Below are 114,767 nucleotides of genomic sequence, written 5' to 3'. Positions count from 1 at the left end.
CAGCTGCGACCATAGGAGCGCTGCGGGTTTTCTCCGGCTGTTGGGCGATATAGGCGTCCACATCGTTCTGGGTGTCAGCAATTTCCTGCAGAGCAATGCGGATGGTGAGATCCTGGCCGCTTGCATAGACATCACCCTCGTAGATCGCGCCTGCGCTGCTCCAGCCAATCACGTGCCGATCTTTCCTGGCCAGCTTCTCGATGGCTTCTTTCGACCAGGTCACAAAAGTCGTCTTCAATCGCTCCAGACCTTCGTTACCGAGTGCCGGAGCCATCGCAGTGATTAGTCCATCAAACTGACCATAGGCGTTGTCCTGAAGCGCTTTGAACACCTTCTCAGCCAGAACAGCGGCATCGATTTTGGCGGCCTTTGCAATGATGCCCGCGTCGGCGACTGCCTGATGGAAGCTCTGGATCAGAGAGCCGCTTCCATCGTCTGACCGCTCGAAGAGAGGATCTGCGATCGCCAGGAACTGCCAAATCAGTTCGAAAGCCTCTGCCGGATCATCGGGTGCGATGGTGTCGGCTATGGTCTTCCGCTGCGTTTCCAGATCCGTCTTTGTCGCCTTGACCTTGCGCCAATTGATGAAGGTTTTAGTGCGTGCAATGCTGGACAACCGTTTGCGAACCTGCCTGGCGACTTCCGCACTGCTTTGATGTCCGGCCAGCTCCATACGTAGCCGACGTTTGTGCGCAGCGCTGCCGGTGCTGATTTCTATCAGAAGTTCGGCAAGTCGCTGTGTGCCAAGGGCCTCAAGGTTTTTCGCGTTGAGGGTAGTTTTGGTTGCCATCTGCCGTCGACTGTCTCTTTCGGGTTATGACGCACACGTGGTAATGGAGACCCCGCGTAATGAAGGCGTTCATACACATCGGAAATGAGCAGGATAATTTATTCGCGTGCAATGGACCACCACACGTTCGCTTTCGGCCTCGAACCATTTAGCCGGACATTTATTGCTCGCAAGCTACAAGCCTGATGCTCAAAGGCGATGCTCCGGCAACGATTTCCAGCAGGCGGTCAATATTGGGATGGGCACCGGGGCGGTTTCTGGCATCGGCGGTATGTTCGGCAAAAATGTCGAGGGCGTAGGCAGCAGACTGGCTGTCCAGCGTTCCAAAAGATTGCTGTATGTGTTGATAGACAGCCAGCGAACCCTGCTTGCCTGGCTGATTTTCGATGGTTGCGACAACAGCGCCAGTCTGATCGACAAGATCTATACGCGCCAGGCCTTCAATCGATGGCAGCAGTTGCAGATTATCCTTGAACGACGCCGTGGGCTGGATCATCGCTGGTCCCTCTTTTCATGAACGAATGGCGCTCGTTTAGCAGCTACGGTCGCCCATCGCCATATCGGTTAGAACCTCTTTGGGTCCTACCCGGACCGTTCAGGCTTGCCGCGCCTTGCGATTGGCATAGCGCCGATCGCGCTCGAGCTTGCGGGCTGCTTCGTCCTCGAGAACGCGAGCGACACGGTTCTTTTCAACCAATTCCCGCGCTTCAACCTCAGCCTTGGCTGCCGCTACGATCACGGCTTCGCGTGCGGCCGCTTCTTCCGCAATCCGGGCAAGTTCATCGCGCTTGACCTGCTCACGCTCTGTGCGCCGCATTTCCCGTGCCTCGGCAAGAGCCAGGCGTTCTGCCTGTTTTGCTGTACGGGTTGGTTCGGCGGCGTCTTTTGCGGCAAGATAACCTTGCAGAAGTGCGGCCTTGGCGTTGCTGGCAGCACTACGACGATCGGAAACATCATTGGCTTTGTTGTATTTCAAACTTTTAGTCCTGTTGTTGGGAATGCCGGGAGACACACGGTGTTTGCGTCAATCTCTCAAGCGGGCGAGCGACATGAAAAAGGCCAGGCAATGCCCGGCCTTCATCAAGGGTTTTGCTTTCAACAGTGCCAGTACATCCGTGGTCAAAGGAAAGCAGATACCGATTTACGCAGCCTGGAGATTGCAGGCCGACATTTTGCCCGACTTGTTGTCGCGCTCAAGCTCGTAGCTGATCTTCTGGCCTTCGACGATTTCGCGCATTCCGGCGCGCTCGACAGCAGAGATGTGCACGAAGGCGTCAGCGCCGCCATTGTCAGGCTGAATGAAGCCGAAGCCCTTGGTGGAATTAAACCATTTAACTGTGCCAGTGGTCATGATGAACCCTCTCATAGCAAATACGGAACGACCGCAGCGCAAAGACGCTGCAGATGGCGATAACGATTGTTTTAAAGGGAGGGTTCGTTGCGAGCGCGGTGCTAATCGCGCGGTAACCAAAGCTCAGCAAGAAAATATCGATGAACACTACATAGGGATCTTTATCCCATTCGTCAACTTTTAGTTTTCCGATTCAACCATAAATTTAGACGGCAATGATTTCACCTTTTCCAACAAAGGATAAATACCACCGGTATCCGCATTGCCTCTGCCAGCATAAGCGCTACACTCTTTCAGTGAACGGAAAGCTTTGGGAGGAGCAATACGTGAAACGGATGTGGCCAGACGAATATGCCTTTCTGCTGGAAAATGCAGAAGAGGTAGACCTTCATATCCCGCCTGCAACACGCGAGGATGGAACGCCCGGCAAGGCAATCACGCGCAAGGCTTTGAAAGTCCGTATCAGCCAGCAGGATTTCGAGGAAATCTGGCCGCTTGCCGAAGCCCGCTATCGGCCCGGCGGACGCTTCTCAGGCAAGGCGATCACGCTGATCACCACAAACCCGCATTACAAGAGCTGGCATCCATCCGATGGCGGCAGTGAGGAAAGCGTCTCGGCCAGCGGTCAGCGCTACACAACCCGCTATGTGATTGTGCATTTTCTTCTGGATGATGTTCGCGAAACGGTCGAAGCCTGAAATCCGCGTTTTGCCGCTTCCAGGCCAAATCTGACATGGGAGGCGATTGATCCGAAGCGCGGATCAATCGCTCAAGCCGCCAAACTGCTTCAACGGTGTGTTGGTGGTTCCCTTTTCCATACCATGGGCGGCAATACTGCCTCCTTACGCCATCGTGCGTGCTTCCTTACCATGCAGTTCCAGTGTCATCTGCCATAAGGAATGAACGCATGTATGCACTCGCACGCCCCCATGCACTCGCTGTTCTCATCTGCGCTCTTGCCGTGAATGCCCCTTTAGGTTTGTCGGGTATTGCCCGAGCCCAGGAAGCGGTGGTTGCCGCGCCGGATGCAGAGGCGCTGTTTACCAGCACGGATCCCAAACTCCACGCCAACAAGCAGGTCGTCTACCGCATTATCCGCGAATTGCTGGAGGCCAACCATTGGGACAAGGCTGATGAACTTCTGAGCGAGCGATATCTGCAGCACAATCCGAATGTCGCATCCGGCAGAGCGCCTGTCATCGCCTTCTTTACGCACGTGCTGAAGAAGCCAAAGACCCCCCTGCCGTCCAAAATTGCCGCTCCCGTCGTCTTCGTGACGGCAGAGGGCGATCTGGTGACGGTTGGCTTTGTCCGCACAGAGAAGGATCCGAAGGATCCCACCAAGACCTATACGACCACCTGGTACGATACCTGGCGCATCGTAGACGGAAAGGCCGACGAACACTGGGATTCGGCGACAAAGATGTAAATCCTGCACCCTGCCCTTTACCGAGATCTTGGAAAGGATAAGTCTCCACAATGATCGGAGCAGGGTTTGATCTGCTCCGATCCTCCCATCGTATCGAGACCAGGATGGGTATGCAGCATTGCGGGGTTCTTTGCATGAAAGATCGCTATCGACCGGTTCCGCAGAGCCGTCTGGGTCGGCTCGCGGCTTTCGGTCAACTGGCGGGCGGCATTGCCACGGGCGCGCTGTCGGAAGGCCTGAGCCGGCTGACCCAGGGAGAGCGGCCGCATCTGCGCGATCTGCTGCTCACGCCCTCCAATGCCCGGCGGGTAACCGACCAGCTATCGCGGCTGCGCGGTGCGGCGATGAAACTCGGCCAGATGCTTTCGCTCGATCCGGGCGATGTGCTGCCGCCGGAACTCACCGCCATTCTGGGACAATTGCGGGAATCCGCGCATTTCATGCCGGGGAGCCAGTTGCGGTCGGCCTTGGCAGCGGCCTGGGGGCCCGACTGGCAACGTCATTTCTCCCGTTTCGACATGATCCCCATTGCCGCAGCCTCCATAGGTCAGGTTCATAAGGCTGTGCTGGTTTCAGGGCGAGAGGTTGCGGTCAAGGTTCAATATCCGGGCGTCGCAGCCAGCATCGATGCTGATATCGATAATGTCGCGACGTTTTTGAAGATCTCCGGCATCCTGCCTGCAGGCCTCGATATCAAGGCGCATCTGGCAGAAGCAAAGCGTCAATTGCACGAGGAGGCGGATTACCTGCGCGAGGCGGAGCAGATGCGTCAGTATCGCAGGTTACTGGCCGACGACCCGCGCTTCGTGCTGCCAGAACCGGTGGATGAACTTCTCCATCCAACGATCCTGCCCATGGATTACATCAAGGGTTCACCCATAGAAACGATCAAGACGGCGCCGCCTGCCACCCGCAATGAGGCTATGGGCGCCGTTGTGGAACTGGCCTTGCGTGAACTCTTCGAATTCGGCCTGATGCAAACCGATCCGAATTTCGCGAATTTTCGCTGGCAGCCGGAGACAGTCCGCATCGTGCTTCTGGATTTTGGCGCAACCCGCCCCGTTCCTCCCGAAAGTGCCAGCCATTACAGGCGGCTTCTGAAGGCCGGGCTTGATAACACCACGTCGGAGGTCAGGGATGCGTTGCTGGCGATGGATTACCTCTCGCCGGTCCAGATGCAGCGCCATGGCAGGGAACTGGAGGCGATGATTCGTCTCGTGCTGGATCACGTGCACAGGAATGCGGACGGCACGGTGGATTTCTCCGATCGCGGCCCGTTGGCGGATGTGCGGGATCGTGCAGCACCGATCATTGCAGATCGCCAGGGCTGGAGCCTGCCCTCGCCTGACAAGATGTTCATTCAACGCAAGATTTCTGGAACCGCGCTAATGTGCATGAACATGGATGTCCGGCTGCCGCTTGTTCCACTGTTGAAGCGCTTTCGTTGATAAGCAATTGCGCCCATCCGATTTCGATACGCACTCAGCCAGCTTCGCTCAAGGGTCGTATTCTACCTGTAGCGCAGGATGCCAGAAACGCGGGAACATGAACGTTTCCTAAAATGCACCTGTCCGGCTCCCTCCTCGGGAGGCTGGCCTGTCTGCATGGGCATCCGGATGAGTGGTCCCTCGGCTTTTTTCAAATCCTGAATTTTCAGCCGCATCAACCTGATTGACCGGAAAGCGCCCTTATGACGTCCATTGGTTCACTGACGCCCAGCCAGATCCGTCTCCTTTCAGCCTCCACAATCGCATCCTGGACATCCAGCGATGTGGCTGAACTGAAGTCGACGCAGATCCGCGAGCTTTCGGCGACGCAGGTTGCAGCGCTCCAGGAAGATGCCCTGGCCAATCTTTCCTCCGGTCAGCTCACAGCCATTTCGGCCCGGGCCGTCGTCGGTCTGACCGTTGACCAGCTGGCCGCCATCTCGACGGACAACTTCTCGAAACTGACCGCCTCCCAGGTCGCAGCACTGACATCGGCGCAGCTTGCCGGACTTGGCGATGACCACGCAGAAGCTTTGACGCCTGACCAGATCGCTGGCCTGAATGCACGTCAGGTGGCCGCACTGACATCGGACGGACTGGCAACATTTCCGCCATCGGATATCGCAGCCATCAGCTCCGGCGCAATTTCCGGCATGACGACGGCGGCTTTCGCGTCGCTGAGCACCGCGCAGCTAGCAGCACTCACCACATCGCAGATCGCAGCCTTGAAGCCGGTCCAGCTGGCGGCGCTGGAGCCGGAGCAGGTCGCAGCCTTCTCAACGGGACAGATCCGCATGCTGACCCCGTCCCAACTGGTCAGCCTGTCCACCGACACGCTGGTGGAGATGACCACGGACCAGATCAGTGCCATCAGCACGCGCGCCCTGGCCTCCCTGACGACAACGCAAATGAGCGCCATATCCGCCGATCAGGTCGGAGCGCTATCCACATCACAGCTGTCGGTTCTGGGTCCACGCCAGATCGCGGCCCTGAATCCAGCCAAGATCAACGCGATCACGACGGCAGGCATCGCCGCCTTGAGCGTAGCGTCGATCGGTGGTCTGCCAAGCACGGCAATTGCCGCCTTGAGCGATGATCAGGTGCAGGCATTGACGGTCAAGCAGGTCCAGCGCATGACAGCGCGCCAGATTGCGGCCCTCTCCACCTCTCAGGCTGCGGCCCTGACCTCGAGCCAGTTTGCCGCACTCAGTGCCATCCAGATCGGAACGATACCGGCGAGCTTCATCTCGAATTTCACCTCCGACCAGATCGGCGCGATCAGCAAGACGGCAATCACCGGCTTGAGTGTCGACCAGATCAAGGCGATGTCGGTCGATCAGATTGAAGCACTGAGCGCCTCGCAGGTTTCGAGCCTGCGCGCAACACAGCTTGGAGCGATCACTCCGGCGGGTCTTGCCACGTTCACCTCTCAAGAAATTGGCGCCATCAATCGCTCGGCCATGGGTCTTTTGACAACCGCCCATCTGGAGGAACTCACCGGCGACCAAATCGCCGGCCTGCTGCCAAGCCAGATTGCGGCCCTCTCGCCTTCGCAGTTTTCCGTATTCAATTCACAACAGATCAAGGGACTGGATACGAGCCAGATTGCGGCAATCACCGCAGGCCAGGTCAGCGCAATGAAGACGGAAGTGCTGGCCGCGCTTTCCGGTGACGGCATTGCAGCCCTGACCCAGAAGGCCGTGACCAGCCTGACCACAGATCAGATCAGCGCCCTTTCGGCAGATCAGGCCGATGCGCTGACATCGTTCCAGATCAATGGCCTGAGCAGCAGGCAGATCGCTGCCTTCAGCTCGGCCGGCATCGCACGCTTCACCTCCAGCGATATCGCCGCCATCAAGCCCACGGCCATTGGCGGTATTTCGACCGCTGCGCTGGCAGCCCTTCAGGAAGACCAGATTGCCGCCCTTACAGGCAGTCAGGTGCTAGCCCTGCGCACGGAGCACATGGCCGCGCTGAAGAGCAGCCAGATACAGGCTATGTCCTCGCAACAGCTCAAGGCCTTCACCTCGGCCCAGATTGCGGTTCTGCCGGCCAGCTTCGTCAGCGGAATGACGATCGAGCAACTGGGGGCGCTCAGCGCCAATGCCATCGCCGGTCTGACTTCGACACAGATCGCGGGCCTTTCCACCGATCAGTTGAGCAATCTTTCGACATCGCAGGTCAGCGGCCTGACATCAGCACAGCTCTCGCAGCTGGGGTCCGGCAAGATAGCCAGTTTGCAGCCGGCCCAGATTGCAGCGCTGAGACCGGCAGCTCTGGCCGGTCTGGACGCCTCCGTCATCGGCGGATTGCAGCTTGACCAGGTCGAAGCACTGCCCACCGCAGCGCTCGCAGCCCTGAAGACAACACAGACGGCCGTGCTGACCTCTGCCCAGATCGGCGTTCTGTCAACGGCGCAGGTTGCAGCCCTGAATGCCGCACAGATGACAAGCCTGAGCACGGGAAGCTTCTCGGCCCTGTCCGGCCAGCAGATCGCAGCACTGTCGGCTGCCGCTGTAACAGGTCTTTCGTCTGCGCAAATTTCGCTCATGACGGAAGAGCAGGCCGAGGCTCTCTCCAGCACCCAGATTGCCCGACTGCAATCGGCCCAGCTCGGCGCCATGACCAGCACCCAGCTTGCCACGTTCACCAGTACGGAAATCGCGGCCATATCACCTGCCGCACTGGCAAGCCTCTCCACAACCCTAACGGCGGCATTGCCGCTTGAAAACATCCGGGCTCTCTCTTCGGCGCAGATCGCCGCCCTGACGACAAGCCAGGTTTCCGTTCTGACGCCTGCCCAGATCGAAGTGCTTTCCGTAGCGCAGGTCCAGGGATTGACGACTGCGCAGGTCGCATCCTTGTCGTCCAGCGGCATCGCCGCCCTGACGATCGACCAGATCAATGCGCTGCCTGCCACATCGGTTGCCGCATTGACAACGGATCAGGTCACGGCTCTCTCCATTGACCAGATCAAGAGTCTGACCAGAACGCAGTTTGCAGCGCTGACTGCCGCACAGGTCACGGCCCTGCCGGATGCGATCTGGAGTGACATCTCGACCAACATGGTCTCCGCACTGACACCCGCAGCGCTTGGCGGGTTGGAAAGCAGCGTCGTCTCGTCTCTCACAGACCCCTATCTGAAGGCCCTGACGACGGCACAGGTGGCCGGACTGAATACGAGCCAGATCAACGCCCTGACGGCGACGCAGATCGATTCGCTTTCCACCGCCCAGCTGGCCGCGCTCGACAACACTCAGATCGGCGCCCTCAGCGGGGACGCAACGGCCTCGCTGTCCGAAGAGCAGATGCAGGCGCTGACGGCCAAGGCCATCAGCGGCCTGACGACAACGCAGATAGATGCACTGTCCGGAACACAGATCAGTGCGCTAACGTCATCCCAGCTTGGCGCCTTGACATCCGCGCAACTTTCCACCCTGGATGACGCAAATCTGCAGCTTTTCTCTACGGATGCATTGGCGCAGCTGACTCCGGATGCCCTGGCAGGCCTTTCTCCGTCCAGTCTTGCCTCCCTTGGCCAGACCAAGCTGGCCTCCCTGACGACGGCCCAGATCGCGAAGCTGACCACGGCCCAGCTGACTGCTCTGCCCGCTGCACAGATCGGCGCCCTGACGACGAACCAGATTGCGGCACTCAGCAGTGCGCAGGTCGGGGCCATGTCGCCCGCAGCGATTGCGGGACTTCTGGGCAGCCAGATCGAGGCCATTCCCGCCGCAGCGATTGCCGGACTGACCAGCGATCAGATCGGTGCCATGGGCATTGCCCAGTTCGACAGCCTGTCCACGGCCCAGATCGGCGCTCTCACATCCACACAGCTTGCGGCTTTCGGCGCTGATGCAATCGGAACGCTTTCGACAGCGGATATCGCTGCCCTGAACGTGTCTGCGCTGGCGGGGCTTTCCGCAACCGGGCTTGCATCGATGACGGGAGAGCAGATCGTAACGCTCTCGACCGCGCAACTGGCAGCCCTGCGGCCAAGCCAGATCACGGCCCTGACAACGACGCAGGTTGCCTCTCTTTCGACCACGCAGATCGGCGCTCTTTCCGCCTTGCAAATCGGCATGCTCGGCTCGGCCAACATCGCTGCACTGACGACGCAGCAGGTCATGTCGCTGGCATCCGGCGCGATTACCGGCCTGACGACAGGCCAGATCGCCGCACTTTCGACCATCCAGCTGGATGCGTTCTCGACAGCGCAGATCGGTGCTTTGACATCAGCCCAGATCGGGGTGCTGAGCCTTGGCGCCATCGGCACCTTCTCGACCAATGACATCGCGGCGATCCGTCCGGAAACCATCGCCGGCATGACGACGGCACAGGTTGCCGCGCTGGATCATGAACAGTTTGCAGCCCTTGTCCCGACACAGGTCGGCAAGATGAGCTTTGCGCAGATCCGTGCAGCCTCGAGCGGGCAGATTGCAGCCTTGGGAACAGGTCAGGTGGCCGCCCTGAATGCAATTCAGATCGCAGCGCTTGGTTCTGACAAATTGGCAACGATGACGACCGCCAAGATTGCGGCACTGGATCCGACGGCCATTGCAGGTCTGAGCACGGAGGTTCTTTCCAGCCTGACATCGGCACAGGTGGAAGCGCTGACACCGGCTCAGGTCACCATCCTGTCCTCGGCTCAGATTGCCTCTCTGGGCGCTTCCCTTGCAACCTTCTCGACACAGGACATTGCGAGCCTGAGCAGCCGGGGCGTGGCCGGTCTGAGCTCGAACGGCATCTCTCAACTCAGCCAGGCTCAGTTGAGCGCCTTTACTGCAGACCAGATCAAGATGATGAGCCCGGAACAGGTGGCTATGATCGCCGCAGCTTACGCAGCCAACAGTTGATAATCCCGATGCCACCGCGAAACCTCACAGGTTTCGGGTGGCATCGGAATGGCTCTTCGTCCAGTGTCTCCCACGCCCCAGCCTTGGGTATGTGACTTGAGTGGTGTGACTGGGGGGCGTGACAGATCTCGAAATGGATACGTCTGATGAAGAAGCCCGCCAGTGTGGCCAGCCTCACCGAATTCGGACGTGTCCGGCTTTCGAAAACCTTTTTCATGCGGGATTTCCTGTTCTCGGATATCGCCTCGATACACGGCTTCAACAACGTACCGGACAATCCGGATCTGGCAATTGCCGCCGGTACGCGACTTTGCGAAGACCTGCTCGAACCCTTGCAGGACAGGTTTGGCCGTATCGCCGTTCGTTCGGCCTATCGCTCGGCAGAGGTCAACGGCTTTGGCAATGACATGCAGCGGGCCGGAAAGAGCGGTTACAATTGTGCTGTCAACGAAGCCAATTATGCAGGTCATATCTGGGACAGACTCGATGCAGAAGGCTGCATGGGCGCCACGGCCTGCATTGTGGTGCCATCCTTCTGGGACCGCTTCAACGGGGAAGGCGACTGGCAGAAGCTGGCCTGGTGGATTCACGACCACCTGCCCTATTCCTCACTTTATTTCTTCCCGAAATACTGGGCTTTCAACATTACCTGGCATGAACGACCAGAGCGCAGGATCGACAGCTATGTGAAACCGTCAGGCTGCCTGACCAAACCCGGAATGGCAAATCATGCGGGCAGTCACGAGGAAGAATGGGAGCCCATTTTTCAAAGCCGATAACGTGCGCAACTCACGCGCATAACGTGATTTTTCCAGAAAATATCGCTCCGTCACATACTTATGGTATCAACGAGCCAGGAAATTAATCAAAAATTAAACCTGCTTTCGTTACCTTTAACCGGATGACTAAAGTGCCTCACTGGCATTTTAGAAATTTCCAATACCTACGGCGCAAGAAGCGGATCGTTTCCGCTGCATGATGTACATCTCTTGCGCGAGGCTCATACGAGCCATGATCTCACGCCTTAAATATGCTGTCTGCCGTCTTGCCGCAGGCCTTGCAAAAGCTTCGCGGTCTAGAAATTGCTCCGTCCCCGATACAGCTTTGCGGCTTTTGGCTTTGGCAGACATTATTTAATCTGTAGGGAAAGTGCTGATGAGCGACCCAGTTTCCAGTTTGACGCCCGCCGAGATCCGGAGGCTGGATACGGCTGCGATCAGTGCCTGGACGACGACCGACGTCGCCTCCCTTCGGACAGACCAGATCAAGGTTTTAAGGTCAAATCAGCTCCAGGCGTTGGGGGCGAGCAATGTCGCCGTGCTCAGCGCCACGCAGATCGCTGCGGTCACGGCCAGCTCTCTGGTCGGTCTCAACGCCAGTCAGCTGGCGGTTCTCTCTTCCCAGCAGATCGAAGGGTTTTCTGCTTCGCAGGTCACGGCTTTCTATACGAGCCAGCTCAGCAGCTTCTCGGATGCGCAGGTGTCGGCCTTTACCGTCGACCAGATCAAGGCGATGGCTTCGAGCGATATTGCGGCCTTTTCGCCCAGCGCCCTTGCCACGTTCACGACGGATGAAATCGCAGCAATTTCCGGAAGCGGCATCAAGGGCCTGAATACCGGCCACCTCGCGGCCCTCTCAAATGCGCAGATTACTGCGCTTACAACCAGCCAGATTGGCAGCCTCGCCAGCGGCACGCTGTCTGCCCTGATCGATTCCAATGCATCGAGCCTGACCACGACGCAGATTTCCGCACTGACCTCGCGTCAGGTGGCCTGGGTCGACTTGTCGGCCCTCTCGACCGAACAGATCGCGGCACTTTCCACGAGCTTCGTCAGCGTTCTCAGCAGCAGCCAGATTGCAGGCCTTTCAGACGATCAGGCCCAGGCGCTGACAAGTACGCAGATTGCAGCCATGCGCACGAGCGGCCTTTCGGGTCTGCAGACTGCAGATATAGCCTCCCTGACCAATGACGAAGTGGCGGCCATCAAGGCCAATGATATTCGCGGCCTTTCGACCGCGGCAATCGCGACCTTGAACAGCAGCCAGATCCAGACCCTGTCCAGCGGCCAGATTGCCGGGATGACATCCCAGCAGCTCCGCGCCTTTTCCGACAGCCAGATCGGTCTCTTCAGTAATGACCAGATTGCTGCAATGACTGCCCGTCAGCTGATGGAACTGAATGCCGATGCGCTGACGACGGGCCAGATCAGCGTTCTGTCCACGAACACGCTGAGTGGTTTGAGCAGCACCTTCGTTGCGGATTTCTCGACCGATCAGATCGCGGCCCTGACCACTGGCCAGATTGCCGCCTTCAAGAGCCGTCAGGCAGCCGGACTGAACATAACAGCGCTATCGCCGGATCAGATCGGCGTCCTGTCCGATAGTCTCATCAGTCTCCTGACGAGTGCACAGATTGCCAACCTCTCTTCTGTGCAGGCTGAAGCCTTTACAAGCGACCAGATCGCCATCATGCGCTCGACTGCGCTGTCCGGTTTCGAAAGCGAAGACATAGCCACTTTCACGACCGATGAAATGGCAGCGATTGTCTCCTCCTCCGTGCGCGGGCTTTCGACCAGCGTGATATCGGCATTGTCCGATGACCAGGTCCAGGGTCTTTCGACACGGCAGTTTGCCAACCTGACATCCCAGCAGATCGGCAGCCTTTCCTCAACCCAGCTGGCGGCGATTACCACTGATCAGATCGCTGTCATGAACTCGCGTCAGATCGGCACGCTCGATCTTTCACTCTTGTCGACGGACCAGATCGCGGCCATCTCGACACCTCTGTTCAAGACCTTGCAAAGTGGCGCGATCGCATCGCTTTCTTCCGAGCAGGTTGCCAATCTGACGACAAACCAGATTGCCTCACTATCGTTGCGGCAGGCACCCGGTCTCAATCTGGCGGCCCTTTCGACCACGCAGATCGCCGTCCTCTCCTCGCAGTTCATCAATCTCCTGTCCAGCGCGCAGGTTGCCGGCCTGACGAGCCAGCAATTGGGCGCCATGACGACAGGCCAGATCGCGGCGCTGAAGCCTGACTCGCTGTCCGGTCTTGCCGGTGATGCGCTGAGCTCCTTCACGTCATCGCAGATCGCCGCCATTTCAAGCCGGACGATCCGCAGTCTGTCGACCGCTGCCATCGAACAGCTGACCACCACCCAGATCCAGGCGCTCACAACCGCACAGGTCTTCGGTCTCACGACCGCTCAGATCGTTGCACTGTCCTCTGACCAGATTGAAACGCTCGATTCTGCCCAGGTCAGCGTCCTGACCGGCGCCCAGATTGCCGCCATGCTTCTGGAAGATCTCCAGTCTTTCAGCACCGGCGACATCGCGGCCATCTCGACGCGCTCGATCACCAGCCTGAAGACCGACCAGATCATGGGATTGAGCGATGATCAGCTGGATGTGCTGACATCGGCACAAGTCCGCGCGCTCAGCAGCAGCCAGCTGGATGCTGTCCTCGCCGCCTACGCACAGGTGTAAGGGAATACGGTCAGGAACCGATCGTGCCTGCTGAAGACATGGGTCGACCATGCTGGCTCGACTGATCTTTAGATATGAAAAAGCTTGCCGACGGGCTGCACCGCCTCAATCGCAGGCGCCAGCACCTGCTTACCGGCGGCAATGACGCCGTTCACCATAGGGCAGATGAACAACAGATTGCGATAGCTCAGCTCGTCTCTCTGCTGCAGGCTATGAACGGCAGCCGTCAGGTAAAGCTGCGGACTGGCAAACATGTAGACCCCGGCCGAAGCATGGTCAGAAATGACCTGCTTCTCGCGCGCGCGCAGAACTCTGCCATCCTCTATTTCGAGATAACTGTAGCAGGGCTCCGTGGACTGAAAGACCGGAACAATTGCTCCCCAGTCCTGGGCTTTGAACAGATGTTCCGGGTCTTCCGGGCCTTCGGTGAAAAGGATATCGGCCAGATCGACAATGACCGGCTCGTCCGGCGCCACCAGCGACATTGCAGCGAGCGCGGAGTAAAGCGCGCCGCCGGTCAAGTGGGAGAGCCGAACGATCCGGCACTCCGGCCACAGGGCTCTCAAGGCCCGCTCCAGTTGCTCGAGCCCTTCGACCTCCCTCACAACGAAGATGTAGTCGCGGCTCTCCAGCCTGCCTCTCCAGGCGCGCTGGTCGAGCGCCACCTGCAAGAGCGGCCTGCCCTCCACCGGCACAAGCGGGCGGAAACCGAAAGTCTCCGTCCACAAATCAGGACCAGCTAGAGGCACGACACATTTCATGGCGGTCAGATCAGCTTCAGATAGGTGTTGAGATCGGCGGGCGTGCCAATTCCATGCATGGCCTCAGGCGCGATCATGTAGATCCCGATCCTGGCACCTTCGCGGATCAGGTCATTATAGACCGGGCAGACATAGAACTCATTGTTGGTGCGTTCATTGCGGGCAATCATATCAGTTGCCGCGTTGATGAAGTCGCTGGCGCGCTTGAAATAGTAGATCCCGACAGTCGCATTGTCGGAGATCGCCACCTTCTCCTTCACTTCGTCTACAAGTCCCTGCTGGTTGATGCGGGCAAAGGACCATTTCGGGTCACGATCCTTGTCCTTGAAGCACAGGATGGAGCCGTCCAGATCGCGGGTGATGGCGTCGCGAATGAAGTCTTCCACGGCGAAATCGACGATCTGGTCGCAATTGGCGATCAAAAGCGGCGCATCGGGATTGAGATGGCGCCTCGATGTCAGGACCGTGCAGGCGGCCCCTTCCGTCACGAAATCGATCGGCGAGAAGACGAGATCGCCGCGTCCCTCGAGTTCCTGCACCACATCGGGTTCCGCATCCAGATGCTCCTGCCGCGCGATGAGGACAAAGCGGCCATTGGCGATACGCAGATTGTCCATGACCCGTTCGATCATGGTCTGGCCCTTCACATCGATGAAGGGCTTTGGCTTGGCATAGCCTTCCTTGGCGAAACGGCTTCCCAAACCCGCCATGGGGATGACCACCTGAATGGCGGGAGCCGCCGTCTGGATGACGCCGCGCTTACCCTTGATCTCGTTGCGGTAGAACTCGATACGTTGCGGCGAATAGAAGGAGATATAGGCCTCGCTCTCGATCTCGTACTGGCTGACCTTGCCGCCTTCGAGCACGACTTCATTGAGGACCGGAGAGAGATAGTAGCGCCCTCCCAGAGAATCCGCCTTCAGCAGGTACCTCTTGGTCGCCTCGACAAACAGGGAGCCGGTCTTGAAATAGTAATAGCCCGCAATGGCCTTGCGGCTGAGAACACGCTTCTCGGCCGTCTCGATGACCATGCCAGCTTCGTCCTCGCGGATATAGGACCAGCGCGGATGCACTGACTTGAACGTCACGACACCGGCTTCCACGCCCGACGACGTGAATTCCCAGGCAATGGCACCAAGATCGGCATCAATGATCTGGTCACCGTTGCAGATGATCAGGGGCTCGCCTTCAACGATATGATCGACGGCCATCAAGGCGGAGCAGACAGCCCCCATGGTCGGATGCGCCAGCTGTATGACGCTCGTATCCGGCCCTGCGAGCAGCATCAGGATCGAATCCAGGCTGTATTCGACCGCATCCTGCTTGAGGATGACGAAGATGAAGGAGGCGGAAGGATCGCGGCGACGGATATTGTTGACCACCAGCGCGATCATCGGCATGCCGTCGATCTCGATCAGGGGCTTGGGAAAATGGAACTCATCCTTCGGGAAAAGGTCGTCCTTCGAGGCGATCGGAATAAGGTACCTCATGCTGCAGACGCCTCTATCTTGCGGATTTCGTTCTGGATCCTGTCATAGGTCACATCATTGGTGGAGCCGACCACGAGCACATGGGCACCGGATGCCCGCGCGGCCTGAATGCCGTGTTCGTTGTCCTCGATGATCAGGCACTCCCCCGGCCGAAAGCCGAAGCGCTCAATGGCGGTCAGATAGATTTCCGGGTCGGGCTTTGCCTTGGCAACGTCCTGATTGGACAGGAAGAAATCCAGATATTGCAGCAGATCGGACTGGCGCATCATGGCTTCGACGGTGGAGCGTACCGAGTTCGAGCAGACGGCGATGCTGCGCCCTTCCCGCTTCAGCCGGGCCAGTGCATATTGGTGATGAAAGACAGGGCGGCATTTACTGATCACGGCCTGATAGGTCATGCTCTGCTTCAGGGCGTTGACGAATTCGTGCAGCCTTGTCGGCAGCCCTTGCGACTTGCTGAGCATTTCCAGCTTCTTGCGCGTAGGCAGCCCGTCATAGACCGCAAGATGTTCTGCGCGGCTGATATTGAGGCCGAAAAGCGCGAGCGCATCGTTCAGCGTCTCGTAATGCCACTCCTTGGCATCGATGAGAACGCCATCCATATCGAACAGCACCGCCTTGATCATCGTGCCTTCCCCATGACCTTACTCCACCCTCGCCTTGTCTTAAAGCGCGTCGCGATCGTTCGGATTCGCTCCTGTCGCTTTAACTCTTTGTTTTCCTGCATGTCGTTATCGCAAAACCGCGGTGCACTTTTGCGCGACATGCTCTAGCCTATGCCCAGAATTCCGCTGCCGCATCCGGCAGATCGGTGCACAGGAATACGTTTTCGCTTCGAATATCCGCCCAGGCCTTCCAGGCAGCCTTGTGATCGCGCTTGTGCAGCTCCGGCGAGACGAGCGCGACGGCCTTGCCTGCCTCCAGATGGCGATGCACATCTTCCGGCTGGATCCAGTCAGAGTAGAAGCAGTCGATCCAGACGCCATGCGCCTTGTCGTAGAAAGGAGGAACGGGCTCGATTTCGGAATGACGGGTGTAGGTCACGAAGCCTTCGCGGAAATAGCCGAGCGCATCCGGCACGGCCATGTCGAAACAGAAGAGATCCTGAATGCCCGCCTCATCAAGCAACGTCCTGACAGGACGTTGAAGGCCATCCGCCTTGATGTTCAGAGCAATGGTTCCGGCTTGCGGATAGGCCTTGTGCAGCGTCAGGAACGTATCGAACGCCATAAGCCCGTCACCGACAGGAATATCGTGGGCGATCCGCAGAACACCATTCTGGTCGCGCACATCGGTTTCGACGCCAAAACCCGCTTCGAATGCCCTGCGGAACGCGATCTCGCTGTTCTTTTCCGAATCCTCTTTCCACCATCCCCGGTGCGCCAGAATTTTCATCGACTTCCCTTGCTCATCCTTGATCTGCCGTTCCCAGGTCGGCGCTGTTGGCTATTCGCCCCGGATCTCGGTCACGACCCGGCCTGTATAGGGCGCGTAACCATCCAGCTTCGGCCGGTTGAAAATCCGATAGAGGGGATTGTCGCATTCAGGGTTGAGATAGACCGTATTGGAATCCCAATAGCCATCTTCGATGAAGCGCAAATTGCCGTTCAGGGTGCGTGTCATGTAGTAGAGAAGGTGCAGGTCCTTGCGGCCCGCAACCTGGCACAGCGTCAGCCCGGAATAGAAATCGGGCAGCGCCTTGCGGCCAATGATATGAACCGCATCGCCGACGCGGCGATGATCGCGCCAGGCCGCCAGATATTCCTTCCACGGGAAGTAGATGGCATCATCGCTGAGTTGAAGACCCCAGGAATAGAAGCTTTTCTTGAATTCAAGATCGAAGCGGACGCTCAACACCGCATCGCAATCATCCTGCTCGAAGATGTGCTTGATACCGTGCTTGAAGGTCTCAATCTGGCTGCTTCCCTTCGGATCCAGCAGAACGAGCTCGCAAGGCTCGAGAGCGGCCCTGATCTCGTCGAGCGCTGCGCTCGGATATGTGACGAGGAAGATGCGGGCGCCAGGGTTGAGGCTGCGAACCGGCTGGACGATCTTCTCCAGAAGCGATTTTACATTGTCCCGGCCATCCATCGGAAAACCAAAACGATCGGCTTCGAGGAAGTTATTTCCACGAATCATGACTGATAGCTTCATCCCGTCCCCACGTGATCAGCCTGACGAGAAGGAGCTGGAGCATACGCCCACAAACAACAGGAACCAGAGCGGATATCCCGAAGCTGTGACCGGACCCTGTCTCCACTGTCCGTTGATAATACCGTCTTGTTAAAGCTTAAAACTTGTCTGTAGCTGGCAGGGCTCGTGACAACCCTGCCAGTCGCAATTCCGATCAGGCGGTCCCTTCCGGCCAAAGGCGCGGATCGGCCAACAGGGGCTCGATCGCGTCGCGTGCAGCCAGCTTGTCGCGGTAGTGCTGGCGATAGGCGGCCTCATCCTGCATCTCCTGCCCTTCGTGGATCAGTTCAGCACCGATCTCATAGTAGACATCGAGGTTGCGAAGGTTGGGAACCGGCAGCTTGCCCTGCTCGGCAGCTTCCTGCATTTCCCGGAACAGTTCCTCAAGGCGACGCGCAAGACCTGGCATGTCGCGCAAGGTGCAGGTTTCCCGCTTGGCGGCGAGCGTTGCCTTGACGGCGTCGATCGCTTTGCGATTGCGACCGAAAGAAATCGCCTTGGCAACATATTCCTCTGCTGAACCGCAAATCATTTCCGGAATACCGGCGGCAGAAACAATGCTGGCGCAGAAGCGCGACGGGAAGCCCATTCCCGGAACCGTCAGGACCGGAAGCCCCATGGTAATGGCATCTGCCGCCGTTGAATGGGCGCCATAGGGGAAGGTATCCAGGAACAGGTCGGCAAGCGCAATGCGGGCCAGATGCTTGGGGTTTGGAACCTTGGTCGCGAAGTAGATGCGATCCGGATCAACACCATTTTCGGAAGCAATCTTGCGCAGTCTCTGATGGATGGGGTCCTTGTCGCCCAACAGCCAGAGTATGCTGCCCGGCGTGGCCGCCAAGATCTTCATCCAGCGCAGGAAGCAGGCTTCGGTGATCTTTTGCATGCCGTTGAAGCAGGCATAGATGAAGGCATCGTCCGGCAATCCATATTCCGCGCGGGTGGGCTTTGGCGCAATCTCGCGCTTGCGGTCAACCGGCTGCTCGCAAGGAATGCGCAGAACCTTTTCGCTGTAGTAAAGCTCGCGCTCCGGCGGAACGATGTAGTTGTCGGTGATGAGGTACTGATGGAACGGGCTGGCAAGCGTTCCCGGATAGCCGCAGAAGTTCACGATGACAGGCGCGGGCCGGTAGGCAAAGACGCCGGCGCGGGCTTGCTTGGTATAACCGTTCACATCGATCAGGATATCAATTTCATCATCGATGATCTTCTTCGCGACATCGATATCGCTCATGCCGTTGATATCGCACCAGCCATCCATGACGGCGCGGATACGGTCATGCGTCTTGTCGTTGCTGCGCGGAATGCCGCAATAATAGCCGTAAACCTCGACCTTTTCCTTGTCGTGAAGCTCCAGGACTTCGCAGAGCGCAAAGCCGACCGCATGTTCGCGCAGGTCCGAAGACAGATAGCCGACACGAATGCGCTGGCCGGACGCCAACTTGTTGCGCACCGGCTTGCGCAGCAACCCGCTCGTATCCGGCCTGCCGACGAGTTTCTTGTTGTAGCGATAGGCCTTGCCAAGCTGGAACAAGGGATCATCGGCAAAGCAGGCGATGGTCATCGGCGACATCGCATCGGTCAACTGCTGACGCGTGACATGTTCGGAGCTTGTGAAAATCGGCCATTTGCATTGATGCTGGCGCGTGGCAAGCCAGTGCTGCGATGCATCCTGCTTGCTGGGATCAAGCTCGATGGCGAGCCATAGAACCGCTTCGGCTTCTTCCAGAAGACCTGCGGTTTCGAGCACACGCCCCATATGCTTCAGCACCATCAGGCGGAAGCTCAGGCGTTCAGCCGTGATCTCGTTGGAGGTGTTGGCGAAATTGCGCCATTGCTCTACCGCGCGGCCAACCATTTGGCAGTCTTCATAGACGCGTCCGAGATTGATATGCGCAGGAGCAAAGTCCGATTTGTAGGCGATCGTCGCCTTCAGGGCCTGAATGGCACCTGCAGCATCGCCGGTCTGGTTGAGCATGACGGCATAGTTGAAGGATGCGACATGAACCATAGGGTTCTTGTCGTTGAAGGCGATCCACGTCTTGTACAGGTCGAGCGCTGGCGCTGAAGCCCCAAGACTGGACAACCTTTCCACCGTCTGGATCAGTTCTGCGAGAGGCAATTGCTGCTGGCGCGCACGCTGAAAAACGGCCTGTATCACTGCTACCGGATCGACGCTCGTCGCTGGCACGGTCATGTTCATTAGCTTCCTCACATCACCCTGGACGCTCCGGCAGTACCTGGCCGGACGTCGCTTTGCTCGCATGCTCTCTGTTCTTCTGCGACAATGAGCTTGTCTGAGGCTGATGCGGTGCAATTGGTGCGGGAGATAACGCAAAAAGGGCGATGCAATGCACCGCCCTTTTCGTGGTGGGAAATCCGGCACGGTTTGGACCGTGCCGGGTATCTATTAGGATACGGTGCTGTCGTTGTAGGCGGCGATGACCCAGTTGACGTTGTCCTTGAGGGCAGCAACCTGATCCGAGGAGATTGCATCCAGCTGGTCGTTCGTCAGGGTCATGTAGTCGTCGGAGCTGATCGCGCCGATCGCAGCTGTCGAGATGACCGCGACTTCTGCCGTCGAGAAGAGCGCGATATCGCCGCTTTCGAGTGCCGAAACCTGAGCAGACGAGAGGGCCGCGATCTGATCCGTGCCGAGCGCTGTAACCTGATCGGTCGTCAGAGCAACGATCTGAGCTGTCGTCAGAGCCTTGATCTGTGCAGAGCCGAGGCCTGCAATCGCGTCGGTGGTGAGAGCGGCAAGGTTCGCCGTCGACATTGCCGTCAGAGCCTTGATGTTCAGGGCGTTGACGTCAGCAGAGCCAAGCGTTGCTGCCTGGTCCGTGGTCAGACCGGCGATAGCCGTGCTGGAGATAGCAGCGAGGTTGTCGGTGCTCCATGCGCCGAAGGCATCAGAGGTGACTGCGCCGATCTGGGTGGAGTTCAGGCCGGAAACCTGGGTCGAGGTCAGAAGGTTCTGCTGCGCCGAGGTCAGTTCGCCAACAGCCAGAGACGTGATCTGCTTGGAGCCGATTGCGTTGATCTGCGTTCCAGTCCAGCCAGCCATTTCGTCGCTCGTCAGAGCACCGAGCTGTGCCGTCGTCAGGCCGCCGATCTGCGTTGCAGACAGTGCACCACCGCCGACGCTGTCCAGTTCGGTGATGTCGGAGCCGAGAGCTGCAATCTGCTTGGCATCGAGAGCAGCAAGCTTGGCAGAGCCAGCACCGTTGAAGAGGGCAGCAACGTCAGCCGTTTCCAGAGCTGCGATAGCAGCCGTGGTCAGAACGTCGAGTTGGTCGCTGGTCAGAGCAGCCGCCGCGTCGGACGTCAAGGCCGTGACCTGCGTTGCCGTCAGCTTGGAAGCCTGAGCGGAGGTCAGGTCGATGATGGCATCGGTCGAGAACTTGTCGCCGGTCAGAACGGCGATCTGTGTCGTCGTCAATGCATCAAGCTTGTCGGCGGTTGCAAGAGCCGTCAGGTCGGCTTCAACGAGACCTGCGATGATGTCGGTCTTCAGAGCCTTCAGCTGGGACTCTTCGAAGTTCGTTATGCCGTTGGTGATGGCGCCGAGCTGGGCTGCCGTCAAACCGGCGAGCGCGCTGCTGGAGAATGCCGAAATCTTGGCGGTATCCAGACCTGCGATAGCATCGGTGGTTACGACAGCGAGCTGCCCGGAAGACAGGGCCGCAATCCGGTCGCTAGCCAGGGCGTTGATGGCCGTGCTGCTCAGGCCCGCTACCGACGCCGTCGACAGCAGCTTGACCTGGCTTACGGATAGTTTGGACATAAAGGAATCAATTGCCACGGATTTCTCTCCAGATTCGATGGTTTAAATGCTGCTGGATGCCCGGATTTACGCTGGATACTACAAAAAGCAGTTCAACCGCCCGTCGGCACTACACAACACTGCAAGGAACATGGCTCGAGCGAGCCGTCGCATCGGAATGGCATCATGCATCCAGAAACCCCGCGGCTTCTGACCCCTAGCCTGAACAACGAAATCCAAACCGGTCAATCATCTACCGGCTACCACCTGAAGCCCTTTAGGAGCGGGCGGTTAACATGGCTCGTCTTTCCACTTAAACGTAGGGCCAAGCTTTTAACATTGGATTAATGGACTGCAAAGAAGAGCGGTTATTACACGCTGCTGTTGATAATCGGAAAAATCGTTTCAATTCAAATTTATAGCTATATGAGCAAATGTTGAAATACCTTGCGCTTCGCCGGGAGATTTGCTAAGTTTGCGTAAAGATGGACATACATATTTTCTATTCGATTTTCATAAACATCAGCTTTTGTTTGAACAATAGATGAAGCATCAGTGATACGGGATTTTCCCTCTCCCTGAACGTCATTGTTGCTTCAGGGATGCTCGCCCGCTGGTCAGGTTCCGGATCGCTGCAACGATTGCGTCGGCATTCTCTTCTGGAATCTGCATATACAATGAGGCGCCGTCGCCAGTGAAGGTTTCCTGGATGATGGCAACCGTTCCCAAACTGGGAAGCCTTGCCTTGATGGAAGCGTGATCGGAGAAATTCAGGTCGACGACGACCGTGATCGATGGAATCACTCGCTCTTTCGTTGCACCGTTCAGGCACAGGGCAGCAGTTCCTCCGTAAGCGCGCACCAGCCCTCCACTTCCCAGAAGAATACCGCCAAACCATCGGGTGACCAGAACTACGATGTTCGTCAATTGCTGACCATCTATGGTCTGAAGAATAGGCTTTCCGGCTGTTCCACTCGGTTCGCCGTCATCATTGAACCGATAGTTCTGTCCGATCCGCCAGGCCCAGCAATTATGATTGGCGTTGCGATCAGAATTCTCTGCAATAAAAGCCTTCGCTTCCGCCTCATCTGATACCGGAGCGGCCAGTGCCAGAAATCGGCTTTTCTTGATATCCTGCTCGAAACGTGACGGCGAAGTGAGAATAAACATCAGGACGATGTAGAAGCTGCGCGTCCATTGCTCAAGCTCGACCTTTCATCATCGGCTATCCCACCTATCTGTCGCATAATCGTCTGAAGGATTGTTTCAGGATATGAAATATGCTCAGCAGTGACGGCACGGGCAAAAAAGAGGACTTAAGACGATCTTGACCTGCGGCGGCAACCGACGGGAGAAACCCGAAAGACTGGTGGCATATCTCTGCCAACTGGCGCTTCTGCTTGTCGGGTTCGCACTGACCGGGACACCGGGCATCTCCCATGGAAGGCAGGCGGAAGAACCCGAAGCCTTCAGGCAGCGGCCCGTTTCCCTTCTGCTGGTTGATCGACATGACGATCAACGTTTTGCCCAGCCGATTGACAAGCGTGGGCAGAAGAACTGGCGCGGCACGCAATCTGATCCCTTCCTGCCAACGGCCATCTCGGTTCTGCATCCGATCGATGTTTCCATTCTGACCGTCAATGCCCCTCCTTCTCTGCCTCCAAGCAAAGTTGAAACCGGCTTTCTTGCCCGCGCGCCGCCTTTCCTGACCCTCTGATCTTTGCAACGGGCCCAGCCCGTCAAGACAGATGACTGACCGACGCCGCATGGCATGCAGTGCGCGGTCCGGTGTTTCAGGATAAAATAATGAAGAACTCCCTCTGGAAGGTGGCGATCTATGTGGTCGTCATCATCACGGGCATGCTGGTTGCATTGCCCAACGTGCTGAGCGACAGGATGCTCGCACAGCTACCATCCGCGCTTCCTCACCAGCGTGTATCGCTGGGGCTCGATCTGCGCGGCGGCTCCCATCTGGTCCTTGAAGTGGATCGGGATTCACTGGTCACGGAATGGCTGCAAAACCTTCAGCAGGATGTGCGGTCCACCCTCGAAAAGAGCCAGATTACGATTGCCTCTCTTCGGCGGACACAAAGCGCCATCGAGGTTCGTCTCACGGATCCTGCCAAGGTGCAGCAGGCGATCAGCGAGCTGAATGGCATCGCCAATCAGGTTCAGGCCGCAGCATTGACCGCAAGCGATCTGACGATCGAGGCGACAGGCGCGGACACCTTGCGCGTGCTGCCGTCCGAGGCGGGTCTTACACATCGCATGACGCAGGCCGTCACCCAGAGCCTTGAAATCATTCGCCAGCGCGTGGATCAGGTGGGTGTTGCCGAACCAACCATCCAACGGGTTGGCGGCGACCGTGTTCTCGTCCAGCTGCCGGGCGAGCAGGACCCTTCCAATGTACGGGCGCTGCTTGGCTCCACGGCCAAGATGAGCTTCCATCTTTTGGGCCGCGAGGGTGAACCTGGCATAACGATGATGAAGGATGCGGAAGACCGTCCTTACCCCGTTCAAAATCGTGTTCTGATTTCCGGTGATCGCCTGACCGATGCCCGCGTCGGGTTCGACCCGAATACCAGCGAACCCGTGGTCTCCTTCCGGTTCGACCAGGCAGGTGCTACACGCTTTGCGGAAGTCACCCGCCAGAATGTCGGCATGCCTTTTGCCATCGTGCTCGACGGCAAGGTACTGTCCGCACCGGTCATTCGTGAACCGATCACCGGCGGTTCCGGGCAGATCTCCGGCTCCTTCAATGTCCAGGACGCCAATACGCTGGCGGCGCTTTTGCGCGCCGGCGCCTTGCCTGCGAAGCTGGACGTCATCGAAGAACGCACCGTTGGGGCAGATCTTGGAAGCGATGCCATCGAGATGGGCATTGTTGCCGGTCTCGGCGGCTTTGCGCTCGTTATGCTGTTCATTCTGGCGCTCTATGGCAGCTGGGGACTGCTGGCAGTTTTGGCGCTGGCGCTCAACGTCATGCTCACCTTTGCCGGTTTGACGATGCTGGGGGCGACCCTCACTTTGCCCGGCATTGCCGGCATCGTGCTGGGCATCGGCCTTGCCGTCGATGCCAATGTTCTGATCAACGAACGTATTCGCGAAGAGAGCCGAAAAGGGCGAAGCGCTTTTGCAGCTATCGATCTCGGCTTCAACAAAGCCTATGCCACGATCATCGACAGTAACGTCACGGCGCTCATCGCCACGGCCCTGCTCTTCTGGTTCGGTTCCGGCCCGGTGCGCGGCTTTGCGGTCACCATGGGGCTCGGGATCGCCATCTCGATGTTTACCGCCGTCTCGGTAGTGCGCGTTGCCATGGTGGCGATTGCCACGCGCCGTCGCCTGAAGACGATCGATATCAAGCCGCTTCTGCCGATCCGCCTGATCAAGGATGGCACGACGATCGACTTCATGAAGGCGCGGCTTGCCGGTCTCGGCATTTCGGCCTTCCTGTCGATCGGCTCCATCGTTCTGCTTTTCACGCATGGGCTGAACTTCGGTGTCGACTTCAAGGGCGGTATCCAGGTCGAGGTCAAGACCTCTGGCCCGGCCGACCTTTCTGCCTTCCGCAGCGGACTCGGCAATCTCGGCCTCGGCGAAGTGGCACTGCAGGAGTTCGGCAGCAATGACCGGCTTCTGATCCGCCTCGAACGGCAGGCAGGGCCTGAGACAAAGCAAACCGAAGCCGTGGAAAAGGTACGCAGTGAGATCCGCGTCATCGACCCGAGCGCTTCGATCGAACGCACGGAAGTCGTCGGCCCCAAGGTCAGCGATGAGCTGGCAACCGCCGGCATCCTCTCGGTCATCCTCGCCAGCCTTGCCATGCTGGTCTACATCTGGGTGCGGTTCGAATGGCCCTTTGCCGTTGGCGCCATCGCGACCCTAGTCCTGGATGTGACGAAGACGGTCGGCTTCTTCTCGCTGACAGGGCTGGATTTCAACCTGACAGCGATTGCAGCCCTGCTGACGCTGGTTGGCTACTCGGTCAATGACAAGGTGGTGGTTTATGACCGCATGCGCGAGAACATGCGGCTCTACAAATCAATGCCGTTCCGCAATCTGATCAACCTCTCGATCAACGAGACCCTGGCCCGAAGCCTCTACACATCGGCGACGGCGTTTCTGGCCATGATCCCCATGGCGATCTGGGGCGGTAGTGCTGTCGAAAGCTTCGCCATCCCGATGGTCTTCGGCATCTTCGTGGCGGCCTCCTCCTCGGTCTTCATTGCCGCACCCATTCTGCTCTTCCTCGGCGACTGGCGCACAAAGCGCAAAGCCCGGAAGGCGGAAGTGAGCGGAGAAGTGAAGGCGGTGTAACCAAGCAGTCAGGTTCCGTCATTTCCGGGACCTGACTTACCACCCGCTTAGCCATTACGGCGCAGAAGAACCTGCTCAAGTCGGGCGAGGCGGCACTCCAATTCCTCGGCATTCACTTCGTCGCTACCGTCGCTTGCAATGTCATCGATCTGGAGCAGGCGGTAGATTGTGGGTTCGTTATAGGAGAGCATCTTGAGCGTAAATTCACGCGTCCGGATCTGCAGCGCGGTCGCGTAAGCCTCGTAGCGCTCGATAGACAGCCGACCATTTCCGGCTTCGATCAGCTTTGAATGTCGAAGATTGCACTTGCATCTATTAGAAGCGAAAGCGTCCAAGTCCGAAGCGAAAAGGCGACTTTTGTACAACTCGAATTTTTCAGAGAAAATAATGACATATACTCATGTATTAACTGTTCGATTCATGAATCAAATCTGATTGTCTCTCAATACCTGTTGATGTTTTCCTCATTGACGAAGCAATGACCTCGAAATACCCCTTTAGTTTAGGAGCTTTTCCTGGGGGATTCCATGGCTACCATTCAAGGGATTTATGTTGCGCTGTTCGGCCGTCCGGCTGATCCAACGGGTCTTACTTACTTCAACGGTGTGACAAAGAACGGTGCTGATCTTACAGCCATTGGCGATCTCGCTGCGACAGCAGAATACAAGGAACGTTTTGCAGGTCAGACGAACAGCCAGATCGTAAATTCAATATACAAGTCTCTGTTCAACCGCGATGCGGAAGCAAACGGCCTAAAATTTTTCGTCGATGGACTGACCAACGGAACGTTCAACATCAAGAATATTGCGATTGCAATTCTGGATGGCGCTCAGGGTTCCGATTTGACCACAGTCAACAACAAGATCTCTGCCGCCAATCTATTCACGACTGCACTGGATACCACGCCGGAAATCGAGGCTTATAAGGGGACCGCGGCTGCGGTGGTCGGTCGTAACTTCCTGGCCAACATCACAGATCAGGCCAGCACCGTACCCACTAAGGTCGGCGCAGATACGGCAGTGGCTTCTCTCCCAGCACCGGCAGCGCCTGTCCCAACATTGCTTGGCCAGTCCTTCACACAGGAAGCCCTGACGGGCGTCAACGTCAACAGTATTTCCGATCCGCTGTTCGCCTCGCAATGGTATCTGAAGAACAATGGCGATCGCGGCGCTTCCGCGGGCCTCGACGTCAATATCGCGGGTGCCTGGGCAAGCGGGTATACCGGCAAGGGCGTTCGTGTTGCAATCAACGATGACGGTATCGACATCAACCATTCTGAATTCCAAGGCATTCTGCTGAAGGACCTCACCTTCAACTCCGCCACAAAGGCAACCGGCGCCAACGCCTACACCGCAGGAAATGGTGGCTATGCTCCCGATGCCGACGCCAACGAACACGGAACGGTGGTAGGCTCCATCGTGGCCATGGCGCTTGATGGCAAGGGCATGGTGGGCATGGCCCCCAATGCAAATCTCGTCTCCAGCCTTGCGGTCAGCAAGGGCAGCAGTGTCGATGTACCCGCCCTGTACAACTATATGACGGATGTTGCGAAGGTCGATGTCTCCGTCAACTCCTACGGTCTGGATCCGGCCTTTTCCGAAAATTTCTGGTCGCAATCGCCAAATCAGGCAGACAGAAGTTACCTGGCTGCCGTCGAAAAGGCAGGCCAGCAGGGTCGCGGCGGCCTTGGAACTGTGGTCGAGGTTTCGGCAGGTAACGAAGGACCCGCCAAGGCTGATACGGCCATGACCGGCTCCACCAACAACAAGTACATCATCACCGCCGGTGCCATGAATGAGTTCGGCAACAAGGCCAGCTATTCCACGCCCGGCGCTTCCGTTCTCGTTTCCTCCTTCGGTGGTGAAAACCCCGATAGCAAGGACCAGTCCATCAATACCGGCTTTGGCATTACCTCTGCCGACATCACCGGTTCGACATTGGGCTACAACAAGACCGATGCTGCCAATGGCGATTATTCCTTCCAGAATATCGGTACCTCCTATTCCGGCCCCATGGTCGGAGCCGCCGCCGCCCTCATGCTGCAGGCAAACCCGCTTCTCGGCTTCCGCGATGTTGCCAACATCCTGGCGCTGACGGCCCGCGCTGTTGGAACGACCAACAACTATATCACGACGAAGGGCGATGGGCTGAACTTCGGCGGCATGCAGTTCTCTCGTGATGTCGGCTTTGGCTTGATCGACGTCAGCGCAGCCGTTCGCCTGGCGGCCTCCTGGACGGACGCCGCGAAGACTGCAGCGAACTGGGTGAGCTCCGAGGCAAAGAGCGGTTCTGCAGCCGCGACGATCAGCGGTACAGGCACGACGGTGACGGCAAACCTCACCAAGAACGTCATCATCGAGCGCATGGAGTTCGACCTCAACCTGACCACGGCAACATCCAATGATCTGAAAGCCGTCATCACTTCGCCAAACGGCACAACGATCACGCTGTTCGATGAACCGATGGTCGGCAAGGATGCCGCCTCTGCCGTCTGGCCCGGCACATTCCAGATCGGCGCGACCGCCTTCTTCGGCGAACAGAGCGCAGGCACCTGGACGCTGCAGCTGATCGACAAGAACACCGGCACGGTTGCGGAGTTCAAGGAATTGACCGTTCGCGCCTGGGGTTCGGACGTGACCTCCGACAACCATTATGTGCTTGTGGACTCCTTCACTGGATCCAAGACGGTCAACGATGCATCCGGAACCGATTTGATTGATGCAGCGGCTGTCAGCTCGGCAGTCACGATCAACCTCAATGCGGGCCAGACCTCGACCATTGCGGGCGGAAGCTTCGTCATCGCGGCGGGCGTCCAGATCGAAAACGCCTTCGGTGGTGCTGGCAACGACACCCTGATCGGGAATGATGTCGGCAACGTTCTGCGTGGCAATGGCGGGGCCGACACATTGACGGGCAATGGCGGCGCCGACGTCTTCATGTACGGAAATGTCAATGAATCGACCGCCCAGGCGACCGACACAATCACCGATTTCGTGGTTGGAACCGACAAGATCGATCTGCGCCTCATCGACGCCAACCTGAAAGTGGCTGGCAACCAGGAGTTCCGATTCCTTGGCCAGACATCTACGGCCCAGGCCAATGGCCTGGCCTTTGACTTCGTCAGCGGCAACACCCGCATCTTCGGCGATGCCGATGGCGATGCAAACACCGTAGAATTCCAGGTGGTGCTGACGGGCCAGAAGAACCTGACAGCATCCGACTTCTTCGGCCTCGAACTCGCAGCCTGATAGATAAGCTATACCTCATGAAAAAGGCCATCCCGGAAACCGGGATGGCCTTTTTCGTTGTTCATCGGTGATCTTGGATCCACTTCCCGACGTGGGTCAGCGACTGGTTGATGACCTGGTGCATGTCCAGATACTGGTAGGTGCCACATCGGCCGATGAAGACCAGCCGGTCGTTGGCAGCCGCTTTTTCCTGATAGAGTTTGTAGATCTTCTCGAAACGGCCATCGCTCGTCTTGACCGGATAATAGCGCTCCAGGTGATTGTCCTTGTAATCGCAAGGCTCTTCCACAGTTCGCAACACCGTGCCCGTATCCGAGACGAGGTGCGCAGGGATCCGATGCCACCAGGTCTCGCGGGTATAGGGAGACGTGTCGGTATAATTGATGACGACATGCTCAGGCGCATCCGCTTTCGGGACTTCCGTCAGATGAAAGCGGATCGAGCGGTAGGGAAGTTCTCCAAATTCGTAGCCGAAGAATTCATCGATCGGCATGCTGTTGAAGCAGGCATCATAGTCCGCCAGCATGCTCGCGCTGAATTCGGTATTCAGGCGCATGGAAATCTTCGAATGGTCGAAAATCCGCTCGAAGATCTTCGTGTATCCGTCCTTTGGCATGGCCTGGAACGTGTCTGACGGAAAGTAACGATTTTCGCGATCGGTTCGAATTTGCAAGCGCTGCACAACCGATGCATCCACTTCGCTGAGATCGAGCTCCCACATCTTCTGCGTATAGGGGCGGAAGAAGAGATCTGTCAGATCCGGTCCGATCTTCGAATAGAGATGATCCTCGGCACTGGTGATGGGGTCGCGCGCAATGACGCGGGTCGACAGGAAATCCGCAACCTCCTGCGGCGTTTCCAACTGCGTACCGAAGACAGCATTGACGGTATCGAGATTGACAGGCGCAGGCACCAGCCGCCCATCCGGCAGACGAGCGACGACGCAATGGTCATAAGGTACCCAGTCGGTAAACGTGTTCAGCCATTCCACGACGCGCATGTTGGAAGTGTGAAACAGATGGGGGCCATAGTGATGGATCCGCACACCGCTGGAATGGACATAGTCATAGCAATTGCCCGCGATATGCGATCGCTTGTCGATAACCTCCACCTCATATCCGGCTTCGGCCAGTTCCCTGGCATAGACGGCTCCGGCAAAACCGGCCCCAACAACAAGCACCCTGCTCAAATCCGACCCCTATAGCCATTCGCGAATCACCCGAATGACTATGTGCAGGATCGAATTGCACCGGGCTTACCTGTCTTTCGCGGCGATTAGCCTCCGGTTCGTTTGAGATGAAACTCGCTCGGCAGATAAATCCGCCCGTCGAAGGTCTGCTTGCTGGTATTGGCAACATCGAAGATGATGGCGAGATCGCGCCATTCATAATTATCCTCGATGTGGTTCTCGCCACCCACCAGCGCTAGAGCCACAGAATAGGTGCCGACCCCCAGATCCGCCCTGAAGCGCGCGGAGAACTCGATCTCTTCGCCAGCCTTTACATCGGTCAGCGCCTGTTCGCTGTAATAGGTGTTCGTGCCATACATGGTCTGACCGAAGCGGTCCTTGATCGCGTAGCCGAAGACGAGAGATTCCACATCCTCATTCGCTTTGGCCTTCACGCGAATGGCGACCTCTGCTCCCACATCCAGCGTATCGATGGGGCCGCCCTGCGCATCTTCCAGCCGCGCTTCGACAATCGAAACCCTGCGCGAACCGGAACTCGTCTGGACGCGGCCATCCTCCCGCTCTTCGGTGAGGATCGGTTGCGCTTCCTTCTGCCCGAGAAGGGCGTTGTAATAGTCGAGAACAGTTTCTGGCTCTCCATCGAGCGCCACGGCACCTTCGTGCAGCAGAATGGCGCGGTCGCAAAGGCTGAGCAGCGCCATCCGGTCGTGCGAAACGAGGATCAGGGTCGTACCCTGCTGGCGAAATTCCTTGATGCGGTCGAAGCTCTTGTGCTGGAAATAGGCGTCGCCTACTGAGAGCGCCTCATCGACGATGAGAATGTCGGGACGAAATGCTGTCGCGACCGAGAAAGCAAGCCGCATGTGCATGCCGCTGGAATAGACACGCAGCGGCTGATCGAAATAGCTTCCCAGTTCGGAAAACGCCTCGATGCCCTCCATGGCCGCGGCAATATCCGCATGCTGGTAGCCCATGAGGCCGAGCGCATGGAACACGTTCTGGCGGCCGGTATAATCCGGATTGAAGCCCATCCCCAGTTCAAGGATGGCGGAGATCTTGCCTGAAAGACCGATATTGCCTTCGGCCGCGCGCATGGTGCCGGTAATCAGCTTGAGCAACGTGCTCTTGCCCGCGCCATTGCGACCAACAATCGCCAGCGCCTGCCCTGCCTCTACGGTGAAACTGATATCCCGCAGAACCCAGCGCTCTTCCGGCTGCCCGACGGGAAGAGAAAACCAGCCAAGAACGCGATGCAGTTCGTGCCGATAGCGACGAAAAACCTTGCCGACCTTGTCGACGGTCATGACCACATTCGTCATAGCACATCCACCATTTCAGGGCTTGCCTTGCGGAAGAGCGTAAAGCCGAGAGCCAAGAAAACCAGTGCCAGAAAACCAAGCACGCCAAGCACCTTCAGGTCCGGCATGGTGTTGTAGACCATGACGCGGTGATAATTCTCGACCATCCAGAACAGTGGATTGGCCTTGATGATCGACTGGAAGGCGGGCGGCAGAATGTCTTTCACATAGACGATCGGCGTCATCCAGAACAGGAACTGAATGATGATCGGTACGATCTGCCCGACGTCGCGAATAAAGACGTTCAAAACGCCAAGCGTGACGCCAAGTCCGGCGGCAAAGGCCGCATTGACGGCAATGAGAACCGGCAACCACAGGACATTCCAACCCATCTGGAAGCCGGCCAGCGTGAAGACAGCCAGCAGCACAACGAAGAAGATCAGGTTGTTTATGACCGAGGTGATGACGACGACCAATGGCAAGGCAATGCGGGGAAAGGCGATCTTCTTCAGAACATTGCCGCTTTCGATGAAGACATTCATGCTTCTGCTGATGATCTCGACAAACAGCAACCAGCCCTGAAAGCCGGCCATCAGGTAGATGGCATAGGCAAAGGTATTATCGATGCCGGGCAGTCGCTGCGACATCACGGACGAAAGAACAAAGGCATAGGTGACGATCTGGGCGAGCGGCGCAATGACGAGCCACAACAGGCCGAGGCGGCTGCGTGCCACGCGGTTCCTGAAATCGGCCTGCACCGACGTCACGATGAAATATCGATAGTTCCAGATGGCATTCAGCATGGATAAGGGGTCGCCTTGCCTGACTGTTTGGTTTCACCAGGCGCTTTGACGAGCACCTTTATGCATTTCCGGAGAAATGCCTTGGCAGTCGACTAAAGCATTTCTCCTGATAAGCCTATCCTGAAGGACTATTTTCGGTTCTTCAGCGCGAGCGCATAGGCATGCGCGGTATCTTCGGCGCAACGCTGCCAGCTGAAGGTTGCAGCACGGGCAAGACCATCGGCGCGCGCCTTGCTACGCCAGGCCTCATCGAATAACGCCCGTTCGCAGCCTTGCGTCATCTCGTCGATCCGGTCCGGCTGAGCATAGAGCACCGCACTGCCCCCCACTTCCGGCAGGCAGGACAAGGGTGACGTCATGACCGGCACGCCGGACGCCATGGCTTCAAGAACCGGCAGACCAAAACCTTCATACCAGGACGGAAACGTAAAAAGGGCAGCACCAGAAAGAAGGTGCGGCAGGTGGTCATTCGGTACATAACCCAGATACTTGATCCAGCCTTCCCGCTTGCCCTGCTCTATCCGGTTCAGGATATCGGCATTGTTCCAGCCCTTGAAGCCTGCAAGCACCAGAGGGCGCTTCTCACGAACGGAAGACGGCATCCGTCCATAGGCTTCGATGAGATTGGACAGGTTCTTCCGGGGTTCGATCGTTCCGGCATAGAAAGCGTACTCACCGTAGGCCAGACCATAATGAGCCAGAACCTCGGCAACCTCCTCAGCAGCCCGCGGCCTGAATTCTTCGCCGCATGCCAGTTTTGCAACGCTGATCCGTTCTTCCGGAAAGCCAAAATACGAAATGATCTCTGCTTTGATGTAATCTGAATCGGTGATGATGCGATCGACCCGCTTCAACGAGGCCTCCACTTCGCGACCGAGATAGGTCACCCGCTCACGTGGATGGAAATGCTGCATCGTGAAAACGGACAGATCGTGGATCGTCACGACCGAGGCACCGGGAAAGCGCGGAACATAGAAATTTGTGCCATGATAGACATGGTTTTCCAGACCGGCGAAGGGCGATTTTTCCGTGCGCGCCTTCAGGAAGCGATAGGCATCAACGACCAGACGGCTGCGGGCTAGAAACCGCTTCAATCGATGAACGGGGCCACCATGAAAAGCACGAACCGCATCATCCGCGCTCAGCGAACTGGCATCCGGCAAACGATCGACGAAGTTTTCGCCATCGAAGAAACGCAGGCTCTGCACGTCCGGAAGATGTGGCAGATGACGAGCAAGCTCGTAGGTGTATCGACCAATACCCGTCAGCGGATACTTGATCGATTGCACCGATAGAACGACATCCATGCGGACCCCTAGCCCTGATTGATCACAGAGGCGATGCGCGTGATCAATGCTCTTTCATGCTCTTGTGGAAGGAGTCGATCAACGGCTTCGTCAGATACTGTGCAAAGGTCCGCTCGCCTGTCGAGATGATGACGTCAACCGGCATACCGGCAACGATACGACCCTTGATTTCCGGCGGAACGTTCTGGTCGTCGACGCGCACGAGCGCTTGATAGTAGGGCTCGCGGTTCGTGCCGGCTTCCGGCTGGATAACATCCTTGCCGAGAACAGAGACTTCGCCATAGATCGCAGGCGTGGTCTTGGCCGAGAAGGCGGAGAAGCGCACTTCCACCTTGGCATCAGAGCTTACGCTATCGATGTCGATCGGGCGGATCTGGGCATTGACCAGCAGATCGTCGTCCAGCGGCACGATGTCGAGAAGCTGCTCGGCCGGACGAATGACGCCGTTCGTGGTGTGAATGCGGATATTCTGCACCATGCCGCGCACAGGGGCGCGAACCGTGGTCCGCTCCAGCACATCCTTGGCAACGCGGGCGCGCTCACGCACTTCCTCGATCTGGTCGCGCACTTCCTTGTGCTCGCTGACGGCTTTGTCGGCATATTCCTGCTTGGTCTGGACGATCTGCAGCTCGGTTTCGCTGATCGTCTCGTGAATCTTGGCAAGATCGGTTTCCGCTTCGCCGCGAATACGCTGCATCTCCAGCAGCTGACGCGTCATTTGCGAAATCATGTTGATCGGAACGGCGCCTGTCTTCAGGCCATTGTTCATGCGATCCATTTCTTCGTTCATCGACGCGACCTGCTTGTCGCTCGCATTCAACTGGTTCGTCAGGCCTTCCGTTGCCTTTGCCAATTGCTGGATGCGGGAGTTCAGGATTGCGACCTGACCATCGCGGGTCTTGAGACGGGTTTCCAGAATGTTTTTCTGGAGCGCCATGGCAGCCTTTGCTTCCGGCATACTGCTGGTCAGCAGGCTTTCAGGAAAATCAATGTCTGCGCTTCCCTTGGCTTCTGCCACAAGACGGGCTTCCGCAGCCTGCAGATAGAGAAGCTTGGTGCTCCAGACCGTATAGTTGCCGGTCGCCTGGGTCGGATCGATCTTGACGAGAATATCGCCCGGATTGACGATATCGCCTTCCTTGACGACGATCTCCGAAACGATGCCGCCTTCCAGATGCTGGATGGTCTTGCGATTGCCTTCAACCGAAACGACACCGTGGGCAACAACACCGCTGGCCAGAGGCGCAGTCGCAGCCCAGGTTCCAAAGACGCCGAGTCCCAGGAACACGGAGGCATAGCCCGCTGCGATATAGGGCTTGGGAGAAAAGGAACGCTTGGTTTCAGGTTTTGCTTTCGTCATCTCAGGCATTCACTTCTTTCGCTAGCGCCATCATGCGCCGATTGTCGTCCACCAGATCCCGGCAGGGACCTGCCTTCATCGCGTGGCGCCCCTTAGGACGCCGCACTGCGCTCCTGCGACTGACCGCCTTCGCCCTGCCCGGCCGGTTGCTGGGCAACGGCGGCAACGGCAGGCTTCGGCTGAAGCAGATCGCGGGTTGCACCAAAGCCCTGCATGCGGCCCTGCGCCAGAACCAGCGTCTTGTCCGACATGGCCACAAGGCTCATCTTGTGGCTGACGAAGAGGATGGCTTTGCCCATCTGCTTCAGCTTCAGGATAACCTGGTTGAGAGCCTCTTCGCCTTCGCTGTCGAGGTTCGCATTCGGCTCGTCCAGAATGATGACGGACGGATTGCCATAGAGTGCACGAGCCAGACCAACGCGCTGGCGTTGACCGCCTGAAAGCGATCGTCCACCGACGCCGATCTGCGTATCATAGCCATCCGGCAGGTTCTGGATCAGGTGATGCACGTTGGCAAGCTTGGCCGCCTCGATGATATCATCCGGATTTGCATCTTCCCGGAAGCGCGAAATATTCTCGGCAATCGTACCGGCAAACAGTTCCACACTCTGCGGCAGATAGCCAAGGTGGCGACCCAGCGCATCGGCATCCCAATGCTGGAGTTCGGAACCATCGATACGGATCGTACCGGCAGCCGGAGGCCAGACGCCGACGAGAGCACGCACGAGACTGGACTTGCCAGCCCCGCTCGGACCGACGATCGCGACCGCCTCACCGGGGTTCACCAGCATTGAAACACTGTGAACGAGCGGCGTCTTGCCACCAGGAGCAGCTACGGCCAGCTGCTCGATATGAAGTGTGCCGCTTGGGGCCGGAAGCGGCAGCTTTTCGTCTTCTTCCGGCATTTCAACGAAGATCTTGTTCAGGCGATCATAGGCCTGGCGGGCGCCGAGGAACTGCTTCCACTGACCGACGACCTGGTCAACAGGCTGCAAGGCACGGCCCATCATGATCGAGGCGGCGATGATGGAACCGGGCGAAATCGCACCTTCAAGCGCCAGATAGGCACCGGCACCCAGAATGATGGTCTGCAGGGCCATACGCACGAATTTGGAGATCGAGAGCAGAGCGCCGGAGCGGTCGCTGGCGATCGCCTGGCTCTCCAACATGCCACGATGCATGAAGCTCCAGCGCGAACGAAGGCTGTCTTCCATGCCGAGCGCACGGATGACTTCGACATTCTGCAGCGTCGAGTTGGAGAAGTGCATGGCACCCTGGCTGGCCATGGTGGCCTGCGACAGGTGCTTCTTGGTCATGAATTCGTTGGCAATAGCAATCGCGAAAATGATTGCTGCACCAATGAGTGCGATCCAGCCGATCAGCGGGTGGAAGAGAAAACAGACCGCGAGGAAGATCGGCATCCATGGCAGATCACAAAGAGCGATCAGGCCGGAACCGGTCAGGAACTCACGGAGACGGTCGATGTCCATGAGGGCAAATTCGGAACGCGACTGCGGGCTCTTCAATGTCGACGTGATCACGCGGCTGAAAACGCTTTTCGCAATCATCTCGTCGAAGCGAAGACCGGCGCGAACCAGAACGCGAGAGCGGATCCACTCCAGCAAGCCGTAGAGAGCCAGCATGGCCAGCGCGATGACCGTCAGCATGATCAGCGTCATTTCACTGCGGCTATGAAGGACGCGATCGTAAACCTGCAACATGTAGAGCGGGCTTACGAACATCAGCACGTTGATCGCGATACTGAAGATCATCGTCGCGACTATGATCGTGCGATAGGTCGTCAACGCCTGCTGAAACGGATTTACTTTCATGAAGCTATCTTCCAATCGCTGCTGTCAGGACATGCCCTGCGAATACAGTACCGTCATTTACTGACCAACGTATCAACATTATGGCTGAATTGCGATGTCTTTCAGCCCGTTGACACTGAATCCCCCCGGTTCATAGCGAAGTTTGTCACAAAGGCAATGGGAAGTGGAAACTCAACTATAATGTGCACTCGACTCTGTTCGTTGGTGCGAGGAATTTGCCACGGATCCGCTTGAACGATAAAGGGGCATCCGCTAGAGGGCTCAGAATCAATAATATGAATATCAGCTAACAGCGACCCTTATCTAAGCAGATGACGCTGCTTGACCAACCAGGAGCATGAAGTGACCCGCAAAGCTTTGATCACTGGCATCACCGGCCAGGATGGCGCCTATCTCGCCCAGCTTCTTCTGTCCAAGGGCTACGAAGTTCACGGCATGGCCCGTCGTTCCAGCACAGCCGACGTCAACCTCACGCGCCTGAAATGGCTGGGGATCGAAAAAGACGTGCAGATCGTCGATGGCGACCTGCAGGACCTATCTGGCCTGGTCCGCACGATCACGACGATCAAGCCGGACGAAGTCTATAATCTCGCGGCACAGTCCTTCGTGGCATCCTCCTGGCAGCAGCCGATCCTGACCGGTCAGGTGACCGCGCTCGGCGTTACCAATGTTCTGGAAGCCATTCGTCTGGCAAAGCCGGATGCCCGCTTCTATCAGGCATCGTCCTCGGAAATGTACGGTCTGGTTCAGCATCCGATCCAGTCCGAGCAGACGCCCTTCTACCCCCGTTCGCCTTACGCCGTCGCAAAGCTCTATGGTCACTGGATCACCGTGAACTATCGCGAAAGCTTTGGTATTCACGCCTCCAGCGGCATCCTGTTCAACCATGAATCTCCGCTGCGCGGTATCGAGTTCGTGACCCGCAAGGTCACCGACAGCGTTGCCCGCATCAAGCTGGGTCTTTCCAAGGAACTGCGCCTCGGCAATACCAGCGCCAAGCGCGACTGGGGCCACGCCAAGGACTACGTTCAGGCCATGTGGCTGATGCTGCAGCAGGACAAGGCTGACGATTACGTGGTGGCCACCGGCCGCACCTCGACCGTCCGCACCATGTGCGAAATCGCCTTCGAACATGTCGGCCTCAACATCGACGACCATCTCGTCATTGACGAGAAGCTGTTCCGTCCGGCCGAAGTCGATATCCTGCTCGGAGATCCGGCCAAGGCGAAGGCCAAGCTCGGCTGGGAACCGACCACGAGCATGGAAGACATGATCCGTGAAATGGTCGAAGCTGACCTGAAGCGCCTTTCCTGATCGGCGCTTAAGATTTTATCCTGTCCCGCTTGATCGTGGGGCAGGATCATTCGTGAAGACAGGAGCACGTCACCATGCCGAAGCGCCGCCTTCTGATCACCGGATCGCAAGGTTTCGTGGGACGTGCCGTCACGGCCCGCATCCTCAGCCATCATGCTGACCGGATCGAACCGGTCGAGTTCATCGACCCAGATACGGCATCTCGCCCCGACATTACACACGCGCAGGCGGTCGAGCGCGCCATTGGCGCTGCCGAGGCCGATGCAGTCCTGCATCTGGCAGCGATTGCTGCACCACGGGAAGCCCAGAAGGATCCGACGCACGCCTGGAGCGTCAATGTGATGGGCACGCTCCATATCGCAAACGCCATGCGCCGCCTGACACCAAAGGCACGCCTGATCTGGTCGGGCAGCTCGGAAGCCTATGGCAATGCCTTCAACAGGAGCACCAGCCCCGTTTCGGAAGGGGCTGCCCTTGAGCCCATGAGCCCTTACGGCGCCACCAAGGCGGCAGCCGACATCATGCTGCGGCAAATGGCCGAGGATGGTTTCGAGGCCATCGCCTTCCGGCCGTTCAATCATACCGGGCCCGGGCAGACACCGGATTACGTGGTTCCGGCCTTCGCAGAACAGATCGCCCGCATCGAAGCAGGCCTGCAGGAACCGATCCTCAATGTCGGCAATCTGGAAGCCCGCCGCGATTTCCTCGATGTGCAGGATGTTGCGGAAGCCTATCTGCTGGCAGCTACTGGCCCCCTCCCCGCTCGTCGATGCTACAATGTATCGACCGGACAGCCCGTGATGATCGAAGCCCTGCTGCAGGGCCTGCTGGCAAAATCGTCAAGATCGATCACCGTTCAGGTCGATCCTGCCCGCTATTTCCCCAACAAGGTGGAAACAGCCTCCGGCGATCCATCGTCATTGACGAGCGATCTGGGCTGGTCTCCATCGATCGATTTGCAAGAGACGCTGCAATCGGTTCTGGACGCGCAGCGCGCCCGACTGCGCAACTGACCGGATCATCACCAGAGGGTGATGATCCGGAAAATCCTATTCCTCTGCAAACGGCAGATGCCTCGCATGGCCACGCATGGCGACGGCACTGAAGCGGGGCGGCTCGTAATGCTGTTCTGCGGTGAACGGGCCGATGAATAGCGCCTCGCTGCAGAGATCCTCGCGCACGAAGAAGGCATTCACTCCGAAGATGTCGCAACCCACAAGCCGGTAGCCATGCTCGGCGCCAATGCGCTCCATTGCCTTGAGGCTTGCCCCGAACTTGGTCGTTCCGGCCCAGAACTTGTCCTCGCGGTAAGGGACTTCATAATCCGTGCTCGGCGGATAGTGGCCGTTATATTCGATGCAGAAGAGACGCGGACGAAAGCGCATCAGCTTCCGCCAGACATGCGACGTGTTGTAGTCGATATCGACGGAAATATAGTCCGGCGTTACGAAGCCACTCTGTTCGACCATGGCTTCCACATTGTCGAGGGTGACCTTGTCATTGACGAAGGCAAGCTGCCCATCGGCAATGGGTGTGCGCATCAGATTGCGGATACAATCGGCTTCCGCATCGCCTGCCTCAACCCACAGGCCGCGCCATCCTGTCTCAAGCAGGAGCCGGGTTGTATTCTCGATACCGTCACCTGCAGCAATCTCGATGAAGGTCTTGCTGTCGGTTCCGATACGGCGGAAGATTTCGGCTATGATGCCATCTTCATTGTTCTGGCTATAAACCTGTCCGTAGGCAGCAGAGATTGATCTCTGATCCGAATAGCGCGGGGATTTTTCCTTGAGAAGGTCGATATAGATCCCGCTGTTGAGTTGGGAAATGCGGTCGAGCCGCACAGATAACTTATCGATTTCAGCCGAAAAATGCTTGCGATCATCGGGCTGGATGACCTTGATACTCTGCATCACCTCCTTGAGGTGCTGTTTCAATTTTGCTAGCATTTTCGGCATTTCCTGTCATTGGATAGGGGCTCGCCCTCGGTGATGCCAGAGCGACGACGTTCGGGACGGTTCATATACCAAATGTCGATGATAGAAACCCATTGCTTGGGATCGAAAGCCTGCAGGACGGAATGAAACGCTCGAAATTCAACCTGATGCCGCGCGAGGAATTCGCCAGCCTCTCCCTGCACGAGAAGAATGCCTATCTGCAGGACCTCTCCAAGCGTTTTGCCGACCTTCACGGCCGCGACCAGTGTGAGCTGGACAAGGATGCGCTGAGCCGCCTGCGGCGCTATTACAGCCGCCGCGTCTGGGCCGACCTCAAGCTCGACCAGATCGAGGATGACGATAGCCCGATCACACGCGCAATCCGCAATCTCGGCGAAGCCATCCGCAATGAAAGCCTGCAGGCCGATATTGCAGCCGTGCTGATGCAGGAGAGCAAGCCCAAGCGCATCCTGCGCTCGGCCCCTCCGGAAGATGCACAGCTGACCTTCTTCGTGCCGACCGTCTATGACGCGCCGATCAAGGACGACGTCAACCTGATGGATGTTGCCCCCTTCTCGCTCAGCAAGCGCTCGAATGCCGGTATCATCCGCTACGAGCTGAAAGACAGCCTGATCACCATCGAGGGCGGCGCCGAAACCGGCCTCGCAACCGTGTTCGACTACGACATCTTCCTCAACATGGTCTCGCATCTGGCCGACGAGGTCACGCGTTACCGGCGTGAGGAGGCCAAGGGCTTGCGCCCCAGCCTACCGCCGAAAACCTATCGTCCGAGTGCCTCGCATGTCCTGAAATTCTGCCGTCGCTCCGATGGCGGAAAGTCCTATGAGGATCTCGAAGCCGCTCTCGATCGTCTGGCCAATACCACGATCAAGGTGGTGAACCTGTCGAACGGTCGCCGCCGCCAGGTGGACAGCCGCCCGCTCATCGGCGGCTACAGCGTGGTGAGCCGCACCAATGCCAACCGCATCGACATGATCGAAATCACCATTCCCGACTGGGTCTATACGAGCGTGGTGCGCAACGAGAAGACCATTCCGCTGCTGACGCTGCATGAGGACTACTTCCTCATCAGTTCGGGCCTTGGTCGCTTCATCTATCGCCTGGCGCGCAAGGCCGCTGGCAAGGGTGAGGCAACCTACAGCGTGCGCGAAATCTACAAGCGCAGTGGCTCCACCCAGGAATATCGCAAGTTCGCCTATGACCTGAAAGAGTTCATCACCCGCACGCAGGCCTTCCCCATGCCGGACTATGATCTGGCGCTTCAGGAGGGTAAGGACGGGACCGTTCTCGTCATGAAACGGCGCGAGGAAACGGCTGCCCATAACGTGCCGACGCTCATCGACAGCGAGTGAAAAGCCACTCGTTTTTGTCGGTCATTTTTGTCGTGAACTTCCGTACATGACCGACGACAAAAATCATTCGCCATTTCCGTACATTGCCGACGACAAAATAGAATTGCCCCCTCTTTGTCGTGCCTGTGGACAGACCGTACTTGACCGACTTGTTTCCGTACTTGGCCGACGACACTCCGTACTTGGCCGACATTTTTCCGTACATCGCCGACGACAAAAATCGATAAGCCTCTGATTTGAAGACAGAAAAAGCCCTTTTTTTTTCGTAAAACTATATAAAACAATCAAAACTAGACAAAAACTGCGCGAGGGCGACAAAAAGCCGACAAAACGCACAGCGGGAAAGAGGCTTTTGAAGGGGTGAAGGAAAAATCCGGAACGACAAAAACGGGTTTTGAGTGCACCAAAACCAGCCGATGCCAGCTAAAAACTGACGGTTTTTCCGCCCCTGATCCAAGTCGGTTTCCAGCCAGAATCTGGCAGGCAAAAACAGATTTTGTCGCGGACGCGAATTTTGACATTTTTGTCGTGTCGGTCAGGTACGGATGGCACAACGAAGTGATCCCCCTCTTCTTATCTCCTCTAGATCGACCCCGCATTCGCTGGATATTCGGCTCTCTTTGTGCTAATTTGAATGTTAACTGGAGGCTCTGCAAATGCATCTTGATGCCCCTCGACCCGATCGCTCTCCGGAAGCTGTTGCAGCACGGAAGAAGGCTTCAGATCAGGCACGCGCTGCAAATATGCGGCAGGGTTACACCGGTGACCCGATATTGGAAGAAGCGAAGGCCCGCTACGTCGCTGGGGACATCACTTCCGAGGAAATACGCCAAGAGATGCTGGCCAGATTCAAGCGCCCTTGATCATCACCTATCCATTTATAGCGGCCGCCAATGATCTCAAGCGGCTAATACCTTGAGGGTCGGAACATCGGATATGATTTTCCGACCCAGTTTGTATTGATGTTGGGTTCGCCAGTGATAAGAGCCACCGGCTGATGTCATTTGCGGTACTATGGGTTCCGCAGGGTGGAAGGTCGAGGAAGGGCCGATCAAAACGGATCTTTATACCCTCCTGAGTACAAAGCCGATTGGCGTAGTTGGGCCGGTTCATCCTAGGGCTATGCTGCGGACTGAAGTTGCAAACCTTCATTACGGGTTGTTCGCCGACGATCTTGCCGTACTATTTGCTGAGCATGACTCCGAAGCCGCGAGGGTCAAGGTAGAAGAGAGCGGCCACAAGTGACAATGTCGCCGTGTGCTGCAGATCAAGCCATCCGGTCAGGCCATCGCCAATAACTGCCATACTGATCGCAATCGGCAGTTCAGACATAATCTCCGATGCCGAGAAACCTCTTCTCATCACTCAAAACGGAAAGGACAGCTCGCAAGGTCTATAAGACCAAGGAAGATGCAAAGGCGGACGGGTTCGATTACACCGAGCGCTCCTACAATCCAAAGTGTCGCCATTCAACACTAGGCTACTTCAGCCCCATGGAATTTGAAAACAAGATGGGATTAGCTTAGCTAGGTGTCGGAAAAACCGGCAGCAGGCCATAGTGCCGAAGGACCGGGTCGCGGCCTCTATCGAATAGACCTCAAGCACGAAGAAAACGCGTTCTCGACTTGCCATCACTTGACGACCGTTTTCCGTCCTTCAATCGTCTGTCGGTGTCAACCTTTCATTATTTACTACCAGGTGGCCGGCCAGGGTACGGCCTTTTCTGCTGACCCTCGCCGCTATCTAGCCAGTCGTTGGCGTTCGGCTTCAGCTTGAATAGCCCCTACATGGGTTAAATCGGCACATCAGTATCGTCGTTAAGATCATAACATCGATGCCAAACTACCATGTGGATGCACGCAGGTTAAGATCAAAACCACCGTGTGAACACACGGTAATTTGCCGTCATTAAACCACACGAGTTAGTCGTGTGGTTTGGTACGAGTGTACCGGCCGAGTGGTGAACCCCGGAGCCGCGTGAGGCCTCAATTGGCGCTCGCACGCAGGGTGCCAAGGGCGAAGAGCGAAGCGTCCCTTGTCACCTCGAGTACGAGGGACAGACAAAGGCCTTCGAGATCGGTTTTGGCGGTGAACCCTGGTGAGCGTTCCAACGGAAATAACGCGAAGCGAAGCGGAGCCAGTCAAGGGGTGGAATTAGATTGAAATTTGGAAATAGTGCTTTAAGTGAGAGTGGCAGGATACGCAAAAATGTTTTACATTTTGCATTGCCATCGTGGAACGTGCCCACGATGAGTGTCGCGAGGCTCCGAACAGGCTTGATTGATTGATGAGCGAAGACACGATCGAAGTAGCGTCAGCCAAGCAACGCAAGGGGCGTCTCATCAACGCCCGTGTCAGCGATGCTGAGCATTCGGCTATCGAAGAAGCGGCCAAGTCGGCCGGTATGAGTGTGTCTGCTTTTTTCCGTTCGCTGCTCCTCGAGGGTGCTGGTGTTCGCCCAATTCTGACTGTGGAAGACAGGTTGATCATGGGCGCACTGCTCGAAGACATGCGGATGATCGGCATCAATTTGAACCAGGTCGCGCGCTCCCTGAATGCGGACAAGGCTGTCCACCCTTCCGAGCTGGACATCAATCTTGGCAATGTCCAGCGGATACAGGCGGCTGTAATGAGTGAGCTGCGGACACTTTCGCGCCGCGCCGGCCATGAGCGCCGAGGGGAGGTGTAGGCCGTGGAGTTCTTCTTTGGCACTTTCACAAGCGAGTGGGAGCAGAGACGCGCGGCGCTCTTGCATGACATGACGCTTGGCGGCCGTGGGAGTGCCGTAGAAGAAGAGCTTGAGAAGAGACTGAAAAATCTCCAGCACCAGGTTGGAATGTCAAAAGGCGGATCCGGAGCCAGGGGAGGCGGGAGGACTTCGGCCTCGATGTTGAATACCACATCCAGGTCTCGGTCGCTGGCTGACGGTTCGGGTGCTGCGCGATCGATGGACGTTCGTCTTGCGAGCGTTGCCAAAGGGAGCCAGCCAGCCGTGGTTAAGCTGGCGTCCTACGGTGGTGGCGCCCGTGTCGGTTCGATGCTCAACTATGTTTCCAGAGGGGGGGAGCTGAAGGTTGAGAATGAGAACGGCGAGACGTTGCGTGGCCGTGAGGAGCTGGCGCGTCTCCGTGGCGATTGGGATCACCTTTTCCAGAACAGGACCGAGAGCCGCGATATCGGCGCGTTCAGCGTCGAGGTGAGCTTGTCCGGCGGCTCGGACCGACATGAGCAGGTGCGGGACATTCTTGAGCGTGGCTTTGGTAATCGGCGCTATGCTTTCTGTGTCGAAACCCAGAATGACGGATCGCTGAAGATTGAGGGCTATGTTGTGTTGCGCAGCGGGCAGGGCGAGCGACTGACGGCGGACGCGAAGGCGGCCGACATCGTTCAGGTGCGTTTCAACGCCAGCGTTGTTGCAAAAGAGGCCTCTGCGGCTTTCTCGTTCAAAGGCTATGGCAACGGCGTGGAATACGGCGCTGCCAAGTTGCGAGACCTGATCGCGCAGCGCAACGACGTTCGGGACGATCAGGGTCGCTCGATTGCCGATGACAAGGCTGCAGGCGATCTCGTGCAGAAGGAATGGCGGCATGAGCTGCACAGCCGCAAGAGCCGTGACGTGATGCACGTGATCCTATCGGCGCGTGCCGGCACGGATGCAGTCGCGTTTGAAGGAGCTGTTCGCGACTTCCTGGCTGAGCAGTTTGCGGGCCATCGCTATGTCTTCTCCCTGCACGATCCAGAGAACGATCCGAAGGAAGTCTCTGAGGGCGGCAAGCGGCCGCATGTTCATGCCCATGCCATCGTCACCATGCGATCGGAAGCGGGAGACCGGATCGAGACGACTCCGGCCACCTTCCGGCAATGGCGGGAGGTCATGGCCGAGAAGGCGCGTGACCACGGCATCAATATGGAAATGACCGATCGGCGCGAGTTTGCTACGCCGCCAGCCTTCACGCGTAATCAGGTTCGCGCCGTCAAACATAACGGTCGAACCGAGCATGTAGGCACCAGCGAGCCGGCACAGGCGCGATATGACGCAAAGCGAGCTGGTCGGCGCGTGGTGGCGACGAGCCAGAGAAGCCGCCAGTACATTCTAGAAGCTCAGGAGACCTGGCAGAAGATTGCAGTCAACGCTGGCGACACAGTGGTTGCGGCCTACGCCGCACAGCATCGCTCCTATCTCGAAAGCGGCGTTACCCAAGGGGATCAATCGCCTGCTGGTTCAGTCATTCATGCGGATTTTGGCCGTGATTACCGCTCCAATATGGTCGCAATCAGAGACATGTTGTCGGAGGCAAAGGACATGCGCGAGCAGACACGCCCAGAGTTCGAAGCGTACGAAAAGACGGTTGAAACGGCTTTGTTCAACCTTCAGCGCAGCGCTCTCCCAGAGGACCGGTCAGGCTTCGAAGAGGTTTCCTCCCTCGCTCGCGAGATCGTCGATCTGCGCAGGCAGATGCTCGAAATGAAGGAGCGTGGGCTTGATGAGCAGGATGGGGTCTATACCTCGCAAGATCGCCTCGATGCAGGTGTACATGTCCCTACCCCTACCCCTCCACGACAATACTCAAGGGCTCTAACAGGAGAGTCCCAATCAACGCGCCTTCAGTATCTTGAACGGGAGCGTGCTGAACGAACGCAGCGCGACCGTGAAGATCGTGATCGTTAGTGTTTAAATCCCCGCCTTGCGCATCAATTCGTCCAGCGCTTCGCCATAGGACATGCCTGTCTGGTTGCAGTACTGCTTAAAGCGGTTGATGACGTCGATCGGGGCGCGCACAAAAGCCTGATCAAGCGGTTCACTGACACGCCGGATCCTCTTCACGCGCTGGACAGGTTCCCGGCTTTGAAAGCCCACGCGTTCGGCGGCGCGATCGGCTGCCTCCTCTTCATCCCGCACTGGTGCAGCTTTGGTTTCTAGTGGCTCAGGCGCGCGTGGCTGGAAGGCGGAGAGATCGAGTTTCTTCGGCTTGCCAAATCCAAGATCGTTGCTCATCAGGCGGCGCGCTCCGTTGCATTGGATTTGAGAACGTTGAGAACCTCTTCGGTCAGCTGGATCGCGTTGTCGATGGCAGCGTCCAGACCGTTGACCTTGGCAGGGTTGAGTTCAAAGAGGCTGGTCCGCTCCATGAACATCGCATTATAGGCCTCTCGTCGATAGAGATGGGTTTTAAGTACCGGCAGCTCGTTCTCCAGCATCTGGGTGGTGATCTCCCGCTCGATGCGGCGAATGAAGGGTGGCGGGCTCGTACGGTTGAATGCGAGCGTAAAATTGATCTTGCGGCCGATATCTTCTTCGCTCTCCCGCACGAGGCCAACGGCGCGCGCTGCCTGCTTTGCGTCAAGCGCACTGCCGCCGAGCGGGATCAGCGTCAGGTCGGCTCTGATGATGGCTCGCGATGCCAAGCGGCTGGCTGTGCCCTCTAGGTCGACGAAGACGAACTGGGCTTCGGCGGCGGCCGTATTGATCAAATCGCGAATATTCGCTTCCGTTGCATCGCTGATGACTTTGAGAGGTAGCTTGCTCGGGCCCTTGCGCCAATCGGTGATGGGTTTGTTCGGATCGGCGTCGATGATCGTCACCGTTCCCCCCTGCTGCGCGAGCGCCGTGGCGATTGCAAGGATGGTCGTCGATTTTCCGGCTCCGCCCTTCGGATTGGCGGCACAGATGACAGGCATGGCGAATCTCCGCAAGAATGCTTTCGCGAAAGCTATCGAAATAGCATTCCTATCGCAATCAGATTGATAGCATACAGCTAGATGATTGATTGATATCTATCTAAATAGCAATCAAATATCTTTTTGATGTCAATCAACATGCAATCAGAATGATATCAGCTTGCAATCATGATAGCATGCTGACCGATATCGTGTTTTATCTGCAATACTTCTGATCAATGGGCAGCGAAGGACAAAGCTCGACGTCTTCCCAAGACAAGCCCGGCCGGATAAGCCTCCTATGCAATTTAAGCCCGCAAGAGACGAGATCACTTGGCCCCCTTGAAACAAATGCTGACGAACAGAGAGAAACAGGCTTGAACCAACAATCCGCAGCCCGCGCAGATCACGAGACACCATTCCGATCGCAGGACCCGTTGCAACTGCTCGACAGCCTCAATCGCTCGGCATCAGAACTGAAGGTCTGGCTTCACGACCATGCGCTTCCTTTGTGGCTAGCAGAGGGTTTTCATGGCCCGGATGGAGGCTACTCGGAAACACTCACCCTGACCGGGCAAGCGACGACCAACCACCGTCGGTCCCGTGTGCATCCACGCCAAGTTTTTTGTTTTGCGGAGGCGGGCACCCGCGGATGGGGCGGTGAGTGGCAAGACGCGGTTGAGAGCGGTTTCGATTACTATGACCGAACCTACCAACTACCGAACGGCTTCTACGCCAGTCTCGCCGATCATGAGGGTAGGGTGCTCGACGAGAGCTTCGATCTTTACAATCAGGCATTCGCAATTCTGGCCTATGCCCATATCGTAAAGGCGCAGCCCCATCGCCGTTCCGAGCTCGGCCCACGCGCAACTCAGATGCTCAACATCTTGAAGGCCGCTTACGCCCATCCCAAGGCAGGCTTTGAAGAGGCAAGCCCCAGCAAGCTGCCTCTTTGTTCCAATCCGCATATGCATCTGTTCGAGGCGGCGATGGCCTGTGAGACGCAGGCCGGATTCGACCATGAGATCTGGCGCGCCCAGGCCGACGACATTGCCGAACTCTGTCTGACACATTTCATCGATCCGGAAAGTGGCGGCTTACGCGAATTCTTCGACGGTGAGTGGCAGCCGCACCCGGATGAGCGCGGTCGCATCATGGAACCTGGACATCAGTTCGAATGGGCATGGCTCTTGACGCGTTGGGCGATATCCAGAAATCGCCCGGATGCACTTCAAAAGGCCAAGCGGCTTTTTGAAATCGGCGAGGGGTATGGCCTCTGTCCGGTACGCAAAGTTGCAGTCATGGCTCTGCTGGACGATTTTTCCGTTCACGATCCTCTCGCCCGCCTGTGGCCACAAACCGAATGGCTGAAAAGTGCCATGCTGCTGGCTGTCGTTACGGAAGGTGAGGAGCGGCAGGCCTATCTCGCATCGGCCATGCGTGCCGTAAATGCGCTCCAGTTCTTTCTGGATGTGCCACTCAAGGGCCTGTGGCGAGACAAGCTGAAAGCCGATGGCAGCTTTGTGGATGAGGATGCACCGGCAAGTTCCTTCTACCATATTGTGTGCGCCATCTATGAATTAGAGGACTGCCTCGCACGCCTTGCTTGACACAGGGCAAGAACAGCTTAACCCAGCACACGAATAAATGTGCGGGTGGGCCTGTTGCAGGAGAGAATGGGCCGCTACGCAAGGACATGAGGACCTTGTCATGAAATTCGGCACCAGCGGCCTTCGCGGACTTGTTACGGAACTTGAGGGCCATGCCTCTGCGCTCTATGCAACGGCTTTCGCGTGCCATCTGCTTGAAACCGGCATGGCAAAGGCAGGCGACGAAATTTACGTGGCAGGAGATTTCCGCCCGTCGAGCCCCTCTATTGCCGATACATGCATCGCAGCATTGGCTGCTTCTGGCCTGAAGCCCGTCCATTGCGGGTTCATTCCAACCCCGGCGCTGGCGCTTTATGCAATGTCGCGCAAGCGGGCCTCGCTGATGGTGACGGGTTCGCATATCCCGGCAGATCGCAATGGCATTAAGTTCTACCGTCCGGACGGCGAGATCGACAAGAATGACGAGCAACAGATCACTAGGATTGCCCGGGAGCTGGGTGATGCCGAATTCGATCTTGCCGCGTTCGACGCTCCCGACCAGGAAGCGCAGGCACTCGGCCAGTTCCTGGATCGCAATGCCAAGCTTCTGAAGAGCGGGGCACTGGCGGGGCTGAAGATCGGGGTCTACCAGCACAGCACCGTCGCACGCGATGGCCTCGTTCAGGTGCTGAAGCACTATGGTGCTTCGGTCCTGGCGCTTGGTCGTTCCGAGACCTTTATTCCCGTTGATACCGAGGCAGTTTCCGAAGAGACCATAGGCCTGCTCAGAGGTTGGGCTGCCGAGCACCGACTTGACGCGATCGTTTCCGCTGATGGCGATGGCGACCGGCCGCTCGTGGCAGATGAGACCGGTACTCCCGTGCGGGGCGATCTTCTCGGCCTCATCGTTGCCCGCCTGCTTGATGCCCGGATCGTCGTAACGCCTGTGACATCGAATTCAGGCATCGAAGCCGCCGGAACCTACAGCGTCACCCGCACGCGCGTTGGCTCCCCCTATGTCATCGAAGGCATGAACGCGGCGCTGGCGGGTGGCAAACAGGCCGTCATGGGCTTTGAAGCCAATGGCGGCGTCCTGACGGCCTCGACCTTCTCCCTGTCCGGGGCGGATCTTGAGCCCCTTCCGACACGCGACAGTTTCCTGCCGGTTCTGGCAGCGCTTGCCTTGGCGAAAGGGGAGGGCAAGCCGCTTTCTGCAGTTGCTTCCTCGTTCAAACTGCCCTTTGCCGCGGCGGACCGATTGGAGAATTTTCCGGTCGAGACGAGCGCTGCGCTGATGGCGCATCTTCGTCAGTCGGACGCGAACCTTTCCACTTTCCTGCAGCCGATCGCCACTGTTGCAAGCAAGAGCGACATCGATGGATTGCGGGTCACGCTCAATGACGGTCGTATCATCCACTTCCGTCCATCCGGAAATGCGCCGGAAATGCGTTGCTATGTCGAGGCAGGCGACGAACAGGCGGCTGGCGACTTGCTGGAGCAGGGCCTCGGCCTTATTCGTCAATGGGCTGCGGGCAACCGCTGAAGAAAACCTGCGCGGGGCCGCTTGGCCCCGCATTCACTGGAAGTCTGGGAGATATTCGTGAGCGTCAAGATCATCCCCGTCATCATGGCTGGCGGCAAGGGAACGCGTTTGTGGCCGCTGTCGCGTGCAAGTGCACCGAAGCAGTTCATTCAGGTCGTTGGTGACCGCACCCTGTTTCAGGAAACTCTGGAGCGGGTTGCTGATCCGGATCTCTATGAGGCACCGATCGTCATCACCAACCAGGACTTCCGCTTCCAGGTTGCTGAGCAGGCACGTGAAGTGGGTGTAGACCTTTCCGGCATCCTGTTGGAGCCCGTTGCCCGCAACACGGCAGCTGCGATTGCGGCAGCTGCCTTCTTCCTGACCACCCGTTTTGGCGAAGATGCCGTGCTGCAACTCCTGGCGTCCGATCATGAAATCGATGCGGGCGCGCATTATCGTAAGGCGATCGAGATTGCTCGTGATACGGCACTCAGCGGAAAGATCGTGACCTTCGGGATTACCCCGACCGAACCTGCGACCGGCTATGGTTACATCGAGCAGGGCGAGGCTTTGGAAACGGGTGCCTACCGTGTGAAGCGCTTCGTGGAAAAGCCGCCTGTCACCAAAGCTGAGGAAATGCTGGCCGCCGGTGGCTTCTACTGGAACTCCGGCATCTTCATGTGCAAGGCAAGCCTGCTCTTGAGCGAACTCCTGGCCTTTGCGCCGGAGGTTTATCAGGCGGTCCAGGACGCGGTTTCAAACGCCGCGACCGATCTCGATTTTGCGCGCCTCGATGAAGCAAGCTTCTCGAAGAGCCCGGACATCTCCATCGATTATGCGGTGATGGAGAAAACCTCGAACGCTGCTGTCGTCCCTTCCACCTTCCCCTGGTCGGATCTCGGCAGTTGGGATGCAGTCTGGAAGCTCGGCGAAAAGGACGAAGGCGGCAATGTCGTGCTCGGCAATGCGACTGTGGTCAACAGCGAGAATTCGCTGGTTCTCTCCCGCTCGACGCATCTTGCCGTTCAGGGCCTGAAGGATATGGCGGTCATCGCCAGCGAAGACGCCGTTTATGTCGGCCGTCTGGATGAAGCGCAGGAAGTCGGCAAGCTGGTCAAGAAGCTCGCCGCTTCAAAGGCAACCTCAGACCTTACCCAGACCCACCCAACATCCTATCGTCCCTGGGGCGGCTATACGTCGCTGCTGCATGGCGACCGCTTCCAGGTGAAGCGCCTCTTCGTGCTTCCGGGCAAGAAGCTCTCGCTGCAGAAGCATTTCCACCGTTCCGAACATTGGGTCTGCGTCAAGGGCACGGCGGAGGTGACCGTCGGCGACAAGGTGATGTTCGTTCGCGAAAACGAATCCGTTTACATTCCACAGGGCGAACTGCACCGGTTGCACAATCCCGGCAAGATCATGCTGGAAATGATCGAGGTCCAGACGGGTTCCTATCTCGGGGAAGACGATATCGTGCGCGTTTCCGATGAATTCGGGCGCGAAAAGAACTGATCGAGAGAGAGAAGGCGTGGCGGGATAATCCGTCGCGCCTGACTGCCTGAAGGGTCGAAGACCGACGATCCCTGTTCCCGATAGTGGACAAGGCATTAGCCGTCGAGGCGGACGCACTACAAGGACGTCTCGACGGCATGGGGCAGAACAAGGCCCGTGCATCCTGTATAGCGGCAAATGGTTACCAATGTTTTGAGCCAGCCTCTGTCGCTGAAATTTCCTCGATCAGCGCCTTCTGTTCAGCAAAGCTACAGGCAAGCCAACGGAAAATAGTGATAATTTTAAAGGCTGCTCTTGCTTCGGGGGCGTTGCGCCTCAATTTCCCCCGGATTGATGGCAAGCTAGACACCATGATTGAATATAAAGATGTGCTAATTGACACCCCAGTGGCACATGCTTTGATGGAGGACTAAAAGTGGCGACATCCCAGGCCTATACGACAACGAACCTGATCGACCCGACATTCTGGGCGGGGGATATCGTACGCGGCACGTCAACCGAACTCGTCATCAGCGATGGTACGAGAACGGCCTATTATGACGGCTATGGCTTCGGCTATTCCGGCCGAAATCTTGTCACCGGCACGATGACCGGTTTCAGCCAGTACACTGGAAACTCCATCGTTGGCGAAATCTACGGTTTCTCCATTTCCGCTGCGCAGGCGAATTTCTACCTCAGCCGTGGCGACCTGAAGGGCTTCATCGGCCTCATGCTGCAGCGTGATGACACGATCTACGGCTCGACCGGCAATGACAAGCTTGCCGGTTACGATGGTAACGACACCATCTACACAAGAGGTGGCAGCGATATCGTCGATGGTGGCCGCGGTATCGATACGGTTGTCCTTTCCGGTCGTAGTTCCGATTTCACGATCAGCTCGGACGGAAGCTACATCTTCCTCGACAAGAAGAACGGCACCTCCGACAATGATTTCCTGAATGTCGAACGCATTCGCTTCGACAACGGAACATTGGCTGTCGATATCAACGGCAATGCAGGACAGGCCTATCGCATCTATCAGGCGGCTTTTGATCGTACGCCGGATACAGGTGGTCTGAACTACTGGGTAAACCAGCTCGACAAGGGAGCAAGCCTGACGGAAGTGGGTTGGGGCTTCGTGCAGTCTGCCGAATTCCGCTCGGTCTATGGTTCCAACCCGTCGAACTTCGACTATGTGAACCGTCTTTACCTGAACGTTCTCGATCGTCAGGGTGAAACGGGCGGCGTCAACTATTGGGTTGGCGAACTCAATGCAGGCGTCAGCCGTGCCTATGTTCTGGCCTCCTTTGCAGAAAGTGCCGAAAACGTGGCTGCTGTTGCGCCGCAGATCAATTCTGGCATCTGGCTGGGCTGATCCGCTCCGCGTCCTGAATGCGAAATAACAAAAAGGCTCTCCCGGTCAGATCCGGGAGAGCTTTTTCATTGGGGCATGATCGATTTCAGATGTCGCCGCGAATTTCCTCGAGGAAGCGATGGGCAATGACAGCCCAGGAATATTCGTCTTCGACACGGGCCCGCGCCGCAAGGATCAGCCGTTCAAGATCTGCCTCGCTGGTTTCCCTGATAGCCGCAAGTGCTGTATGCAGATCGCTGGTGGAAGAGCGGAAGTAATGTTCCCTGTCGGTAATGTTCAATCCGCGCGCACCGAATTCCGTGGAAATTACCGGCACGCCGGCGGCCATGTAATCCAGCATCTTCAGGTTCGTGCCTGTGCCGGACCGCATCGGGTTCAGCGCGACATCCGCAATCGACAGCATGAGATCGCGCGTTTCCATGTCGACCGCGCCCATCATCTCCATATTGACGGGCAGCTTTCGATCCTTGAAAGGCATGCAGACGCTTCCGAGAATGATGAAACGCGTATCCGGACAACGGGGCGCTTCAACGATCAGGTCTTCCACGGCTTCTAGATTGGGGCCGTGCCAGCTTCCCATGAAGATGGCGAGCTGCTGCCCCCCAATGCCGCCAACCGCTTGCAGGCGGCGACGCTCCTCAAGCGAGGTGTAGGGCACGTTTTCCAGCGAAACGCCGTTGGGAACTTCTGACAGGCGTGCACGGGTCGGACCATAGATCTGTTCCAGTGCTTCCAGATCGCGATTGGCGCAGGCAAAGACGCGTTCTGCCGTGATCCAGCATTCGCGTTCTGCCAGTTCCACTTCGCGCAGCAGGGAGCCTGCTTCCGGCAGATCACCGAACACGGCGGCCTTCAGCGTGCGTTCGACGTCTTGCGCTTCGTACCAGAAGGGTTTGCCCGGCGCGGCCCGCTTCAGCCAGTCCACCATGAAGGGGTGGCAGGCAATAACGATGCGGCTGGTCATGGCGGAAAGCTTCAGCGCTTCCGTATAGTCCGGCGTCAGCCCCAGCAGCGCATTGGCGGTGATATCGCTGACGGGCTTGTGGTCAACCCGCTTCGATACTTCATATTCCGCTTCCGCATGGGCATCGGTGCGTGGAATGGTGATTTCCATCAGGCCCGGTGCGATCTCGGCCTCGTGGCGCACATCAGTGGTGGCGCCAAGCGTCACCAGATCGACGTCAAAGGTCTTCGCCAGATTGCGATAGAGATGGAAGACCCGGGACTGGCCGCCATTCATCGGCGGATAGACCTTGAAGGTCGTGGCCACGGTAATCTTTGGACGAATGACACGCGTGCGGGCTTGAGGGGCCGCAATTTCCAGCAGTCCCTTGGCTACGGTCGCCCAGTTGATGGTGGAAACTTTCGCTTCAGCCGCCTTGCCCATGGCAATGGCTTCGTCTTCGTTTGTCGCCAGGCGGTTCAGCCATTCGGCCAGTGCAGCCGGTTGCGGCTGGCAGATGAAGCCGGTTTTTCCGTGCTGAACAAATTCACAGGGGCCGCCGCTATCGACGACTGTCAGAACCGGTTTACCGCTTTTCATCGCCTCGATGGTGATGAGGCCATAATCCTCATCGACCGGAATGAAGGGCACGGCACGCGCATCGGCATAAAGTCCCGGCATATCGTCATCTGGAACATAGCCAAGGAAGCGAATGCGCGGATCATCGCCGGCGATCGCCTTCAGGCGTGCTTCATCCGGACCTGTGCCGGCGATCAACAGCGGAATGTCGCCTTTGACCGATTTCATCGCCTCGATCAGAAGATCAATGCGCTTGGGCCGGTCCAGACGGCTGCTGGTGAAGAAATAGCTGCTCTTGCCGCAGCTATAGTTATCCCGGTGCGGTGGCGGATAGAGCACGTCTACCGGCATGTCAGGTGGAAAATAGCTCTTGCGGCGCGCGACCGTCCCGGAAATCGCCGTATAGCGTTGCATGCGCATAGGCGAAAGCGCGGCATTGTCGAGAAAATGGATGACGGCGCGACTGAATGCACCCGGAAATGCCAGGACGTCCGGTGGCAGATCCGCATCCCGCAAGGCGCGAAGGCGATCGAACAGTTCCGGTATCTGGTCCGGATCCGGATTCGCTATGCCTTCTTCCAGCCAGTCCGCCAGATTGCCAAGCTTCGGATGCTTCAGCACAGCCGGGTGATGCTGGCTCATCGGATAGGTGTCGTACAGTCCGCGCAGCCGGTGCAGCATGTAGCAGATATGGTTCGGATGCTTCACCATCCAGCCGGGATATTTGCCGGAGATCACACAGTCGTAAGCTGAGAGATCGAGCTTGGAGAAGGTTTCATAGGAGGAAACCAGATCCCAGAAGCTGCTCTCAGGCGACATGACCGAAACAATATCGCAGCGGTGCTCCGTATGCTCTTCGAAATGCTGCTGCAGACCCCACCAGAGGTTTTCCGCGCCACCCAGCGCCAGCGGAACCGGATGCGGCGTAATGAGAGCGATCTTCATAGAAGGATATCCTTCTTATGCGGGGGCGGCAGAGGCGGCAGATCCTGCAGCAGCGTTTCCACCACATGCGACCAGGTAATGTTGAGAGCCTCATAGCGGGCGCGGCCGTTCTGGCCCAGACACTTGGCAAGGGCAGTATCCGCCATCAGCTTTTCGAGAGCTGCGGCAATGTCTGTCGGGTCCGGCTCTGTCACATAGCCGGTCTCGCCATCGACCACGAATTCCAGCGGTCCGCCGGAATCCCGGCAGGTAACCACTGGCTTACCAGAGAGCATGGCTTCCAGCGTCACATAGCCATAATCCTCATCCAGTGGGCCGAAGAAGACGGCGGAGGCATGGGCATAGAGGTTGAGCATATCCTCACGGCTGATGGCGCCGACGAAACGCACGCGATCGCTCAGACCCAGTTGCGCCGTCATGGATTCCAATTGGCTGCGCATGCCGCCGGAACCGGCAAAAACCGCATTGATCGGCGTCTTGCAGGCAGCGAGCGCCTTCAGCATCAGATCCTGCCGCTTCAAGCCTTCCAGGCGACTAGGCACGAAGATGTAGGGCAGCGCTTCCTCGCAGCGGAATTCTTCCCAGTTGGCAGGCGGGTGATAAAGCGCCTTGGACTCGATCTTGTTGAAATCGCGCAGACGCTGGCAGACGCGCTCGGCAATCGTGAAGACAGCGCGTGCCGATCCCGGCTCGATACCGCCCAGGCTTTCATTGTCGCCCGCAATGATGTCTTCGCGCAGCGCGTCGGTTTCCGGCTTGCCCGGCAGCCAACCATAGGACGTACCGTAGAGATCATAAGCCGCACGGTGTTGATGGAGCAGCCAGACCCGCTTGTCGGGATGGCGCAACATATAGGCCGGGAATTTCAGGCAGATCATGCGGTCGATGCGCCCGCCGTTGAAGGGCAGGTAGTTGGCGCCCAGCGCCTGATCCATGGTGTGGGCGGCGGCATCAACGGGTTCGAAGTAGAAAGGCATCGAGATCTTGTGAACGCTATGGCCCGCGGCGCGTACCGCTTCCACCAGACCGTCCACCAGAAACTCGGCCCCGCCGTAAATGCCGGGTGTATGAACTGTGGCAATTCCCACGCGCATCAGTTTTGACCGTTCTCGATCGTTTCAGCCGCGGGCTTTTCAGCATAGAGCGCATAGTCGGCCGGCTGGCGGAACCAGTCATTAACCTCTTGCGGTTCGAACCCGCTTTCCGGCTGCGAGAGATCGCAATCCTCATCCTTGCGAACGATACGGGCATTGGTGAAACCGCGTGCTTCGGCAATGAAGCGCAGGTAATCCGGCGGAAGCGGCTTGTTGTGCGTTGGGTCGTAGTTGAAGGTGCAGGCGCCAACGACGAGGTTTTCCGGGTTTGGCGTCTCAAACAGCACCAAACCGCCCGGCATCAGCACGCGATTTGCCGTGTCGAACAGGCTGACCAGTTCCTTGAAGCTGATATGCTCCACGATATGGAAGCCGGTGATGGCAGCCAGGCTGTTGTCGGGCAGGGACCGCAGATAGGCAATTGCATCGCCTTCCAGCACATCGAGATCGAGCGCCTTGGCTTCCTGAACCATGGCGCCGTTAAGGTCTATGCCGCGCGTTGCGATATTGTTGCGCTTCAGGAGAGACAGGAATTCGCCGCGGCCGCAGCCGATATCGAGCACCACGCCACCAGCTGCGATCGGCTTGTTGGTCCTGAAGATCGGCAGATAGCGTTCCGAACGACGCAGGATCTCACTGGTCGAGCCACGGAAGCGGTTCTCGAAGGCCACGTAGAGCGAATCCAGCGATGCGTCTTCCAGCTGGGTGACGACGTCCTGGTGCTCTGCCGGGAGTTTTGCACGTGCATCCGCGATCAGGGCGTTCACGGCTGCGCGCTGTGCCACGATTTCCTGACGGATGGAGCGGATTTCAGACAGCGAGGCAATGGCCTTGTCCTTGGAAGCTTCCGCATCGGCGCGCGCGTCTGCGGCGCGATATTCCGTCATCGTCATGCGCTTTTCGACGGCGGACTGTGCCGATTCCAGGAAGGACTGGTTGGCATCGTGGATCGTCTGGTTCTTGCGGATGGCCGACAGCGTGCTGTTGATCTCGTGGATCAGCGCCGTGTGCCGTTCGGACAGAAGAGAAAGACGGCGATTGGTGGTCGAGCGCACCAGAAACCGCATGAAGGGTTCAAATATCTTGCCGATGACCGGCAGCCCGGCCAGACGGTCCAGCACCGCTGCGGGCAGCAGCCAGCGGATCTTCACGCTGCGCACCTTGCCTTCTGCCGAGCGCGAAAGTGCGCTCAGCACCCGCACGACCGTGATGTGACCCTGGCGAAGGGCTGGCAAATAATAACTGCGGCCGACACCATCGATGTCACGGCCCAGAACGACGCGATAGGCATTGCGCAGGAAATCTTCGTCATCGAGAGCTGCGAATTCCTCGATCGTATAGAAGGGCCGACCGAGCGGTATCTTCTCGCCGTCATCCGGTTCCTGCACGAGGGGAATGGTGCCAAGCCCCTGACGACGGCCGGTTGGTGGTGCTTCTTCTACCGCGACAGCCGCGGTCTCGGCACGCACACGGGCCAGAATCTCGTCAATCGTCGGCGTATGGTCGGACATTGCCCGTCAGCTCCTGCAGTCAATCATGGTTCGCTAACGGGCTCTACCCTATCGCAGGCGGCTATGGAACGGTTTTCGCAGGCCGATGAGCGTCTTTACGCCCGCAGAATGCCCACGCTGTGGCGTTGAAACCATTTTCGCAAGGTGTGTGGCAGCAGTTATCCCAACTGAGGATGTGTCAGCGAAACGAGCTGATTGAAATTTCACCTTACTCTAGCGTGGTTAACCATTTGATAAATTTACCTTTGGTTAACAATGCCATTGCGTGGCATGAGAGATCCTGACAGTTCAGATACAACTGCGGACAAGGAATTTCGCTTGGCAACGGTACAAGGCGTTTATGTTGCGCTCTTCGGCAGACCGGCGGACCCTGCGGGGCTTGCCTATCTGTCCATGGTGACAAAGGGAGGCAGCGATTGGAGTGGTCTTTCGGCATTATCCGCACAGAGCGAATTTCAGGCTCGTTATTCCGGTCTTTCTGACAAGGGTGCCGTTGCCTTGCTGTATCAGACCGTTTTCGGGCGCGCACCTGAGACGGCAGGACTGAACTACTGGCTCTCGCAACTGCAATCTGGCCATTACGATCGAACCACGCTCGCTGTCGCCATGCTGGATGGTGCCCAGGGCAGTGACCTGTCCATGGCAAATTCCAAGCTTGCTGCTGCGGATCTATTCACCGGAAGCCTTGATCTGCCACTGGAGCAGCAATCCTATGCAGGCAGCTCGGCCGCGCTCGTCGGTCGTAATCTCCTCTCAGGCGTCACAGCAGCCAAGCAACCCAACGCCGTTACGATTGACGAGATCATTCTCAAGCTTTCGCAGAATGAAGGACAAAAGCCTTTCGACGGAGAAAAGGTCGTTCTCGTTTTCACCTCTTCTGATCTTGTAAAACTGTCTGCGGAACCGACGACGGGATCCATGATCCTCAAGGCTGCGACAATCAACAATATTGAGTTCAATACCTGGGGGATTTCCGGTCAGGATGCTGCGGCCTTTTCGATAGACCGGAACACGGGTGCCATCAGCTTGCAAAAGTCCGGCTATCTCAGTGACAAGGAAGTTGCGAGCTTTACAATCACTGCGACGGATGCTGCCGGAAACACAGGTTCACAGGTCGTGACAATTGCACTGGCCGGACAGTCATCAAAATCGCCGCTGATGGATTTCCTCTCGCATGAACCTTCAGCTTCGGATCTTACCTGGCCTTCGGCATTCTATTCAGAAATTGCGGTCGAAACCGTCGGCCTGACGACGATGCAGCCGGATCTGCTTTTGCCTTAAGTGAGAGCGGACTGAACAGGACGGGATGCTACATGCGTCTCGCGTTCAATCAGGCCCACATTCCCTGCCAATGGTCTTGCGTGACGGCCACCAAGTCGACGCTCGGTGTCGTTGCATCTGCCTGACCGTTGCTGTGCGATGCTACGGCCGTCTTGTTTTCGGCGCTGAGGGAGAAGCCGACCAGAACATCTGCACGGCTGTTCGTACCGCTGGCGAGCGTATTGACCCAGTATCCGATGCCGCCTGCTTCACCAGCACGATCCAGAACGTTCTTGTAGAGAACTTCGACAAAAGCTGTATCGCTCATGCTCTTGGGATTGCCGAACAGCTTGGCAAACTCATCGGCACTGATGATCCCGTTTGCAAGATCACGCAGCGAACCACCGCTGCTCAGCATATTGGACCAGTAGGCGAGGCCCGACGTATCGATGGCGCGGTCGAGGCCTGCATTGTAGACGAGCGTGATGTCCTGGCGCAAAGCGGCTGCCTTGGCTGAGTCCACGCCTGCATCCGAACCGGCAACGGCAAAGATACCATCCTTCGTTGCCAGGAAATCGATATCGCTAGTGGTGATCTTGAACTCACCATAGGTGACGACGAAGTTCGTCACAGAACCGGCAATCTTCAGGGCTGCCAGCGTCGTGTCCAGCACAAGTGTGTTGATGCCGCCATTGCCCTGCACGGTGTCATTGCCTGTCTGAACGACGAATATATCGTTGCCGGAGCCGCCGACGAGCGTGTCATTGCCGTCATTGCCGTTGATGGAGGGAGCAAAGGAGATATAGGCTCCGCGATCGAGACCGAGATAGGAAAGCTCCTTGCCGATGGTGCCGCCTGCCAGAATGTTGTGGCCGCTAATCCCTTCGATCCAGTCATCGCCTGCGCCACCAATCAGAACGTTATCGGCCACATTGCCCTTGATCAGATCGTTGCCCGAACCGCCAATTGCGTTTTCGATCAGGGAGCGCTGATCACCTTCGAAGAGCAGCGACATGGCGACGTTGCCAGGAGCAGTCTGCCCTGCACCCAGGTTGGCGACCTGGGAGTTGCCGAAATTGATCCAGCCGCCGGGAGCGAGATCAATCGTCAGCTTGCTTGCATAGTTAGAAAGATCAATCGTATCGCGGCCGCCGCCATCCCAGATGGTTTCGAATACCTTGTTGCCGCCTGGTGCGCCCTGTCCAACCCCGTTGATGAACTTCTCGCCCGTTGTGGCACTCCAGGAATAGACGGTGTTGCCAGCCCGTGTTTCGTAATTGGCACCGTAAAGATGCTGGATCGTTGCAATGTCGCGGATCATGGGAGACTGGGCATAATCCCAGGTGCCATTGGTATAGCCTCCACGACCATCACCGGCATAGGAAGAGTAGCTCATGACCGTGTAGGCCATGGCATCGATCGCGCTGTAAGTGCCATTGGTGCCGAAATCGAGAGTGCTTCCAGCACCGGCTTGTGGTGCCGCACCCGCCGAAGCTTCGAAGCCGACGCCTTCACCATGGATCATGCCGCCGCAGCATGGGCAGACTGCATTGCCGGTACCATCATCGGCCACGTAACCACTGCCGCCTGCACCGAATACCGGCTGGTGCGGGTGGTTCAGGCCAAGCGCATGGCCCAGTTCATGGATGAAGGTGAGCTTGGCATAATTACCGTCTGCCGGGTTGTTATAGTAGTTCTTCGAAGTACCTATCCAGACATCGCCAGCTTCTGCCGTGCTGCTGGGTGTGTAGGCCCAGGCGGTTGCAGGAAGCGAGGAAGCGGCGATCTTGATATCGGCGGTCGAACCGGATGTTTCCGTGATCTTCAGATTGATCAGTTCGGCCCAGCTAGAAAGAGCGTCGCGCGCTGCCGAAGCCTGCGTGCTCGTCAGGGCCTGAAAGCCCTTGGTCGGTTCACCTGATCCATAAGAGGCGCTGTACTGGCTGGCCGAGGTGGTGAAGCCAAAGGTGATGCTGCCACCCGCCCAGCGGGCCGAGGTCATGAGACTGTCGATGACTGCAGAACCTGTAGCACTATTTGCAACAACACTTGCCATGACCCAATACCGCCCGTTTTTTGCTGTTGAACGGAAGGTACTGAATAAAATTTGATATATATTTCAGTGATTTAGTACAATTTTATCAAATCATGAATTAAATTGTTAACCATCGCGCTCCGGCGTTCAAACATGTGTCGCTGTGGGGGAGCTATTGGAGCGCAAGAAGTATGTTTCGGCGCATTGTGAGGGTAATGCGCTTCTCTTTTTGCGGTCGAACGTCTGAAAATTAAATCATTACTAAAAAGATCTCTTAATTTAAGGAAAATATTGCCTGCTCGCGCGTTAATATGTTGTTTTCCATAAAGCAAACATGGGGATTTTATCTCTAGGGCGCATTGGTAGCAGGGCGCAAAATATAACTGATTCGCGGAAATTAACCTCTTACTAACATTAATGATTGATTAATTATATTTTCTACCCTTAACTGCAATCCGCAACCGGTTTCGCTTTTAGCGCAAGCGTGACGTTAGGGCGGTTGTATTTGGAAAATGGTTAGGGAGAACGACAATGGCATCCATACAGGGAATCTATCTAGCCCTGTTCGGCCGTCCTGCTGATCCGGCAGGTCTCGCATATTGGACCGAGCAGAGCAAAAACGGTGCTGATCTTTCCAAGATCATCGATACCATGACGAAATTGCCGGAGGCGATAGCGCGCTTCAACGGCCTGACTGATGCCGCATTGGTTACGGTTGTCTATCAGGCGCTTTTTGATCGCTTGCCTGATGCTGCCGGATTGGCTTTCTTCACGGAGCAACTGAAGAGTGGCAAGCAGAGCATCGGCAGCATCGCCATCAATATTCTTGACGGTGCCAGTGGCAACGACCTGACCTTGATCCAGAACCGGGAGAAGGCTGCCAATGTCTTCACCGCTAGCATTGATACACCGGCGGAAATCGCTGCCTATAATGGCACGAATGCCGCCAACTTTGCGCGAGATTTCATCAAGACCGTTTCGACAGATCCGAACTCGGTTCCCTCTGCAACCCAGGTTCAGAGTTCTATCAATACTGGGCTGCCCAACGCAACGGGTGGTCAGACACCAGCAGAGGGACAAACGCCAACGACTGGCGGCGGCGGTGGAGGTGGCGGAACGACGCCTGCTCCAGCAGTCGCATCGTTGGATTCAACAAAAACTCTGGTGCTTGCGGCTAACGCGGATGCGACTGTCACTCTCTCTGGAAGCACGCTTATCATTTCCGCCAATGGTTTCAGCAGCTCGGTTATCAACGCTGCAGATGTGGAAAAGATCACGCTCTCCAGCGGAGCCAAGCTGCACACATTGGGTACTGGTCCACTGAATGGCGCCTCCAATCTTAAGGAAATTTCCGGTACTGGAACTCTCGATGTGCAGGGCGTTCTTTTCAAGAATGCGGATGGTTCTTTAGCCGATGCAAAAGCTCGCTTCGAGCCTTCTCCTTCGCTGGATGATCTCTATGGTAAGGTTGCTGCTGGTACAGGCTTCACCGTCAATGGTAACGAGGCAGATACAATCAAAGGTATCTGGGATGTGCTCGATGACCGCTATGGTGTCGCCGGTTACAGCAATGATAAGATCAATACGGACTTTATCAATCTCGGCCTCCGTTATGTAGATTTCCTTGCCAAGGGTGGAACGCCGTTCACAGATCTGGTTGCCAAGGCAAATACGGCCGTCGGAGCAGAGCGCAGCCAGAGCATGCACGATAACCTGCTTGGAAACCTTAATAAGGTAAGTGTGGAAAGCCGTTTCACCGGCACTGATAAGGATGCTTTTCTCGCGCGCATCCCGGACGAATACGAGAACCGACTTGTTTATGATGGCAACAAAACCAACGTCGGCAAATCGGATCATGATGCTGTTCGCGCCTTCGATTATGCCAAAGGCTGGGCACGGCCTGATTATCTGGATAAGGCGATGAGCGGCAAGATCGATGCATCGGCTGTCAAAGGAACCAATGAGCTATTTGTAGGCTCTGGCAATACGGCGGATGGTTTCAACATCGTTCGTCATGAAGGCGCTGGTATCGAATTGGCGTTGAAAGCCAAGGTTCGGCAGGGTGCTGATTATACTCCGAGCGATACCAACAATGACGGCATTATTGAATACAAGGTTGGAGCCGGTGCACAAGATGGCAACGCCAATCGAGCAAAGTGGAGCTTCGACTTTGCCGTTGCAACCGGCTTGAATAAGCAAAATGCAGACAAAACGGTGAATGACTATAAGTTCAAGGCATTTGTGGATATCGATCCGACCGAAAAGACCAGCTATCTGGTCTTCGAAATGCAGAAGGGAACAGCCCCAAACCTTGCTACAACTCCTTGGGTTTTGGTCAAGTCAGACGGAACGTTGGATGCAACAGCCGGATTTTCTGATGATGACGGTGCGGCAAATGCCAAGATCTCACAAAACAGTGTAAACTTCGGTTTTGGTTTTATCCGCGACAAAATTGACGGCGATCCTAATACAGCTGGAATACAGACCTATAACTTCACCAAGGGAACGTTCGACATCGAGTTTAAGGCGTACGACGCAGCTGGTGTCAAAGAACTTGCCTCGAACCATATTCAGGTTTGGGTAGATGGGGGTTGGTCCGCGTGACGCAAAAATAAGGCAGTAAAGTCTGAATTCTCTATCTGCGCCCGGCATTCATATGCCGGGCGATTTAGGTTCTCTCCAACAAAAAACCCCCGGATTGCTCCGGGGGCCTTCGTTTCCCAACCGAGCGGGAATTAGGCGAGGATGAAGTCACCCTTGTCGAGGTTGGCTGCGGCTACACCCGTCAGGGTTACAGCAACATCGGTAGCGGCGTTGAATGCGCCATCCTTGTTGACGTCGACGTAGAGAACCTTCGTCGTGTCGTTGAAGACGATACGATTTGTGCCCGAGAAGAAGGCAGCCGTGTCGCCAGCCGGGCTCAGGTTCGTTGCACCGATCGTGGTGTCAGAACCGAGAGACAGAGCAGCAAGGTTGATCTTGTCAACAGCCGTCGTGCTGGTACCAGCGTTGAAGCCAGTGATCGAGTCCTGATTGTTCAGGGTCGATGCATTGGCAGCTGTGTAGACCAGAGTATCAGCGCCACCGCCGAGCGTGATAGCATCGCCCTTCGTGCCGCCGGAAATGGTTTCACCGTTTGCAGAAGCCGTGTAGGTCAGCTTTGCCGTGAAAGCAGAAGCGTCAACCGTCTTGAGCGCCGTTACAGACGTACCAGCAGCTGTGTTGTCGAGCGTGAGGTCACGATCGCCAGTGATAACCAGTTTTGAGGTCGCTGCTGCGTTCAGAACTGCAGTATTCGTTTCACCAGTTGCACCCGTGCTATTCAGCGTCAGGTTCTCGATGCCAGCAACCGAAAGCTTCAGAGTGTCGGCAGCACCAAGTGTGACCTTAGCAAGCGAAACCGTAGCAGAGTCGTTGGAGCCTGCAACGTCCTTGAAGTTCACAATTGCTTCGCCCTGGATTGCAGTACCTGCACCGTTGTCCGAAGTGATGTTCTTGAGTTCCACGGTGGTGGACTTATTAACGCCAGCGAAAGTAAGGGTGTTGGCAGCAGCGTCGATCTTAACATCGATTCCGGAGAGCTTGAGAATGCCGTTGCTGTCCGTCGCGTCGAAACCAGCAGCAGCCGTCAGGGTACCGTAAGTGAGGTTAACGTTCTCAACGCTTGTGAATACCGGCTTAACGGTGGCGTCCAGAGCGGCCAAGGCGTTCAGCGTGTCTGTACCAGCGCCGCCGTCGATAACGTCAGCTGCGTTGATGTGACCGGCAGTCAGACCACGGATTGTGTCGTTACCAGCAGTTGTCTTGCTGGAATCAGCAGTCGCCGTTGTCGTGAACGTGTCAGCGCCAGCAGTCAGCGTCAGGATAACACCGGTTGTGCCAGTGCCGCCGCCAGTTGAAGTCGTAACCATAGCGGCAACAGCTGTATCAACAGCAGCAGCTGTCGGAACAGTGGTCGTAACGCCAGTCAGGAATGTACGGCCAGCAGCGGCAGCAGACAGACCGGAGTAAGCAACAACTTCAGCACCCGTGTCGAGAGCCTTCGTGTAGAGATCAGCAGCAGCAACCTTGTTCGTCACGATCGTCTTGTCGGTGCCCTGGGCGCCATCAAGGATCGCAATTGCGATGTTGTTGATGTTGAGCGTGCCCTTCGCGAGCGCGTCAGCGAAGAAGGTCAGGCCGGTCAGGTCAGCATCGCGGCCGAACAGGGACTGGTAGATGGTGTTGATGATCTGAACGTTATTCAGGCCAGAGAAACGAGCCGTGTACTCAGACTGGGTAGCAAGGTTACCGATCGCATTGAGGTTCGCACCGTTGTTCGTAACGGAGTTGAAGTATGCGAGACCTGTCGGGTCAGCCGGACGGCCGAACAGCGCGACATATACGCCCTGAATAGTTGCCATTTTAGAATTCCTCTCGAGATTTGGAACGACCGATTTGGTGGTCGGTAGTGATTGCTATACGCAGTGCAGCGACAGGTCAATAACCTGCTATAGTGAATGCTGTATTTTTTTACGTGATTTCGCAACTTCAGGAACTGCTTAGTGATTTTAAGTCTCGTAAAACACGATTTTTAGGTCTTTTGGCTCTATTTCATAGGGGTCGCTTAAGCCTTCTGGCAAAAATATGGCTTTGTCATATGATTTGCGCTTTACAAAAGTTAAGCATTCGCACTATAGAGTGAGAACAGATACACGCCTTGTGTATGCTTCTTTCTTATTCCAAAGGGTACAGCGCCGATGAGTTCGCCACTTCAGCAGGTTTTGAGCCGGGACGACACCGTTGCCCTGCGGCGCGAAGGTGGCGCCTGGCTTAAGGAAAAACGCGAGGCGGCAGGCTTGAGCCAGCGTGAACTCGCCGCGCGCGTCGGTATTGAATACTATACCTTTATCTCGCAGATCGAAGCTGGTCGTGGCCGGGTTCCGGCAGAGCGCTATGAGGCTTATTCTGCAGCTTTACGCGTTTCTCCGCGCGACTTTACGATGACCATGCTGCGTTATAACGACCCGATCATCTTCCGGCTGCTGGAAGAGCCAAAGCAAGAGGTTGAAGCCAAGGCGGCTTCCATCTCCGATCTCGAGGAGCGGCTGCGTCGTCTTGAGGCACGCCTCGGCGAATAAGTCCGGTTAGTCCTCTTGCATTCAGCGGCGGCCATTCGGTCGCCGTTTTGCGTTTTGGCCAAGACGCCTTGCTCCCGCCGCGGCAAACCGGCAAAAGAGAATTCACGTTGGATACGGAATTCTCATGCGCGTTCTTCATTTCTTCAAAACCTACTGGCCCGACACGTTTGGAGGCGTAGAGCGAACCATTCACGCCCTGGCAAAGGGGTGCCGCGCGCATGGCATTGAGGCGGATGTTCTGTCATTAAGCCCATCCCCGAAGCCCGAGCCCTTCGAGTTTGATGATCATCGCGTCACACAGATGAAGTGCGATCTCGATGTCGCATCGACCGGCTTTTCCCGCGAGGCTTTCGGCGCGTTTCGGCGACTGGCGAAAGAGGCCGATGTCATCAACTATCATTTCCCCTGGCCCTTCATGGATATGGTGGAAATGGTCGTGCCGCATGGCAAGCCGGTGGTGGTGACCTATCATTCCGATATCGTGAAGCAGAAGCTGCTCTTGAAGCTGTATAGTCCCTTGATGCACCGGTTTCTGGCGCGAGCAGACCGAATCATTGCCACGTCACCGAATTATCTGGCCTCCAGCCCGGTGCTTCAGCGCCATCGCGACAAGGTGCAGGTTGTGCCGCTTGGTCTGGCCGAAGCAGATTATCCCGCCGCTGATTCGGCGCGAACAGAGCGTTGGCGTCAGCGTTTTCCGGGCGATTTCTTTCTCTTCGTCGGCGTGCTGCGCTATTACAAGGGAATTCATGTTCTCTATGAAGCCGCAAAGCGCACGCAATTGCCGATCGTGGTGATTGGCGGGGGTGGTGCGGAAGAGGAGTTTCGCAGCCGCGCCGCAGCCGATGGCTTGAGCAACCTTCATTTTCTCGGTCCGCTGGAGGATACTGACAAGACGGCGCTGCTTTCGCTCTGCCGCGCGCTCGTCTTTCCTTCCCACTTGCGATCCGAAGCCTTCGGTCTATCACTTGTCGAAGCTGCCATGGCAGGTAAGCCGATGATTTCCTGCGAAATCGGGACCGGCACCAGCTATGTGAACCTCAACGGTGAGACGGGAATAACGATTGCGCCTGGCGATCCGCAGGCCTTGGCTTGCGCCATGCAGGTGCTTTGGCAGGATGAGGCTTTATGCGCCCGTTACGGCGCAGCAGCGCGACTGCGGTATGAGGCAATGTTTACCGCAGACCGCATGACCGCCGCCTATGCGCAGATCTATCGTGATGTGGCGAAGTCTGGAAAAGCAGGCCGCTCGATCAGTTGAAGAAGGTCAGGGCGTCGTCGATGATCGACGCCTTGCCGACTACCGACACAGAGCTCTGATCGCTGATGACATTCGTCCAGATGCCGATTTCGCTGGTCTTGATATTCTCGATCCCAACCTGTTCGATGAGCAGTTTACCACTGGTCTGATATTCGAACGTGAACTCGCCACCCATCTGCTTCGTCAGATAGTCCTGAAGGGCATGGGACTTCACGATATCGAAGCTCGTTTTCAGCGCAAAGCCAGCTTTGCTTGTCAGCTGGTCCAATGTGCTGATGGAGACCGGAATGATCGGCTCCGGCGCAGGCTTTGCGGCCTCCGGTGCAGCTTCCTTGGCCGGCGTCGTCGAGCTCGTCGGTTTGTAGTTGAACAGGATGCCGCCGGTCTTGATGGGCTCTTCGGTGAGTGCCTTCAATCCATTACTGCTTGTAACGGGCGCGCTTTCCGCTTCGGGCTCCGCCGTCCTTGCCATCGGCTCGGATGATTTGATCACCACGTCCTGATTGCTGACTTCCGTATGCAGGTTCGAATGCTGCTCGACCACCGGATTATTGAGGACAGGCGCGGCCTCCTTCAGGATGACCTGTTGCGGCTGCGTCAGGGCATGGGCCGTTTCGCCGTTGTTTTTCGCCGCCTGAAGTACTTCGGTAACCGGCTGTGTGCGGGCAGAGGACTGCACATGCACTGCAGTTTCGGTCTGCGGAACGAGCATCTTGTGCTGCTCGGAGCCTTCAAGCAGCTGAAGAGCAGGGGCATCCTCGGCATGCGGCAGGACAACGGTCTTTTCCGTTTCCGTCGCCAGTACCTTGGTATTGGCATCAAGTGTCATGGCCAATTCGCCAGCCAGGATGACACCGGCCAGAAGTGCGGCATTGGCAGGCGCATCCACGCTATCGAAAGCACGCGCAAACGCGTTTTGCGCACGCGCAAAGGCAGCGCTGGATTTGTCGATCAGCCGGGCCGGGCCCGTGGCATCACCGGTAACTGAAACCTTGTCGGCCAGACCCTTGGCCTGGGCTTCGCTGTTTTCCAGCTTGAACAGCAGGAAGATAGCGGAGATCGACATGATGATGCGTGCCGCCGGGTGGATGACGACGTTCTTCGCACGCTCGGAGCGAATGGAGAGCGAGGTCCGGACGGCAGCCTCGAATTCCATGATCAACGCGGCGATGTTGGCCGCAGAGATGCGCAGGTTCAGCGGATCGCAGATCAGATGGCAGCGATCATCGATACGCGCCACATGCAGGAAAACATCCTGTGAGCTTTGGTCGAAGAAAACGAGCCATGGTTCGCCGATATCGCTCAGGCCACGATCAATGCCGATCGCCGCGCCATTTTCGGCCAGAAGTCGGTGTGCGCGGTAAAAATCTGCAATTTCCTGCTGTGACCAGTCCGCAATCTGGGGTGCGGGCTTGCGGGCGTTCTTGGTCGGGAAAGGCAGAATCCGCATGCAATCCGTTCTCTGTTTTACTCATTGCTATCCGTGCCGCTTTCGAAGCAGCAATGCAAGGTCTAAATCACTATGCCAAATTGCGTCATCTGGCAATCCGAAGCCTCAAGGCGATGGAGGGTAAGTTGTCGTTTCTGCACGTGTTATTTGCATATGTGGCGTAAGTTACACATACCAGACTATACGTACCAGATCCCGTCCTTGATGGCGGTCGCCACATTCGTCTGGTTCTCGGTGCTTTCGGAAAAGTCTGCCATCAGCTTTTCGCGTTGATAGCCACCCGCCAACTTGCCCTCCCAGAAGCTGAAGCCCGCAGCATCCGGCGATCGTCCCAGCACGTTCTTGTAGACCAGGTTGACGAATGCCGTGTTGTTCACCGTTTGCGGCGTGCCATAGGTGGCCTTGAACTCGGCGGAATCGATGAAATTGGCTGACATCCAGACGATATCGCCCTTGCCCGCATCCAGTTGCTTGATCCAGTAACCCAGGCCAGATTGATCCGGCGTACGGTCAAGCGCGGCCTTGTAGAGGCGATAGACCTGACCGGCATTGCCGGTCGTGTCGAAGGCCAGCGTTCCATCATTGAACTGAAGACGCTCGATATTCGTCAGCTGGTCCGTGCCTTGCCCTGTGGCGGTGATTGTTGCGCCGGCTTTCGCAAGGTTGATCTGGGCGCGGCTTGCCGCAAAGATGGCGGTATCTGTTCCTGCAAGGCCATCAATCACGTCATTGCCGGTGGTCAGCGTGAATGTGTCATTGCCATTGGTGGCAACGAAACCGCGGAGGGGTGCGGCGCCATACAGGACCTGCGCGCCCGCTATATCCCCGGTGTTCAAGGTCACCTGATCATTGGCGAGCGCATACATGATCTGGCTTTTGTCATCGGTATGGCCAAGGCCGATCGCATGGCCGATCTCGTGAAGGGCCGTGGTGTAGAAATTGGAAAGCGGACCGGCGGTCGTCGTATTCTTGTTGGTGGACCAGCTTTCAGCCGTATCAAAGCGGATCTCGGCGCCGGAAATCGAGAAGTTGACATTGTTGGTCGATATTGCTTGCCAGCTTGCCTCGCCAAGCGTCTTGCCCGGACCATCGATCTGATCCCAGCCGATCCGCAGTTTCGCGGATGTTCCATCGGGGATCTCGACGAAGCTGATATTGGCGACGGTAGACCAGGCAGCAAAGGCATCGCGGATCAATTGCTGATAGGCGGTGTCTGTTATCGGCTTGAAGTTGAACCCGCCCCAGCTTTGCACCGCAAAACTCCACGTAATCTGGCCGCCACTTGTGCCATAGGTCGCATCGCCCCATTTGGGGCCAGCCAGATTATAGGACGCCATCTTCGTTCCCTCTTCGCAAGATCCGCCAGGATAAACGTGCATCGCAGCAGAATCCAAGATATCAGAGCGCCATGAAATTGCATCTCGCTTCCGCCGTCAGCCGTCTCTTCTCGAAGATCTTGCGGCTACACTATTCATTTTTCAGCGGAAAAATCCTGTCGGTCCGGGCCATCTGCACCGATGCGGAGAACCGGATCTATCTTGTCCGGCATAGCTACACACCGGGCTGGCATCTGCCGGGCGGCGGGGTGGATAATGGTGTCAGCGTGGAGGAGGCGCTCGCCGCCGAACTGCGAGAGGAGGGCAATCTCCAGATCCTCGGGAAGCCTATGCTGAAATATGTCTACCTGAATGTCGAAGGCTCACGGCGGGAGCATATCGTGCTGTTCACCGCGCAGGTGTCGCAACCGGATGGCTTCAGCCGCAACTTCGAAATCATCGAGGGGCGCTTCTTTTCGATGGCAGAGCTGCCGCCGGATCTGGATCCCGCTTGCCAGCGTCGCATCCAGGAATGGGTGATCGGGGAATTCGGCGCAGCGGCATGGTGATGTGCCGCCGCTATACCTGTTGTTACTTGATGAGCATGGACTCAAGCATGGAAAGGCGCTTTTCCAGATCCACGATCACGGAGCCGCTTTTCTCAGGCGCAGGCGCCGCTTCCGGCTTGGCGCTCATCTGCAGCAGGCGGTAGATCGCCGGCTCGTTATAGCTCAGCATGATCAGCGTGAATTCGCGCGGATTGATGCCCAGCGCATTGGCATAGGCCTCGTAGCGCTCTGCCGGAACCCGGCCGCGGCCTGCCTCGATCTGCGAGATAAATGTATAGTATTCGATGCCGACCTTGACGGCGAGTTCACGCTGGCTGAGGCCCACGGCTTCGCGTCTTTCCTTCAGCCAGGAACCCGCTTCGCGCCGTAGTGCGGCTGCTTCATCCTTGGTCGACACATTTTCCAACTGTGAGTGCATGACTATCCCGGCCCCTCGGGCGCCGCTGCCCAGCGCGCCCTGTTACAGTGCTTCTTATATAGTGAATCATTGACTTGTGTAAACCGCAAAAGAGCCGACATTGCGTCACAAAGAGGAAAAAAATGCGAAAACGCTCTAATATGCGCATTTGATTTTCAGAATTTGCCGATTTTGGCGCGAAAAAAGATGTTATGATTCAGTATCATACACCAAAGACGAGAAATTTTAGCGAAATTCGTATAGTGAGTTATTGACCTGTTGAGTGGATCGCTATACCTCTTGGCTCGACCGAAACATTGGTCATCCAATCGAGAGGAATTTCACTATGGCAACTATTCAGGGCGTATATGTCGCGCTGTTCGGCCGTCCGGCTGACCCGACAGGTCTCGCATACTTCAACACCGTTACGAACAACGGCGCGAACCTCACCGCTATCGGCAACCTTGCCTCTACGTCTGAGTACCAGGCCCGCTTCACTGGCCTGAACAACGTTCAGATCATCAACTCGATCTATCAGTCCCTGTTCGGCCGCGATGCGGACCTGACTGGCCTGAACTTCTTCTCCAACGCGCTGGCAAACGGCTCGCTCAACATCAACAACATCGCAATCGCGATCCTTGATGGTGCACAGGGCAACGACCGCACGGTCTCCAACAACAAGATCGCTGCTGCCGACCTCTACACCAAGGCACTCGACACGGGTTCTGAAGTTGTAGCCTACTCCGGTCTGGCTGCTGCTGCTCAGGGCCGCGCTTTCGTAACGGGCGTTTCGACGACTGTTCCGACGGCTGCTGCTGTTGATACGGCTGTTGCAGCTATGGTCACAGCTTCCACAAACGGCGGTACTGGCACTGTTGGCGTAACGCTGACGCTTGCTGCTGGCGCTGACACGATCGGTCCGAACACGACGACCGATGCCACCAAGACAACTGCTGGCAATGACACTCTCCGCGCCGTTGCTGCTGGCGATCTCGGAACATCTGACTCCATCGACGGTGGAGCCGGTACCGATACGCTGAACGCGACTATGGCAGTTACCGCAGGTGCAAGCGTAGCTGCTGTCATCAAGAACGTTGAAAACATCAACCTGACCTACGGTACGCTCGCAGGCGGTGTAACGTTCAATGCAAACGATGTTTCCGGCGCTCAGAAAATTCAGATCATTGATGCCGTTACTACCGGTCAAACGCTCACGATTTCGAACGTGGAAAAGGCTGCGACGGTTGAATTCAAGAACATCACGGGCGATGCTGCTGGTGACGTTGCCTTGTCCTTCCGTGATGCTGCCGGTTCTGCTGACTCGGCTGCTATCTCGCTCGCTAAGGTTACAACTGGTCTTGGTATCACTGTAGACGCTATTGAAACGCTGACGGTAAACAGCACCGGTGCTGCGGCTGCTGACACCAACGTTGCAACGATCTCTGCTGCGCAGGCTACCAAGTTGGTAATCACTGGTGCAAACGATCTGACGCTCAACCAGAGCTCGGCTGCTGCACTCAAGACTGTTGATGCTTCTGCCCTTACCGGCAAGCTGAACTACACGGCTACCAACAACGGCGAAACCATCTCTGGCGGCACAAAGGCTGACACGATCACGCTCGGCACGGGCGCTGACACGATCGTTTACACCGCTGCTAACAAGTCTACACTTGTTAATCTGGACACGATCAACGGCTTCAATGCTACGGCCTCTGACAAGTTCGACATCAAGGCTCTTGCATTCGCTTCTGATACGACTGTTGCAACCTACACAGCAGGCGGAACAACGGCGCTGGCCAGCGATTTCTCGGGCTTTTTCACTGGCACGGGCAAGATCGTAAAGCAGGACCTCGGTGGTGGTGATGCGATGATCTACATCGATGCCAACAACGATGGTAACTTCAATGCTGGTTCCGACGTTTCCATCAAGGTAACGGGTACAACGTTCGCCGATATCGACAAGGCGGACTTCATTCTCGCCTAATCCCTCTCGGATTGGACAGAGGAACCCCCGGAGCAATCCGGGGGTTTTTCGCATTCAGGGGATAGCTTCCCTCCTCATCTTGTTGTCGTTGGGCAACAAGATTGTAATCGTCGACGACTGCTGGCTCCGAGCCCTCTCGCGACAGCAATCCTGTGCTAAAGATCTGTCATCATCCTCTCAGCAGGGGAGCTGAAGGCAGGTTGGGGACAGGACGGTTGGGCAAGTCAGGTCGTTTTGAAAATATTGACGGCTTGCGCGCCATCGCGGCGTGCCTTGTCATCTGGCTGCATGTGGCGGAAATATTTTCGCAGCTGGGCAATCAGGCTTCGTCATGGCTGCATACTGTACCAGTGACGCTTGATTTCGGCCGGACCGGAGTTCTGGTCTTCTTTCTGATCAGCGGCTTTCTCATTCCCTCAAGCCTCAAGGGCGAGCGGGTGGAGGGATTGCGCAAGTTTGCCATTCGCCGTTTCTTCCGGCTCTATCCACTCTACTGGGTTTCCATACCGCTCAGTCTCGTCACCATGTGGTGGCTATATGACAGGCAGGCGGATTGGCAGACGCTCGTCTTCAACCTGACGATGATCCAGCACAAGCTGGGCTATCAGGATATTTCCGGGCTCTACTGGACGCTGAAGATCGAGCTCTATTTCTACCTCATCTGCGCGCTCATGTTTGCGCTGAAGCTGCTCGATCGGGAACGGGTCATTCTTGGCGCCGTGCTGTTGATCATTCCGGTCCACCTGCTGCTGAAGATCGGCGGCGGCAAGAGCATCAACCTCATGACCATCCCCGCCCATGACGTGGCCTTCATCAGCATGATGTTTCTGGGGGCCGTGATCCGCCGCCTTGTGGATGGACGGTTATCGTCGCCGGGCCGTATCATCCTCGGTGCACTCTGCCTGCTCGTCTGCCTAGGCATACCGGCGGCCCTGCTTTATCACTCGATGGTTTTCGAGGCCACGAGTGCGCGTGTCCTGAAGCTGCTGCTGCCCTATCCGGTGGCGCTGGGCATTTTCCTGCTGTTCGTGCTGCGCGGCCTATCCTGGAGGCCGCTCTCCTGGCTGGGTGAGATCAGCTATTCGCTCTATCTCATGCATCCGGTCGTGTTCTACACGCTGTACTGGGCGATCCTGCAGACCGATGAGGCAAGCTGGCTGCGGCAGTTGAGCCTGCCCGTCTATATGGTCTTCGTCTTTACGGCGATCATCGCGTTTTGCGCGCTCACCTATCGTTTTATCGAAGCGCCGATGATTGCGCTGGGCAAGCGCCTGTCGCGCAAGCCTTTGCTTAGCTCGCAGCCGCACGCTCTGACTGCCTGAGTGGTTGCAAGCGTCCCCGCAGGAGCATGAGCCCCTGCGGGGACGCCTCTCGCAAGTTTACTTCGTCAGCGAAGCCTTGATCGTGCCAACCTCTTCGGCGCTCATCTGGCCAAGTGTCGTCACTGCCCCGTCCTTGATCTTCCAGAGACGGAAGGGGCCGATGATATCACCATATTTGTCGAAGGAGACGGGACCGATCACGCCTTCGTATTTGATCGGCTTGCCTTCCTTGATGAGCTTCAGCGCCTTTTCGAACTCCGCTTTCCCGGCATAGATCGGGGTTCCGCCCTCGGCGACCACCTGCGGAATGGCCGCCTTGATGGCTGCCTTGTCGGCTGAGCCGGCCTTGGCGATGGCAAGCGCCACGATGGCACCTGCATCGTAAGACCGATCGGCGGCAGGCGCGCCGGGCGAGATGCCGCCGGAGAATTTCTCGTAATTGGCGTTGAAATATTCCGTGGATGCCGTCGGCTTGGTGCCCGAAGACGTGCCATAGGCATCGTTCAGATACTGTGCGCCGACGCTTGCGATGAAGTCCTTGGAGTTCATTCCATCATTCAGCAGGAATTTGGCTGCACCTCCGCCCGAGATCCAGGCGCGGGCAATCGTTGCACCATCCACGGGTGTGCTGACGAGATAAAGCGCTTCGGGATCGCCCTTCATCGCGGCACTTGCTTCGGAGGAATAGCTTGCCTGCTTTTCGTTATAGGGCGTAGTGGAGGTAATGGTGCCGCCGAGCTTGGTATAGGCGGCGGAAAACTCCTTCATCAGGTTCACGCCGAAATCATTGTTGACGTGAACGATGGCGATCTTTTTCAGGCCCTGATCCAGCGCATATTTTGCGGCCGCAGTGCCCTGAAGCGCGTCTGACGTGATGGTGCGGAAGAACACGCCATTGGTCTTGCCGTCGCGGCCAAGTGCGGTCAGCGTCGGCGAAGAGGAGGCAGGCGAAACCTGCGGCACGCCCGCCGGGGCGGTAACGGAGGTCAGGATCGGGATCGACACCGACGAAATGATGCCGCCGATGATGACCGGCACTTTCTTGATGTTGACGAGCTGGGTTGCCTGATCCACGGCCACATTGCCCTGGCTCTGGCTGTCGCGTGTATCCATCGTGAGCTTGCAGCCGTTTGCGCCGCCCGCCTCGTTGAAATCCCGAAACGCCATCTCGACGGATTTCGCGCCCGCCTTGCCGTACTCACCGGCAGGGCCCGTGAGTTCCATGACAACGCCGACGGTGACATCGCAATTGGCAGCGTTTGCTGGCAGCGCCGTTGCGGAAAGTCCTGCCAGGACGGTGGAGGCCAGGACCAGTTTCTTCATCTGCAGCTTTTTCAATTCCGTTCCCCTTTTCATCTCATTCCCCTTTGTTGCGGCCCTCATCGGGGCCTTTGTTGAGATTGTATTTCATGATGCTGCCGTGCCGCCCGGTACGGTCGCGCTCCAGCGTATAGACATCGCCGTCCAGCGCGCGCGCTTGTGCCAGCACGCCATCGATCTCGGCGAGATCCTGTTGCGACAGCGTGATGTCCGAGATGGCGAGATTGGAGGGCAGGTGGTCGCGGTTGCGCGCGCCGACGATGACGGCGGCAACCCCCGGCTTTCTCAGCATCGCGGCGCTGGCAACCGTGGCGATATCCGTCTGGTGACGATCGGCAATGCGGCGCAGCGTGGCAAGCAGGGCCTGAAACAGATCCCAGCCGCCGATATCGTCAATAATCAGCTTGTATTTGGTGAGCGAGCGGTTCTCCAGGGGATGCTCCGGTTCGGTCACGCCCAGCCATTTGTCACTGAGGAAACCACCAGCCACCGTACCATAGCAGAACAGCGCAAAGCCTTTGTTTTGCGCCAGCGAGACCATGCGCTTTTCCGGACGCCGGTCGAGCAGCGAATATTGCAATTGCAGGGAGGTAAGCGGAATGCCTGCTTCGAACAGTGCCTCGATGTGGTCGCTGTCGAAATTGGTGGCGCTGACCTTGCCGATCTTGCCTTCGTCCTGAAGTTCCTTCAGCCAACCCGCCGTTTCCAGCCAGCCGGGAATATCATAGGCCCACCAGTGGAACTGCACGAGATCCAGCGTCTCGAGATTCAGGCGCTTCAGCGATGTATCGATCACGCTTTCCACGTAAGCCTTGCTGATCGTGGGCAGCACCGCGAGATCCGGTACGAACTTGGTATGCACCCGGATACGGCTGAGAGCCTCTTCTCCACGCAGATCCCGGTAGCGCAAGCGAAACTCGCCGATCAGTTCCTCGACGCCGGTATAGATATCGGCGCAGTCGAAGGTGGTGATGCCCGCATCGGCAAAGGCCACCATGTCCTCCACGGCGGTAGTCCGGTCGATGTCTCCATGGCCGCCCGCCAGCTGCCAGCCGCCACGGATGACGCGAGAGATTTCGTAGCCGGGGGCGAGCGTGATGCGTTGCATGGGATCAGTCTTCTTTCAAGGGAACGGCAGTGGTTTCAGCATGGCTGAAGCGGCGAAGGCCCGTGCGCCTAATGCGCAGGCGGGTTGCGCAATTGGGATCGGGACAGGCGATATCGGCATCTGTCGTCATCCAGTCATGCGGATGGGTCGGGCGCTGCTTGGCGGCGAGCAGGGGAAGCACCGAGGCGAGCGAATAGATGGAAATGCCCTGGCCCGGTGGCAGATGCAGCATTTCGCCCTTCAGTTCGAAATAGTCTCCGGGTTTTGCCCCGCAATAAACCGGGCCTTCCTCCGGGATCACGACATCGACCCGAAGATCGAAAAGCTCGAAACTGTCGTCGCGGCTCATGCGGCTTCCTCTCCGGCAGCAAGACGCGCCCGTACGAGATCGAAGGAGCGGCCAATATCATCCGCAAGAGACGCAACGGCGGCCTTTCCATCCTTGCGCTCGATGGCGCCGATCATGGCCCAGTGATGATCGGTTGCGGCAAGGCCTCCCTGTTCATCGTGGATCTGCGCCGCCGCCCGCACCACTGGACCGGACTGCAGCCAGAGACTTTCGACAATGGGGATCAGCACCTGCGAACCGGCAGCCTGGTAGATGTGGAAGTGGAAACGCTGGTTGAACTGGGAGGTCACCGGCCCGATGTCCTGCCCGTGCATCTCGAAGGCCTGATCGCAATCACTGTTGATCTTGCGCAGGATTTCGAGATCGTCCGCCGTCAGATGCGCAATCGCCATCTCCACCAGCCGCCCCTCGATCAGCACGCGGGCGCGCTCCAGATCATCGAGCCTTTGCCGGGTGATCAGTGGTACGCGCACCGTCCGGTTCGGCATGGCTTCCAGCGCCTGCTCCGACACCAGCCGACCCAGCGCCTCGCGCACCGGCATGGTGCTGGTTTGCAAACGCTCCGCCAGCTCCACGATCCGCAACGGATCGCCTGCGGCAAAGCCGCCATTGATCAGGGTCTGGCGCAACTGGCCATAGACCCGGTCCTGCACCGTTTCACGGCCGACGGGGGTCAGGCCCTCGACGCTGCTGTGAGGTGTTTCCGTCATCCCTGCCTCATTTTCTCATTGCGAAAATACAGGTTGATTTTCGTTTAGGCTTAAAGTTTGATCAAACATCATACATCAAATCAAGACCCAATTTCACGATGACCGCAAGTACCGATTTCAATTCGCCCGTTACTTCGCCGCCCATCAGCGATGTGGTCATCGACGCCCGGCGTTTGACGAAGCGGTTTCAGGGCATGACGGCGGTGTCCGAGATGTCTTTGATCGTTCGACGCCAAGAAATGGTGGGATTGATCGGCCCCAATGGGGCGGGCAAGACCACCATGTTCAACCTGATTGCCGGAAGCCTTCAGCCGACCTCCGGCGAACTCTGGATCTCCGGTCGCGAAGTGTCCCGCGAGGCCCCGGAAAAGCGCATCGGCCATGGGCTGGCGCGGACCTTCCAGATCCCGAAGCCATTTGCGGAAATGACGGTTTTGGAAAACCTGATGGTCGGCGGCCAGAAGCAGCAGGGCGAGGGGCTGTTTGCCAATTTCCTCAACATCAAGACGGTGCGAGCCCAAGAGCGGCACCTTCTGGAAAAGGCGCGGCATCTCCTGGATTTCGTCACGCTCTCGCATCTCGAACACCAGCCTGCACGGGTTCTTTCCGGCGGACAGCGCAAGCTTCTGGAACTGGCCCGCGTGCTGATGGCCGACCCCGATGTAATCCTGCTCGATGAACCGGCGGCCGGTGTTAATCCGGCGCTTTTGGAGGTCATCATCGAGCGGGTTTTCCAGTTGAATGCACAGGGCAAGTCGATCCTCTTGATCGAGCACAACATGGATATGGTGTCGCGCCTGTGCTCCCGCGTGGTTGCCATGGCGCTGGGTTCTCTGCTGGCGGAGGGTACGCCTGCGGATGTTTCCGCCAACCCCGTCGTGATCGAGGCTTATCTCGGAGGAACGGCATGACTTCTTCGCCCATCCTCACCACTCAAGGGCTTGTCGCGGGTTACGAGCCGGATCTGCCCATTATTCGCGGTGTCGATATCTCCGTGGCCAAGGGAGAACTGGTTGTTCTGCTCGGACCCAACGGCGCGGGAAAATCCACCCTCGTCAAAGCCATTGCCGGGCTCGTTCCGGTCTTCTCCGGCAGCATGATGCTGGATGGCCGCGACATCACCCATGTGGCACCGCATCGCAAGGTGGCGGAGGGTCTCGCCTTCGTGCCGCAGACGGAAAACGTCTTCGCCACCATGACCATTCTGGAAAACCTGCAAATCGCGGTGTCCTATCTGCCCAAGGCAAAGCGTGCGGCGAAGATCGAGGAACTGCTTCAAAAGTTCCCGGATCTCGCAACCAAACCCTCGCGGCTGGCCGGTGCCCTTTCTGGCGGTCAGCGGCAGATGCTGGCGGTGGCGCGTGCGCTGGCGCTCGATCCTCCGGTCATCATTCTCGATGAGCCTTCAGCCGGTCTTTCACCGAAGATCGTCGGCGAGGTTTTTCAGATGCTGAAGGCGATCAACGCGGGAGGCGTGACCGTCGTTCTCGTCGAACAGAACGTCAAGGCAGCGCTGGCGATTGCCGATCGCGCCGTCATCCTCGCCGAGGGCCGCATTCGCCATGAAGGCACACCCGCCGAGCTGGCAGACGATCCGCTGATCGGCAGGATCTATCTTGGAACAGCCCATGCGACCGGGGTGGTAGCGACACCCTCCAGCGAAAGGAGCCTGTCATGAACCCGCAATTCATCATGGACGGGTTGATTGCCGGTGCCATCATCGGCCTGGGAGCCGTGGGCGTAACGCTCACCTATTCCATCCTGCGCTTTTCGAATTTCGCCCATGGCGAACTTCTGTCCTGGGGCGCCTATCTGGCGCTCGCCGTCAGCGGCGCTCTCGGCTTTCTCTCGGCGGGCCTGACCCAACCCATTGCACCGTTTTCCTTCGGCTGGTCCCTGCCGCTTTCCGCACTGATTGCCATCGTGCTGACCGGCCTTCTGGCGCTGGCTGTCGATGCCATTCTGTTTTCCAGCTTCCGGCGGCGCGGCAGCGCCATCATCATCATGGTCATGGCAAGCTTCGGGGCCTCGCTAGCGCTGAGAAGCCTGCTGGAATTCCTTTTTACCTCCCGCCCTGCCTATTTCACCAAGGCGTTGCAGATCGCCATGAAACTCGGTGGTGGCTTACGCGCCACGCCGGACCAGTTGCTGATGCTGGTGATCGCCGTTCTTGCTGTTGTCGTGGTTCATCTTTTGATGACCCGCACGGATATCGGTCGCGCCATGCGGGCGGTGAGCGAAAACCCCGCACTTGCCAGCATTGCCGGGATCGATGTGCGACGGGTGATCCGGACCGTCTGGTTTCTCGGCGCGGCCTTGGCGTGCGTTGCAGGCATCATGAGCGGGCTTTTGATCCAGATCCGCCCCTATCTCGGTCACGATCTGCTCTTGCCTTTGTTCGCGGCGGCCATTCTCGGCGGTATCGGCAGTGTACCGGGCGCCATGCTGGCGGGCCTCATCATCGGGCTTTGCGAGGCGCTTGCGGTACAGGCTGTCGGCGCAGAATGGCGGGCTGCTGTCTCCTTCGTCATCCTGATAGCCGTTCTCATTGTTCGCCCGCGCGGCCTGTTCGGGAAAGCGTCATGACCCTTGATCTCCTTGCCTATGCCGCCTTCTTCCTCTCCATGGCGCTGACCTATGCGATCATTTGCTTAGGTCTGAACGTACAATGGGGCATGATCGGCCTGTTCAATGTGGGCATTGCAGCCTTTGTGGCAGTCGGTGCCTATACGTCAGCGCTTCTGACAACGCCGCCCAGCCCGGATCGCTTCGGCGGCTTCGGCATGCCGATCGCGGTGGGCTGGCTGGGTGCTGCCGTTGTCTCGGGCCTCCTGTCCTGGGCGGTTGGTGCGCTGACCATTCGGCTTCGTGCCGATTATCTCGCCATCGCCACCTTTGGCGTGGCCGTCACTGTCCAGCTTTGCGTGCTGAATCTGCAGCCACTAACCGGCGGAGCCTTTGGTATCGGATTCATTCCGCGCCCCTTCGCGGCCTGGCAGGAAAATGCGCTGGCCTTCAGCTTCGGCAATCTGGCGATCATGATCGTCGTTGTGCTGGCGCTCTATCTTGGCCTCCAGCATCTGGCGAAAAGTCCGTGGGGGCGTGTGCTGCGGGCCATTCGCGAGGATGAGGTGGCGGCGCAGGCGCTGGGAAAACGCCCTATTCGCTTTCGCTTGCAGGCCTTCACGCTGGGCGGCGCGATCATGGGGCTGGCAGGCGCAACGCAGGCCCATTTCATCGGCTTCATTGCGCCAGACAACTACATGCCGATACTGACCTTTCAGGTCTGGGCCATGCTGATTGTTGGCGGTTCTGGCAATAATCGCGGCGCGATTGCCGGTGCCATCCTCGTCTGGGGGCTCTGGGCGCTCTCTGCCGCCGCAGTCTCCTCCTTCATCCCGGCAGAACAGCAGGCGCGTGCCGCCGCGCTGCAAATCGTCGCCATCGGCGTCGGTCTCTGCCTCATGCTCTTGTGGCGCCCACGCGGCTTGTTTGGCGAGGTCAGCCCGCTGACACGCCTGAAATCCCTGCGCGCTACTCCATCCAAGGAATAATCTTCATGCAAGCCCGTCCCGAACGCACCCTTCTTGCTCCCGGTCTGGGGATCAGCCGCCTCGTCTGCGGCCTCTGGCAGGTGGCCGACATCGAGAAGGATGGCACGACCATTGACCCGGAACAGGGTACCGATGCGCTGCAGGCCTATGTGCAGGCTGGCTTTGATACCTTCGACATGGCCGACCATTACGGTTCGGCGGAAATCATCACCGGCCACCTGCTGAAGCGTTTTCCCGCAGGAGCGACAAAGCCGCGCGCCTTTACCAAATGGTGTCCCGAACCCGGCCCCATGTCGCGCGATGTCGTGCGGCGCGGCGTGGAAGAACGCCTTCAGCGGCTGCAGGTCGACAAGGTGGATCTCCTGCAATTTCACTGGTGGACCTTCGAGCATCCGGCCTGGCTGGACGCCCTGCACGAGATGCAGGCGATGAAGGAGGAAGGCCTGATCGGCGCGCTGGGCCTCACCAATTTCGATGCGGCTCATCTGGGCCTCGCTCTGGCCGATGGCATCGAGATTGCCAGCAATCAGGTGTCCTTCTCGCTGATCGACCGTCGCGCAGCAGGCGATCTCTCTGCTCTTTGCAAGCAGACTGGCGTGAAGCTTCTGGCTTATGGCACACTCTGCGGTGGCTTTCTCTCGGAGAAATGGCTGGGACAACCGGAACCAGCCTCGATCCCTGACTGGAGCCGTTCGAAATACAAGCGTTTCATCGATACCGCCGGCGGTTGGGAGCCCTATCAGGCCATCCTGCGTGCGGCTTCCGATATCGCGAAGAAGCATGGCGTTTCATTGTCGAACGTCGCCAGCCGTTGGGTGCTGGAACATGAGGCGGTGGCGGCCACCATCATCGGCGCGCGTCTGGGCGAAAGCGAGCACCGCGATGACAATCTGAATGTCTTCCGTTTCGCGCTCGACGCAGAGGATCACGCCGCCCTCGATGCAGCTTTTGCGCAGACAAGGCCGATCCCCGGCGATTGCGGCGATGAATATCGCAAGCCGCCGTTCCTTACGGCGTCCGGCGATCTGAGCCACCATCTGGACGCCATTCCTTCCGTCTACAAGGCGGAAGCGGTACCGGGTCGTCCGGGACGATGGCGTGTTTCCTCCGGCAGTATCTGGGAGCCGATTGCCGGTTATAGCCGCTCCGTGCGTGTGGGTAACCGCGTGTTCGTATCCGGCACGACGGCGACCCATGGTACGAACAGATGCGTGGCGCCGGGCGATCCGGGTGCCCAAGCGACCTATATTCTCGACAAGATCGGTGCATCTTTGAGCCCTCTGGGCGCAAAGATGGACGATGTAGTGCGCACCCGCGTCTACCTGCGGGATGCTTCAAAATGGGAGTCGGTTTCGCGCGCCCATGGCCGGGTTTTCGGCGACATCCTTCCCGCCAATACGCTGATCGAGGCTGGAAACCTGATCGGTGACTATGAGGTGGAAATCGAGCTGGAAGCGGTAATCGACGAGGCGCACTGATGTGCGCTCAACCCGTGCAGGCCTGTGACTGGATCCGCTTGCATCTCTTTTGAACGCTGTATGTGACCCGTTCAAGAATTCTGGCCGGGTCGCCTGTCATGTTCGCGATAGTCGAGGCAACCGCTTCGCAGGCAGCGCTGATGCGCTCGGCCAGATTGCTGACACGCCTCAAGGTCGAGGCACCGCTCAATCCAATCTCGTCAGCCAGTGTCCGCCAATCGGAACTGCGTAATTCGGTTGCGTCAAACCGGCCCGCGATACCCTGCGGCAGGCTTTGATCGACCTGCCGGTATACGCCAGCGCACATGAGATCGTAGAGCGGTGCCATTTTAACGGAGCCGCCTGCGCCGATCAGGATCGAATAGTTCTTGGCGTGGGAATCCGAATTGCAGATGAGCACGTTGAAGATCACCGCATCGAGAAGCTTGAGCCGTTCGGCCGGCGAAACGAGATCGCTGATGGTGTCGAACATCATTTTCAGCGTTACGCCGCGTCCCGTCGAGGATCGCTCGTATTTCTGCGAGGGGAAATAGCCGGTGAGTTGGCAAAGATCTTCCTGGTGCAGTCGACGAATCTCGCCTTGCGGATCGGTGAAGCGGTCATAACGTTTCACAAGCAGATAACGCCGCTTGCCAGCGATGCCGATCGTCGCCTCTGCCGCATCGAGGTCGCAGGCGCGTGCAAGAGCAAGGCAGAAGGCTTCGTTCTCGACGCTACCTGCCAGACGTTTGGTATCCGGTTTCAGAATATGGGTGGACGGTGTTCCCTCGATGGGAATGGAAAACCGGCCCTCTCCGTCAACATAGACGGGTAACTTTTCCTGAACGCCCGCAAGCGACATGGAAACGCCGTGCTGCCCCACCAGAAATGGCTTTGCTGGCAGTTCGTTCAGAATGCGTTCCAGAGCCTCAGTGTCGGGAACAGGTTGCAGGTTGAGGCCAGCTTTACGTGGAGCGCCAATGGACAATGCGCCTGCCGTATCGCGCCCGATATGGCTGAGCAGGCCGACAATGTCCTGGGGCGAGACCTTCAGCCTTTGTCCGATCTCTGCCAGATGTGTTTCCGGAAGAAGATTGGCAAGCCAGGGCAGGAGCCTGTCGGCTCCGACCGACCCTGAACGCAGCGGCATGGTCAGCGAAACCGGAAAGGCCAGCCGCCGCGCTTCCCAACCCGGATCGTAATCCAGCCGCCAGCCGTCTTCGAAACTCAGTTGTGCGACGGGCAGGTTTTCATAGAAGATCGTCGTCATAGATCCTTACCGAATATCGGCAGGAAGCCGAGGTCCTCATCCAGAGACGATGGAGGCGTTTCAGCCGTTCCTAGATCACCGATCTTGATCCCCACGGTGCGCGCCACAATCAGCGATTTTTCGAGCTGGCAGGTTGGTTTGCCGGATTCCAGCTCGACAATGAAACGCTCGCCCGTGCCGGAACGCGCAGCAAGCTCTGTCTGCGTCCAGCCAAGACTTTTCCGTCTTTCCCGGATTGCCGCACCGAAATCGCGTGCTGACTTGAACATGATGCGCTCCTGCTTAAGAGCTTACCGTACAGGAAGATTACCCAGTGCTCAAGCCAATGCTTCCCGTTCGGGAAGCTACTCATTCTTATGTCGCGCGTGTATGGTAAATGAAAATTTAATGCCGAACGCTGGCGCTCGGAATTGCGCCATTTAGCAACAGTTTTATCGAACGCTTTAAACCCACCTTAGAATATTTCCCCTATCGCTAAAGTACCAAAGGCACAGAGCCTTACGAGTTTTGGCAAGGGGAACGCTATGCAAGACCAGATTCGGGACATTCTCGTTAAATATGCCTCTCTCCCGGCTGCGGCCGATCTGGATCAGAATGCCGATCTGTTTTCTGCCGGCATGTCGTCTCACGGTTCCGTTCAGCTGATGCTGGCGCTGGAAGACACGTTCGATATCGAGTTTCCGGACAATCTCCTCAATCGCAAGTCATTCTCGACCATCGCCATGATCGAGCAGGTCGTTGCCCAATTGGTGGCTGGTAAAGAGGCAGCCTGATGGACGCGATCCTCAATCCGCACGGAGCGACCTTGCAGGAGCGCGCCAGTCGCGTTGCTGCAATCGCGGCAAAGCATGCTGATGATGTAGACCGTCAGGCGCGTTTCCCGCGCGAAGCGGTCGATGCCATGATCTCGGAGCGGCTCCTGTCGATCCAGATCCCAGCTTCGCTTGGTGGCGAAGGCGCAACAACTACGCAGCTTGCGGATCTCTGCACGATCATTGCTCAGGCCTGTGCGGCTTCGGCCATGGTTTTTGCCATGCACCACATCAAGCTTTCCAGCCTTGTGATGCACGGTACCGAAAGCCCGTGGCATCAAGGCTTCATGCGGGCAATTGCAGCAGACCAGTTGCTGATAGCGTCCGCAACGACGGAAGGCGGCATTGGCGGAAACCTGCGCAATTCCATCTGTGCCATCGAATTGGATGGCGAGACTTGTCGGTTGCAAAAGGATGCAACGGTCATCTCCTATGGCCGCTATGCCGATGCCATCCTGATCACGTCGCGCGCCCATGCGGATGCTGCGTCCACCGATCAGGTTATGACGGTGTTCCTCAAGGATCAGTATACGCTGGAACTGACGCAAGGGTGGGATACGCTCGGCATGCGCGGTACCTGTTCAGAGGGTTACATCTTCAAAGGTGAAGCGCCCGCCGAACAAATCTTCCCCAAGCCCTTTGCGGAAATTGCCGCTCAGTCCATGCTGGCAAGCTCGCATCTCCTGTGGGGCGGTGTTTGGTACGGAATTGCTGTCGATGCGGTGGTCCGCGCCCAGGCTTTCGTTCGGGCCGCTGCGCGCAAGACGCCGGGACAGACACCTCCGGGTGCCCTTCATCTGGCGGAAGCCTCCAATCTTCTGCAGCTCGTGCGTTCGGCAGTCACCGCCGGTCTTTCCCGCTACGAGGCGGCGCTTGCCAATCCGGACCAGCTGTCCTCCATGGGTTTTGCTGCGGCGATGAACAATGTGAAGATTGCCGTGTCGCAGACCGTACCGAAGATCATCGATCATGCCATGCAGATCACGGGAATTCTTGGCTACAAGAATGGCACACCGTTCAGCCTTGGTCGCCATCTGCGGGATGCGCAATCAGCGCAGCTGATGATCTCCAACGACCGTATCCTCGCGAATACGTCGAACATGCTGCTCATTCACAAGATCGAAACAGGCCTTTTGGGGTAACGACAATGGACATGCCAGTATCTTTGCTCGACAGGCTTTTCGCAGCCGGTCTTCTGATCGACACCGGCGTTGACGGCCTCTATGGCCGTAGCGGCAAGTTCGAGGAGATTATCACCCGCTTCGAGGCGCTGATCGACCGCTTTGGTGGCGCCGACAATCCGGAAGCCATCCGCTTTCCACCCGGCATGAACCGAGCCCATTTCGAGGGCTCCGGTTATATGAAGAGCTTTCCGCAGCTTGCCGGAACCGTGCATTCCTTCTGCGGCTGCGAGCTGGATCATGTCAGCCTCCTGCAATGCCTGGAAGAAGGCAAGGACTGGACTGGCCAGCAACAGGCGACCGATATCGTGCTGACGCCCGCGGCCTGCTATCCCCTCTATCCGACCATTGCCAAGCGTGGAGCCTTGAAGGAAGGCGGTGGGCTGTTCGATCTGCAGTCCTACTGCTTCCGCCATGAGCCTTCGAAGGAGCCGACCCGCATGCAGCTCTTCCGCATGCGCGAATATGTGCGCATGGGCACGCCATCCGAAGTCATGGCTTTCCGCCAAGACTGGATGGAGCGTGGCACGAAGCTGATGGAAGAAGTCGGGCTTCCTTTCGAGATAGATGTCGCCAACGACCCGTTCTTCGGCCGCGCCGGCCGCATGTACAAGAACAACCAACGTAGCCAGAACCTCAAGTTTGAACTGCTGATCCCGGTCAATGCCGATGCGGGCCCGACAGCCTGCATGAGCTTCAACTACCACCAGGATCATTTCGGCAAGACCTGGGGTCTTGCGACGGCAGACGGTGAAACCGCTCATACGGCCTGCGTTGGCTTTGGTCTGGAGCGCATTGCGCTTGCACTCTTCAAGCATCACGGTCTGGAAACCGAGGACTGGCCAGAACATGTACGCCGCGCGCTCTGGGGTTGATCGGCTGATGCCGATGGTCTTTCCGGGTCTCGATCCCGAGACCTACAGTGTCCATGCGCTCCATTCCCAGGAGCGCATGTGGCCGGAAAGCAATTGCTATGTCGATCTCTGGATCGAAGTCCTCAACGCGCTCGGACTTGCACCTGAAGCCATGCTGGGTTTTACCCTGACGCAGGACTTTGAAGGGGATCAGTTCACCTTCTTCAAGGTTCCGCTGGAGGATCTCGAAGCGCTTTACGGCGTGGTCGCAACGGAGCTTGCGATCTTCGACACGGTCGAAAACCATGTCGAAATGCAGATCGAGCGTGGTCGCCTATGCCTGGTCGAAATGGACAGCTTCTACATGCCGGATACGGCAGGCGTGAGCTACCAGCGTGAACACGGCAAGACAACCATCGGTATCAACCGTCTCGACCGGGAAAACCGGACCCTCGACTACTTCCATAATGGCGGCTTCTTCCGCCTTCAAGGCGATGACTTCGACGGCGTGTTCCAGCGCAATCTTGCCCCCGGTTCCCTGCCATTCTTGCCCTATACGGAGTTTGCCAAGCTGCCGGAAATCCTGCCAGGTGAGGCGCATCTGAGGGCGACAGCACAAACGCTTCTCAATCGGCATTTCATCCGTCGCCCAAGGCACAATCCATTTGCCGCCTTTGCCGGTGTTTTCCCGCAGCAGATCGAGGCACTGGCCGCGCGCGACTTTGATTTCTTCCACAAATACGCCTTCAACACGCTGCGCCAGTTCGGCGCCAATTTCGAGCTTCTGGCGAGCCATCTGGCGTGGATCAGTTCGGAAGGCCGGTTCGAGGAGGAGCGGCAGGCGGCGCTGAAAATTGCTGAAACCGGCAAGACCGTGCAGTTTCAGGTGGCACGTGCCGTCAACCGCAAGAAATTTGATACGCTTGCCAGCGCAATGTCCCCGGCAATAGAGGCTTGGGATCGATTGATGGATAGCCTTACTCAGAAACTGTGAGGCTCCATGACATCCCGCTCAGACCTTAGCCTCGCCTCCATCCAGCCTCTCGAAACCGGCTGGCGGCTCACCCTGACGCCTGCTGGAGCCCATGCCTCTCCCGCAACTCTGCCGGATGATGCGGTTGCTGCCTTCGTTCCGGGAACCGTGGCTGAAGCACTGGAAAAGGCCGGATTGTTCGATCGGTCCAATCCTGCTCCGCTCGATCATCAGGATGCCTGGTATCGGCTGGATCTGGCTGAACCGGCAGGCAGCGTTATCCTCAAGCTGGATGGTCTGGCAACGTTCGCGGATGTGTTCCTCAATGATGAGCTCATTCTCTCTTCCGATAGCATGTTTCATGCGCATGAGGTGCCGGTTACGCTGACGGGCGAGGATCACCTTACGATCTGCTTCCGCGCGGTGCGACCGCATTTGTCCCGCAAGCTGAAACGCGCCCGCTGGCGCACGCGCATGATCTCGGAAGCCGGATTGCGCGGCATTCGAACGACATTGCTGGGCTATATGCCTGGCTGGTGTCCTGAAATTCACGCCATTGGACCTTACCGCCCTATCAGTCTGGTGCGGCATGAGACGCAGAGCGTCGACAGCATCAGGATCGTTTCGACACTCGACGCCGCAGGCTGCGGGCATCTGAATGTCAGCCTCAGGGTTGCCGGTGCGGCATCTAGCCTTACGCTTCGCTGTGCAGGAGGCGAAACCCCGGTTACCGTGAATGAGCAAGGCCTAGCGATCGCCTCGCTTGAGCTGCCGAATGTCGAGCCCTGGTGGCCGCATACGCATAGCAGGCCGGTACTGCATGATGTGGTCCTGTCGAATGGCTCTGATGACGTCATTCTTGGACGCACCGGCTTCCGGCATCTCGCCATCGACCGCCAGACCGATGGGAACGGCTTCCAGCTTGTGGTGAACGGTATGCCGGTCTTCTGCCGGGGCGCCGTGTGGACCAATGCCGATATCGTGCGGCTTGCCGGTAAGCGTGCGGATTACGAACCGTGGCTTCGGCTTGCGGCGGAAGCGGGCATGAACATGCTTCGCATCGGCGGCACCATGACCTATGAAACGCCGGACTTTTTCGCGCTTTGCGACGAACTCGGCATCATGGTCTGGCAGGAAGCCATGCTCGCCAATTTCGATTATCCGGCGCAGGATGAGGCATTTCTGGCAAGCTTCAGCCGCGAGATCGAAACCCTCTTGGTTGCTACCTCCGTCTCCCCATCACTTGCTGTTTTTTGTGGTGGTAGCGAGGTCTATCAGCAAGGCGCCATGATGGGTCTTTCCCAACTCATCTGGTGCGGCGACCTGACGGAAAAGGTCCTGCCGGACCTGGTGAAGACCCATCGACCGGACATAATCTACGTGCCGAATTCGCCGTCCGGCGGGCCTATGCCCTTTGCACCCAATGCCGGCATTGGCCATTATTATGGTGTGGGTGCCTATTGCAGGCCGCTCGAAGACGCACGCCGTGCCGATGTGCGCTTTGCGGGCGAATGTCTCGCCTTCTCCCATGTGCCGGAGCAGGAACTGCTGGATCAGCATCTGCCCGTTTCTCCGGTGCATCATCCCCTCTGGAAGGCGCGGGTTCCGCGCGATCGCGATGCCTCCTGGGATTTCGAGGATATTCGCGAGCACTATCTCGGTCTGCTCTATGACGTCGATCCGGTCCGCCTGCGCAGGGAGGATGTGAACCGCTATCTCGATCTTTCCCGTGCGGTGACCGGCGAGGTGATCGAGACGACATTTGCCGAATGGAGACGGCTGGGCTCCCGCTGCGGTGGTGCGCTGGTCTGGACGTTTCAGGACCTCCTTCCCGGCGCTGGCTGGGGCTTGGTGGATGCGGCGGGCCAGCCGAAACCGGTCTGGCATGCGGTGCGCCGCGCCTTTCGTCCGGTCCAGGTGCTGCTGCTCGATGAAGGCACGAACGGGCTCGACGTGCATGTCATCAACGAGACGCCGGTGGAGCGCGCTTTGCATCTCGATCTTGCCTGCCTGAAGAACGGACGGCAGAAAGTGGTCGCCGGCGAGCGGGCGCTTGTCCTTGCACCCCACAGTCGGATCAAAATCCCTGCTACGGATCTCTTCGGTTCCTTTTTTGATACGACCTATGCCTACCGCTTCGCAGCACCCCAGCATGAGGTGACGGTCGCCACGCTGACGGACGCTGAGACCGGCGCGCATCTGGCCGATGCCTTTCATTTTCCGCGAGGGCGAAAAGCCGCATTCTTCGATGTGGAGCTGAAGGCAGAACTGGTCGAAACAGAAACGGGCTTTGCGCTGGATGTGGAAACCGATCGCTTTGCGCAATCTGTGCAGATCAAGGCGGAGGGCTCCCGGCCTTCTGATAACTGGTTTCATCTGGCGCCGGGAAAGGCGCGGCGGATTTTGTTGATGGCAACAGGGCATGTCTCCCAGCCGAGGGGTGAAATCACTGTTCCGGGAAATCTGTCCACCACTCGCTTAAGCTTTTAAGCCAACAGTCAGGCTGCCTTTCTGGCTGCCGTCTCAACCAGATGTGCATAGAGCAATTGCAACTGAGCAAGCCATTCCTGTTCGGAATTGGCGAGTTTCGATCCGCTGGCGAAGGCCCGCTCGCTCATTGACATGATATCCTGAGATGGCATCTCCGCCATGCTGATGAGCGCGTTCCCCAATTCGCCCATGTCCTGCGTGTTGCATGAGAGCCCGATTCCCAGTTGTCTTATCTCATCGGCCAGGAACGCCATCTCCGTCAGGATCACCGGTATGCCGCTCGCTGCAGCCTCGGCGATGACCAGACCGAATGGCTCTGGCAGCCGCGACGGGATGACCAGGCCTCGGGCCTGCCGGATCAGGGAAACGATGTCGTTGCGATCCCGCCAGCCATGAAATATCGCCTTGGGATATCGAGCCTCGAGTTCCGCCCGCATGGGGCCATCGCCAATGATCTCCATCAGGACGCCAGTTCGCTCTGCGGCTTCAAGGGCATCCTGCGCACCCTTTTCCTGCTCGAGACGTCCGATATAGAAAATGCTCTTGTTGTGCTCGACCGGGATGCGTGTCTCGGAAAACGGCCGGACTGGGTTGCGTATGGTCTGGAGCAGGTCTTTGGCGTAGCCTGCCCGGAGAAAACCATTGGCCATTTTCTCGTGAATGGTCACAAGCCGACCCCAGGGCACGGTGTTTCCCATGGCGGAAAACAAGCGCATCTGACGCGCGACGCGCCAGAGCTTCTGACTATAGGAGCGTCTGTCGCACTGGGTCACAAGACAGGAGCCGGAGAGAGGAACCCGGGTGCACTGCTTTTCCGCCGGGTAATCCATGTATGCCCCATTCGGACAGGCATGGAAGGAGTCATGTGCATGGATGATCGTGCGTTCAGCAACTTTTGCCAGAGGCACGAAGATCCCGGGCGACAGGATCTGCGACCAGATATGAACGTGATAGACCGTGCCAGTCGTATCGTTGGCCGCGATCCAGTCCGATATGAGATTGACCGCACTGGTGTTGTTGATGCCGTTGATCGCCGTTCGCAGGGGATTGCCCTTGAGAAGCGGCTGCTGCCCGAGCCGGACGACATCAATCCCGAGCGTATCGAAATCCGCATTGTGCGTATCGTCGCCGACGATCAGGGTCACGTCAACATTCTGTTCGCGCAGGAGCTTCAACAGCAGAAGCACCAGCATGGTCGCGCCACCGCGCGCCACTGAAAAATCATTGATGACGACGACTCGCGACACCGGGCCATTGCAGGTCTGCAAGCGGGCTTTGTCGCTTCCGTGAAGGCTATCCGGCATGAGCCACACTTTGGCGAACACCGTCGATAAAGACGGGTTCAATGGGATGAAGACCGCGGCGCTTGAGCGACGATAGTCCTTCGCCAACAGACTGCAGATCGGACTGCCTGCCGAGCACCACATACTTGTTGACGCCAGCTTCTGCGGCCGGAAGCGAACGGCTTGCGGATGCCGGACCGGCGAAGATCAAAACAAGGTCAAAATAATATCCGGCTTCATCAAGCCAGTCGGTGAGTGTGCTTGCACGAAAATCGAGAAGGCTTGCCCCCGGATTCGTACGTCTATCCGGTGCCCTGTTTCGTGCCTGTCCCGCCGGCATGAACTGGAAATTGCGCGTATCGGACAAGGGGATGAAATCATCGCTGATCCGGTTCAGCGACAAGGCATCCAGAAATCCCGGATAATCGTCCAGCGAAACGAAACGCGTGAGTTCTGCGGCGGGATCCGCATCGACCAGCAGGAGGCGCTTGCCGCTTCTTGCCAATGCCATTGCCGCGTGAAAAGCCGTCTGATGCGACTTGTCCTGCGTCAGCGCGGAATAGATGCCGATACTGTAGTTGTTGCGACCATGCGCATCTCTTGCCAGCTTGCGTCCGATCTCGAGGTAGTCGTCTGGCTGTCCGGGCGCTTCCAGCTGAGAAGTACTATCCAGCATGCTGCCCCTGGAGAACGATGCCTGCGGCACACCAGTAGAATTCGCAGAGATGCCTGTTGGAACGCGTCTCGTTTCCTTCGACCGCGAAAGCCAGGAAAAGCCGGGGAAAAGCCGTCGTCTTTTGCCCATGTCGGAGGAAGCCTGTCCTGATGCCGGAAGCGGCGTCTGGCTGCCGCTACGTTCGGTCTTCTCGCGGCGGCCCATGTCACCGGAGGAAAGGGCTATACCGCAGCCCAGCAGAAAGCCCAGAATTGTCGCTCCTGCCACGATCAGCGAACGCTGGGGGCCGCTCTTGCGAAGCGGAACCTGGGCAGGGGAAATGATCTGCGGGTTCTCGCTGACCGTCTGCTCCTGACCTGAAAGCTGGCGGGTGCGCAGCAGGAAAGACTCGTAAACCAGTCGATCGCTGGCCAGCTTGCGTTCCAGTTCGCGCAGCCGGACCATGGATTCATCGTTTTCGTTCAGCCCGTTTTTCAGTGCAGCGAGATTGGCGCGCAGAATTTCCAGCTGGCTCCTCAGTTTCTCGCCGTTTCTGGTCAACGAGGTCTCGAAATCGGCGAGTTGCTTGTCGAGAAGATTGGAAATCGTGCGTGTCCTGCTTTCCGCATTCCGGAAGGCCGGGTGACGCTCTCCGAACGAGGAGCGCAGAACGGTCTGCTGTTCGAGTGCCATGAGATAACGGGTTCGAAGCTCAATGATCGCCGGGGTCAGAGAGGCATCCGGGGTCAGTCTCAAATATTCCGGATTGGATCTGGCCAGTGCCAGCTCTGAGATGAGGGCACGATTGTCCGCAATGCTGGCACTGATACGGGATATTTCAGTATTCGCTTCGGTGATCTGCTGTTCTGCAGTCGGGCGACCTGCGACGTCGACAAGATTATGTTCAGCCTTGTAGGCCTGAACAGCCCTGTCCCCGTCTTCAACGGCCTTTTCAAGGCTGGCGAGTTGCGCCGAAAGATCCGATGTCGCCTGACGCAGAACGCCATTCTTCATCGAGATACGTGTATCGATGTAAGAGCGTGCAATTGCATTGGCGAGGCGTGCGGATTTTGCCGGATCGTTCGTGGTAACAGCTAGATCGACCACGAAGCTCGATTTGTTCAGCGTCGCCGACGTTGCCCGTCTGAGTGATTCCAAGGCTTTTTGGGCACGTTTGCGGGCGTCCAGTTCGAAAGGTTTCGCCGCGCCGAATTCCGGATCATCGGCAAGGCCTTCGCTTTCGACAACCGAGGAGAGAACCTTTCCGGAGGTCAGGATGAATTGCTGGTTGAGCGCTCTTGCTTCTGTTGCCGTGGTACCGCTGTTGATCTCACCCTCAACAATGCGCGACCCTTCCGGATCGACCAGAATGCTCGTACTTGCAGTGTAGTAATTGGTCATCAGCATCGAAAGTGCGATGGAGCCAATCATGAAGAGCAGTGTTATGGCGGCGACGAGAACGATACGTTTGCGCAGAGCCGAAAACACATAGGCAAAGTCGATCTGCGGCACGGTTTCGGCGCGTGGCGCGCTTTGAACGCGTTCGTGAAGATCGGTGGCGTCAGGCATGGCGAACGGCGCTTCTCTATCCGTGCTGCAACAGAAGTCGTATCGTTTTTGACACCCTATTATTAGGGTCTTAACATAACTTTTACCGGAATAAGGGGAATCATCTTTTACGGGAGAAACTGAACCATGTTCACGTTCTCGCGTTCCCTCGGCGTCATGGAGAGAGGCTATTTGAACCCTCACATCGCCGGACATGCCACCGCAAGGATGGGGAATATAGGCGTCCACCCATAAGTCTTGAGAGGAGTCATCATGGCGCCGTCATCGGGAAAGTCGGCTTTCGAAGTTCGTCGTCACGATAGGTTCGATGCAGTCTCCGATCTTTGGTCCCGGTTTCAGCAAGAGGGCACGTCCACAGCGTTTCAACATGTGCGGTGGTTACAAGCCGTAGCTGACCAGCTTTCAGGCAAAGCAAACGAAAAACCCTGTTTCCTCGAAATCTGCGATGCACATGCCGGAGCACCGTTGATGCTCCTTCCTCTCGTCGTGACAACACAGTCCGGATGCAAGGTTCTGACGTTTCTGGGTTATGCGGTCAGTGATATCAGCGCTCCCTTGATGGCGCCGGGCTATGTGTTTCCGGAGGAGGCCGGGCCTGCCCTGTGGGACGCCATACAAGCGGCTCTCCCTCCCGCAGATCTTGTCATCATCGATCAGATCCCTGCCCTTCTCCGTCACATCAGAAATCCGCTCGCATGTCTTCCGCACCTGGAAGCAGCCGATAGACAAAGTTTTGACGTTGCAATCGATGGCGAACCGGATCTCGTCGTCGACCGTCTGGTCAACAACCAGACGCGACGGATCCTCAAGACATCCCAGCGCCGGATGAGCGAAAGGGGGGAAATCCGTTTTCTGGTCGCAGAGACCCCTGAAGACATAGAGCTTCTCTTTCCCATCATGGTTCGGCAGCGCCTGGATCGTTTTCGGGAACTGGGCCGTTTCGATTTCCTCGAACGGCCTGAAATCCAGGCCTTCTACAGGCAGGCGGCTCTTTCAAGTCTGGATGGCAAGGGTCCCGTCCGGCTGTTCGGCCTTTCTGTCGGCGGTACCTGGATTGCCACGACCTATACCCTCGTTCATGCCGGAACCATCCATTTGACCATCGTGGCCATGGCAGACTCATCCTGGCATTCCTGTTCTCCCGGGATGGCCATCATCTCCCGATATATCCGCTGGGCCCGCCAGCAAGGCGTCACGCTTGTTGATTTCTCGATCGGCGAGCTTGCCTACAAGGTCGGATTTGGGGGAGAGCCTCGCGATCGATACAGACTGTGCATACCTTTGACGGTGAAGGGCCGTATTCTCCTGGCCGTCAGGAAGAAGGTGGCCCGCCTGAAACAAGGTATCAAGGAAAACGAAACCCTCTCGCGTTTCGTTCGACGCGGCATACAGATCTACCGCAATCGTGGACAGTCCGGGTCACCTTGACGTGAGCGGGACAAGGCAATCCATTCCGTTAAAAAAGAATTCAGCGCCATGTGATTTAAGTCGTCAGATGCAGCGAAATGAACCAGGCCAGAAACACTGCCTGGCAAAGGGCGCAAGATGACATTCATACCCATAGCAATTTTCTGGGTTCTGCTCCTTCTTGCCCTGATCAGCCGCGGACCCCTGATCTTCATTCTTCTGTTCTGCTCCATGTCGTTCGGCTCTCTTTCTGTCATTCCGCCCGAACTCGCACAGAAATTCAGTTTCACGCCTCCTCCTATCGTCGCTCTCGCGATCATCTTCAAATATGCCGGTGGAGCCAATGGGCTTTCGCGCATGCTGGAGATAGCATTGCGGCCGGCTCAATGCCTGCTTCTGTTCCTGTTCTGGCTGGTCACGGCATGGGTTACCTATTTCATGCCGCGCATCTTTGCCGGCAGCGTGATGGTCATTCCGATGCGTCTCGAGCAGGCAACGGATGGCGTGCCCTTGTATCCAACGCCGCAGAACATTTCGCAGCTTCTCTACCTGACGATCTCGATCGTAACGGTCATTGCATGCGCCCTGTGTTTTCGCTCGCCTACTATACGCCAGCAGGCACTCGTCGGAATGTGTGCCGGTGGTGCGATGATCGTCTTTACCGGTCTTCTCGATCTGGCGGGTCTGGGGCCCTATCTCGATATCTTTCGCACGGCCACCTATGATTACCTGACCAATGTCGAGATTGCCGACGTCAAGCGTGTTGTCGGCCTGATGCCGGAAGCCTCCACCTACGGATCGCTGGCCGTCACCTTTCTGACGGCAATCTACTTCTTCCGGCGTGCGATCGAAGCTCAATGGATCAGGAGGATCGTTGCGCCCTGCCTTGTCGCCCTGCTGATTGTCTTCTCGCTTCTTTCAACCTCTTCGGCTGCCTATGCAGGCCTGGCGATATTCGGGGCCATCGCCTCGATCGAGTGGGTATGGCGACTTTTCAGCACACGAGAAGGCGACATTGCCCGGGAAGGGCTGCATGTCGAATTCTGGGCTATCGTCCTCGGCTTCGCAGCGATCTACATCCTTTACATGCTGGTCCCGGCGCTCTTTGATCCGTTCGTCAGGCTCGTCGATACCATCATTTTCCAAAAGACAGATTCCGACTCCTATCGAGAGCGAAGCATGTGGACCGCCGTCTCCTTCGCCGCTCTCATCGATACTTGGGGCCTCGGCGTCGGCATGGGGGCGACCCGCTCATCGAATGGAATTGTTGCAGTCTTCAGCAACTGCGGCGTTCTGGGCGGACTTCTCTATTATGGCTTCATGCTGCAGACCTTCCTGCGCAGAGCGCCTTCCGAGACACAAACGGATGTAGCCCTGCTCAATGCGGTCCGATGCTACCTGCCGCCGGTCTTCATCCTGGGAGCCCTGGCGGGAACCTCTGCGGACTTTGGCATCATGAATGCATGCATCTATGGCATGGCTGCAGCCGTCGCCTGGCCAGCATTCTCCAGAACGGCGTTTTCAGCGCCCCGCTCTCCCCATCCCAAGCAGAAAGCGCTGGCCTGATGGCTGATACTGCAGATCAGGCTCTTTCAAAGCGGACGATCCGTGCTGTTTTCTGGACAGTCGGCGCGCGCCTGCTTTCCCGCGTTCTTGATTTTGCGACGCTTCTTGTTCTTGCGCGTTTTCTGGGCCCGGAGGATTTCGGTCTCGTCGCAACGGCCATGACCATTATTCTCGTTCTGGAAGCCGTTCTGGAATTGCCGCTGAGTTCCGTTCTTGTAAGGCTGCCTGAGATTACCGATTGCGCCTGCAATACCGCGTTCACGCTCGGCCTGTTGCGTGGTCTTGTGCTGACGGCGATCATCGTCGTCCTGTCCTATCCGCTTGCCGCATTCTATGGTGATCAGCGGCTCGTTGCCCTTATCTGCACCCTTGCCCTTGCTCCCGCCTTGCGAGGCATGATCAGTCCGCGGATGGCTGTTTTTGAAAAGGCACTGAACTTCAGACCGCGGGGCATCGTCGAACTGTCCGGAAAAGTGGCGGCGACGGCCGTGGCAATTGCGGTCGCGATTACCCTCGAAAGCTACTGGGCCATTGCCGCCAGCACTTTGACAGCACCGGCCATCATGGCGCTGTCCTCCTATCTGATCGCGCCCATGCGGCCACAACTGACGACGAAAGACTGGCCTCTGTTTTCGGAAATGATCAGCTGGAACCTGGTTTCTCAGACCCTGACGGCGATCAATTGGCAGATCGACCGCTTCTTGCTTCCTCGGTATGTCGATACCTCCTCCTTCGGCCGGTATGCGGCGGCCAATGACCTGGCCTCACTTCCCGCACAGGCACTTGTGGCGCCAGCAACGGGACCACTGATTTCGGCTTTCGTAGCCGCCCGCGAGGAAAATCACCTGAAAGAGACATATCTGAAGGCCAGTGCTGGCTTTACCAGTCTCCTGTTGCCCGTGTTTTTCTTCATTGCACTTTGTCCGGAACCGATCATCCAGTTGCTGCTCGGGCCCAAATGGAGTGCGGCTGCTCCCATTCTCTCTGGGCTCGCCTGGACCTCGGTTTTTGTTATCCCGTCAATACCGATGCTGCCCCTCGCCCTTTCCATGAATCGCTCCCGGGATCTGGCGGCACGATCCTTTGTTGAACTGGCCATCCGCGTTCCGCTTTCGCTCATTGGGGTCATCATGTTCGGAATTCCGGGGGCAATTGTTGCACGAGGCGGAAGCTTTCTGGCCGTCTGTCTCTCTTCTGTAACGCTGATCAGATCCATGGCCGGAGCAACCCTTCGCGAGCAGTTCGGCGTTCTCATGCGCCCGGCTGCGGCTCTTGTTCCGGCAGGCGCCTTTGTTCTGGCCTGCAAGCACTATGTCGGCTTTGACGACCCGCTTCACCTTGAGTTTCTCGCCACCGGTACACTGTTCTGCATCATCTATGTCGTGGCGCTTGGAGCGGCATGGCTGGTGGCGGGTCGTCCTGACGGAATCGAGGAAGCCGCCTTTCGTATGGTCACGCACTACATTCACAAACGATAAAACATTATCGCCCCATATGCAGATGTGCGCCTGCATCCTGGCCTCTCTGTCGAAGAAAGCCTGAACTCCGATGAAAGAAAATGCTGTCGTCTTCGTAACGGACAAAGGTTTCCTCGTTCCATCGCTCGTGGCGGCGCTCCAGGTTCTGGAGCAGCGCGAGGCGTCATCCGCAGCGGATATTGTGGTCGTCCTGATTGATATCGATCAGGGGCTGCACCAGACACTGGAGCGCCTGTTCAATCCGCTTGGGATCAGCTTTTTTGCACTGGATGCTTCGGAATTTCTCCCCTCGGAAGGCGCATTCTTCAACAAGACGCACGTTCCGAAGACCACCTTAGGCCGCCTCGCTTTGCACAAGGTCCTTCCTGATCATTACGTCAATATCGTTTATCTGGATGGCGATATCCAGATCGTGGGCGATATCGGTCCCCTTCTCCGACATCACGTGGCAGCCGGCAAGATTGCGGCGGTCACGGAAGGAAACTGGCTGTGCGAAGGGGACATGGGCCTTTACTGGCCGAAGCATCAGGCCTATATGACTGCGCTTGGCATCACGGATCCACTTGACTACTTCAATGCGGGGATCCTTGCGTTTCGCCTGGATACCTGGAGGGAGATGGCGCCGCGTGCGCTGGCCTATTTCACGAGCTATCCAGAGCGCTGCCTCTACCATGATCAAAGCGCACTGAACGCGGTCTTTCACGGCCACAGGGAATGCCTCTCGCCGATCTATAATTATGCGTCGCTCTATGCGGATCTCAATCTCACAGCCGAGGTAAGCCCCCGGATCATTCATTTCACAGGCGGCAACAAGCCTTGGCACTATGCAGGCCCGCCCTGGAACGGCCGCTTCCTCACCATCTACAGGACTTTTCTGGAGACCTACCCGCAACTGGCCTCTTTCCTGGATCTCAGGTTAAGGCAGGATGCCCGCTCCGCCGGCCTCGATCTGAAAGATCTGATCAGAAACCGCCTTGTTCAGCCCTACAGGCGTCAGCGCCGGCGGGTCAGGCTGCGGCGCTATCTGGCTGAGGGAAAATTCGTCGTCTGACAGTTCTGCACATGAAAGCACTGGACCACGACGTCCGGTTTCTACATGTCCAGAATTTTTCCCGGTACCAGCGTTCCCTGCAAGAGATCTTTGAAGGCAGCCATGTTACCGGCGAGACGACCGCGGCGATCCACCCAGGGTTCCGGCCTGAGTGACTTGAACAGATTGGCCCCGACATTGTGGAGAATGCCGTCCCAGGCCTGAAGCCAGGAAATATTACCTTTTCGTTTGAGGTAGATCCGGTTTGCGACCTGAGAGTATCCCAGTCGCTTGCCGGGCGTTCTTCCCACTTTCGTTCCCATATGGACGCCCCGCAGATGCGAGGCCTTGACGACCCTTCCATAGGCGGCAAGCTCGCGGGAGAAATCCACATCCTCGAGCCAGGCATAGAGGGGTAGATTTTCATCGAAGCGGACGCCGTGGCGACGTGCAGTCGTAAGGCGAATGCACATGTTGCAGCCATAGGCATTGAAGGTTGGACGGACGTTTTTCGGCTTGCGATAGACGTCCTTCGCGAGGATCTCGACCGACTCTTCGTATCCGAGGCCTATCCCTTGCGCGCCATCCCGGACGACAAATCCTGTCGCCACGACAATCGTGGGATCGTCGCAAAGAAGCTGCTTCAGCTCTTCGAGATAGTTGGGAGCCGGAAGAAAATCATCATCCAGAAACAGCATGATATCGGCATCGGAGGCCGCCATGAGGGCGTTTCGCTGATGGGGCAGGCCGACCGGGCCGCTGATGACCCGAACCTCTCCATCATAGGCCGCGATACCCTCCAGATCGACATCGGCAGGTTTGGCGGGGCACACCAGCAACTCGTCCGGCTTCAGGGTCTGCCGATTGAGGAAAAGAATGGTTTGCGTCAGCACATCGCGCCGTCCCGACGTCGCAATGGCAACGGCAATCTTGAGGTTACGGTCGACGGTTTCCATTCCGGCAACGGTATCACGCATGTTCGCCTGCCCCGGCATGGCTCTGTCATATCCCCGAACAGCAGGCTGATCGGCCTTAAACAAAACGCCCATCGCTTTTCGCGCTCCACTGTTCGATTGCATGCGGAAGACGGCCCTTGCTGGCCTTGCCAACGGTTTCGAGCCATCCCGGAACGATATCCGTTGATCGCGTCAGTTTCGCGACCCGATCCGGGTGAATGCCGAGCCCCATGACGGAGAAGGGGCGCAGGAGCATGGCAGCGGTGGTGACGGCGAAGTGCGGGATCATGAATGTCCTGACATTGCGCATATGCCGGTCCCGGAAGGTCTCGACGATCTGCTGCAATGTATAGCGGTCCGGATAGCAGGCATTGAAAAGCACGAACCTTTCTTCGCGCTGTTCGGCAAATGCCAGGGCGTCGAGAAGATCCTCGACGTAGAAACAGGCCTTGATCGTATCCGATCGGCCCGGGTAGACGAAAAAGCCTTTCTTCAAGAGCTTCGCCATCCGGGTGAAGTTGCCACCCTCTCCGGGGCCAAAAATGACCGCAGGCCGGCAGATGACGAGCCGGCGGCTGTCATCTTCCTGCATCCAGGCTTGCTGAATGCGTTCCGCCATGTATTTCGACCAGCCATAGGGCGTTTGTGGCGCGGGTGCCGACGCTTCCGACTTTGTTTCCTCGCCGGGTCCATAGACGGAGATCGAGCTTGTGAAGACGATTTCGCGGATATCCAGTCGGCGCGCCAGGGCGGTTACTGAATTGGCTCCGAGAATGTTCGTTTCGTAGTACTGGTGATCCGGATGACCGGGTGTCGTATGGATAGCGGCAAGATTATAGATGCGGTCAATGCGCATGCCCGGGTCGAAGTCGCCGAGATCGCGCACGTCACCCAGACGGTAGTCGACACCATCGAGCTTTTCCCGAGGAGGCTTGATGTCGAGCGAAACGACACCGCCACCTTCTGCAGCTAGCCTGCGTATCAGGTGCGTGCCGATGAACCCGGATCCGCCCACGACCAGTGAATTCTTAGGATGTTCCATCATGGAAAAGCCTTGTGGATGAAGTGAACCCGCTTACAGACTGCGTGAGCGGCACATGCTGCAACACCCCGTATCATACGGGGTGTTGCTCTTTCTTGTTGGTCGGCACCTGGCGATCTTCATGGCCTGATACCTCAGGGGATAGGGAAAGCTCTGGAACATGCGCGAGATACTGGCGTAGCTCTTTTTCGAAACGGCCAGAGTCGAACTTCATGGCATGAGCCCTGATTTCGAATGGACGGAACTGCGCGCAGCTTTTCTCGAATTCTTCCAGCGCAGCGACAAGAGCCTCAACCGTCTGTTCGTGGAAGAACATGCCAGTTACCTTGTCGACAACCGTTTCGAGAGCGCCTCCCCGTGCAAAGGCGATCACCGGGCGGCCGCTTGCCATGACCTCCAGCGGCACGATCCCGAAATCTTCTACGCCAGGGTAAAGCAGGGCACGGCAACCTGCGAAGTAGTTTTCCATCTCCACATCGGAAACAGAACCCAGGAAGCGAACCGTGGGGCCTGCCAGACGCTTCAGCTTCTCGGTTGCTCCGTCTCCGATGACAACCAGCGGAAGGCTGAGGCGCGTACAGGCTTCAACAGCGAGTTCGATACGTTTGTAAGGCGTTATTTGCCCAGCGCAGAGATAATAGTCCTTCGGGCCAGGACTGATCTGGAATCGGCTGATATTCACAGGGGGATGGATAACCGTCGATTCACGGCGGTAGAATTTCTTTACCCGCTTTGCCACGTAATCGGAATTCGTGATGAAATGGTCGACGCGATGGGCCGTCGTAACATCCCATTGCCGAAGCGCAGGTGCTGTCAAGGCCAGCATGGAGCGGGCGAGAAAACCTGCCTCCGCCATGTATTGCGGATAAAGATCCCAGATATAGCGCATGGGAGAGTGGCAGTAGCAGATATGCACCGCGTCCGGCCGGGTTATAATTCCCTTTGCAGGGCCAGCCTCGCTGGAGATGACCAGATCATATCCGGTCAGATCAAGCGACTCGAGAGCAAAAGGCATGAGCGGCAACATCTTTTGATAATGTTTGCGCCCTCCCAGCTTCTGCAGGAATGAGGTCTTGATATCGTGACGAAGCAATTTTTCAGAAAGCTTCGAACGATCGACCACAAGGGTAAAGATATCGGCCTGCGGGAAGATATCGCAGAACGTCTCCAGGACACGTTCGCCGCCCCGCATTCCTACAAGCCAATAATGTACCAGTGCGACTCTCATTATGAGACCTGCCTAATTCGTCTACAGCTCCTTTCATAATCTACTCAAATTTAGATACTGCTAATCAGAATGCTCCGTTTTGGGTAAGCTGATAAAGGGAAGATTAACCATCTCCGTTTGACCAATTTTTTGTTTTGTAATAAATGATATTCAATCTTATCTATAACATGAAATGCATAGACTAATCCTCACATGTGAAGCATAGGATAGAGTTTTGCCTCAAGAATATGAAAAATATAATTCTTTAACAAAGAATGATTTTGCAGGATGCGTTATTGTTGTCGCGCACCCAGACGATGAAGTTCTATGGGCGAGTTCTATTTTGAGGACGGCAAAAAAGATCATCGTTTGCTATCAGGAAACGGATCAAAGTCAAAAGGTGTCAGCAGGACGGATAGAGCTTCTTAGAAGCTTTCCTCTGGATAATGTCGTTTGCCTTAAAATAAAGGAATCCAATACATATCAAACAACCAGTTGGCGAAAACCTACTGAAAGTGAGTATGGCATCTATTGCAGCCGTAATAGTCGTGCGTATATTGTCAATTTTCATCTTCTGGTTGATCTTCTGAAGGATCATATTGATGCTGACGATATTGTCGTAACCCATAATCCTTGGGGCGAATATGGGCATGAAGAGCATGTCCAGGTCTATCGAGCGGTTACAAGACTGCAGAAAGACCGGCATTTTCGCCTTTTCGTTACAGGCTATGTGGGCGATCGGGTCATTCATTTCATGGAGCAGAATACCGATCGGCTGGGGCAGGCAAGCAGCCTCTTTGCAATTGACAAGAGCCTGTGTCACGCGCTCAAGCGTCATTATCAATTGCATGATTCATGGACATGGGACGACAATTACGAATGGCCGGATTTCGAATGTTTTTATGAAGTTCTGAGGCCTGACGCAGCTTTGCGTCCCCCTTCGGGTACGCTGTCTTCCATGCCGGTGAACGTTATATGGCTGGATGGCCCCCTGCCCTTGTGGCGTCGATTGTTCCGAAAGATCAAACGCAGGATCCTAGCGATACCGGAGGTAATTTCGCGCGTTGCTTCCGGCAAGCTGAACGATGCCGCCCTGGGGATCTGCCTGCCACTTCTGATCCTCTGAAGCCTGCTGGTGCTGATGTCGATCTTGGCGTCAGGACAGTTTGTGTACCATTTCGAGGAGTTCCATGCGGTAGCTTTCGAACGCGTGGGGCGGCGTGAAATTATGATCCGCCTTCTCGACGATCTTGTAGTCGACGTTTGCATAGGACTTCAGGCGTTCGCCACCCTTCTGGAAGAAATGATTGAATTCTACCAGGCCGACATCGTTTTCGCTGTAAATCAAAGTCAAAAGCGTGGAACGTCTGGCAAGAGCGCGAAACGCCGCATAAACTGAACGCTCTCGTCGGTTCAGTCCGCCGACCAGATGCGCAACTGGCGAGGCTGCGGCGCGCACTCCGGCCCTTACGACCTGCTTCAGTTTGCCTGCGACATCGACCTCTCCCCGCAGGACGCGTTGCCATGCTCCCTTTTGCCGAAGACGCGCGTAATAATGATCGGCAGAACGATCGAGCGGGGATCGCAAGGCCTCATCGACAGATTTGCCTTGCGGCCATTCGAAGACCAGCGGGTTGACGATGACTGCGCCATCGAGATCGGCGATCGCGAGCGCAGACCGGAAACCCAGATAGGCAGCGCTGCACCTGCCGGTGGCAATGATGGCATGGTCAGGCTGTTCGCTCTTGATCAGCTTTACCGCTTCCGCCACATCCAGAACCTGTTTCTCGCTGTAAAGAACCTGGGCCTCGGATTGTGGCGCTGAGGGACTGTCCGCTATATTGGCGCAGTCGAAACGCAGGGACGATATGCCCTCTTTCGCAAGGCTGCGGGCCAGCCGAACCGATGTTCTGGCCCAGCCCCACATGGGCTCATATCCGGCGGAAATCAGCAGGACTGTCGCATTGCGTTTTGGGATGTCCGGGCTTGGAGTACACAAAATTCCGAACAGCCTCTGTTCATTGCCAAATCGCAAGGGACGTTCAGAAAAGTGGCTTTCGCTGTTCAGACCTGTGGTGCGCTGTGCCGTGGCGGCCTGTCTCGTTTCGGACGAGATGCAATCCTGCACCCACGAGATAAGCTGGTCAACGACATCCTGGGGCACCGATGCGACGGTTGGATCGGTCGTCAATGTCTCATAGGACGTGAAATTTCTGACAGTCGTAGCGCAGCCTCTGGCCTCCAGATCGGCTGCCAGATCCTGATCCCCTGGGTTCTCCTCGCGCTTGAAGACGATCGCTCTTGCGGGACGAAAGCCCTCCATCTTCGTCAGGCTGATCTTCTTCAGATCGTTGACAATCTTCGCGGGCAAATCGAGGCCGGCAATCGACAGGCCATCCGCTTGCGGCTCGGGCAGCTCTACTTCCAGCTTTTCGCGAACGACGTGCGACATCATGGACAATTCCCGGACAAAGGAACGTCCTGTCACCGCCGGAGCGAGAAGTGCGATTGCGCCTATATCCTGCCTGCGTTGACAGGCGCTGGCCGCCACAAGGGCTCCTACGCCCTGTGCTATCACAATGATGGACTGACAGTTTGACAAACGCTTGAGCTCATCTGCCGCCGCTTCGAATGCCAGGATCCAGCTTTCGAACCCAAGGACTGCTGCAGCTTCATCCAGTGCGTTGCCTGTGCCGGGATAGTCGAAACGGAAGCTTCCAATTCCAGCGTCGCCAAGTGTTTCGGCAATGATCCGCCGCATTCGGCGGGTGCACATGTCTTCGAGCCCCCAGGGATTACAAAACAGGACGGCGGTCGAATGTGCGCGTCCTTGGGGCTGCTCGTAAAGTCCTATGGTTCCTGCCAAGGCAAAAGGCTCAGCGGCCGAACGGGGCGCAACGCTTTCAGGATTTCTTGCACTCGTCATCAGGTCCATCTGTATCCGGCCTTATCTAATTGATCCGTCACATTAGCCGGAGATTGGTTGCTGAATGTTGAGCAAACGGAGACCTATATCACTGCTCATTTTTGTGGCATGACTGAAGCAAGTTTTTCGTAAAATTATTGAATTAATTCAATGATATAATCAATAAATAGTCCGTATCTTACAATTAAAGTCTGTTAGGTTGGATTAATCTGGATGGGGCCGGATTATGGTGCCTGATGATTTTTCTACTAGGGCGGTAAGGCGTCGTCTGCGGGTTTTCGCTTCGTTTAAAAGCATCCAATCTTCATGAATGCGTGCGAGCCGGTCTTCAACAAGACACTCATTGCAGATAAAACACGTTTAGAAAGGAACGTTTTCTGGCGTCTTCTTTATTTGTACAATTCGATGGAAGCTCTTGGAAAATCATGGTTCGAACCCGCATTTCTCCTGTCCCCACCCCCTCGCAAAGGCTGATTGGCTATGCCCGCGTTTCAACCGAAGAGCAGTTGAACGATGCGCAGGTCGACGAATTGCGAATGGCAGGCTGTCAGATCATTCACCAGGAACAGGGTTCCGGTGCGTCACGCTCAAGACCGGTGCTTGGCAAGCTCCTGAAGGAGCTACAGGCAGGCGATGTGCTTGTCGTGGTGAGGCTCGACCGGCTGGCGCGCTCTGTCAGTCACTTGCTCGATGTCATCGAAGATCTCGAAAAGCGGGGTGTTCACTTTCGTTCATTGCGTGATCCGATCGACACATCGACGCCCCAGGGCATGTTTTCCCTGCAGGTTCTGGGTGCCGTGGCACAGCTGGAGCGGGCGCTGATCGCAGAGCGTACGAAATCCGGCATGAAGGCGGCGAAGGCACGGGGGCGGCTGGCTGGCAATCCGGGTCTGCGGGAACGGAGGCCGGATGCGATCCGGGCTATCTCCGCCGCGCGGGACCGCGCCTATCTCGAGGAGCTTCTTGTGTCCGTGCAGACATGGTTGCCAGCAGTGCGCAAGCTGAGACCTCAACACAGCTGGGACGATACGGTGCGGATTCTCAACAATCGCGGTCACGACTGGACTGTCGAGCGTCTTCGCAGGGCAGTGCACAGGCTCGTGCGTGAAAGACTTGCCGAGCCTGAACTTCTTGCGCGCACTCCGAGACGAGCAACGCAGGATCATTTGATGCGGCTTGTGGCAGGCATCGCAATCGCGGATCCCGATCTCTCATTGAGAGATATTGCAGCCCAACTTGATCAGATGCGGGAGCGTCCGCCGCGCGGTGGTCGAAAATGGCAGGCTTCCTCCGTCAAAATGCTTCTGGATGAAGCCAGAAAGCTGGGGTTGATACAGGGAGTGGGCATTGCAGAGCGATAAGCTGACCGCACCAGCAGAGAGCGCAGTGCTCTGGAATCGGCCACTTTCATCAACAAGCGTTTAGGAAAATCGCGACCGTTGGCTCCAGTTCGCATTTTAGTTGCAGCACTACTAATATAGGGCCATACCAAAACCTGACGAATATTCAGTTTCACTGCATAGGCAGTGCGTCGGGGGGAATCATGGCCGGTAGCCTGGAAGGCATCACTGTCAAAATCACGCTGGAATTAACAGGGTGGTTCGAAACGCTCATCCCGATTTCAGCTAAAACAGTGACGATTGGCAGCGGTGTAGAGCTTGAACAGAGTTTTTCGTCCAGGATCCTGTCCGTCTACGATGACAGCAATATTCCAAAGCCGGTTCCAGGACCCAATGGGCTTCTGACCGGGACTTTGAAAGTCGATATTTCCGACAATGCAGTGTTTGCGCAATTCAGCGGTCAGGCTCAACCAGCGGGCTTCAAGATCACCATTGAAAACCTGGCCCCTGTGGGTGTCGCGCCCGGCACGGTTGCCATGGCGGGGCAGATGAATGGCGTAAATATTGTCAACGCGCCGACCTATTCAGCGCAAACGAAGGTGCTGAAGCTCGATTGGATGACGCTCGGCTTCCAGCCTGGCACAGTCATCAACCAGACCGTGTTTTATGACAATAAACTTCAGGATGCTCCCATAGCAGCCAATGACATTTTCGCGGTCGATGTCGGCAAGCCGCTGACAGGTGCCAATATTCTTGCAAACGATAAGGATCTGGACAATCTGGGAAGCGCTTTCGGCATCGTTGACACCATGACGGTGAGCCAGATCAATGGGGTGAGCTTTACACCGGGAAGCTGGATCGATCTTTCCCAGGGCGGGCAGATCACCATGACGGGTGATGGAAAGCTGCAGTTCCGCGATGATGGTGACTTCAAGGATCTGGCACGCGGCGTCACGCGAGCAACCAGTTTCGAATATACCGTGTCGGATTCAACCGGGCTGACCTCCAAGGCAACGGCAACAATCAATGTGACAGGCGTCAACACTGCGCCCTCCCTCTCGGTTGCTGCCGCGATCACCACATCTGAAAACAGCAATGCGATTGCCGTTTCGGGTCTGCAGGTCAGCGATGTCGATGGGGATGGGCAGACCGTTAGCTTGAGTGCCGGAAAGGGTGCGCTTTCGCTGGGCAGCACGGCCGGTTTGACCGGAGATCTGAATGGCACAGATGGAACGCTAAGTTTCTCGGGATCGCTGGCATCGGTCAATGCTGCCCTTGCCAGCTTGAGCTACACGCCTACCCCTAACAAGACAGGGGCGGATACAATCAGCGTCCAGACAAGGGATGCCAATGCGACTGTTACAAGCTCTATCGGGGTCACAATCGCCGATGTTGCACCTGTCCTCAGTGCGAAAACTGTTCAGGTAGCGGAAAACTCTGCCAATGGCACGGAAGTGCCTACCAATCCTGTCACTGGCGATACCAATGGGCTGACCTATTCCATCCTGTCCGGCAATACGAGCGGCGCCTTTGCCATCGATGCCTCTACGGGCTTGTTGACGGTGGCCGATACAACCAAACTCAATTTCGAGACCACGCCTTCGTTTGTGCTGGAAATCGGGGTTGACGATGAAGATGCAGATCTTCTGCCAAACAGTACCGCTAGCGTCACGATCAACCTGACGGATGTCAATGAAAATCCGACCGGCATCGCGCTGAGTACCACCACGGTTGCACAGAGCGCCGCCAAGGCATCTGCCGCCATCGCAACATTGTCCGGCACGGATCCGGATGCTGGCAGCACGCTTGCCTACGCGCTGGTCAGCGGGGCGGGCGACACCAGTAACAACAAGTTTGTCATCGATGGGGAAACTCTCAAGGCTCAGGCAGATCTTGCCGCAGGCACCTACAATGTGAGGGTCCGCACGACCGATGACGGCAATCTTTCGCTGGAAAAGGCAGTTACAATTACTGTGACCGATGATGTCGGCCCGAGCGTACAGAGTGTCAGCGCACCTGATGCTGCCCTGAAAATCGGTGATGCCATGACTGTCACCATTACCGCTGGGGAGGCAGGTTTGAGCCTGCACAGCGCAACAGTGAATGGCAAGGCCCTGACCGGTTTCACCGACAAGGGAAATGGTACCTATACTGCGACATACACGGTGGCAGAAGGCGATATCTCTCGCACAGCGTCGGAGACGATACCTGTTGAAGTCGTTCTCAAGGATGCGGCAGGAAACCTGTCTGCACCTTATACCAGCCCTATCGATAATCCCGGCGACGGGCTTGATGCGACAAGGCCCGCAGCTGCGGTTCCTGCACTGACGGCAGCAAGCGATACAGGTCTTTCCTCAACCGATGGCCTGACCCATGCGTCTACGCAAATATTCACCGGAACGGGGGAAGACGGGGTAACCGTCAAGCTGATGAACGGGCAGATCGAGCTTGCCTCAACCGTTATTACAGGTGGTTCGTGGAGTGCTTCTACCGCGTTGAGTGAGGGCCTGCACACCATAACGGCTATCTATACCGATCCTGCCGGCAACAGCGCGACATCCCTTGCCAAGACGGTCACCATCGACCAAACAGGCCCAACGGCTCTCGACGACGCCGGAAACCATGATTTGCGCTCATTCGCTTCGCTTTTGCCGAATGCGATGACGAATGATACCGATGCTGTTCGTGTGGTTGCTGTCGGCAACCTTTCCTCCAACCTCGGCAAGGCGATAGCGGGAACAACGGGCGGCAGCTTTACCATCGCTGCGGATGGTGATGTTACCTTCGATGCAGGCAATGCATTCGATGCGCTCACGTCAGGCGAGACAGCCGTCACACAGGTTGCCGTTACTGTGAGTGACGCCGCAGGGAATGAAGCGGCTTCGAACTATAGCGTTACGGTAACCGGCAGGAATGATGCACCTGTCCTGGCCACCAACAAGCCTCTTGCCCTTGCGGCAGGCACCACGGGCACCATTACCGGCACGCTGCTGAAGACAGCCGATATTGATAGTGCAGCTTCCAGTCTGGAATACACGGTTACGGCCATTCCGGCGCAGGGGAAGCTCAAACTGGGCTCTGCGGAGCTACAGATCGGTGGCACGTTTACCCAGGCCGATATCGATGCCGGTCTGGTTCAATATGCGGCCGTCGCTTCAGCGGGCGCCCAGTCGTTTGAGTTCTCCGTATCCGATGGTGGCACAGACGGTGCGGCTGCCATTTCCGGGAATACCTTCTCCATAACGGTTGGCTCTCCCCCCGCACCGCCCAGCACGCCGTCGGACCCGACGCCTCCTGTCCAGCCTTCAACGCCTCAGACCACCATTGTTGACGGCGTTCCGGTAACAACGGTCACGACAACTGATCCGAATGGAACCCAGTCCCAGACCATCACCATCCCCACGGTTACTACCCCCAATAATGCGCCAACGGCAGATATTCCTCTCGTCAAGAACACGGATGGCTCCGCCGTTCTATCGGTTGCGGTTCCTGCCGGTGTCGGGTTGACGGTCAGCGGTGCCACCGCACCCACATCGGTTGCCAATTCTTCCAGCCAGTTGACAGCCCAGATCACCAACCAGTTCAAGAGCGCCTCACCGGAACAGGCCAATCTGATCGAGCAGGGAACGAAGTTCCTGGCAGATTTGCCCGCAGGCAGTTCCGTATTGGTCCAGACCATTGTTCCGACCTTGCAGCCTGGTAGTGGCACAAGCGACAAGCCTTTGGTCATTTCCGGAACAGCAGGCACGTCATCCACGGTAACGGCGGTGGTACTGGATGCCTCCGCTCTTCCTCCCGGAACAGTGATTGAATTGAAGAACGTGGCCTTCGCCGCGGTGGTCGGCAATGTAAGCCTTACCGGGGGTGAAGGCTCGCAAACGGTCTTTGCAGACAACGGCTCCCAGTTCATTTTCCTCGGCGCCGATGACGATATCCTGCATGGAGGCGGTGGAGATGATACGATCGGTTCGGCTGGCGGCGATGACAGGATCTTCGGCGAAGCTGGCAATGACGTCGTGTTTGGCGGTTCCGGCAAGAACCTTCTCCATGGCGGTTCTGGAACAGACAGCGCCCGTTATTCCGGCACGGCAAATGATTATGTCATCACGCAAAAAGCTGGCGTTGTGACTGTTGTCTCGAAAAGCGATCCGACGCAGATCGATACTCTTGTAAATGTCGAAAAACTGGTCTTCGACAATGGTAGCCAGGATATTGGTTATGATGCGAACCTTCAGTGGATAGCGGGCCTCTATAAACAGGTCTTCGCTCGCCAAGCCGATATTGGCGGCATTCAGGCATGGGCCGAACAAAACAAGGCAGGCCTGAGCGCCGGAGCAATGGCAATGGCTTTTCTAGGCTCCAAGGAAAGCCAGGACAAGAAGTTCGTCAATTGGTCTTCTGATGGCAAGCCAACACTGAAGCTTCTCTACGAAGCGCTGCTTCACCGGGATGCGGATCCGGCCGGTCTGGCCTTCTGGCAAGGAATGATGGACAAGGGTGCAAACCTATCGGACATCGCCGCGGGCTTTGTTCTGTCTCCGGAAATGCAGGCAAACTACAACATGGCCTCTACCCAATGGGACTTCATTGTCTAAAGCCTGCCGGACTGGCACGATTCATTCATGAAGGTTTTGAGAAATCAGGTAGTTTCTGCCCTTGCCAGTCTTCCGGTTCATTGCTATCAGACGGCGCGCGCAAATCGCGCCGACCAGATTACCCGGAGAGGTGGCTGAGTGGTCGAAAGCACCGCACTCGAAATGCGGCATACGGGCAACCGTATCGTGGGTTCGAATCCCACCCTCTCCGCCATCTTGGACCCTTGGGATGCAAGGGGCCTTACGGTAATCCACTGACCTCTGCTGATGTTTGATTCCACTGTCTAAACCGAGCTAGGCCACGCTCGCGGCATGACCTTGTTTTAAGTCATCGGATGCAAGCGAGGACGAGCACATCGAAAATCTCTCTGTTTTATCCAGCCGCAATTGTACGATGCAACGTTCTGCAACTGCTTAAGTAGTAGCTATCTCTCAGGTAGGCTGGAGAGCGGCGTGTTGGCATCTTACTTACCGACGAAACAAATCAAGATAATCCTTGAAGACGAAAAGACGGTTGCGACGCTGGCCTGTTGCCTCGATCAATATGCCCTGAACAACGAAGTCGTTTATGAGAGATGTCGCTGTGTTAGGGGTTGTCCTTAACGTCCTGGCGAGTGTTTTCACGTCGATAACCGGGCGTGCATATAGTTGGCGCATCAGACTTTGTGCGTTTTCCTGACGACGATGGCTGAAACGCGGCAAAATCTCTCGCTCAATACGCTCCTTAAGCGCGAGAATATCCTTGAATACGGCAGCTGAGGCTCGGGCGGTCTCCTCTACACCGTGCAGAAAAAATATCAGCCAGTCATTCAAATGATTTGCCTGCCTGACTGCCATCAGGTGATCAACATAGGCGGTCTTGTTTCGCTCAAAATAGTCGGAGAGATAAAGTGCTGGTTTGATTAGTAATCTTTCCGAAGCTAAATAAAGAGAAATCAGCAGCCGCCCCAATCGTCCGTTGCCATCCAGAAAAGGATGGACGGTCTCAAACTGGTAGTGGGCTATTGCGATCCGGATGAGCGGCGGTACCATGATGGTGTCGTTGTGCAAGAATTTCTCCAGATCACCCATGAGGCCCGGCACATGGTCGTGATGTGGCGGCACAAAGACCGCATTTTTCAAGCTCACGCCAATCCAGTTCTGGCTGGTGCGAAACTCGCCAGGCAATTTGGCCTTTCCGCGCACGCCTTGTAGTAGAATGGCGTGGGTTTCACGCAGGAGCCGGCTTGACAGGGGCAGCTTCTCGAGGCTGACGATAGCGAAATTAATGGCCTCGATATAATTCTGAACCTCGCTCCAGTCGTCACGTTCCTCCGGCGAAAGATCATCTACTTCTTTAAAGGCATCTTCGATATTAGTCTGCGTGCCTTCTATACGACTGGATTGCGTAGCTTCTTTGGCTACGTACATACTTATAAAAAAGTCGATATCTGGAATGAGCTGAGCAAAAGCATTGAGTTCTCCCAATGCGCGGTCTGCTTGCCCCAACAGCTGCAAAATAGCGGGGTCGGAGACGATCCACTGGTGATTTATGGTTGTGGGCAGGAAACTGCGATAGGCGTGCTGCTGCTCATGATGTCCTGACTGATAATCCGCAGTGTTCATATGTCAGAAACTCGTGTTTTTTTACAATAAGAGAATCCATATGTCAGATTTCACGCAAAGGCAAAAGCTTATCTCAGATAAACTGACTGTTTCTGACATTACGGAATGCGCTATGTCAGAATCCGCCGCGCTCCAACCTTGTCGGCAGTCTAAAAACCATTCGGGGGATAGGCTGCTCCCAGCAAGAGCATCCTACGCCTGATCGTCAACACGCAATGGAGATCTCCTTGGCGACAATCTAAAAGGTCAGAGGACGTCGGTGACCCAAGCGCAGTCATCGCATTGAATTCCAGAACCCTGATTTTCGGCCATGTCTATGTTTGAGATCCATGACATAGGCCTCATGCGACCGGAGGTCACCAAAATCCTCTATTCGTGTCGCGAGAGACCGGCATTCGGCGAGGTGTCGTACTGCGTACTTGTATCTGCTCGACCGACTACTCTCTAACGTAAAGTCGATCATGGAACGCAGCACGATGGTTGCGGCCACAGGATGCTTTGCCGAGAGCATCTCGGCAGCCGCGGTCATCACCTCGTAGAGATCACCGTCCAGCTCGGTCGCCCGGTTCGTCACGAGCTTCGCTGCCTCTGCAGGCGAGGCCCACCTCAGGAAGAAAGTGAGGGCGCAATTTGCATCCGGAAATGCCTGGACGAATGCAAAAGCCTTTTCCTCGGCTTCGATATCATCGAAATCCGGAAGCCGTCTGAGATAAGCGCGCAGGTGCTCGTCATTCAGCGACCGCTCGAAGCATCTCCAGCGAAAATCCTGCGCTTCCTCGTTGCGCTCTAGGGCTTCCAGTGCCTCGATGCGCGCCAGTTCCCACTTGAACGGAAGATCCGTCCGGCCTTTCACCTCAACCCTATCCAGCGCCTTGACAGCCTCTTCGGCTCGTCCCGCTGAGATCAGGCGGTTGGCAATGTCAGCTGCGACCATAGGAGCGCTGCGGGTTTTCTCCGGCTGTTGGGCGATATAGGCGTCCACATCGTTCTGGGTGTCAGCAATTTCCTGCAGAGCAATG

The 114,767-nt window shown here is 57.1% G+C and carries 88 protein-coding genes, 1 tRNA gene and 2 pseudogenes; 46 read left to right on the top strand and 45 right to left on the bottom strand.

From position 1 onward, the window contains the following. The 4 genes from ASD54_RS04715 to ASD54_RS04700 form a co-directional block, all read right to left on the bottom strand. A partial coding sequence (locus tag ASD54_RS04715; RefSeq protein ID WP_348272040.1) for a DUF6880 family protein occupies positions 1-790 on the bottom strand: 790 nt, incomplete at its 3' end. A gap of 160 nt (positions 791-950) precedes the next feature. Next, positions 951-1,286, bottom strand: coding sequence for a DUF2322 family protein (locus ASD54_RS04710; RefSeq protein WP_062553469.1), 336 nt, complete (start codon positions 1,284-1,286; stop codon positions 951-953). 99 nt (positions 1,287-1,385) lie between these two features. Further along, positions 1,386-1,766 carry a DUF6481 family protein gene (locus ASD54_RS04705; RefSeq protein WP_062553468.1) on the bottom strand — a complete coding sequence of 127 codons (381 nt, stop codon included), beginning with the start codon at positions 1,764-1,766 and terminating at the stop codon, positions 1,386-1,388. Positions 1,767-1,931: 165 nt separating this feature from the next. Continuing rightward, the gene (locus ASD54_RS04700) at positions 1,932-2,141 is read right to left on the bottom strand and encodes a cold-shock protein (RefSeq protein ID WP_062553467.1); all 210 of its coding nucleotides are present in this window, start codon (positions 2,139-2,141) and stop codon (positions 1,932-1,934) included. Between the two features lie 335 nt (positions 2,142-2,476). Here ASD54_RS04700 and ASD54_RS04690 point away from each other — a divergent pair, with 335 nt between their 5' ends. From ASD54_RS04690 to ASD54_RS04665, 6 genes are all read left to right on the top strand, one after another. After that, positions 2,477-2,839, top strand: coding sequence for a hypothetical protein (locus ASD54_RS04690; protein WP_062553465.1), 363 nt, complete (start codon positions 2,477-2,479; stop codon positions 2,837-2,839). Between the two features lie 209 nt (positions 2,840-3,048). Next, positions 3,049-3,570, top strand: a complete 522-nt coding sequence (locus tag ASD54_RS04685; protein WP_062553464.1) for a nuclear transport factor 2 family protein — start codon at positions 3,049-3,051, stop codon at positions 3,568-3,570. A 134-nt stretch (positions 3,571-3,704) separates the two neighbouring features. Further along, the gene (locus ASD54_RS04680; RefSeq protein ID WP_062553478.1) at positions 3,705-5,018 is read left to right on the top strand and encodes an AarF/ABC1/UbiB kinase family protein; all 1,314 of its coding nucleotides are present in this window, start codon (positions 3,705-3,707) and stop codon (positions 5,016-5,018) included. A gap of 242 nt (positions 5,019-5,260) precedes the next feature. Further along, positions 5,261-9,913, top strand: coding sequence for a hypothetical protein (locus ASD54_RS04675; RefSeq protein ID WP_062553463.1), 4,653 nt, complete (start codon positions 5,261-5,263; stop codon positions 9,911-9,913). A gap of 146 nt (positions 9,914-10,059) precedes the next feature. Continuing rightward, entirely contained in the window at positions 10,060-10,692 is a 633-nt protein-coding gene (locus ASD54_RS04670; protein ID WP_062553462.1) for a hypothetical protein, read from the top strand. Positions 10,693-11,068: 376 nt separating this feature from the next. After that, positions 11,069-13,399, top strand: a complete 2,331-nt coding sequence (locus tag ASD54_RS04665; RefSeq protein ID WP_062553461.1) for a hypothetical protein — start codon at positions 11,069-11,071, stop codon at positions 13,397-13,399. A gap of 68 nt (positions 13,400-13,467) precedes the next feature. On the opposite strand, the gene ASD54_RS04660 is transcribed toward ASD54_RS04665, so the two are convergent. The 8 genes from ASD54_RS04660 to ASD54_RS04625 all read right to left on the bottom strand — a co-directional run bounded on the left by ASD54_RS04660 (position 13,468) and on the right by ASD54_RS04625 (position 22,779). Continuing rightward, a complete protein-coding gene (locus ASD54_RS04660; RefSeq protein ID WP_156379073.1) occupies positions 13,468-14,148 on the bottom strand; it encodes a hypothetical protein in 681 nt (226 codons plus the stop codon). A gap of 17 nt (positions 14,149-14,165) precedes the next feature. Continuing rightward, positions 14,166-15,650 carry a glycosyltransferase family 2 protein gene (locus ASD54_RS04655; protein WP_062553459.1) on the bottom strand — a complete coding sequence of 495 codons (1,485 nt, stop codon included), beginning with the start codon at positions 15,648-15,650 and terminating at the stop codon, positions 14,166-14,168. Continuing rightward, entirely contained in the window at positions 15,647-16,276 is a 630-nt protein-coding gene (locus ASD54_RS04650; protein ID WP_062553458.1) for an HAD family phosphatase, read from the bottom strand. Before ASD54_RS04650 ends, ASD54_RS04655 begins: the two co-directional genes overlap by 4 nt. A gap of 148 nt (positions 16,277-16,424) precedes the next feature. Continuing rightward, positions 16,425-17,045 carry a hypothetical protein gene (locus tag ASD54_RS04645; RefSeq protein WP_062553457.1) on the bottom strand — a complete coding sequence of 207 codons (621 nt, stop codon included), beginning with the start codon at positions 17,043-17,045 and terminating at the stop codon, positions 16,425-16,427. A 51-nt stretch (positions 17,046-17,096) separates the two neighbouring features. Continuing rightward, entirely contained in the window at positions 17,097-17,789 is a 693-nt protein-coding gene (locus tag ASD54_RS04640; protein WP_062553456.1) for a hypothetical protein, read from the bottom strand. Positions 17,790-17,997: 208 nt separating this feature from the next. Then, positions 17,998-20,040, bottom strand: a complete 2,043-nt coding sequence (locus tag ASD54_RS04635) for a glycosyl transferase (protein ID WP_062553477.1) — start codon at positions 20,038-20,040, stop codon at positions 17,998-18,000. 213 nt (positions 20,041-20,253) lie between these two features. Further along, on the bottom strand, positions 20,254-21,648 hold the full coding sequence (locus tag ASD54_RS04630) for a hypothetical protein (RefSeq protein ID WP_156379072.1): 1,395 nt from the start codon (positions 21,646-21,648) through the stop codon (positions 20,254-20,256). 546 nt (positions 21,649-22,194) lie between these two features. Continuing rightward, positions 22,195-22,779 carry a YigZ family protein gene (locus tag ASD54_RS04625; RefSeq protein ID WP_062553454.1) on the bottom strand — a complete coding sequence of 195 codons (585 nt, stop codon included), beginning with the start codon at positions 22,777-22,779 and terminating at the stop codon, positions 22,195-22,197. A gap of 199 nt (positions 22,780-22,978) precedes the next feature. On the opposite strand from ASD54_RS04625, the gene ASD54_RS04620 reads away from it, so the two are divergent. Then, positions 22,979-23,326: a hypothetical protein gene (locus tag ASD54_RS04620; RefSeq protein WP_062553453.1), complete on the top strand. Its 348-nt coding sequence runs from the start codon at positions 22,979-22,981 to the stop codon at positions 23,324-23,326. An 89-nt stretch (positions 23,327-23,415) separates the two neighbouring features. Beyond that, positions 23,416-25,929 (top strand): protein translocase subunit SecD, encoded by a 2,514-nt coding sequence (gene secD, locus ASD54_RS04615; RefSeq protein WP_062553452.1) that lies wholly within the window; start codon positions 23,416-23,418, stop codon positions 25,927-25,929. A 47-nt stretch (positions 25,930-25,976) separates the two neighbouring features. Here the strand turns inward: secD and ASD54_RS04610 are convergent, their stop codons facing one another. Beyond that, the gene (locus ASD54_RS04610; protein WP_156379071.1) at positions 25,977-26,264 is read right to left on the bottom strand and encodes a hypothetical protein; all 288 of its coding nucleotides are present in this window, start codon (positions 26,262-26,264) and stop codon (positions 25,977-25,979) included. Positions 26,265-26,456: 192 nt separating this feature from the next. Between ASD54_RS04610 and ASD54_RS04605 the strand changes: the two genes are divergently transcribed. Further along, positions 26,457-29,177: a M10 family metallopeptidase C-terminal domain-containing protein gene (locus ASD54_RS04605; protein ID WP_062553450.1), complete on the top strand. Its 2,721-nt coding sequence runs from the start codon at positions 26,457-26,459 to the stop codon at positions 29,175-29,177. Between the two features lie 61 nt (positions 29,178-29,238). Here the strand turns inward: ASD54_RS04605 and ASD54_RS04600 are convergent, their stop codons facing one another. The 6 genes from ASD54_RS04600 to ASD54_RS04575 all read right to left on the bottom strand — a co-directional run bounded on the left by ASD54_RS04600 (position 29,239) and on the right by ASD54_RS04575 (position 36,966). Further along, on the bottom strand, positions 29,239-30,357 hold the full coding sequence (locus ASD54_RS04600) for a UDP-galactopyranose mutase (RefSeq protein WP_244484673.1): 1,119 nt from the start codon (positions 30,355-30,357) through the stop codon (positions 29,239-29,241). Positions 30,358-30,452: 95 nt separating this feature from the next. After that, positions 30,453-31,685 (bottom strand): ABC transporter ATP-binding protein, encoded by a 1,233-nt coding sequence (locus tag ASD54_RS04595; protein WP_062553448.1) that lies wholly within the window; start codon positions 31,683-31,685, stop codon positions 30,453-30,455. Continuing rightward, the gene (locus ASD54_RS04590; RefSeq protein WP_062553447.1) at positions 31,682-32,467 is read right to left on the bottom strand and encodes an ABC transporter permease; all 786 of its coding nucleotides are present in this window, start codon (positions 32,465-32,467) and stop codon (positions 31,682-31,684) included. The genes ASD54_RS04595 and ASD54_RS04590 overlap by 4 nt, the downstream gene beginning before the upstream one ends. A gap of 128 nt (positions 32,468-32,595) precedes the next feature. Further along, positions 32,596-33,774 (bottom strand): glycosyltransferase family 1 protein, encoded by a 1,179-nt coding sequence (locus ASD54_RS04585; RefSeq protein WP_062553446.1) that lies wholly within the window; start codon positions 33,772-33,774, stop codon positions 32,596-32,598. A 43-nt stretch (positions 33,775-33,817) separates the two neighbouring features. Then, the gene (locus tag ASD54_RS04580) at positions 33,818-35,134 is read right to left on the bottom strand and encodes an HlyD family type I secretion periplasmic adaptor subunit (RefSeq protein ID WP_162249549.1); all 1,317 of its coding nucleotides are present in this window, start codon (positions 35,132-35,134) and stop codon (positions 33,818-33,820) included. 92 nt (positions 35,135-35,226) lie between these two features. Beyond that, positions 35,227-36,966 (bottom strand): type I secretion system permease/ATPase, encoded by a 1,740-nt coding sequence (locus ASD54_RS04575; protein WP_062553444.1) that lies wholly within the window; start codon positions 36,964-36,966, stop codon positions 35,227-35,229. A 342-nt stretch (positions 36,967-37,308) separates the two neighbouring features. On the opposite strand from ASD54_RS04575, the gene gmd reads away from it, so the two are divergent. Further along, positions 37,309-38,280, top strand: a complete 972-nt coding sequence (gene gmd, locus ASD54_RS04570; protein WP_062553476.1) for a GDP-mannose 4,6-dehydratase — start codon at positions 37,309-37,311, stop codon at positions 38,278-38,280. A gap of 74 nt (positions 38,281-38,354) precedes the next feature. Next, the gene (locus tag ASD54_RS04565) at positions 38,355-39,293 is read left to right on the top strand and encodes a GDP-mannose 4,6-dehydratase (RefSeq protein WP_062553443.1); all 939 of its coding nucleotides are present in this window, start codon (positions 38,355-38,357) and stop codon (positions 39,291-39,293) included. A gap of 36 nt (positions 39,294-39,329) precedes the next feature. Here ASD54_RS04565 and ASD54_RS04560 read toward each other — a convergent pair whose 3' ends face one another. Beyond that, positions 39,330-40,193 (bottom strand): hypothetical protein, encoded by an 864-nt coding sequence (locus ASD54_RS04560; protein ID WP_156379070.1) that lies wholly within the window; start codon positions 40,191-40,193, stop codon positions 39,330-39,332. 167 nt (positions 40,194-40,360) lie between these two features. On the opposite strand from ASD54_RS04560, the gene ASD54_RS04555 reads away from it, so the two are divergent. Continuing rightward, positions 40,361-41,590 (top strand): replication initiator protein A, encoded by a 1,230-nt coding sequence (locus ASD54_RS04555; protein WP_062553475.1) that lies wholly within the window; start codon positions 40,361-40,363, stop codon positions 41,588-41,590. Between the two features lie 656 nt (positions 41,591-42,246). Beyond that, positions 42,247-42,453, top strand: a complete 207-nt coding sequence (locus ASD54_RS26795; protein ID WP_062553440.1) for an antitoxin VbhA family protein — start codon at positions 42,247-42,249, stop codon at positions 42,451-42,453. A gap of 319 nt (positions 42,454-42,772) precedes the next feature. Here ASD54_RS26795 and ASD54_RS26445 read toward each other — a convergent pair whose 3' ends face one another. Beyond that, complete coding sequence (locus ASD54_RS26445) at positions 42,773-42,922, bottom strand: hypothetical protein (protein WP_156379069.1); 150 nt, start codon at positions 42,920-42,922, stop codon at positions 42,773-42,775. A 17-nt stretch (positions 42,923-42,939) separates the two neighbouring features. On the opposite strand from ASD54_RS26445, the pseudogene ASD54_RS25960 reads away from it, so the two are divergent. From ASD54_RS25960 to ASD54_RS04530, 3 genes and pseudogenes are all read left to right on the top strand, one after another. Beyond that, positions 42,940-43,116 (top strand): annotated as a pseudogene (locus ASD54_RS25960) (IS3 family transposase); the annotation flags it as partial. Positions 43,117-43,877: 761 nt separating this feature from the next. Then, the gene (gene mobC / locus ASD54_RS04535; RefSeq protein WP_062553438.1) at positions 43,878-44,279 is read left to right on the top strand and encodes a plasmid mobilization relaxosome protein MobC; all 402 of its coding nucleotides are present in this window, start codon (positions 43,878-43,880) and stop codon (positions 44,277-44,279) included. A gap of 3 nt (positions 44,280-44,282) precedes the next feature. Further along, a pseudogene (locus ASD54_RS04530) lies at positions 44,283-46,052 on the top strand (conjugal transfer protein TraA); the annotation flags it as partial. 210 nt (positions 46,053-46,262) lie between these two features. Here the strand turns inward: ASD54_RS04530 and ASD54_RS04525 are convergent. Together ASD54_RS04525 and ASD54_RS04520 are read right to left on the bottom strand one after the other, a co-directional pair. After that, the gene (locus ASD54_RS04525) at positions 46,263-46,586 is read right to left on the bottom strand and encodes a hypothetical protein (protein ID WP_062553436.1); all 324 of its coding nucleotides are present in this window, start codon (positions 46,584-46,586) and stop codon (positions 46,263-46,265) included. Further along, positions 46,586-47,269 carry a ParA family protein gene (locus tag ASD54_RS04520; RefSeq protein WP_062553435.1) on the bottom strand — a complete coding sequence of 228 codons (684 nt, stop codon included), beginning with the start codon at positions 47,267-47,269 and terminating at the stop codon, positions 46,586-46,588. Before ASD54_RS04520 ends, ASD54_RS04525 begins: the two co-directional genes overlap by 1 nt. Positions 47,270-47,691: 422 nt before the next feature. Here ASD54_RS04520 and ASD54_RS04515 point away from each other — a divergent pair, with 422 nt between their 5' ends. The 5 genes from ASD54_RS04515 (at position 47,692) to ASD54_RS04495 (ending at position 53,225) form a co-directional block, all read left to right on the top strand. Beyond that, on the top strand, positions 47,692-48,858 hold the full coding sequence (locus tag ASD54_RS04515; RefSeq protein WP_062553474.1) for an AGE family epimerase/isomerase: 1,167 nt from the start codon (positions 47,692-47,694) through the stop codon (positions 48,856-48,858). Positions 48,859-48,958: 100 nt separating this feature from the next. Then, a complete protein-coding gene (locus tag ASD54_RS26880) occupies positions 48,959-50,380 on the top strand; it encodes a phosphomannomutase (RefSeq protein WP_062553434.1) in 1,422 nt (473 codons plus the stop codon). Between the two features lie 57 nt (positions 50,381-50,437). Beyond that, the gene (locus ASD54_RS26875) at positions 50,438-51,871 is read left to right on the top strand and encodes a mannose-1-phosphate guanylyltransferase/mannose-6-phosphate isomerase (RefSeq protein ID WP_062553473.1); all 1,434 of its coding nucleotides are present in this window, start codon (positions 50,438-50,440) and stop codon (positions 51,869-51,871) included. A gap of 137 nt (positions 51,872-52,008) precedes the next feature. Next, positions 52,009-52,284, top strand: a complete 276-nt coding sequence (locus ASD54_RS04500) for a hypothetical protein (RefSeq protein ID WP_156379068.1) — start codon at positions 52,009-52,011, stop codon at positions 52,282-52,284. A 2-nt stretch (positions 52,285-52,286) separates the two neighbouring features. Then, complete coding sequence (locus ASD54_RS04495; protein WP_062553432.1) at positions 52,287-53,225, top strand: DUF4214 domain-containing protein; 939 nt, start codon at positions 52,287-52,289, stop codon at positions 53,223-53,225. Between the two features lie 85 nt (positions 53,226-53,310). On the opposite strand, the gene ASD54_RS04490 is transcribed toward ASD54_RS04495, so the two are convergent. Genes ASD54_RS04490 through ASD54_RS04480 form a run of 3 tightly spaced genes read right to left on the bottom strand, consistent with a single transcriptional unit; the run spans position 53,311 to position 58,297 of the window. Next, the gene (locus tag ASD54_RS04490; RefSeq protein WP_062553431.1) at positions 53,311-55,692 is read right to left on the bottom strand and encodes a glycosyltransferase; all 2,382 of its coding nucleotides are present in this window, start codon (positions 55,690-55,692) and stop codon (positions 53,311-53,313) included. Further along, complete coding sequence (locus ASD54_RS04485) at positions 55,689-56,786, bottom strand: glycosyltransferase family 4 protein (protein WP_062553430.1); 1,098 nt, start codon at positions 56,784-56,786, stop codon at positions 55,689-55,691. The genes ASD54_RS04490 and ASD54_RS04485 overlap by 4 nt, the downstream gene beginning before the upstream one ends. Then, entirely contained in the window at positions 56,786-58,297 is a 1,512-nt protein-coding gene (locus ASD54_RS04480) for a methyltransferase domain-containing protein (RefSeq protein WP_062553429.1), read from the bottom strand. Before ASD54_RS04480 ends, ASD54_RS04485 begins: the two co-directional genes overlap by 1 nt. Before the next feature lie 318 nt (positions 58,298-58,615). Here ASD54_RS04480 and ASD54_RS04475 point away from each other — a divergent pair, with 318 nt between their 5' ends. Continuing rightward, entirely contained in the window at positions 58,616-59,578 is a 963-nt protein-coding gene (locus ASD54_RS04475) for a DUF4214 domain-containing protein (RefSeq protein ID WP_162249548.1), read from the top strand. A gap of 49 nt (positions 59,579-59,627) precedes the next feature. Here ASD54_RS04475 and ASD54_RS04470 read toward each other — a convergent pair whose 3' ends face one another. Continuing rightward, on the bottom strand, positions 59,628-61,613 hold the full coding sequence (locus ASD54_RS04470; RefSeq protein ID WP_062553427.1) for a DUF4214 domain-containing protein: 1,986 nt from the start codon (positions 61,611-61,613) through the stop codon (positions 59,628-59,630). Positions 61,614-62,123: 510 nt separating this feature from the next. Here ASD54_RS04470 and ASD54_RS04465 point away from each other — a divergent pair. Further along, positions 62,124-64,196, top strand: coding sequence for a DUF4214 domain-containing protein (locus ASD54_RS04465; protein ID WP_062553426.1), 2,073 nt, complete (start codon positions 62,124-62,126; stop codon positions 64,194-64,196). Between the two features lie 131 nt (positions 64,197-64,327). On the opposite strand, the gene ASD54_RS04460 is transcribed toward ASD54_RS04465, so the two are convergent. Continuing rightward, entirely contained in the window at positions 64,328-65,995 is a 1,668-nt protein-coding gene (locus tag ASD54_RS04460) for a DUF4214 domain-containing protein (protein WP_062553425.1), read from the bottom strand. 336 nt (positions 65,996-66,331) lie between these two features. Between ASD54_RS04460 and ASD54_RS04455 the strand changes: the two genes are divergently transcribed. Both ASD54_RS04455 and ASD54_RS04450 read left to right on the top strand, forming a co-directional pair. Beyond that, positions 66,332-66,712 (top strand): helix-turn-helix transcriptional regulator, encoded by a 381-nt coding sequence (locus ASD54_RS04455; RefSeq protein WP_082547080.1) that lies wholly within the window; start codon positions 66,332-66,334, stop codon positions 66,710-66,712. A gap of 124 nt (positions 66,713-66,836) precedes the next feature. Then, a complete protein-coding gene (locus ASD54_RS04450) occupies positions 66,837-67,973 on the top strand; it encodes a glycosyltransferase family 4 protein (RefSeq protein ID WP_062553424.1) in 1,137 nt (378 codons plus the stop codon). On the opposite strand, the gene ASD54_RS04445 is transcribed toward ASD54_RS04450, so the two are convergent. Continuing rightward, positions 67,966-69,423: a hypothetical protein gene (locus tag ASD54_RS04445; protein WP_062553423.1), complete on the bottom strand. Its 1,458-nt coding sequence runs from the start codon at positions 69,421-69,423 to the stop codon at positions 67,966-67,968. The genes ASD54_RS04450 and ASD54_RS04445 overlap by 8 nt on opposite strands. Positions 69,424-69,602: 179 nt before the next feature. Further along, the gene (locus tag ASD54_RS04440; protein WP_162249547.1) at positions 69,603-70,760 is read right to left on the bottom strand and encodes a DUF4214 domain-containing protein; all 1,158 of its coding nucleotides are present in this window, start codon (positions 70,758-70,760) and stop codon (positions 69,603-69,605) included. Between the two features lie 71 nt (positions 70,761-70,831). Between ASD54_RS04440 and ASD54_RS04435 the strand changes: the two genes are divergently transcribed. Further along, positions 70,832-71,308: an NUDIX domain-containing protein gene (locus tag ASD54_RS04435; protein ID WP_062553421.1), complete on the top strand. Its 477-nt coding sequence runs from the start codon at positions 70,832-70,834 to the stop codon at positions 71,306-71,308. 22 nt (positions 71,309-71,330) lie between these two features. Here ASD54_RS04435 and ASD54_RS04430 read toward each other — a convergent pair whose 3' ends face one another. Continuing rightward, positions 71,331-71,726, bottom strand: coding sequence for a helix-turn-helix transcriptional regulator (locus tag ASD54_RS04430; protein ID WP_082547079.1), 396 nt, complete (start codon positions 71,724-71,726; stop codon positions 71,331-71,333). A 325-nt stretch (positions 71,727-72,051) separates the two neighbouring features. On the opposite strand from ASD54_RS04430, the gene ASD54_RS04425 reads away from it, so the two are divergent. Continuing rightward, entirely contained in the window at positions 72,052-73,689 is a 1,638-nt protein-coding gene (locus ASD54_RS04425) for a DUF4214 domain-containing protein (protein WP_062553420.1), read from the top strand. Positions 73,690-73,904: 215 nt separating this feature from the next. Continuing rightward, complete coding sequence (locus ASD54_RS04420) at positions 73,905-75,011, top strand: acyltransferase (protein WP_062553419.1); 1,107 nt, start codon at positions 73,905-73,907, stop codon at positions 75,009-75,011. 57 nt (positions 75,012-75,068) lie between these two features. Here ASD54_RS04420 and ASD54_RS04415 read toward each other — a convergent pair whose 3' ends face one another. Genes ASD54_RS04415 through ASD54_RS04400 form a run of 4 tightly spaced genes read right to left on the bottom strand, consistent with a single transcriptional unit; the run spans position 75,069 to position 78,498 of the window. Continuing rightward, a complete protein-coding gene (locus ASD54_RS04415) occupies positions 75,069-76,334 on the bottom strand; it encodes an ABC transporter substrate-binding protein (RefSeq protein WP_062553472.1) in 1,266 nt (421 codons plus the stop codon). Positions 76,335-76,368: 34 nt separating this feature from the next. Beyond that, complete coding sequence (locus ASD54_RS04410) at positions 76,369-77,439, bottom strand: aldo/keto reductase (RefSeq protein ID WP_062553418.1); 1,071 nt, start codon at positions 77,437-77,439, stop codon at positions 76,369-76,371. A gap of 4 nt (positions 77,440-77,443) precedes the next feature. Beyond that, positions 77,444-77,788 (bottom strand): TIGR04076 family protein, encoded by a 345-nt coding sequence (locus ASD54_RS04405; protein WP_062553417.1) that lies wholly within the window; start codon positions 77,786-77,788, stop codon positions 77,444-77,446. Continuing rightward, on the bottom strand, positions 77,785-78,498 hold the full coding sequence (locus ASD54_RS04400; protein ID WP_062553416.1) for a GntR family transcriptional regulator: 714 nt from the start codon (positions 78,496-78,498) through the stop codon (positions 77,785-77,787). Before ASD54_RS04400 ends, ASD54_RS04405 begins: the two co-directional genes overlap by 4 nt. 98 nt (positions 78,499-78,596) lie before the next feature. On the opposite strand from ASD54_RS04400, the gene ASD54_RS04395 reads away from it, so the two are divergent. The 5 genes from ASD54_RS04395 to ASD54_RS04375 are packed head-to-tail and all read left to right on the top strand — an operon-like array spanning position 78,597 to position 83,530. After that, complete coding sequence (locus ASD54_RS04395) at positions 78,597-79,409, top strand: ABC transporter ATP-binding protein (RefSeq protein WP_062553415.1); 813 nt, start codon at positions 78,597-78,599, stop codon at positions 79,407-79,409. Then, on the top strand, positions 79,406-80,176 hold the full coding sequence (locus tag ASD54_RS04390; protein ID WP_062553414.1) for an ABC transporter ATP-binding protein: 771 nt from the start codon (positions 79,406-79,408) through the stop codon (positions 80,174-80,176). Before ASD54_RS04395 ends, ASD54_RS04390 begins: the two co-directional genes overlap by 4 nt. Then, complete coding sequence (locus tag ASD54_RS04385; protein WP_062553413.1) at positions 80,173-81,084, top strand: branched-chain amino acid ABC transporter permease; 912 nt, start codon at positions 80,173-80,175, stop codon at positions 81,082-81,084. Before ASD54_RS04390 ends, ASD54_RS04385 begins: the two co-directional genes overlap by 4 nt. Beyond that, the gene (locus tag ASD54_RS04380) at positions 81,081-82,052 is read left to right on the top strand and encodes a branched-chain amino acid ABC transporter permease (RefSeq protein ID WP_062553412.1); all 972 of its coding nucleotides are present in this window, start codon (positions 81,081-81,083) and stop codon (positions 82,050-82,052) included. Before ASD54_RS04385 ends, ASD54_RS04380 begins: the two co-directional genes overlap by 4 nt. A 5-nt stretch (positions 82,053-82,057) precedes the next feature. Then, complete coding sequence (locus ASD54_RS04375) at positions 82,058-83,530, top strand: aldo/keto reductase (RefSeq protein WP_062553411.1); 1,473 nt, start codon at positions 82,058-82,060, stop codon at positions 83,528-83,530. 7 nt (positions 83,531-83,537) lie between these two features. Here ASD54_RS04375 and ASD54_RS04370 read toward each other — a convergent pair whose 3' ends face one another. Together ASD54_RS04370 and ASD54_RS04365 are read right to left on the bottom strand one after the other, a co-directional pair. Next, the gene (locus ASD54_RS04370; RefSeq protein WP_062553410.1) at positions 83,538-84,779 is read right to left on the bottom strand and encodes a type II toxin-antitoxin system HipA family toxin; all 1,242 of its coding nucleotides are present in this window, start codon (positions 84,777-84,779) and stop codon (positions 83,538-83,540) included. After that, on the bottom strand, positions 84,776-85,048 hold the full coding sequence (locus ASD54_RS04365; RefSeq protein WP_062553409.1) for a helix-turn-helix domain-containing protein: 273 nt from the start codon (positions 85,046-85,048) through the stop codon (positions 84,776-84,778). Before ASD54_RS04365 ends, ASD54_RS04370 begins: the two co-directional genes overlap by 4 nt. Before the next feature lie 255 nt (positions 85,049-85,303). On the opposite strand from ASD54_RS04365, the gene ASD54_RS04360 reads away from it, so the two are divergent. Genes ASD54_RS04360 through ASD54_RS04340 form a run of 5 tightly spaced genes read left to right on the top strand, consistent with a single transcriptional unit; the run spans position 85,304 to position 91,089 of the window. Continuing rightward, positions 85,304-85,552, top strand: coding sequence for an acyl carrier protein (locus ASD54_RS04360; RefSeq protein WP_062553408.1), 249 nt, complete (start codon positions 85,304-85,306; stop codon positions 85,550-85,552). Further along, complete coding sequence (locus ASD54_RS04355; protein ID WP_062553407.1) at positions 85,552-86,733, top strand: acyl-CoA dehydrogenase family protein; 1,182 nt, start codon at positions 85,552-85,554, stop codon at positions 86,731-86,733. Before ASD54_RS04360 ends, ASD54_RS04355 begins: the two co-directional genes overlap by 1 nt. Before the next feature lie 5 nt (positions 86,734-86,738). Continuing rightward, on the top strand, positions 86,739-87,647 hold the full coding sequence (locus ASD54_RS04350; protein WP_062553406.1) for an amino acid--[acyl-carrier-protein] ligase: 909 nt from the start codon (positions 86,739-86,741) through the stop codon (positions 87,645-87,647). A gap of 7 nt (positions 87,648-87,654) precedes the next feature. After that, the gene (locus tag ASD54_RS04345; protein ID WP_062553471.1) at positions 87,655-88,620 is read left to right on the top strand and encodes a DUF1839 family protein; all 966 of its coding nucleotides are present in this window, start codon (positions 87,655-87,657) and stop codon (positions 88,618-88,620) included. Between the two features lie 6 nt (positions 88,621-88,626). After that, positions 88,627-91,089: a glycoside hydrolase family 2 protein gene (locus ASD54_RS04340; protein ID WP_062553405.1), complete on the top strand. Its 2,463-nt coding sequence runs from the start codon at positions 88,627-88,629 to the stop codon at positions 91,087-91,089. A gap of 8 nt (positions 91,090-91,097) precedes the next feature. Here the strand turns inward: ASD54_RS04340 and ASD54_RS04335 are convergent, their stop codons facing one another. Then, the gene (locus ASD54_RS04335) at positions 91,098-92,393 is read right to left on the bottom strand and encodes a glycosyltransferase family 4 protein (RefSeq protein ID WP_062553404.1); all 1,296 of its coding nucleotides are present in this window, start codon (positions 92,391-92,393) and stop codon (positions 91,098-91,100) included. After that, entirely contained in the window at positions 92,383-94,596 is a 2,214-nt protein-coding gene (locus ASD54_RS04330; RefSeq protein WP_062553403.1) for an exopolysaccharide transport family protein, read from the bottom strand. The genes ASD54_RS04335 and ASD54_RS04330 overlap by 11 nt, the downstream gene beginning before the upstream one ends. A 468-nt stretch (positions 94,597-95,064) precedes the next feature. On the opposite strand from ASD54_RS04330, the gene ASD54_RS04325 reads away from it, so the two are divergent. The 4 genes from ASD54_RS04325 to ASD54_RS04310 all read left to right on the top strand — a co-directional run bounded on the left by ASD54_RS04325 (position 95,065) and on the right by ASD54_RS04310 (position 100,098). Beyond that, positions 95,065-96,024 (top strand): GNAT family N-acetyltransferase, encoded by a 960-nt coding sequence (locus ASD54_RS04325; RefSeq protein WP_162249546.1) that lies wholly within the window; start codon positions 95,065-95,067, stop codon positions 96,022-96,024. Positions 96,025-96,141: 117 nt separating this feature from the next. Beyond that, a complete protein-coding gene (locus ASD54_RS26790) occupies positions 96,142-97,569 on the top strand; it encodes a hypothetical protein (protein ID WP_062553401.1) in 1,428 nt (475 codons plus the stop codon). Next, positions 97,569-99,047 (top strand): oligosaccharide flippase family protein, encoded by a 1,479-nt coding sequence (locus ASD54_RS04315; RefSeq protein ID WP_062553400.1) that lies wholly within the window; start codon positions 97,569-97,571, stop codon positions 99,045-99,047. Before ASD54_RS26790 ends, ASD54_RS04315 begins: the two co-directional genes overlap by 1 nt. Before the next feature lie 70 nt (positions 99,048-99,117). Continuing rightward, positions 99,118-100,098, top strand: coding sequence for a glycosyltransferase (locus ASD54_RS04310; RefSeq protein WP_062553399.1), 981 nt, complete (start codon positions 99,118-99,120; stop codon positions 100,096-100,098). Between the two features lie 41 nt (positions 100,099-100,139). Here ASD54_RS04310 and ASD54_RS04305 read toward each other — a convergent pair whose 3' ends face one another. The 3 genes from ASD54_RS04305 to ASD54_RS04295 form a co-directional block, all read right to left on the bottom strand. After that, complete coding sequence (locus tag ASD54_RS04305; protein ID WP_062553398.1) at positions 100,140-101,126, bottom strand: glycosyltransferase; 987 nt, start codon at positions 101,124-101,126, stop codon at positions 100,140-100,142. Further along, positions 101,110-102,078, bottom strand: coding sequence for an NAD(P)-dependent oxidoreductase (locus tag ASD54_RS04300; RefSeq protein ID WP_244484671.1), 969 nt, complete (start codon positions 102,076-102,078; stop codon positions 101,110-101,112). Before ASD54_RS04300 ends, ASD54_RS04305 begins: the two co-directional genes overlap by 17 nt. A 70-nt stretch (positions 102,079-102,148) precedes the next feature. Then, on the bottom strand, positions 102,149-103,303 hold the full coding sequence (locus ASD54_RS04295; protein ID WP_082547073.1) for a glycosyltransferase: 1,155 nt from the start codon (positions 103,301-103,303) through the stop codon (positions 102,149-102,151). 214 nt (positions 103,304-103,517) lie between these two features. Between ASD54_RS04295 and ASD54_RS25950 the strand changes: the two genes are divergently transcribed. Beyond that, the gene (locus ASD54_RS25950; RefSeq protein WP_082547072.1) at positions 103,518-104,408 is read left to right on the top strand and encodes a PIG-L family deacetylase; all 891 of its coding nucleotides are present in this window, start codon (positions 103,518-103,520) and stop codon (positions 104,406-104,408) included. Between the two features lie 30 nt (positions 104,409-104,438). On the opposite strand, the gene ASD54_RS04280 is transcribed toward ASD54_RS25950, so the two are convergent. Then, a complete protein-coding gene (locus tag ASD54_RS04280) occupies positions 104,439-106,208 on the bottom strand; it encodes an alpha/beta hydrolase (RefSeq protein WP_162249545.1) in 1,770 nt (589 codons plus the stop codon). Positions 106,209-106,633: 425 nt separating this feature from the next. On the opposite strand from ASD54_RS04280, the gene ASD54_RS04275 reads away from it, so the two are divergent. From ASD54_RS04275 to ASD54_RS04265, 3 genes are all read left to right on the top strand, one after another. Next, the gene (locus ASD54_RS04275) at positions 106,634-107,569 is read left to right on the top strand and encodes a recombinase family protein (RefSeq protein WP_062553394.1); all 936 of its coding nucleotides are present in this window, start codon (positions 106,634-106,636) and stop codon (positions 107,567-107,569) included. A 182-nt stretch (positions 107,570-107,751) separates the two neighbouring features. Further along, complete coding sequence (locus ASD54_RS04270) at positions 107,752-112,143, top strand: cadherin-like domain-containing protein (RefSeq protein ID WP_062553393.1); 4,392 nt, start codon at positions 107,752-107,754, stop codon at positions 112,141-112,143. Between the two features lie 124 nt (positions 112,144-112,267). Further along, a tRNA-Ser gene (locus ASD54_RS04265) sits at positions 112,268-112,357 on the top strand. 254 nt (positions 112,358-112,611) lie between these two features. On the opposite strand, the gene ASD54_RS04260 is transcribed toward ASD54_RS04265, so the two are convergent. Then, positions 112,612-113,748 carry a Fic family protein gene (locus tag ASD54_RS04260; protein ID WP_062553392.1) on the bottom strand — a complete coding sequence of 379 codons (1,137 nt, stop codon included), beginning with the start codon at positions 113,746-113,748 and terminating at the stop codon, positions 112,612-112,614. A gap of 274 nt (positions 113,749-114,022) precedes the next feature. Further along, a partial coding sequence (locus ASD54_RS26785; RefSeq protein ID WP_348272039.1) for a DUF6880 family protein occupies positions 114,023-114,767 on the bottom strand: 745 nt, incomplete at its 5' end.

Source organism: Rhizobium sp. Root149, assembly GCF_001427345.1.
GTDB classification, from domain to species: Bacteria; Pseudomonadota; Alphaproteobacteria; order Rhizobiales; family Rhizobiaceae; genus Neorhizobium; species Neorhizobium rhizoryzae.
The sequence above is the reverse complement of the archived record's forward strand: the minus strand, read 5'-3'. Positions and strand labels throughout refer to the sequence as shown.

What these genes read in the sequence shown, in the direction of transcription:
- ASD54_RS04710 (WP_062553469.1), bottom strand. Translation starts at nt 1,286, where the DNA reads ATGATCCAGCCCACGGCGTCGTTCAAGGATAATCTGCAACTGCTGCCA.
- ASD54_RS04700 (WP_062553467.1), bottom strand. Translation starts at nt 2,141, where the DNA reads ATGACCACTGGCACAGTTAAATGGTTTAATTCCACCAAGGGCTTCGGC.
- ASD54_RS04690 (WP_062553465.1), top strand. Translation starts at nt 2,477, where the DNA reads ATGTGGCCAGACGAATATGCCTTTCTGCTGGAAAATGCAGAAGAGGTA.
- ASD54_RS04685 (WP_062553464.1), top strand. Translation starts at nt 3,049, where the DNA reads ATGTATGCACTCGCACGCCCCCATGCACTCGCTGTTCTCATCTGCGCT.
- ASD54_RS04680 (WP_062553478.1), top strand. Translation starts at nt 3,705, where the DNA reads ATGAAAGATCGCTATCGACCGGTTCCGCAGAGCCGTCTGGGTCGGCTC.
- ASD54_RS04675 (WP_062553463.1), top strand. Translation starts at nt 5,261, where the DNA reads ATGACGTCCATTGGTTCACTGACGCCCAGCCAGATCCGTCTCCTTTCA.
- ASD54_RS04670 (WP_062553462.1), top strand. Translation starts at nt 10,060, where the DNA reads ATGAAGAAGCCCGCCAGTGTGGCCAGCCTCACCGAATTCGGACGTGTC.
- ASD54_RS04665 (WP_062553461.1), top strand. Translation starts at nt 11,069, where the DNA reads ATGAGCGACCCAGTTTCCAGTTTGACGCCCGCCGAGATCCGGAGGCTG.
- ASD54_RS04655 (WP_062553459.1), bottom strand. Translation starts at nt 15,650, where the DNA reads ATGAGGTACCTTATTCCGATCGCCTCGAAGGACGACCTTTTCCCGAAG.
- ASD54_RS04650 (WP_062553458.1), bottom strand. Translation starts at nt 16,276, where the DNA reads ATGATCAAGGCGGTGCTGTTCGATATGGATGGCGTTCTCATCGATGCC.
- ASD54_RS04645 (WP_062553457.1), bottom strand. Translation starts at nt 17,045, where the DNA reads ATGAAAATTCTGGCGCACCGGGGATGGTGGAAAGAGGATTCGGAAAAG.
- ASD54_RS04640 (WP_062553456.1), bottom strand. Translation starts at nt 17,789, where the DNA reads ATGATTCGTGGAAATAACTTCCTCGAAGCCGATCGTTTTGGTTTTCCG.
- ASD54_RS04635 (WP_062553477.1), bottom strand. Translation starts at nt 20,040, where the DNA reads ATGACCGTGCCAGCGACGAGCGTCGATCCGGTAGCAGTGATACAGGCC.
- ASD54_RS04625 (WP_062553454.1), bottom strand. Translation starts at nt 22,779, where the DNA reads ATGTTTATTCTCACTTCGCCGTCACGTTTCGAGCAGGATATCAAGAAA.
- secD (WP_062553452.1), top strand. Translation starts at nt 23,416, where the DNA reads ATGAAGAACTCCCTCTGGAAGGTGGCGATCTATGTGGTCGTCATCATC.
- ASD54_RS04605 (WP_062553450.1), top strand. Translation starts at nt 26,457, where the DNA reads ATGGCTACCATTCAAGGGATTTATGTTGCGCTGTTCGGCCGTCCGGCT.
- ASD54_RS04595 (WP_062553448.1), bottom strand. Translation starts at nt 31,685, where the DNA reads ATGACGAATGTGGTCATGACCGTCGACAAGGTCGGCAAGGTTTTTCGT.
- ASD54_RS04590 (WP_062553447.1), bottom strand. Translation starts at nt 32,467, where the DNA reads ATGCTGAATGCCATCTGGAACTATCGATATTTCATCGTGACGTCGGTG.
- ASD54_RS04585 (WP_062553446.1), bottom strand. Translation starts at nt 33,774, where the DNA reads ATGGATGTCGTTCTATCGGTGCAATCGATCAAGTATCCGCTGACGGGT.
- ASD54_RS04580 (WP_162249549.1), bottom strand. Translation starts at nt 35,134, where the DNA reads ATGACGAAAGCAAAACCTGAAACCAAGCGTTCCTTTTCTCCCAAGCCC.
- ASD54_RS04575 (WP_062553444.1), bottom strand. Translation starts at nt 36,966, where the DNA reads ATGAAAGTAAATCCGTTTCAGCAGGCGTTGACGACCTATCGCACGATC.
- ASD54_RS04565 (WP_062553443.1), top strand. Translation starts at nt 38,355, where the DNA reads ATGCCGAAGCGCCGCCTTCTGATCACCGGATCGCAAGGTTTCGTGGGA.
- ASD54_RS04560 (WP_156379070.1), bottom strand. Translation starts at nt 40,193, where the DNA reads ATGCAGAGTATCAAGGTCATCCAGCCCGATGATCGCAAGCATTTTTCG.
- ASD54_RS04555 (WP_062553475.1), top strand. Translation starts at nt 40,361, where the DNA reads ATGAAACGCTCGAAATTCAACCTGATGCCGCGCGAGGAATTCGCCAGC.
- ASD54_RS26795 (WP_062553440.1), top strand. Translation starts at nt 42,247, where the DNA reads ATGCATCTTGATGCCCCTCGACCCGATCGCTCTCCGGAAGCTGTTGCA.
- ASD54_RS26445 (WP_156379069.1), bottom strand. Translation starts at nt 42,922, where the DNA reads ATGTCTGAACTGCCGATTGCGATCAGTATGGCAGTTATTGGCGATGGC.
- mobC (WP_062553438.1), top strand. Translation starts at nt 43,878, where the DNA reads ATGAGCGAAGACACGATCGAAGTAGCGTCAGCCAAGCAACGCAAGGGG.
- ASD54_RS04525 (WP_062553436.1), bottom strand. Translation starts at nt 46,586, where the DNA reads ATGAGCAACGATCTTGGATTTGGCAAGCCGAAGAAACTCGATCTCTCC.
- ASD54_RS04520 (WP_062553435.1), bottom strand. Translation starts at nt 47,269, where the DNA reads ATGCCTGTCATCTGTGCCGCCAATCCGAAGGGCGGAGCCGGAAAATCG.
- ASD54_RS26880 (WP_062553434.1), top strand. Translation starts at nt 48,959, where the DNA reads ATGAAATTCGGCACCAGCGGCCTTCGCGGACTTGTTACGGAACTTGAG.
- ASD54_RS04500 (WP_156379068.1), top strand. Translation starts at nt 52,009, where the DNA reads ATGGGGCAGAACAAGGCCCGTGCATCCTGTATAGCGGCAAATGGTTAC.
- ASD54_RS04490 (WP_062553431.1), bottom strand. Translation starts at nt 55,692, where the DNA reads ATGAAGATCGCTCTCATTACGCCGCATCCGGTTCCGCTGGCGCTGGGT.
- ASD54_RS04485 (WP_062553430.1), bottom strand. Translation starts at nt 56,786, where the DNA reads ATGCGCGTGGGAATTGCCACAGTTCATACACCCGGCATTTACGGCGGG.
- ASD54_RS04480 (WP_062553429.1), bottom strand. Translation starts at nt 58,297, where the DNA reads ATGTCCGACCATACGCCGACGATTGACGAGATTCTGGCCCGTGTGCGT.
- ASD54_RS04470 (WP_062553427.1), bottom strand. Translation starts at nt 61,613, where the DNA reads ATGGCAAGTGTTGTTGCAAATAGTGCTACAGGTTCTGCAGTCATCGAC.
- ASD54_RS04465 (WP_062553426.1), top strand. Translation starts at nt 62,124, where the DNA reads ATGGCATCCATACAGGGAATCTATCTAGCCCTGTTCGGCCGTCCTGCT.
- ASD54_RS04460 (WP_062553425.1), bottom strand. Translation starts at nt 65,995, where the DNA reads ATGGCAACTATTCAGGGCGTATATGTCGCGCTGTTCGGCCGTCCGGCT.
- ASD54_RS04455 (WP_082547080.1), top strand. Translation starts at nt 66,332, where the DNA reads ATGAGTTCGCCACTTCAGCAGGTTTTGAGCCGGGACGACACCGTTGCC.
- ASD54_RS04450 (WP_062553424.1), top strand. Translation starts at nt 66,837, where the DNA reads ATGCGCGTTCTTCATTTCTTCAAAACCTACTGGCCCGACACGTTTGGA.
- ASD54_RS04445 (WP_062553423.1), bottom strand. Translation starts at nt 69,423, where the DNA reads ATGCGGATTCTGCCTTTCCCGACCAAGAACGCCCGCAAGCCCGCACCC.
- ASD54_RS04440 (WP_162249547.1), bottom strand. Translation starts at nt 70,760, where the DNA reads ATGGCGTCCTATAATCTGGCTGGCCCCAAATGGGGCGATGCGACCTAT.
- ASD54_RS04435 (WP_062553421.1), top strand. Translation starts at nt 70,832, where the DNA reads ATGAAATTGCATCTCGCTTCCGCCGTCAGCCGTCTCTTCTCGAAGATC.
- ASD54_RS04430 (WP_082547079.1), bottom strand. Translation starts at nt 71,726, where the DNA reads ATGCACTCACAGTTGGAAAATGTGTCGACCAAGGATGAAGCAGCCGCA.
- ASD54_RS04425 (WP_062553420.1), top strand. Translation starts at nt 72,052, where the DNA reads ATGGCAACTATTCAGGGCGTATATGTCGCGCTGTTCGGCCGTCCGGCT.
- ASD54_RS04415 (WP_062553472.1), bottom strand. Translation starts at nt 76,334, where the DNA reads ATGAAGAAACTGGTCCTGGCCTCCACCGTCCTGGCAGGACTTTCCGCA.
- ASD54_RS04410 (WP_062553418.1), bottom strand. Translation starts at nt 77,439, where the DNA reads ATGCAACGCATCACGCTCGCCCCCGGCTACGAAATCTCTCGCGTCATC.
- ASD54_RS04405 (WP_062553417.1), bottom strand. Translation starts at nt 77,788, where the DNA reads ATGAGCCGCGACGACAGTTTCGAGCTTTTCGATCTTCGGGTCGATGTC.
- ASD54_RS04400 (WP_062553416.1), bottom strand. Translation starts at nt 78,498, where the DNA reads ATGACGGAAACACCTCACAGCAGCGTCGAGGGCCTGACCCCCGTCGGC.
- ASD54_RS04395 (WP_062553415.1), top strand. Translation starts at nt 78,597, where the DNA reads ATGACCGCAAGTACCGATTTCAATTCGCCCGTTACTTCGCCGCCCATC.
- ASD54_RS04390 (WP_062553414.1), top strand. Translation starts at nt 79,406, where the DNA reads ATGACTTCTTCGCCCATCCTCACCACTCAAGGGCTTGTCGCGGGTTAC.
- ASD54_RS04385 (WP_062553413.1), top strand. Translation starts at nt 80,173, where the DNA reads ATGAACCCGCAATTCATCATGGACGGGTTGATTGCCGGTGCCATCATC.
- ASD54_RS04380 (WP_062553412.1), top strand. Translation starts at nt 81,081, where the DNA reads ATGACCCTTGATCTCCTTGCCTATGCCGCCTTCTTCCTCTCCATGGCG.
- ASD54_RS04375 (WP_062553411.1), top strand. Translation starts at nt 82,058, where the DNA reads ATGCAAGCCCGTCCCGAACGCACCCTTCTTGCTCCCGGTCTGGGGATC.
- ASD54_RS04370 (WP_062553410.1), bottom strand. Translation starts at nt 84,779, where the DNA reads ATGACGACGATCTTCTATGAAAACCTGCCCGTCGCACAACTGAGTTTC.
- ASD54_RS04365 (WP_062553409.1), bottom strand. Translation starts at nt 85,048, where the DNA reads ATGTTCAAGTCAGCACGCGATTTCGGTGCGGCAATCCGGGAAAGACGG.
- ASD54_RS04360 (WP_062553408.1), top strand. Translation starts at nt 85,304, where the DNA reads ATGCAAGACCAGATTCGGGACATTCTCGTTAAATATGCCTCTCTCCCG.
- ASD54_RS04355 (WP_062553407.1), top strand. Translation starts at nt 85,552, where the DNA reads ATGGACGCGATCCTCAATCCGCACGGAGCGACCTTGCAGGAGCGCGCC.
- ASD54_RS04350 (WP_062553406.1), top strand. Translation starts at nt 86,739, where the DNA reads ATGGACATGCCAGTATCTTTGCTCGACAGGCTTTTCGCAGCCGGTCTT.
- ASD54_RS04345 (WP_062553471.1), top strand. Translation starts at nt 87,655, where the DNA reads ATGCCGATGGTCTTTCCGGGTCTCGATCCCGAGACCTACAGTGTCCAT.
- ASD54_RS04340 (WP_062553405.1), top strand. Translation starts at nt 88,627, where the DNA reads ATGACATCCCGCTCAGACCTTAGCCTCGCCTCCATCCAGCCTCTCGAA.
- ASD54_RS04335 (WP_062553404.1), bottom strand. Translation starts at nt 92,393, where the DNA reads ATGCCGGATAGCCTTCACGGAAGCGACAAAGCCCGCTTGCAGACCTGC.
- ASD54_RS04330 (WP_062553403.1), bottom strand. Translation starts at nt 94,596, where the DNA reads ATGCCTGACGCCACCGATCTTCACGAACGCGTTCAAAGCGCGCCACGC.
- ASD54_RS04325 (WP_162249546.1), top strand. Translation starts at nt 95,065, where the DNA reads ATGCTCCTTCCTCTCGTCGTGACAACACAGTCCGGATGCAAGGTTCTG.
- ASD54_RS26790 (WP_062553401.1), top strand. Translation starts at nt 96,142, where the DNA reads ATGACATTCATACCCATAGCAATTTTCTGGGTTCTGCTCCTTCTTGCC.
- ASD54_RS04315 (WP_062553400.1), top strand. Translation starts at nt 97,569, where the DNA reads ATGGCTGATACTGCAGATCAGGCTCTTTCAAAGCGGACGATCCGTGCT.
- ASD54_RS04310 (WP_062553399.1), top strand. Translation starts at nt 99,118, where the DNA reads ATGAAAGAAAATGCTGTCGTCTTCGTAACGGACAAAGGTTTCCTCGTT.
- ASD54_RS04305 (WP_062553398.1), bottom strand. Translation starts at nt 101,126, where the DNA reads ATGGGCGTTTTGTTTAAGGCCGATCAGCCTGCTGTTCGGGGATATGAC.
- ASD54_RS04300 (WP_244484671.1), bottom strand. Translation starts at nt 102,078, where the DNA reads ATGATGGAACATCCTAAGAATTCACTGGTCGTGGGCGGATCCGGGTTC.
- ASD54_RS04295 (WP_082547073.1), bottom strand. Translation starts at nt 103,303, where the DNA reads ATGAGAGTCGCACTGGTACATTATTGGCTTGTAGGAATGCGGGGCGGC.
- ASD54_RS04280 (WP_162249545.1), bottom strand. Translation starts at nt 106,208, where the DNA reads ATGACGAGTGCAAGAAATCCTGAAAGCGTTGCGCCCCGTTCGGCCGCT.
- ASD54_RS04275 (WP_062553394.1), top strand. Translation starts at nt 106,634, where the DNA reads ATGGTTCGAACCCGCATTTCTCCTGTCCCCACCCCCTCGCAAAGGCTG.
- ASD54_RS04270 (WP_062553393.1), top strand. Translation starts at nt 107,752, where the DNA reads ATGGCCGGTAGCCTGGAAGGCATCACTGTCAAAATCACGCTGGAATTA.
- ASD54_RS04260 (WP_062553392.1), bottom strand. Translation starts at nt 113,748, where the DNA reads ATGAACACTGCGGATTATCAGTCAGGACATCATGAGCAGCAGCACGCC.